Below are 110,793 nucleotides of genomic sequence, written 5' to 3'. Positions count from 1 at the left end.
CAACCGTTACCCGGACACCGGCTCGCAGCTGCTGCGCGAGCGGCTGGCGCGCGACCTGGGCGTGCCGATCGAGCGCGTCGCCATCGGCTGCGGCTCGGTTTCGCTGTGCCAGCAGACGATCCAGGCCCTCTGCGCGCCCGGCGACGAGGTCATCTTCCCCTGGCGCTCGTTCGAGGCGTACCCGATCGTCACGCAGGTCGCGAACGCCGTCTCGGTGAAGGTGCCGATCACCGAGGGCCAGGAGGTCGACCTCGACGCGATGCGCGCGGCGATCACCGACCGGACGCGCGTCGTCTTCGTCTGCAACCCGAACAACCCGACCGGGACGGCCATCCGCCGCGCCGAGCTGGAGCGGTTCATGGACGCCGTCCCCGAGCGCGTGCTGATCGTGCTCGACGAGGCGTACAAGGAGTTCGTCACCGACCCCGAGGTCCCGGACGGCGTCGAGTACACCCGTGACCGGCCGAACGTCATGGTGCTCCGCACGTTCTCGAAGGCGTACGGCCTCGCCGGCCTCCGCGTCGGTTACGCCGTCGCGCCGGAGGCGATCGCGGACGCGCTGCGCCAGGTGTACGTGGCGTTCTCGGTGAACATGCTGGCCCAGGTGGCGGCGCTGGCGTCCCTCGACGCGGCGGACGAGCTGCTGGACCGGTGCAAGGACATCGTCGCCGAGCGCGGCCGGGTCCGGGACGCACTGATCGCGGCCGGCTACCAGGTGCCGGAGACGCAGGCGAACTTCGTCTGGCTGCCGCTGGGTGCGCAGGCGGTGCCGTTCGCCGAGCACGCGCTGGACCGCAAGCTGATCGTGCGGCCGTTCGCGGGTGACGGCGTGCGCGTGACGATCGGGACGCCCGAGGAGAACGACCTGTTCCTGGCGGCGGCGCGCGAGTTCAGCCGCTGAGCTGCTTGACGACCAGCTGGATCACGGCCGCCGTGCCGACCACGACGATCACGCCGCGCAGCACCGCCGGCGGCAGCTTCCGGCCGATCTTCGCGCCGAGGAAGCCGCCGGCGGTGGAGCCGATCGCCAGCCAGAGCACGACGGGCCAGCTGATCGGCGCGACGAACGCGTAGATCAGCCCGGCGATGACGTTGACCACGGCGGCCAGGACGTTCTTCACGCCGTTGAGCTTCTGCAGCGGTTCCGACAGCAGCATCCCCATGACGGCCATCAGCATCACGCCCTGCGCGGCGGTGAAGTACCCGCCGTAGATGCCGATGAGGAAGATGAAGAACATCAGCAGCGGGCCGGCTTTCTGCTCCTCACCGTTCTCTTCGCGCCGCTTCGCGACCCACTTCGAGACGCGCGGCTGCACGATCACGAGGACCACGGCCAGCCCGACGAGGATCGGGACGACGGCCTCGAAGGCGTCCTTCGGCAGCGACAGCAGCAGGATGGTGCCGCCGATCGCGCCGAGGAACGACGCGACGGCGAACTTCGCGGTCTGCCGCCAGTAACCCTTGAGCTCGTGCCGGTAACCCCAGGCACCGCTGAGGGTGCCGGGGGCGAGCCCGATCGCGTTGGAGGTCGTCGCCGTCACCGGCGGGTACCCGAGCGCGACCAGCACCGGGAACGTCACGAGCGTCCCCGACCCGACCACGGCGTTGATGGTCCCGGCCCAGATCCCGGCGACCAGGACGATCGCCGCGTGCCACCACGTCATGAAGCACTCACGTGCGGAGCCTAAGCAAGGTGACCGGGTCCCGCGACGCAGATGTGTCTGGTCAGACAGTCACGGCGCGGTCACTCGGGCGCGAAGACGCAGAACTCGTTGCCCTCCGGGTCGGCCAGGATGTCCCACCGGATGTCTTCGTCCTCCTCTCGGACCATGGTCGCGCCCAGGGCCAGCAGCTCCGCGCGGTCGCCCACGACGTCCAGGTGCATGCGGTTCTTGACCGTCTTCGGCTCGGTCACCGGGTTGAGCCAGATCAACGGCCCCTTGCCGGCGGGCTCGGCGATCGGGATCGGGTCGCTCGGTGGCCGCTCCGCCGCGGACGCGTGGCGGACGTAGCCGATCGCCGCGCACCACCAGTCCGCCAGGGCCTGGTGGTCGTTCGCGTCGAGCGCGAGGTCCTTGAACCGTGCGGTCATGCTGCTTCCTCCTCCGGTACGTGAGCGGGGACGACCGAGGAGACCACGCGCCGGCCCAGCGCGCCGTACAGGCCGCGCCCGGCTTCGCTGGCCAGCAGCACGCTCGACCGCGCGCCCGCCGCGACGGCCAGCCGGTGCATCACCACCCGGCCGAGCCCGCGCCGCCGGTGCGCCGGCTCGGTGACGATCCGGTCGAAGACCGCGACCCCCGACGCCACCGCGACCCGGCCGCGCGCCGCCAGGACACCGCCTGACGTCACGACCACCTCCCAGACCGGCCCCTCGCCGGTCACCGTCACGTCGTACGACGGTGGAGCCGCCACCGCCGGGCCGACGCCGGCGAAAGCCATCAGGTACTCCGTGTCCCCCGCCCGCCACACCGGGGTCAGGCCCGCCAGCACCGCTTCGCGCGGGCCGCACGTCTTCAGCCACGTGCCCGGCTCCGCGACCGACCGGGCGCGGGCCGCCACCGTGTCCGGGGTGCGCAGCAGGTAACGCACCCGGTGCCCGGGCAGGCCGACGTCGACGCGGTGGCCGTCCGGTTCCTCGACCGGTGGCGGTGCCGCCCGCGACACCGCCCAGCCCCGCGCCCACGCTTCCCACGTCTCGATGACGGACATGTCCGTGATCATGGCAGCCACCCCCGACAATTCCCGGCGTGCGGCAGGATGGGCCCGTGGGCGAGGACACCGAGCAGGTCTGGAGCGCGACCGTCGACCACCTGCGGGCGATGATCGACTCCGGCGAGCTGGCGCCGGGGTCGCGGCTGCCCGCCGAGCGCGTGCTGTGCGAGGAGCTGGGCATCAGCCGCGGGTCGTTGCGGCAGGCGCTGCGCGTGCTCGACTCCATCGGGTACGTCCAGATTCGCGCCGGCTCCGGCACCTACGTCGCCGAAGCGCGGGACCAGCCGCTGAGCACCTGGTTCACCGAGCACGACCAGCTCGTCGAGAAGCTGTTCGACCTGCGCGCGACCGTCGAGCCGACGCTCGCCGACCGGCTCGCGCGCCACGCCACGGCGAAGGTCGTGAGCCGCCTCGAGGACAACGTCGCCGAGATGGCGCGGGCCGCCGAAGACGGCGACATGCTGCGCGTGATCGCCACCGACGCCGAGTTCCACCGGGTCATCGCGCAGAACGCGGGCAACGACGACGTCGCCGGCCTGCTGCGGTCGGTCCTGGCGCTGGTCGGCGAGGAGCGGCGGGCGGCGCTGCGGCTGCCGGGGCAGATCCGCAAGGCCGTCGACGACCACCGCGCGATCCTCGACGCGATCCGCCGCGCGGACCCGGCCGAGGCCCGCGAACGCACCCTCAAGCACCTCGTGGACGCCAAGACGTACGCCCACGACTTCGCCGCCCACCCGGAGGAGTGAGATGGAGAAGGTCTTCTTCACCGAGGAAAAGGCCACCATGCTGGCCACCCTCTACGGCCGCGCGCTCGACAGCCGCGAGGCCGACCCGATCCTCGGCGACCACGCCGCCGACGAAGCCGTCCGCCAGATCGACTACGACTTCGCGAAGCTCGGCATGACCCGCGACGCCGCCGTGTCCGTCGTGCTGCGGGCGAAGCCGATCGACGAATGGGCCGCGGAGTACCTGGCGCAGCACCCGGACGCGATCGTGCTGCACCTCGGCTGCGGCATGGACACGCGGTTCCAGCGCCTGGCCCCGCCGGAGACCGTGCACTGGTACGACGTCGACTACCCCGAGGTCGTCGCCCTGCGCGAGAAGCTCTACGCGACGGCACCGAACCACACGAACATCGGCACGTCGGTCGTCGACTTCGGCTGGCTCGACCAGGTGCCGCCGGACCGGCCGGCGCTGATCGTCGCCGAGGGCCTGACCATGTACCTGACGGCCGACGAGGGCACGGAGCTGGTCCGGCGGCTGGTCGCGAAGTTCCCGTCCGGCCAGCTGATCTGCGACCTGTTCAGCAAGCTGGGGATCAAGGCGCAGAAGCTCAACCCGCCGGTCCGCAAGTCGGGCGCGACGCTGATCTGGGGCGTGGACAACCCGCGCGAGCTGGAGCGCTACGGCCTGACGTGCGTGTCCTCTTTGGACGCCGGACACTGGACGACGCCGGCGGTCATGGCCCGGGTGCGGCCGGTCACGCGGCTGCAGCTGCGGATACTGAAGTACGTCCCGCCGCTGGCGAAGATGGCGCACATCGTGCGCTACCGCTTCTGACGCGACTCGAGCACCCGCGCGACGAACTTGCGCACCTTCTCCTCGAGCCGCGCGAGACGTTCGTCCAGCGTGAGCGTCTCGACCGGCTGGGGCACGTCGGACTTCAGCTCGCCGCGCACGTACTGGCAGCACCCGAGGTTGCCGCAGGCGTAGATGCCCAGCGTGTTGCCCTCGCGGCCGAGCTTCCCGGCGCGCTTGCCGGAGAACAGCGTGACGTCGGCCAGGCCGTGGGTCGTGGTGCAGAAGCCGCAGATGTTGCTGCGCAGCCGTGACTTCGGCGACGGCGCCGCCCGCAGCGCGAGGCCGACGACCTCGCCGTCGTACGGCAGCACGAGGTAGGCGCGGCCGGGCGCCTTCGGGTCGCGCCAGCCGAGGAACTCGCGCCGGTCCCAGGGGATCTCCTCGGGCCGGGCGGGCAGCGTGACGCCCTTGGCCTCGCCGCGGGTGCAGTTGACGAACGAGGCCCGGATCTCCTCCGGGCCGAGTGGCTCCATGATCGGCACGGTAACCGGCCGCCGCTGCCCGCGGCCACGCCTTTTGCCGCCGCACGCCATACGATCAACGCCGTGCGCGAGAACGCCGGGAGGTTTCGGGTCGTCCTGCGCACCAGCCTGGGCTTCGCCGGGCTGGGGCTCGGCTCCAGCGTCGCCGGCTCCGGTGTGGTCGCGTTGCTCCTGCTGCTGCAGGGCCTGCCCAACGACGTCGGCGACCGCGGCTGGATCCTCGGGATCGTCGCGGCCGGGATCGTCGCCGTCTCGCTGCTCGTCGGGACGCTGTGGACGGCCTGGCTGCAGCGGCGCACGGCGATCTGGTTCGTGCTCGGCCGCCCGCCCGCCGAAAGCGAGGCCCGGCGGGCGCTGCGGCTGCCCGTCGACATGGCCGTGGTCAGCGGCACGCTCTGGCTGATCGGCACCACCGTCCTCGGCGTGCTCGCCGGGGTGCTCGGCTCGGCGGCGGACGCGGCCGCGATGGCCACCACGATCGGGCTCGGTGGCCTCACCACCGTCGGGCTCACCTACCTGGCCGCCGAGTGGGTGGCGCGGCCGGTGATGACGATCGCGCTGCACGTCGTCCCGCCGCGCGGGTCGCTGCCGGTGACCGTGCTGACGCGGCTGATCGTCACGTGGGCGCTGACCTGCGGGGTACCGCTCGTCGGCGTGCTGCTCGTCGCCACGCCGCCGGACTTCGGCTCGGGCGACCACACCGCCAGCCTGATCATGCTGTCGGTGATCGGCCTGGTCGTCGGCGCGCTCGGCACGGCGCTGCTGGCCCGGGCCGTCGCCGCGCCGTTGCACCGGCTGCGCGTGGCGCTCGACAAGATCGCGCGCGGCGACAACGAGGTCGTCGTCGACGTCGACGACTCCAGCGAGATCGGCCTGCTCCAGACGTCGGTGAACCAGCTCGCCTCCGGGCTGCGCGAGCAGGCGCGGATGCGGGACCTGTTCGGCAGGCACGTCGGCGCCGAGGTCGCCCGGCACGCGCTGGAGTACGGCGCCTCGCTGTCGGGGGACGTCCGCGAGGTGACGGCGTTGTTCGTCGACGTCGTCGACTCGACCGCGCTGGCCTACCGGACGCCGCCGGAGGAGCTGGTCGGGAAGCTGAACCGGCTGTTCGCCGCCGTCGTCACCGCGGTGAACGCCCGCGGCGGGCTGGTCAACAAGTTCCAGGGGGACGCCGCGCTGTGCGTCTTCGGCGCGCCGACGCGGCTCTCGGACGCGCCGACCGCCGCCCTGGCCGCGGCCCGGGCGATCCGGGACGCGGTGCGCGAGACGGGCGAGCTCGACCTCGGCATCGGCGTCTCCAGCGGCCCGGTGTTCGCCGGGCAGCTCGGCAGCAGCAGCCGCCTCGAGTACACCGTGATCGGCGACGCCGTGAACGAGGCCGCGCGGCTCACCGAGCTGGCCAAGGCAGTGCCGTCACGGATCCTCGCGAGCGACGCCGCCGTGTCCGGCGCCCTGCGGGGCGAGCGCGCGTTCTGGACCGAGCACGGCGCGCTCGAGCTGCGCGGCCGCCAGGAGCCGACGCCGACCTGGACAGCCGGCCCGGAACCTCAGGACGGCTGACCCAGATCCGGCCAGCGCAAGACCGTCGAACCCCAGGTCAGGCCCGCGCCGAACGCGCTGAGCAGGACGCGATTACCGGGTGCGAGGGTGCCGTCGCGCCGGGCGTCGTCCAGCGCGAGCGGGATGGACGCGGCGCTGGTGTTGCCGACGCGGTCGATGTTGGCCACCACGGCGTCGGCGGGCATGCCGAGCTGCTTCGCCGTCGCCTGGAGGATCCGGATGTTGGCCTGGTGCCCGACGAAGCGGTCGACGTCGCCGACCATCCAGCCCGCGCGCTCCAGGACCGTCCGCGACGACTCGGCCATCCGCGCGCAGGCGTGCCGGAACACCGCGGTGCCCTGCATCGCGAGGAAGCGGTCGCCCGGGTCGTCCGACAGCCGGCGTCGCGAGCCGCCGGCCTCGACCCACAGCAGGTCGGCGTGCTCACCCTCGCTGTGCAGGTCGAACGGCCCGAACGCGCCGGGCTCGTCGGCGTCACCGGCGCGCAGGACGACCGCGCCGGCGCCGTCCCCGAAGATCGGGACGGTGGTGCGGTCCTCCGGGTCGATGAGCGTGGTGAAGGTGTCGGCGCCGATCACGAGCACGCGCTCGGCGATGCCGCCCGCGATGAACCCGGCCGCGGTGGCCAGCGCGTAGACGAACCCGCTGCACACGGCGTTGACGTCGAAGGCCGCGGCGGTGCCGAGCCCGAGCCGGGCGGCCACCTGCGGCGCGCTGGCCGGACAGGGCTGGTCGGGCGTGGCGGTGGCGAGCACGACCACGTCGGCGCCACCGTCGGTGGAGGCCAGCGCCCTGCGGCCCGCGCCGACGGCGAGGTCCACAGTGGACTCATCGGGCCCGGCGACGCGGCGCTCGCGGATTCCCGTGCGAGTGCGGATCCACTCGTCCGAGGTGTCGAGCCGGGCGGCGATCTCGTGGTTGGCCAGGACTTTCGTCGGCAGCCACGAGCCGAGTCCGGTCAACACGGCGGCAGGTGCGGGCACGGGAGAGCCTCCCCACGCCGGCGGGTTGGCGGAGAATCCGGCTGGTCTTCCACTTGTATGGGCTACCCCCTGGTAGACCGGTCAGTTGTGTTCGATGTCACTGAAAAAGTTGTTTCATCTTACCGGCGTACGGAGTAGTAAGCGCCGTCACGAGCGAGTGAGGCGCCCGATAACTCCCGGCGGATCGTCGGTGGTCCCGGTTAGCCTGCTGGAGTGCAGACACCCGACCTCGACCAGCTGGACATCGCCATCCTCGCCTGCCTGCAGGCGGACGCCCGCACCATCGCCGAGACGATCGGCGCGAAGGTCGGCCTCTCGGCCGCAGCGGTGCAACGGCGGATCAAGCGGCTGCGCGAGGCGGGCGTCATCGAGCGCGAGGTGGCGGTGCTGTCGCCGCAGGCGCTCGGGCTGAGCATGACGTTCGTGGTCATGGTCGAGATGGAGCGGGAGAACCTCGCGGTCCTGGACGCCTTCCGCCGCCAGGTCCTCGGCGACGACTGCGTCCAGCAGTGCTACTACGTCACCGGCAACGCCGACTTCGTGCTGATCGTGACGTGCCCGGACATGGCGGGCTTCGAGGCGTTCACCCGGCGGATGTTCTTCGACAACCCGAACGTCCGGCACTTCACCACGAGCGTGGCGATGGACCGCGTGAAAGTGGGCCTCAACCTGCCGCTCGGCCCGTAGGCGGGCGCCCCGGGCCGATATCCTGGAGCGCTGTCCACCTGGGGGGAAGCATGCTTCGGAACCGTCGGATCTTCCTGGTCGCGACCCTGATCGACGCGCTCGGCAGCGGGCTCTGGGGTCCGTTCGCCCTGCTCTTCCTGGTGCACGCCCAGGGCCTCACCCTGCTCGACGCGGGCGCGTCGCTCAGCACCGGCGCCCTGCTCGCGCTCGTCACCGGGCCGGCCGCCGGCGCCGCCATGGACCGGTTCGGCCCGCGCGCCCTGCTCATCACCGGCAACGTGGTGCGCATCGGCGCCTTCTGCGCCTACCCCCTCGTGCACAGCAGCTGGCAGGTGATCGTCGTGACGGTCGTCGCCGGGGTCGGCGACCGGCTCTTCTGGACGTGCAACGCGCCGATGACCGCCCGGCTCACCGAGGGCCGGGACACCGACCGCGTGCTCGCCACCCAGACCGCCGGCCGGTTCGCCGGCGCGGGGATCGGCGCCGGCGCGATCGCCGTGCTGCCCGCGATCACCAGCCCGTGGACCTTCCACCTGCTCGCCTACGTCAACGCGGCCAGCTTCGCCGTCGCCGCCGTGCTGATCCGGCTGCTCCCGTCACTTTCACGTGAAAGCGACCACCTGGGCGCGGCACTTTCACGTGAAAGTGCCGCTTCGGGCAGCTGGCGCGCGGTGCTCGGCGACCGGCCGTTCACCGGCTTCTGCGTCACCCACATGGCTTTCACGCTCGCCAGCGCGAGCAAGTTCGCGGTGCTGCCGATCGTCGTCCACGACCTGCTGCACGGTCCACAGTGGATCACCGGGACGGCCATCGCGCTCGGCACCGTGGTCGTGGTGGCCGGGCAGCGCCCGATCGTCGCGCTGCTGGCCGGCCGCAGCCGGACGGCCGGGCTGATCGGCGCCGCGACGATCTTCGCGGCCTGCTTCGGGTTGCTGATTCCCCTGGAAGCGGTCTCCCTGCCGGTGGCCACCGGCTTGATCCTCTTCACGAGCCTCGGCTTCTCGATCGCGGAGGCGATGTTCGGCCCGACCGGCACCGCGGCGGCGGCCGCGGCCGCTCCCCCGGGCGCCGAGGGACGCGCGAGTTCGATCTTCCAGCTGTCCTGGGGCCTGCCGGTGGCGCTCGCGCCCGGCCTGCTGGCCGCTCTGCTCAGCGTGGACAACGCGCTGACGTGGTCGGTACTGGCCCTGACCTGCGCGGCAGCCGTTCCGGCGCTGCTCGTGCTGCGGAAAAAGCTGCCGGACGCGCTGCGCGAACCGTCACCATCTGTTGCCGCCTGAGCGCAAGGGGTATGTGCCCGGCGTTACACCACAATGGACGGATGCAACCGATCAAGTGAACGTGAAGGTTTCTTCGTCATGACCGTCGGCCCTGGTCATCTCCTTGGCGAACAGTTCGCGCCGCGCGAACCGAAGCGAGACTCCAGGAGGGCCCGTGCACACCGAAGCCGTACACCAGAGCCAGTTCGTGGTGCTGAACGAGAGCACCACGCCCGTCCTGTCGCGCCTCTCCTACCACGCCGAGGAGCCGTTCGCGGTCACCGTGGCGTTCCGGACCGAGCGCGGCCGGTGGATCGAGTGGACGTTCGCCCGTGAGCTGCTCGTCGAAGGCCTGGACGAGCCGGCCGGCCTGGGCGACGTCCGCGTCCGCCCGGACCTGTCCGCGGACGAAGACTTCCTGACCCTCGAAATCGAGTCACCGGACGGCTATGCGTCGTTCGAGCTGGAGATCGAGGACGTCCGCACGTTCCTCGACGCGTCCTACGAGCTGGTGCCGCTCGGCGAAGAGGCCGCGTACTTCGACGTCGACGGGCTGATCGAGGAGATCAGCAACGTCTGACCCGCAAACCTCCCATTCCTGCGGCGAGGAACGGAAGGGCGGGTTTCGGGCGCGCTGGAGGCGCCCGAAACCCGCCCTTCCGCCGTTACCGAGGGAGGATCAGCCGAGGCGGAGCGTGGTGCCGGTCGCCGAGAGCGCGGCACCGATGGGGAAGAAGTACGTCACGGTCGTGTTGCCGCCGGACAGGATGCCCTGCGCCGAGTTGCCGGCGATGAAGCCGCCGCCCGAGTCACCCGCGGCCGAGCGGACGTTGGTCGCGGTCATGCCGTTGACCGTGCCTTCGGCGTAGCGGACGCTCTGGTTCTTGGCGCCGACCGTGCCGCAGGTCCAGCCGGTGGTCGAGCCGGCCTTGCAGACCGAGGTGCCGGTCGCCGCGTTCGACGAGCCGCGCACCGCGGTGCCGTTGTTCATCTGGCCGACCGGGGTCCAGCTGCTGTTCGTCCGGACCGAGGCGTAGTCGCTGCCCGGGAACCGGTAGGTGCCCCACGAGCCGAGCGCGGCGCCGTTGGACCCGGTCAGGGCGCCGCCGCCGGTGAGCGCGGCGCAGTGCCCGGCGGTGAGGAAGCCGGTGGTCGTCGAGAACCCGACCGAGCAGCGCGACGAGCCGCCGATGTAGTAGGCGTCACCACCCCGGATGTTGGCGTACAGCGACGGCTTCGCGGCCGTCTGGAGGACCGTCACCGCCGACTTGTCCACACCGGACTGCGTGAGGAACGCGTCGGCCGCGCTCGTGTGGCCCTGCAGCACGGTCAGCGTGACGCGGTTGGTGGTGGAGTCCACGCCCCAGCCGGTGATCGACGCGGGCGCCGCCTTGTCGGCCGCGTTCAGGGTGTCCACAGTGGAGTCGAGCTGCCGGGAGCTGAACTTCACGAGCTCGGCCTCGGCACCGGCTTCGCGGATCTTGCCGAGCAGCGCGGCGTTCGTCGTCTCGACGTGCGCCTTGCCCGTGGTGGCGTTGTAGGTGACGCCGCCGAGCGCGTCGCCGAGGGTCGCGGAAACGGCCGCGGAGACCTTGTTCGCGACGTCCTCGCTCTTCAGCCGGGCCACCGCCTGGTCGTGGGTCAGGCCGAGGTCGCGCTGCATCGCGGGCACGATGTCGGGGTTCAGCAGGTCCTGGCCGGACGCGGGGACGGCGATCGCGGCGAGCGCGCCCGTCGTCATCACGGCAACGGCAGCGGCACCGAAGAGTCTGGCGATCTTCATGCTTCTCCCTAGAGGTGGTTACGCGCGGCTCCCCACCGGCCACGCAGCGGAACTCCCCGGCAGAGCGTCCCGGTTATGGGCGTTACGGTGCAATCCGGGCACCCGGCGAATGGGTATACGCATTCCCCTCGGCCGTATCCGCTGCTCCAAGCGGCCTCAAGTGCGGAGCGTCACCCGGTCGGACAGGTCCGTAAGTAGGGTTTCCGTGCACTACTTTCCGTAGCCGACGCGATTCACCGAACGTGGTAAGCGCTGCCGGAACGGCTGAGACGCCGACGTTTCGCTCGCGCGGCGCCCGGGGAGCGGCGTTTCCCCCGGAAACCCGGTGACAGCCGGTAGGCGGACGTGCGTGTGCGGTGCCGGCCACCTATTCGGTGAAAGGTTTACGGACGGGTTGAGCGCTGCTTAGGCTCCCGCGCACAGCCCCCGGTGTGCGTCGAGGAGGTCAAATGTGGCTGACCGCGCCCCGCCCCACCGCCGTCTCCGTCCGGTCCGGACGAGCGCGGCTGACCGGCCGTGACACCGAGCTCGACGCCATCGTCGACGTCCTGCGGCTGCGCCCGGCCGCCGTGTTGATCGAAGGCGAGCCCGGGATGGGCCGCACCCGGCTGCTCGCCGAGATCGCGCGGCGCCCCGAGTTCGACGGCGGCCGCGTGCTCACCGGGACCTGCCAGCCGCTGCGCGAACCCTTTCCCTACGGCCCGATCCTGGAGGCGCTGCGCTGCGCGGGCGACGCGCCGCTCAGCCCGCTCAGCCCGGTCGCCGGCGTGCTGCGGCCGTTGCTGCCCGAGCTCGCGGAAGCGCTTCCTCCGCAGCCGGAGCCACTGGCCGACCCCGTCGCCGAACGCCACCGCGTGTTCCGCGCGGTGCGGGAACTGCTGACCGCGTGCGGGCCCGCGCTCGTGCTGCTCGACGACCTGCAGTGGGCCGACGAGGACACCCTCGACCTGCTGCGGTTCCTCGCCGCGTCGATGCCGCCGGAGCTGGCCGTGGTCGCCGCGTCCCGCACCGGCCCCGGCGCCCGCCCCGGCGCGCCGCTCCGGACCGGGACGGCGGTGCACTCCGCGCGCGTCGCGCTGGGCGCGCTCGACGTCGCCGCGGTGCGCGCGCTCGCCGTCGAAATCCTCGACCTCCCGCGCGTCACCGACGACTTCGCCGCGAAGCTGCACGAGTGCACGGCCGGGATCCCGTTCGTCGTCGAGGAAACCCTGCGGGCCCTGCGCGACGCGGCCGAACGGCTGCCGGTCGGCGAAGTCCTCTCCGACCGGTTGCTGGAGAACCTCGAAGTGCCGGTGCTGCTGCGGGAAGCCGTCACCGAACGGCTTTCCGGGCTGCCCGGGCCGGCGGTGCGGCTGGCCGGCGCGGGCGCGGTGCTCGGCGTCGGCGCCGAAGCCGGGGTGCTCGGCGAACTGGCCGGGCTGGCCGGCGACGACCTGCGCGCGGCGTTGCTCGCCACGCTGTCCGCCGGGGTGCTCGGCGAGGTCGGCGACAGCAAGTACGGCTTCCGGCACCCCTTGGCGCGCAAGGCCGTCTACGACACGGTGAGCGGACCCGAGCGCGCGCTGCTGCACGCGCAGGCGATCCGCGTGCTCGCCGCGCAGCCGGCACCCCCGCTCACGTTGCTGGCGCGGCACTCCCGCGCGGCGGGCCGCGTCGACCAGTGGCGCCACTACGCCGAAGCCGCGGCCGACGAGGCGATCGCCCGCGGCGAGACGTCGCGCGCGATCGACCTCCTGCAGTCGGTGCTCGCCGAGCCCGGCCCGGCGCAGTCCGACGTCGGGCGGGTGGCGGGCAAGCTGAGCCAGGTCGCGCTGCGCGGGTTCCGCCCGGACGTCATCGGCACGCTGGAGCACGTCCTCGAAGAGGTGACGCTGCCGCCGTCGGTGCGCGGTTCGATCCGGCTGAGCCTCGGCATGCTGCTGGTCCGCACGATCGGGCAGCTCGGCCGCGGCCGGCTGGAAGTCGAGCGCGCGGTCGGCGAGCTCGTCGACCGGCCCGACCTGGCCGCGCGTGGGATCACCCTGCTCGCCCAGCCGATCGACGGGCTGACGCCGTTGTCCTGGCACGAGGCCTGGCGGGCCCGCGCGGGCGAGGTCTACGACCGGCTCGACGACCCCGAGCTGCGGCTGGCGCTGACCGCCGACCGGATCGCGGCCGCGTCCCACGTCGGCGATCCCGCGTCGTGGGCGGAGTTCGAGGCGCTGTCGGACACCGTCGGCACGGTCGCCGAGCGCGTCCAGCTGGCCCGGCTGTGGTGCAACCTCGCCGACGGGCAGGCCTGGGCCGGTTACCTCGACCGCGCGCAGCGGCTGGTGACCGAAGGCGTCCGGCGCGCGACCGACGCGGGCGCGTTGTACGCGATCGGCCTGATCCAGGGCACCCGCGTCCGGCTGGACTGGGTGCGCGGGCAGTGGACCGGGCTCGCCGAAACCGCCGAGCAGCTGCGCGACAGCTACCCGGAGCTGGGCCCGATCGTGATGGAGTCGTCGCTGGTGCTGGGCGGGCTCGCGGCCGTGCGCGGGGAGTTCGCGACCGCGGCGCGGCACCTGACCGCGGCGAGCGTGCACGCGCCGGACCAGGGCCCGATCCCGGTGGTGCTGTCCGCCGCCGGCGTGCTGATCAGCGTCCGGCTGGCGACCGACGACGTCGACGGCGCGTGCGCGGTCGCCGACACCGCCGTCGCCGCGGCCGGGCGCAAGGGCGTCTGGATCTGGGCGGCCGCGCTGGTCCCGGCGGCGGCACAGGCGTACGCGCGGGCCGGGCGCTGGCCCGAGGCCGACAGCGTGGTGGAAGCGTTTGCGCGCGGCATCGAGGGCCGGGACGCGCCGGTCGCGACGGCCGCGCTGGTGGCCGGCCGGGCCGTGCTGCTCGAAGCCCGCGGCAAGCACCTGGCCGCGGCGACGCTGTTCGACGAAGCCACCTCGGGCTACGGGGCGTTGCCGATGCCCTACCCGGCGACGGCCATGCGCGAGCGGGCCGCGCTGTGCCGGCTCGCCGCGGGCAACCGCGACGCCGTCGACGAGCTGTCCGCGGCGGCCGAGGCGTACGAGCAGCTCGGCGCCACCCGCGACGCCGGCCGCTGCCGCCACCAGCTGCGCGAGCACGGCGCGTGGGCGCCTTCACAGCGTGGACGTCGTGGTTACGGCAGCGAGCTGTCGCCGCGGGAACGCGAAGTCGCGCGGATGCTCGCCGAAGGCCGGACGAACCGGGAGATCGCGGACGGGCTGTTCCTGTCGCCGCGGACGGTCGAGCAGCACGTCGCGAAGGTGCTGCGGAAGCTCGGCGCGCGGTCCCGGACCGACGTCGCGAACAAGATGCCGGCCGATGTCACGACCGCACCTGCGGGGTGATCGCCGCGGACGTACCGTGACCCGGTGACAGAAGAGGCACTTCCCGCGTGGCGCCGCCGCACCGCCGGTGAGACGCGCTGGCCCGCGATGGGCGTCGTCGTGGCCACGCTCGTGCTGCAGGTCGCCCTGCCCGGCGACATGGCGCTGCACCCGCAGTGGCTCCTGCCCGCCGTCTCCGCACTGCTCGTCGTCGCGCTGCTGCTGGTCAACCCGGGCCGGATGACGGAGTTCAGCGCGGTCGAACGGGTCATCTCGCTGCTGCTCGTCGGCGCCGTGACGGCGGTGAACGCCGGGTCCGCGATCACGCTCGTCTACAGCATCGCGACCGGCACCATCGGCGACCGCGCCGGTGCCGTGCTCGTCACCGGCGGGATCGTCTACTGGACGAACATCGTCGCCTTCTCCCTCTGGTACTGGGAGTTCGACCGCGGCGGCCCCGGCAAGCGGGCTGCAGGCCGGGCGCCGTACCCCGACCTGCAGTTCCCGCAGATGGCCGACCCGGACCTGGCGCACCAGGACTGGGAACCGTCCTACCTGGACTACCTCTACTTCTCGTTCACCAACGCGGCCGCCTTCAGCCCCACCGACGTCATGCCCCTGCGGATCTGGGCGAAGATGACGATGATGCTGCAGGCCGCCATCTCGCTCGTCCTCGCGGTGATGGTCGTCGCGTGGGCGATCAACAACCTGAAGTGACCGCTGAATCGGCTCAGTGGCGCGAGATGGTGAAGCTCTGGCCGTCCGAACCGATGGCGCCCGGGGTCCAGGTGTTCGTGCCGCGGTCGTCGGCGCTCAGGCCGGACGGGCTGGTCGAGGCCAGGTTCGTCCCGTTGAACTTGACGCCGGTGAACTTGATGCCGCCGGAGATCGTCGGGTAGGAGTCGGTCGGCGACTCGATGATCGCCTCCGCCGACGCGTGCTTCGAGGTCAGGGACTTCGTGGTGGTCTTGGTCCAGCCCTTGGTGGAGTCGGTGAGGTCCAGCTTGTAGGTGTTGGTCGCGGTCCGCGTCACCGTCGCGGTGATCTTGTCGCCCGCGCCGACCGACACCGAGTAGTAGACCGGCGCGGCCGGGTACATCTCGTACCAGGCCGAGTACACCGGGCGGCCGCTGGAGCAGTCCGTCTCGACGCCGGTCTGTTCCACTGTGGACGACCCGTCGCCGTCGATGCCGACCCACGGGGCGAACAGGTCGTTGCCGGAGCGGCAGGTCACCGTGGGCTCGGTCCAGCTCGCCGTGGCCGTGGTGAAGCTGCCGAAGCTGACGTAGCCGCCCCAGTTGCCCCCGGCGAACTGGTGTCCATGGAAGTGAGACCCGTACTCGACCGCCGCGTGTGCCGGGCCGGCCATCGCCAGGCCGGCGGCCGCGGCGGCGGCGACCGTGAGCACGCGGACAGCACGAGAAGAAGCGATTCTGGTCATGACGGAGACTCCGTTCACAGGGTGGGGACCCGGGAAAACCGTGTGACCAGTGTTGAATCCGCGACAACCGGAAGGTAGCTACTTTCGAAGGGTCTTCACATTCCGGGAACGAATCACGATATTTGCCGTATTTGCTCCCGAATGGACGAAAAGACCCGTGAAGGCCTCCGCGGGGGAAGAGGCCTTCACGGGTCCATGCTGCTCACCAACCGCCCGGTCAGGTGAGCGGGGTCACTGCACCGCCTGTGCCTTCGCCGCGTCGACGAACTTCGTCGTGTACGTCTTCGACAGGTCGATCTTGTCCTTCTTCGGCTTGACGTTGCTGGACGAATCACCCAGCACCTTCAGCACGTTCTGCGCGCCCGCCGGGTCCATCCGGCCGTCCGCGGTGAACATCGGCAGGCTGTCCTTCAGCGACTTCACGTAGAGCGCCTTGTCCCCGCCGGCGAACGACGGCGGCATGATGGCCGCGACCTCTTCGGGCGAATGCTTCGAAAGCCAATTCAGCGACGCGACGTACGCGTTGGCGAGTTTCTGCACGACGTCGGGATAACGCTCGACAATGGTGCAGCTCATGTACAACGAGCTCGCCGGGTACAAACCGCCCAAAGCGGCTTTGGTGCCCTCGATCGTGCGCATGTCGTAAAGCACCTTGGCCTGGCCCGTGTTCGTGAGCTGCGCGATCGTCGGGTCGGTGGTCATCCCGGCGTCGATCGTGCCCTGGTTCAGCGCGGTGATGAACGTCTGCCCGGCGCCCGCCTTGTACGGCGTGTAGTCCTTCGAGCTGACGCCGCCGCGCTGCGCGAGGGCCTTGGTGAGGAAGTCCGTCGACGAACCGAGCGACGTCACGCCGAGGGTGCGTCCCTTGAAGTCCTCGCCGGACTTGATCTCGCCCGCCTTGGCCGCGGCGACCATCTCCGCCTCACCCGGCACGTTCGCGAACTGCACGACGCTCTGCATGCACTGCTCCTTGGCCTGCAGGTCGATCGTGTGGTCATAGAACCCGACCACCCCCTGCACCTCGCCGGCCAGCAGCGACGTCTCCGCGTTGGCGCCCGACGGCTGGTCGAACAGCTCGACGTCGATGCCCTGCTTCTTGTACTCGCCCAGCTGCTGCGCGAGCTGGGCCGGCAGGTAGATCACCTTGGACAGGCCGCCGACCATGATCTTGATGTGCGGCTGCCCGCCGTCGCCGAAGTCGATCGAGCGCGAGTCACGGCACGCCGTGACCCCGCCGACGGTGACGGCCAGCGCGGCCGTGATCGCGAGTGTCCTCTTGAGACGCATGTCAGATCCCCTGCGCCGCGGAGCTGACGTTCGGCCGCCAGCGCAGCAGGCGGCCCTCCAGGGTGCCGATGCCCCATTCGGCCAGCAGCGCGACGACGGTGATGATCAGCATCCCGGCGTAGACCCCGGCGGTGTCGAACGTGCCCTGCGCATTGCTGATCAGGAAGCCCATGCCGGCCTTGGCGCCGGTGTACTCGCCGACGACCGCGCCGATCAGCGCGAACCCGAAGGCGACGTGCAGCGACGAGAGGATCCAGGACGTCGCGCTCGGCAGCACGATCGACTTCAGCACCTGGCCGCGCGTCGCCCCGAGGATGCGGGCGTTGTCGATCAGGTTGCGGTCCACCTCGCGGGCGCCGGTGAAGGCGTTGAAGAACACCGCGAAGAACACCAGCACGACGACGGTCGCGACCTTCGACGACAGCCCGAGGCCGAACCAGATCACGAACAGCGCCGCGAGCACGATGCGGGGCAGGGCGTTGGCGGCCTTGATGAACGGCGCGAGCACCTGCGCGAGGTACTCACTGCGGCCCAGGACGACACCGAGCACGACCCCGGCGATCGCGCCGATCACGAAGCCCAGCAAGGCTTCCTCGACGGTGGTGAAGATGTTGTACCAGATGGACCCGAAGTCGGTGCCGGTGCTGAACCACTCGACCAGCCGCTGCCAGATGTTCGACGGCTTCGAGTAGAAGAACGGGTCGATCCAGTACGTCGCCGTCAGCTCCCAGCTGCCCAGCCAGACGACGACGATCGCCAGGCGCAGCAGCCAGATGTTGCGCTTGCGGCGGCTGGAGGCCTGCTTCGCGCGGGCCATGATGTCCTGCTCGGTCTCCAGGACCGGCAACGGGTTCGTGTTCACCGCCGGGGTGTCAAGCGACACTGGTCGCTCCCTTCTCGCGGGCCTTGTCGACCTCGCTGCGCAGCGATTCCCAGATGTCGGCGTAGAGCTTGCGGAACTCCTCGGTGAGGCGCAGGTCCTCGACCTTCCGCGGCCGCTCCAGGGGAATCTCGAAGACGTCCTTCACGGTGGCCGGCGACGACGTCAGCACGACGACCTTGTCCGACAGCGCGATCGCCTCGTCGAGGTCGTGCGTCACGAAGATCACCGCGGCACCGGAACCGGACCACAGCCGCAGCAGCTCGTCCTGCATGAGCGCGCGGGTCTGCACGTCCAGCGCCGAGAACGGCTCGTCCATCAGCAGGATCTTCGGCTTGGTGACGAGCGTCTGGGCCAGCGCGACGCGCTTGCGCATGCCGCCGGAGAGCTGGTGCGGGTAGTACTTCTCGAACCCGGCGAGCCCGACGCGGCCGATCCAGTCGACGGCCTGCGCCCGGGCCTCGGCCTTCGGCACGCCCCGGAAGCGCGGCCCCGACGCGACGTTGTCCAGCACCGAGCGCCACGGCATCACGGCGTCGGTCTGGAACATGTAACCGACACCGTCCGGAATGGACTTCACGTCGGTGCCGTTCACCTGCACCCGCCCGGCGGACGGCGGCTGCAGCCCGGACACCAGCGAGAGCGTCGTCGACTTGCCGCAGCCGGTGGGGCCGACGACGGCGACGAACTCGCCGGGCCGGACGGTCATGGTCAGGTCGCGGACGGCCGTGTGCACGGAACCGGACCCGCTCGGGAACCGCTTGGTGGCTCCGGTGAGTTCGATCAGTGGGGGAACCATGGGGAGTGACTCCTTCGTCACGTGGTGCCTGTCACGTTGGAAGGCACGTTAAGTACGCGTGGCGCCCAGGTGAAGCTTGTCGACGTTCTGCGTGCGAGCCGCGCGTTATGCATGTTTTGCTCATTTAGCGCACCCCCGTGAGCTGGGGGTATGTTCCCAGCCATGCCAAAGTGGGCGCTCTTCCCGCGGATGCGGTTCAGCAGGCAGGTGCTGCTGCTGCAGATCGGCGTGGTCGTCCTCGTCGTCGGGCTGGGTGTCGCGCTGGTCAGCGTCCTGCTGAGCCGCACGCTCACCGACCAGTACGGCCGCCGCGCGCTGGCCATCGCGAAGTCCGTGGCCGCCGACCCGGTGGTCGTCGCGAACGCGGCCGCGAAGCGCCCCGGCGGCCCGCTCGAGGACCGCGTCCTGGCGGTGACCGAGGTCAACGACGCGCTGTTCGTGGTGATCACCGACGACCAGGGCATCCGGCTCGCCCACCCGACGACCAGCCTGATCGGCCAGCGGGTGAGCACGTCCCCGGAGCTGGCGCTGGCCGGGCAGGACGAGATCAGCGCGGTGCAGAGCGGCACGCTCGGGCTGTCGGTGCGCAGCAAGACGCCGATCTGGCAGGGGCGGCGCGTGGTCGGCGAGGTGAGCGTCGGCTTCGAGGTCGGCGACCCGACCGGCGACTTCAACCGGCTGCTCGTCATCACGCTGCTGTTCGCGGGCGGCGCGCTGCTGCTCGGCGCGGGCGCGTCCGCGCTGCTCAACCGGCGCCTGCGGCGCGTCACCCACGGCCTCGAGCCGCACGAACTCACCGAATTGCTCTACGAACGCGAAGCCGTGCTGCACGGGATCGGCGAAGGCGTGCTGGCCGTCGACGACGCGAACCGCGTCTCCGTCCGCAACGACGAGGCCGAACGCCTGCTCGGCACCCAGCTCCCGATCGGCGCGGCGCTGGCCGAGCTGGAGCTGTCGCCGCGGCTGCACAAGGCCGTCGGCGAGGGCCGGCCGGTGGACAACCTGCTGGCCGTGGCCGGGAACCGCGTGCTGGTGATCAACTCCCGCGCGGTGCGGCTGGACGACCGGCCGATCGGCACCGTGCTGACCTTCCGCGACCGCACCGACCTCGACACGCTCACCCGCGAGCTGGACGGCATCCGCGCCCTGTCCGACGGCCTGCGCGCACAGCGGCACGAGTTCGCGAACCGGCTGCACACGCTCTACGGGCTGCTCCAGCTCGGCCACCACACCGAAGCCGTCGAGTACCTGCAGACGCTCACGGACTCGCCGTCGGCGCACCCGACCGAGCTGGGCGACGCCGTCGCCGACCCGTACCTGCAGGCGCTGCTGGTCGCGAAAACCGAGCAGGCGCAGGAAAAGGGCCTCACGCTCAAGCTCGCCGACGACACCTGGGTGCCGACGACGGTGACCGACCCGATCGCCGCGAACACCGTGATCGGCAACCTCGTGGACAACGCGCTGCACGCCGCGCGGATGGGCCCGCGCCGCCCGGCGACCGTCGAGATCGGCCTGCTCACCGACGGCGCGACGCTCCACGTGTCCGTTGTGGACAGTGGCCCCGGCGTGCCGACCGACCTGCGCCGGACGTTGTTCGACGAAGGCGTCTCGACGAAGATCGCGCCCGGGCACGGACTCGGGCTCGCGCTGGCCCGCCAAGCCGCGCGGGCGCGCGGCGGCGACGTCTGGCTGGCCGACCCCGGCGAAGGCGAGACCGGCGCCCTGTTCGTCGCCAAACTGCCCGGAATGCTGACGGAGGACCGATGATCCGCACGCTCATCGTGGACGACGACTTCCGGGTCGCCGGCGTGCACGCCGGGTTCGTCGAGGAGGTCGCGGGCTTCGCGGTGGTCGGCACCGCGCACACCGCGGCCGAGGCCCGGGCCCGGGTGCGCGAGCTGACGCCGGACCTGGTGCTGCTCGACGTCTACCTGCCCGACGAGTCCGGCCTCGCCGTGCTGCCGGAGCTGCAGACCGACACGATCGTCCTGTCCGCGGCGACCGACAGCGCGTCGGTGGCCGCGGCGATCCGGGCCGGCGCGCTGAACTACCTGATCAAGCCGTTCACCACGCGGCAGCTGGCCGAGCGGCTGACGTCGTACGCGCGCTTCCGCGGCCTGCTCACCGACGGGCGCACCCTGGCCCAGGACGACGTCGACCGCGCGTACCGCGTGCTGCACGACCAGGACCGGACGTCCGCGCCGAAGGGCCAGTCGACGGCGACGTCCCGGCTGGTCTCGGAGCAGCTGCGGCGCGCGGGACGTCCGCTGTCGGCGGCGGAAGTCGCCGGTGAGCTGGGCATGGCGCGCGCGACGGCGCAGCGGTACCTGACGGCGCTGGCGGAGTCGGGCACGGTCCAGATGCGGCTGCGTTACGGCGCCACCGGGCGCCCGGAACACGAATACCGCTGGTCCGGCGCCTGACTCAGCGGCCGGAGCGGTACTGGTACTGCCGCATCATGCTTTCCGCCGCGGCGACCCACTCCTGGACCGCGTTGGTGCTCGGCGGCGGGGTCGTCGCCGACGGCAGGTCGACGCGCGGCACGTCGGTGTCGGCCGCCGACGGCTTCGTCGGCTGGGCTTTCGCCTGCACCTGGACCTGTTTCGACGCCGGCTTCGACGCGGGCACCGGCACGTAGACGGTCGTCGGCGCCGCGACGACGACCGGCGCCTGCGGCTGGGGCAACGGCTGGGGTTGGGGCAGCGGCGCCGGGGCGGCCGCGACGGCGGGCCGCGGGTCGACCTGGGCGACGTCGTCCGCCGGCGCCGGCGCGAAGAGCCCGCCGCTCAGCAGGCCGCCGGCGACCCAGCCGGCCGCGACGAGCAGCACCGCGGCGCCGCTGCCGAGCCACGTGCGGGCGCGGCGGCGGATCACCACGGACTTCGGGCGCAGGTCCTGGTCGCACACCGGCGGCCGGGTGTAGATCGGCTCGGTGCGCTCGGGCAGCTCGTCGTCGGAGCGGCGGCGCCGGGGCAGGCTGGCCGCGACGATGCCGGTGCGATCCAGCAGTTCCACCGCGGCGCGGTCGCTGGACGGACGGGTCGCAACGCTCGGTGCGGTGCGCGGCATCGGGGACCTCCGGTACGGGGCTCACGGACCCCACGCATTCTGGACCATTTCGGACGGCCTTGTCAGAAACGCAACTCCATTGAGTGAAGCGTTCCGGAGCAGAGCAGGCCGGGAAGAGTGATCCACAGTGACGCAGGTCCGCCGGCCCGGACCAGAGCGTTCGCCCGAAAGGCGCAGCAGCGAAAAGAGTTTCAGCTTTTCAGTTGTTTCAGGCCGAGCCGTGCGAGGACGGCGAGCGGCCGCTGGTAAGCGGAGCCGAGGACACGCGGGATGGCGTCGATCACGTAGGCGTCCGGTCCAATGAGGATCCGCGCGGACTTCCGCTCGATCCCGCGCAGGATCGTCAACGCGGCCTTCTCCGGCGTGGTCTGCGCGATCCGGTCGAAGCCCACCGCGGCCTTCTCCTGATCGCCGTCACCGCCTCGCGAGTTGCGGACGATGTTCGTTTTGATCCCACCGGGATGCACGCAGCTGACCGCGACCGGGTGCCGCGCGATCAGCATTTCTTCGCGCAGCGCTTCGGTGAATCCGCGGACCGCGAACTTCGCCGCGTTGTACGCGCTCTGCGTCGGCACGCCGACGAAGCCGAACACGCTGGAAATGTTCACGACGTGCCCCTCGCCGGAGGCGATCAGGTGCGGCAGGAACGCCTTCGTGCCATTCACGACGCCGCCGAGGTTGACGCCCATCAGCCAGTCGTAGTCCTCGAACGCCATCTCCTCGACCGTCGCGCCGAGCGCGACACCCGCGTTGTTCACGACGACGTTCACGCGCCCGAAGTCGCTCAGGACCTCGTCGGCGTGCGCGAGCACGGCGGCCCGGTCGGCGACGTCGAGCGCGTAGGCCCGCGCGTTCTCCCCGGCCAGCTTCGCCGTCTCCTCCGCGTTCGCGGCGTTGACGTCGGAGAGGGCCACCCGCGCGCCCCGCCGCGCGAACTCCAGCGCCGTCGCCCGGCCGATCCCCGACCCCGCCCCGGTGATCACCACGACCTTGTCCGCGAACTGCTTCATCGGCCCTCCCGCCCGTTAGGTGTTACTCCCGAGTTACGGATACTAGCGGCTGTGAGCTTGCTGTGGGTGTGCTGAAAGTGTCGGTGTGACGTCCTAAGGTGATCTGGTCGTGCCGGGGGCGACGGACGAGGAGGCGATGCGCGTGCGGCGGCCCGCCGTTCTGCTGTCCCTCGCCGCCGTCCTGCTGCTCGGCGCGGCTTTCGTCGTGGTCGGCGTCGCCCGGCGGCCGCAGTCCGCGGACGCGACGACCCCGGCTCTCGACGCCACCCCGGCGTCGACGGTGGACCTGCCCGCCGTGTCCAGCCCGGCCGTCGGCGCGTTGTTCGTCGACGGCGCGCACTACTGCACCGCGAGCGTCATCCACAGCCGGCAGGGTGACGTGCTGCTGACCGCCGCCCACTGCATCCACGACGGCGAGGGCGGCGACTACGTCACCGGCGTCACCTTCGCGCCCGCCTACCACGACGGTCTCGCGCCGTTCGGCTACTGGACGGTGTCCGACGAACTCGTCGCCCCGGGCTGGACCGAGTCGTCGGACCCGGACCTCGACGTCGGCTTCGCCACCGCGCACCAGGCGGGCACCACGAAGACCCTGGAGAGCCTGGTCGGCGCGAACACCCTGGCCACCGGCAGCGCGTTCGAGCAGCCGATCACCCTGACCGGCTACCCGGACGACTCCGAGACCCCGGCCGTCTGCCGGAACACCACCAGCCGTCAGGACACCTTCCAGCTCAAAGTGGACTGCGCGGGCTTCCCGACCGGCACCAGCGGCGGGCCGTGGGTGGTCGGCGAGGACCCGAAAACCCGGCTGGGCACGGTCATCGGCGTCATCGGCGGTTTCGAGTACGGCGGCGACGACCCGGACACGTCGTACTCGAGCTACTTCGACACGGACGTCCAAGGGCTCTACCGGCAGACGGACTCCCGCGCCTGACCCGGCATGATGCGCGTATGAGCGACCCCGTCGACGTACCCATCACCGGCGAGCCGATCCGGCTCGGCCAGTTCCTCAAACTCGCCGGCCTCGCCGAAGACGGCTCCCACGCGAAGGACCTGATCGACGCCGAGGAGGTCACGGTCAACGGCGAAGTGGAGACCCGCCGCGGCCGCCAGCTGACGAACGGCGACGTCGTGGCCGTCGGCCCCGACCGCGGCAAGGTCATCCTGGTCCACTAACCCACGTTCGTCAGCGGCGGCAGCCCGAGCGATGCGGCCAGGCCGTCCAGTTCGCGCCGCACCGGGCCGGCCAGCGGGACGCCCAGCGCCCGGCACTGCTCGAGGTGCTGGGCCTCGCGCCAGCCGGGGTAGCGGATCGGGGCGCCGCCCTCCCAGCCGAGCATGCTGCCGAACAGCGCGCTCGCCGCGCGGTAGAAGCCGTCGGCGCTGCGCAGCGTCGTCGGCGCGATGGCCATCACCAGCAGACCGGTGTCGTGTTCGTGGTCGGCGACGCCGGAGAGCACCCCGGCGAGGACCTCGACGAGCAGCGTGAACCCGGCGGCGGCTTCCTGCCCGGGGTGGTCCATGTCGAAGACGAACTCGGGGTACGCGCCACCCGGCGCGGCCATCCCCAGCGGGTTCATCGGCTGGCCGGGCTCGCCGCCCGCCGCCAGCACCAGCCCGATCATCGCGTGCGGCAACGCCCGCGCGGCGTGGTGCCCGGCCCGGCCGAACGGCCCGACCCCACGCAGCGAGACGAGCCCGACGCCGAAGCGCCCGGCCCGCGTCACCGCGCGGTCCATCGCGTCGCCGACGGCCCAGAGGCCGGACGCGCGCCGGTAGTCGAGCAGCGCGGCGGCCCCGCGGTCGGCGATCATCAACGGCTCGGCGCGCGGCACGACGTGGCCGTTCTTCAGCAACGGCAGGTGGGTCCGGGTCAGCTCGGCGACGCCGGTGGCCGGCGATCCGGTCAGATCGCCGTGGCAGAGCGCTTCGGCCGCGATGCGGGCCCGCGCTTCGGGGAAACCGTGGGCGGCGAAGACGTGTGCCACGAGGGTGACCAGCTCGTCGGCCCGCACGCGGGGCCAAGCCTGTTCCGGGATCGGGGTTTCGGGTCGTTCTTCGAGAATGCCGGATTCGGGGCGGGTGGAGCGGAAGGGACGCGGTCTCAGGGGCACTACCCCGACATTGCCCAAGCGCAGGCAGCAGCGTCAACGAGGTCGGCGACAGCCAACCCGACCGTGTGATCCGGACCTCCGCGGAGTCGTACCCTGGACGGCATGTGCCGAAACATCACCACCCTCCGGGGACTCCAGCCGTCCGCGACGGACGAGGAGATCGAGGCCGCGGCCCGCCAGTACGTCCGCAAGGTGACGGGCGTGCAGTCCTTGTCGGACGCCACGCGCGAGCCGTTCGAAGCGGCCGTCGCGGAGATCACCGGGATCACCACGAGGCTGCTGGAGCAGCTGCCCGAACGCCGTCAGCCGCCGGCGACCGTGCCGCCGCTGCGCCGCCCCGAGGTGCGGGCCCGGATCGCCGCGAAGCAGCTGCGCCAGCCCTGAGCCGTTCCGGAACTGTCGGTGGGGGCCGTTAGGGTGCCCGCATGAGCGGACAGGCGTTGGTGCTGGGTGGCGGCGGGGTCGCCGGGATCGCGTGGACGACGGGGTTGCTGGCCGGGCTCGCGGGTCACGGGCAGGACCTCACCGGCGCGGACCTGATCGTCGGCACGTCGGCGGGCGCGACGGTCGCCGCGCAGGTCACCAGCGGCGTCGCGCTGGAAGACCTCCTCGCGCGCCAGGCCGACCCGGCGCGGCAGACCCCGGAGATCCCGGCCGAGATCGACATGGAGAAGTTCGTCGCGGACTTCGGCGCCGCGTTCGAGGACACCGGCTCACCCGCCGAGGTGCGGCAGCGCGTCGGTGAGCTGGCGCTGAGCGCCGAAACGGTGTCCGAAGCAGACCGCCGCGCGGTGATCGCCGCCCGCCTGCCGTCCCACGACTGGCCGGAGCAGCGCATCGTCCTGGTCGCGGTCGACGCGGAAACGGGCGAGCCACGGCAGTTCGACCGCGAGTCGGGCGTCAGCCTGGTGGACGCGGTGGCGGCGAGCTGCGCGGTCCCGGGCATCTGGCCCCCGACCACGATCGACGGCCGCCGCTACATCGACGGCGGCGTCCGCTCCGGCGAGAACGCGGACTACGCGGCGGGCGCCACCCGCGTCACGGTGGTCGCGCCGCTGGGCCTGGAATCGCCGTTGCCCGGCGAGAAGGCCCTGCTCACCGTGCTGGAGGACCTGCGAAAGGCGGGCGCGGAGATCGCGGTGATCAGCCCGGACGAAGCCTCGGTGGCGGCGATCGGCCAGAACCCCCTGGACCCGTCGACCCGCACCCCGGCCGCGGAGGCGGGCCACGCCCAGGGCGCGACGCTGACGCTCACCTGGTCCTAGGCCGCGGGCGACGCCCAGGACCCCGAGCACGTCCGGGACACGGCTGAGGTTGCCACGAAACCCGGTCGGCTACCCTCGTGACCAGAGGTAGCGTGTCCGAGCGGCCGAAGGAACATGTCTTGAAAACATGCGAGGGGGCAACCTCTCCGTGGGTTCGAATCCCACCGCTACCGCAAGCTGGGTGAGGCGTGTCCGCGGAACGCGCGGACCGGGCGCTTGCGTCCGCCATCGCCCCTGGGGGCCGAGCCCCCAGACCCCCGCCGGGGGCGAGCCCCCGGACCCCCGCGGGGTCGGCTTCCGCTCGTTGCCGGGGCAGCGCGGGCACCGGACCTCCGCCCGCCGCTTCCGCTCCTCGGCGGGCTAGCCCTCCACCTGGGTCAGGTGGTCCAGCACCCGGCCGAACGCCGAGGCGATCGTGGCCTGCTCTTCCGGGCTCAGCAGGTCGATCAGGTGCTCGCGCACGCCCTCGACGTGTGTCGGGGCCGCGGACTCCAGCAGCCGCACGCCGTCCTCGGTCAGTTCGGTGATCACGCCGCGCTTGTCCTCCGGGTCGCGGACCCGGCGGACCATCCCCGCGTCCTCGAGGCGGCCGATCTGGTGGGACAACCGGCTTTTGGTCGAGCCCATCAGGGTCGCCAGCTCCGTCATCCGCATCCGCTGCCCGGGCTGGAACTCCAGGCAGACGAGCACCTCATAGTCGGTCAGCGAGACGTCGTGCCGGTCGGCCAGCTCGCGGTGCAGCCGCTGCCGCAACCGCAACGTCGCGACGATGTAGGAGCGCCACGCATCAGACTCGGCTTCGTCCAACCACCGCACAGGCCGCTCCTCGGTCATAAGGCAGCGTAGAACGTTGATCAAGGGACCGCGCGGTCCGAGTCCGAGTTGTCTGCGGGTAAAAATACCGTTGCAACATCGCCCGAAGGTGGGGTTACGAAAAGGTTGAGACTCGGCCGGAAAAGGCGCATTCTGCTTGTCGGCGGACGGTTGGCCGAGGTATAGGCGCGACGACGGCGACGTGCCGGCCCGGCTCCCCGCCAGAGAGGTCAGGTGGTTGCGTGACGGGTGATTCTCGCGGTTGACCGCCAGCTGCGTCCCCGCGACCGGAACGGACACCTACCGGGTCGGTCGTGACCGAGGCGAACCAGCCTCACTGCGAACAGCACCGTGCGGGCTTTCCTGCGTTCACGCATTCGGCGTCGATCGGGCCTGTGTCAGGCCGCGATCTCAGCAATCGTGGCGACAGCGCCTGAACGCCGGTCCGTTCGCGGCCAGCCGCTCTGTAGAGACAAACCTCGGTACAAGTCCTGGGCGTGGCCGCGAAGGCCGCGCCCAGGACCATGTCCGGCTACGATCTGCCGCGTGAGATTCGACGACGACGCGGGCTTGGACGCTTCCGAGGTCCAGGACATGCGCGGCAGCGGTGGTGGTGGCGGCGGGATCGGTGGCCGCGTGGCGCTCGGTGGTGGTGGGCTCGGCGTGGTCGGGCTGATCATCTACTTCGTGATCTCGCAGCTCGGCGGGATCAGCCCGGGGGCGGTGAACCTGGGCAGCGGCGGCGGGCTCGGCAGCGTCGGCTCCGGGCAGCAGGTCGACAACTCCCAGCTCGCGAGCACCTGCAAGACCGGCGCGGACGCGAACAAGAACCACGACTGCGCCATCGTCGCGATCGTCAACTCCGTCCAGGACTACTGGGCGCAGCAGTTCGCGCGCTCCGGCTCGACCTACCGGAAGGCGCCGACGAACTTCTTCAACGGCGGCGTCCGCACCGGGTGCGGCAGCGCCACCTCGGACACCGGGCCGTTCTACTGCCCGGCCGACTCCGAGGTCTACATCGACCTGAGCTTCTTCAACGAGCTGAAGACGCGCTTCGGCGCGCAGGGCGGCCAGTTCACCGAGGCGTACGTCCTGGCGCACGAGTACGGCCACCACGTGCAGAACCTGCTCGGCACGTCGAAGAAGGGCACCGGCACCGGCCCGACGTCGGGTTCGGTCCGGCTCGAGCTGCAGGCCGACTGCTACGCCGGCGTCTGGGGCAACCACGCGACGACGACGCCGACCGACACCGGCAAGCCGCTGATCCTCGACATCACGCAGGACGACATCGCGTCGGCGCTGGACACGGCGTCCCGGATCGGCGACGACTACATCCAGACCAAGCTCGGCGGCGGCCAGGTGGACAGCTCGCAGTTCACCCACGGCACGTCCGCGCAGCGCAAGAAGTGGTTCACCACCGGCTTCCAGACCGGTGACCCGGCCCGCTGCGACACCTTCGGCGCCAGCAACCTGGGCTGACACACGACGAAGGGGCCGTCCCGGGAGTTCGGGACGGCCCCTTCTGCCTGTTCTCAGGCGGTCAGCGCGTGCGGGTCACCGGCGACGGCGTGCGCGGAGAAGTTCCGCTGCCCGCTGCGTTCGGCGGCCTTCTGCTTGACGTTCTTCGCCTTGCCCGGCTTGACGCCGTTGATGCTCTCGGTGCTCGTCGCGTAGACGCCGAGGGCCCAGGCGACGCCGTCCGCGTTGCGGTCCAGCGCGACGCGGTCGATGTTGCCCAGGTTGTCGCAGGCCTGGTGGTAGCACGGGTCGAACGCGATGCCCGCCGTGCCGCCCCACTTCGCCGCCTGCGCCGGGGTCTTCAGGACCTCGGCGCCGGTGTCCAGGCCGCCGGCCGGGATGCCGACGGCGATGAACTCGCCGTAGTCCGAGCGGCCGGTGAAGTCGGTGCCCTCGAGGGACACGCCCCGCGCGGCCTGCAGGTAGTCGACGAAGGTCTTCTCGATCTGCGCCGAGCCGTACGGGCCGGCGCCCGCGCCGACGCCGTCGGAGTTGTCACCGTCGTAGGCGAAGTACCCGGCGTTCGGCGAGCCGATCATGTCGAAGTTGAGGTACAGCGCGATGTCGAGCTGCTGCTCGAAGCTCAGCGAGTCGACGTAGTAGGTCGAGCCGATCAGGCCGAACTCCTCCGCGCTCCAGAAGCCGAAGCGGACGGCGTTGCCGACCTTCGGGCTGCTCCCCAGCTGCAGCGCCGTCTCGAGCAGGGTCGCCGAGCCGGTGCCGTTGTCGTTGATGCCGGGGCCGGCCGGGACGCTGTCGAGGTGCGACCCGAGCATCACGACGTTGTCCTTGCGCCCGGACTTGGTCTCGGCGATGACGTTGTAGCTGGTCCGCGCCTCCTGGAAGGCCCGGAGCTCCAGCGTCACGGGCTGGCCGGCCAGGGTGGCCAGCTGCGCGCCCGCGGCCGCGGTCACGCCGCCGGTCGGGATCTTCGCGTCGGCCGGGTCCCCGAGCGTCCCGTTGAGGTCGCCGTCGGTGTTGTTGTAGACGACGGCGCCGATCGCGCCCGCCGCCGCGGCCGTCGCCTGCTTCTGCGCGAAGGAGCAGCCGCCGCGCTTGATCAGCGCGATCTTGCCCGCGACGTCGGCGGTGTAGTCGGTCGCCTCGCAGCCGCTGGTGTCGTCCACCGCGACCACGGCGAGCGGCGCGGTGATGCCGCCGACCGGCGTCGACGTCGTGTACTCCATCGCGATGACCGGCACGTTCGCGCCGCCGGCGGTGAGCTTCTCGGCCAGCGTTTGCGAGAACGTGAAGGGGAACTCCTGGCGGGTCACCTGGAAGCCGGCCGCCTCGAGCTTGGTGGCGATGTACTCGGCGGACTTCTTGTGGCCGTCGGTGCTCGCCGCGCGCGTGCCGCCGTTGGTGTCGGCGATGCGCTGCAGCGCGATGAGGTGGCGGTTGACGCCGTTGATGTCGACCTTCTTGACGAGCTGTTTGGCCAGCGCAGGGCCGTCGGGGACCGTGTTCGCGGCGGCGGCCGGGGTGAGGCCGAGCGCGAGTGTCGCGCAGGCGGCCAAGGCCACCGGCGGGACGAATCTCTTTCGGAAGAGTGACATGGTTGCTCACTTTTGTGCGATATGAGAGGTACGTCAATGCGTCATTCGGCGGGACTCTCACCCACCGGTATACGGTCGACGCATGTACGCGATCACCATCCGTGAACCAGGTGACCCGGACGTCCTCGAGTGGACGGAGATCGCGGATCCGCGGCCCGGACCCGGCGAAGTCCTCCTCGACGTCGCCGCGAGCGCGGTCAACCGGGCCGATCTGCTGCAGCGGCAGGGGCACTATCCCCCGCCGCCCGGCGCCAGCGAGACGATCGGCCTGGAGTGCTCCGGCACGATCGCCGAACTCGGCGAAGACGTCGAAGGGTGGAACGTCGGCGACGAGGTCTGCGCGTTGCTCGCCGGCGGCGGTTACGCGCAGAAGGTCGTCGTCCCGGCCGGGCAGCTGCTGCCGGTGCCGGGCGAGGTCGACCTGATCGCCGCGGCCGGGCTGCCCGAGGTGGCCTGCACGGTGTGGGCGAACGTCGTGATGCACGCGAAGCTCACCGAGGGCGAGGTGCTGCTGGTCCACGGCGGCGCCGGCGGCATCGGCACGCACGCGATCCAGGTGGGCAAGGCGCTCGGCGCGACCGTCGTGGTCACCGCGGGCTCGGCGGAGCGGCTCGAAAGCTGCCGCCAGCTCGGCGCCGACCTCACGATCAACTACAAGGAAGAGGACTTCGTCGAGGTGCTCCGCAAGGAGACCGGCGGCGCGGACGTCATCCTCGACAACATGGGCGCGTCCTACCTGGGCCGCAACGTCGACGCGCTGAAGCCCGACGGGCGGCTCGTGATCATCGGCATGCAGGGCGGGGTGAAGGGCGAGCTGAACGTCGGCGCCATGCTCGGGAAGCGCGCCGAAGTGTTCGCCGCGGGCCTGCGATTCCGGCCGCTGGACCAGAAGGCGGCGATCGTCGCCGACGTCCGGGAACGCCTGTGGCCGCTGGTTTCCGAAGGCGCCGTCAAGCCGATCGTCGGCCAGGTCACCCCGATGTCCGAGGCCGCGTCCGCGCACCGCGCGATGGAAGAGGGCAGCGTGTTCGGGAAGATCCTGCTGACCGCGACGTCTTAGCGCAGCTCTTCGAGGACCCGCACGAGCTGGTTGATCTCGAAGACGTTGGAGTAGTGGGCGAGCCCGATCCGCACGGCGCCGCCCACTTCTCCGACGCCGAGTGACGCGAAGACGCCGGCCGCGCCGTCGTCGGCGAACGCGCACAACCCTTGTGAGGCAAGGTATTCGGCGACTTCGGGCGACTTCTTGCCGGCGACGGCGAAGGCGAGCGCGGGGATCCGGCGCATGGCGTTGCCGATGACCATGATGTGCCGCAGCGTCAGCAGTTCGGTGGACAGCTGCGCGAGCAGGCCGGCGTGGTACGACTTCGCCGAGCCGAGCGAGGTGACGAGGCGCTCGCGCCGCGACCCGGAGGCCGCGTCGTCGAGGCCCGCGAGGTAGTCGATGGACGCGATCAGCCCGGCCAGCAGCGGGTAGGCGTGCGGGCCCAGTTCGAGCCGCGCTGCCCCGCGCGCGGCCGGGTCGAGCGAGACGGACGAGATGCGTTCGATCAGTTCGGGGTCGCGGAACACCAGTGCGCCCACCGAAGGGCCGCCCCAGGCCTGCGCGGACACGACCATGACGTCGGCACCGAGGGCGTTGATGTCCAGCGGCAGGAACGGCGCGGCGTACGTGGCGTCGACGACGACGAGCGCGCCGACGCGCTTGGCGAACTCGATGATCGTCGGGACGTCCGGGCGGGTGCCGACCGAGCCGGACGCGAGCGTGACCGCGACGGCCTTGGTGCGCGCCGAAACGAGCTGCTCGTACTGCCACGCGGGCAGCTCGCAGGTCTCGATGTCGATCTCGCCCCAGCGCACGACGGCGCCGACGCGCTTCGCGGCGCGCTGCCACGGCGCGAGGTTGGCCTGCTCGTCGAGCCGGGAGACGACGACCTCGTCGCCGATCGTCCAGCGTTCGGCGAGCGCGTCGCAGAGGCGGCGCAGCATCACCGGTGAACTGGGTCCGAGCACGACGGCGGCCGGGTCGGCACCGACCAGGTCGGCCACGGCCCTGCGGGCCGCGGTCACGATGCTTTCCGCGCGCTGTGAGGCCGGAAACGCTCCACCCGGCCCCGACACCGGGGCGCGCATCGCCGTCGAAACGGCCGAAGCGACCTGTTCCGGGACCAGCATTCCGGCGGCGCCGTCGAAGTGGATCCAGCCGTCACCCAGCGCGGGAAAGAGCCCACGGATACGAGCGACGTCGAACGCCATGGGGACACCGTACGGACGTGCGGTTTCGCCGTGCGTCCGGGGTTGGGTGGAGAGCCACCGGGAACGCCGATTGCGGCTACGCTCGGAGACGGACACCCCTCGGGTGTCGCGGAGCGTGTTGAAGGCAAGCCAGGATGGAGCACATGACCGAGCCGAACTTCCGGGAATCGGGCACAGCGGGTGACGCCGGCCACGAATCTTCACCCCACGTGGTGGTAGTCGGACCGGACGGCTCGCCCCTCGAGGGCGCGGAGCACGCCGAGGCCGTGGGCGAGCTCATCGAAGAGCCGGCGAAGGTGATGCGGATCGGCACGATGATCAAGCAGCTCCTGGAGGAGGTCCGCGCCGCCCCGCTCGACGACGCGTCCCGCACGCGGGTGCGCGAGATCCACCAGACGTCGGTGAAGGAGCTGTCGAACTCGCTGGCGCCGGAGCTGCGCGACGAGCTGGAGCGCCTGGTCCACCCGTTCGCCGACGACTCGACGCCGTCGGACGCGGAGCTGCGGATCGCCCAGGCCCAGCTGGTCGGCTGGCTGGAGGGCTTGTTCAGCGGGATACAGACCGCGCTGTTCGCCCAGCAGATGGCGGCGCGGGTCCAGCTGGAGCAGATGCGGCGGGGCCTGCCGGCGGGTCCGTCGGCCGCCGGCGGCAGCCTCGGTGTGCCGGGTGTCGAAGGGCATGGGCCCGGGATTTCGGGGACCGGGCAATACCTCTAGGACGTGCGCCGGGGTTGTCCACAGTCTTGCCGGCCTGTGGACAACCCCTGTGGACAACTCAGCGCAAGCTGCGGAAGAACGCCCGGACGTCGCCGATCAGCGCGTCCGGCTCCTCCAGCCCGGGGAAGTGACCGCCCCGCGGGAACTCCGTCCAGCGGACGATCTTGTCCGTTCGCTCCGCGAGCGTCCGGATCGGCAGGCCGATGTCGTCCGGGAAGACGCCGAAGCCCGTCGGGACCGTGTTCGGCGGCGGCGGGGAGCCCCACGGCGCGGCCAGGGCCGCGTACAACCGCGCCGACGAGTTGGCCGTGCCCGTGAACCAGTAGATCGAGACGTCCGCCAGCAGGTCGTCGCGGTCGATGAGGTCTTCCGAGGTGTTCGAGAACGCGCGGAACTTCTCCGCGATCCACGCCAGCTGGCCCGCCGGCGAGTCGGTCAGGCCGTACGCCAGCGTTTGCGGCTTGGTCGACTGGATCATCGCGTAGCCCGTGCCCAGGTACGAGAACTTCAGCCCCTTCTCCAGCGAGCGCCGGGCCGCCGCGAGCTCGTCGCCGGTCAGGCCCTCGAGGGCGGCCTCGCTCCGGACCACCGCCGACGGCAGCGTCGTCACGTGGATCCCCACGACCCGCTCGGGGAACTGCACCGCCAGTTCGCGCGCGATGGACGCGCCCCAGTCGCCGCCGTGGGCGCCGAAGTTCTCGTAACCGAGGCGGGTCATCAGCTCCGCGAACGCCCGGGCGATCCGGTCCGGCCCCCAGTTCGCCTCCGGCGTCGGGCCGGAGAAGCCGTAACCCGGGATCGACGGCACCACCACGTGCAACGCGTCCGCGGGATCGCCGCCGTACGCGCGCGGATCGGTGAGCGGCCCGATCACGTCGAGGAATTCGACGACCGAGCCCGGCCAGCCGTGCGTGAGCAGCACCGGCGTCGCACCCGGTTCCGGCGACTCCACGTGCAGGAAGTGCACGGTCGTCCCGTCGATGGCCGTCGTGAACTGCGGGAAGCCGTTGAGCCGCTCCTCCTGCGCGCGCCAGTCGAACTCCAGCCGCCAGTACTCGGCCAGCTCACGCACGTAGTCGACGGGCGCCCCGAGCCGCCACCCGGTATCGGCGGGCTGGTCGGGCCAGCGGGTGTTCGCGAGCCGCGCACGAAGGTCGTCGATCTCGGCTTGCGGGATGTCGATGCGGAACGGGGTGATCGTCATGCCCCCAACCTAGAAACGATCGAGGACACAGACGGTCCTCGTTCAGAGGGAATCCAGGACCCGGTCCACGCCGCGACCGTCCACTGTGGCCGACGCCGTCGCGGACAGCGCGTGGCGGACCGCGGCGTCGGACAGCAGTGCGCGCAACACCGCCGTCACCTCCGGCAGTCTGTCCTCAAGGGACTCCGCGTGCCCGAGCCCGGCCGCGAGGCCCAGCTCCAGCGCGGCCCGGTAGCCGGTCTCCTGGTTGGCGACCAGCTGCACCGCGGCCGTCGGGACGCCGAGGCAGCACAGCTCCACGAACGTCACCCCGGACGCGCTCACCGCGACGTCCGTCGTCGCCAGCGTGTCGAGCAGAGCGGGGCTCGGCGCCGAGACGCGGATCGTCTGGCCGGGGCCCAGCGACGGCAGGGAAGGCTCGCCGCGCACCAAAGCGTCCGCCACGAACGGCAGTTCCGTGTCGCGAAGCGCGCGAAGCAGCACCGCGACCGTCGACGCCCACTCCGCGCCGCCCCCGAGGACGACCGTGACGTGCGGGGTACCGGACGGCGCGCGGCGGTCCCGGGTGCGCAGGACGACGTCCCGCAGCGGCGCGTACGCGACTCCGCGCAGCAGGACGCCGGAGCCGTCGTCCGGCCGCGGTCCGGGCGCGAAACCGGCGTCCACGACGACGTCGGCCGGGCGGCGGCCGAACACGTCGTCCTCGATCGACACCAGCGCCGCGCCCGCCGCGTTGATCTCCTTGCGCACGTCGCCGACGCCGTAGTGGTCGACGAGCACGGCGTCGAACCCGGCCGCCAGCTCACCGAGGGGCGCGTCGGCCAGCCGCGGGACCGCCAGCTCGTCGAACCGCGACGCGAGCCATTCGGCGTTCGCCGTGCTGCCGGCGAACGAGACCGGCCAGCCCCGCGCCACCGCGCGCTCGGCGTAGGCGACCACCCGCGAGATGTGCCCGGCGCCGATCGACGCCGACGAGTCCGCCCGCAGGAGCAGCCTCACTGCCCGACCTTCTTCTGCTCGACCTCGGCGTTCAGCGCCACCAGATCCGGCCGCGACCGCAGCAGCCCGACCACGGACCGCCAGTCGCCGACGCGGTCGCCCAGCTCCGCCACGAGCGCTTCCAGCAGGGCCCAGTCCTCGGCCGTGTCCAACGTCACCCGCAGGTCGTCGGCGGCCGGGCTCACCACGATCCCGGTGCACGAATAGCGCGCAGGCTGCGAGTAGATGCCCGAGGTGACGTGCTCCCGGTCGGCGCCGGTGGCCGTCTCGACCTGCTCGGCCAGTACCGAAGCGCGCACCAGCTCGGCGTCGAACCCGCGCGGCAGCGTCCGGACCAGCGTCGTGCTGACGTAGTCCAGCGACGGCTGGGCCCGCCAGAGCGTCGCCAGCTGGCCGATCAGTGCCGGGTCCAGCAGCGGGCAGTCCGCGGTGAGCCTGATCACGGCGTCGGCCGGGTGCTCCCGCAAGGCCAGCCCGAAGCGCGCGAGGACGTCGTCCAGCGGGCCGCGGACCACGGCCGCGCCGCACCGCACGGCCTCGGCGGCGACGGCGTCGTCGGAAGCGTCCGACGAGGTCGCGACCACCACGCGGTCCACCCCGGGAGCGGCCGCCGCGGCCCGGACGACCCAGCCCAGCACACTGCGGCCGGCCAGCGGGCGCAGCACCTTGCCGGGCAGCCTCGTCGACGTCGACCGGGCCTGGATGACGGCGTTGACACCGGGCACTGCACGCATGGGTGACATGATGGCCGACGGCACCCAACCCCAAACGCGGAGGTCAACGATGTCCGAGCTGGATGGCTCCAGCATCCTGCTCACCGGCGGGACCGGTTCGTTCGGCAAGGCGTTCATCGCGCACGCCCTCGCCGAACTGAACCCGAGCCGGCTGGTCGTGCTCTCCCGCGACGAGCTCAAGCAGTACGAAGCCCGGCAGTTGTTCAACGACGACCCGCGCCTGCGCTGGTTCATCGGCGACGTCCGCGACCGGCGCCGGCTCGAGCGCGCCATGCACGGCGTCGACTACGTCGTGCACGCCGCCGCGCTCAAGCAGGTCGACACCGGTGAGTACAACCCGTTCGAGTTCGTCCAGACCAACGTCATGGGCTCGCAGAACGTGATCGAGGCCGCGATCGACACGGGCGTCAAGAAGGTCGTCGCGCTGTCGACCGACAAGGCGTCCAGCCCGATCAACCTCTACGGCGCCACGAAGCTGTGCGCCGACCGGATGTTCATCAGCGGCAACCACTACGCGGCCGCGCACGTGACCCGGTTCTCCGTGGTCCGCTACGGCAACGTGATGGGCTCGCGCGGCAGCGTCATCCCGTTCTTCCGCAAGCTCGCCGAGCAGGGCGAGTCGCTGCCGATCACGCACAAGGAGATGACCCGCTTCTGGATCACGCTCCCCCAGGCCGTGCGGTTCGTCGTCGACTCGTTCGACCAGATGCGCGGCGGTGAGCTGTACGTGCCGCGGATCCCGAGCATGCGGCTCGTCGATCTCGCCCAGGCGATCGCGCCGGGCAGCGAGATGCACGAGGTCGGCATCCGCCCCGGCGAGAAGCTGCACGAGGAGATGATCGCGCCGGACGACGCGCGCCGGACGGTCCAGCTGTCCGACCGCTACGTCGTCCAGCCGCACCTCGCGGGCTGGGGCTACGAGTCGCCGGCGGACGGTAAGCCGATGCCCGACGGCTTCGCCTACCGCTCCGACACGAACGACCTGTGGCTGGACGCGCAGGAGCTGCGCGAGCTGGTCGAGCAGTATGGCTGAGCCGTTTCTCCCGTACGGCCGCCAGTCGATCAGTGACGCGGACATCGAGGCGGTCGTCGCGGTGCTCCGCGGCGACTGGCTGACCACCGGGCCCGCGGTCCAGCAGTTCGAGAGGGACCTCGCGGCGCACACCGGCGGCACTCCCGCGGTGGCCGTGACCTCCGGGACGGCGGCGCTGCACGTCGCCTACGCGGCCGCGGGCATCGGCGCGGGCGACGAGGTCGTCGTCTCCCCGATGACGTTCGTCGCGACGGCCGCCACGGCCGCGCTGTTCGGTGCGAAGGTCGTGTTCGCCGACGTCGAAGCGGACACCGGGAACCTTTCGGTCGAAGCGGCCACCGCTGCGATGACCGAGCGCACGAAGGTCGTCGCCGCCGTCGACTACGCGGGCCACCCCGCGGAGCTGGACGCCCTCGGCAAGCTCGCGCACGACGCCGGGGCGCTGCTGCTGGAGGACGCGGCGCACTCCGTCGGCGGCGCGTGGCAGGGCCGCGCGGTGGGCTCGATCGCCGACCTGACGACGTTCTCGTTCTTCCCGACCAAGAACCTCACGACCGCCGAGGGCGGCGCGGTCGTCACCCCGGACGCGCACCTGCTGGACCGCGCGCGGAAGTTCCGCAACCACGGCCTGGTCCGCGACCGCGCCGAGCAGCGTTACCCGGACGAAGGCGCCTGGCACCAGGAAGTCCACGAGTTCGGGCTGAACTACCGCCTGCCCGACGTCCTCTGCGCGCTCGGCAGCAGCCAGCTCACCCGGCTCGGCGAGTTCAAGAAGCGCCGCGCCGAGATCCACGCCCGCTACAGCGCGGCCCTCGCGGACGTCGACGGCGTCGCGACCCCGCCGAGCCGCCCGGGCGCCGACCCCGTGTGGCACCTCTACCCGCTGCGAGTGCTGGCAGGCCGGCGCAAGGCGCTGTTCGAGCACCTGCGCGGCGCCGGCATCGGCGTCCAGGTCAACTACATCCCGGCGTACTGGCACCCGGTGTTCGAGGACCTCGGCTACCGGCGCGGGCTCTGCCCGAACGCCGAGGCGTACTACGAGCAGGAGCTCTCGCTGCCGCTGTTCCCGTCGCTGACGGACGCCGACGTCGACCGCGTCGTCGACGCCGTGCGCGACTTCTTCTAGAGCAGGTCCCAGGTGAGGGGTGTGCCCTTCGCGGCGTCGACGCGGAAGGTGCGCCCGGCCACGGCCGTGATCTCGGCCGGGGCCAGGCCGCCGGCGGGCCGGATCGACCGGACGTTCGCCGGCGTCACCTCGTCGCCCGCCCGGACGTCCTCGACGACGTAGAGGGACCGGCGCAGCCGCAGGCCCTCCTTCTCGCTCTCACGCGGGCCCAGCACCGGCTCGCCCAGCGCTTCCCACGCCCGGTGCGTCTCGGCGACCAGCGCGGCCAGCTCCGACGGCTCCAGCGAGAACTCCGAGTCGACGCCGCCGTCCGCGCGCGCCAGCGTGACGTGCTTCTCGATGGCGACGGCACCCAGCGCGACGGCCGCGACCGGCGCGCCGATGCCCGGCGTGTGGTCCGACAGCCCGACCAGCGTCTGCGTCAGGCCGGCCAGCAGCGGCAGGCCGCGCAGGTTGCTCTCGCGCGGCGACGCCGGGTAGCTCGCCGTGCAGCCGAGCACGATCAGCTGGTCGTTGCCGGCTTCGCGGGCGGTGCGGACGGCGGCGTCGATCTCGGCGACGTTCGCCATGCCGGTCGAGATGACCAGCGGCTTGCCGGTGCGGGCGCAGAGGTCGATCAGCGGCAGGTCGACGATCTCCGACGACGCGATCTTGTACGCCGGCGCGTCCAGTGACTCCAGCAGCTCGACGGCGGTCGGGTCGAAGGGGCTGGAGAAGATCTCCAGGCCCTTGGCGCGGGCGCGCTCGAAGATCGGCGCGTGCCACTCCCAGGGCGTGTGGGCCTTTTCGTACAGTTTGTACAGGTTTTCGCCGCCCCACAGGGAATGCGAGTCGCCGATCCGGAACGCCGGGGTGTCGACGTCGATGGTGATCGTGTCCGGGCGGTAGGTCTGCAGCTTGACCGCGTGCGCGCCGGTTTCCGCGATGGCGTCGACGATGGCCAGCGCCCGGTCGAGGTCGCCGTTGTGGTTGCCGGACATCTCGGCGATCACGAACGGCGGGTGGCCCGGACCGATCTGGTGCGCGCCGAACCGGATGTCGTGCATGGGGTGCCGCCTCCCAGTGGAACGGGTCAGGTCACCTCAGAGTCTTGCGCAGCTGCCGGAAGCCGTTGACGGCAGGCGCGGCTTCGGCGTACCCGGCGTGCTCGAAGAGCTTCGCCGAAGCGGCGTTGTCCTGGTGGACGGCGGCCAGCACGACCCGGACGTCGAGCCGCTCGCGCAGCGCCCGCTCCCCCTCGGCGAGCACCGCCCCGGACAGCCCGCGGCCCCGGCTCGCCGGGGCGAGCGTGATGCTGACCTCCCAGCCGCCGGCACGCCGGTCGAACCGGACGGTGCCGACCGGGGCGCCTTCGTGCTCGACGACGAGCAGCAGCCGCTCGTCGTCCGTGAGCACCCCGCGCAGCCAGCCGGTGTGCTCGGCCAGGGAGACCACCGCCGTCGACCGGGACGACTGCCGCGTGCGCGGGTCGTTGCGCCAGCTCAGCAGCAGCTCGGCGTCGGCTTCGGTGGCCTCCCGGGCGCGCAAGCTACTGCGCGACCGGCTGCTGCTGCTCGACCTGGTCCTCGACGCGGTCCTCGAGACGGCGCAGCCGGTCTTCGTAGCGGGAGATGCCGGCCAGCCGGGCGCGGATCTGCGCGTGCTGGCGCTGGATCTCCTCGATCAGCGTGCGGGCCTCGGCGAGCTGCGGGGTGTCGGTGTTCGGGACCAGGGAGATCGACTCGCGCAGCGTCTCCAGCCGGCCTTCCTGGGCGGCGACGTGCGGGATCAGCCGGTCCAGCTCGGCGCGGGCCCAGCCCAGATCGCCGCGGGCCTGGTCGAGGTTGTGCTCGGCGTTGTCGAGCCGGCGCCGGTGGTCGGCGGTCGCGTGCTCGAGGTTGTTGACCCGGTCGGCGAGCCCGCGGGTGCGCTCGTCCACGCGGAAGTCGACGACGCGGACGATCCGGTCGATCAGGCCTCTGCCGAGTTTCTGCACTGCCATGGGTGTTCCTTTGCGTGGGGTGGGGACGCGCGGTTCAGCGCAGGAGAGTGGTGTCACCGGTCTTGGTCCAGGAGTCCAGCAGCCGCCCTTCGGCGGCGATCTGGTGCTCCGGGCCCACGATGCAGGAGTCGCCCGCGGCGTGCTCCCACGACGTCTGCTCCGGGTTGTCGATGAACGAGAACCCGGTGAGCACGAGCTGCGCGCCCGGGAACGACGTCCGCGCGATCCAGGCGGCCAGGGTGCCGGTGGTCGACCACGTCGGCTCGTCGCGCGTGGGCAGCCCCAGCGCGTCCGAGAGGGGCAGCACGACCTCGCGGTTCGGCACCTGGACCGCGCCCAGGTCCTCGGGCCACCAGCCCGGCAGGTCCTCCGGCTCCCAGTGCAGCCGGCCGGGCTCGACCAGCAGGTAGAGCCGCTTGCGGTAGTCCTGGAAGACGTACGGCGTCGCGCGGATCGCGCGGTTGAACACCACCACGTGCGTCCGGGAGCCCACGACCTCCTCGCCGGGCTTGTCGACGACGAAGCCGTTGACCCGGATGACCAGGTCGCAGGCGTCGATCGCCTTGGCCCGCTGGGGGTCGGGCGGGAGCGGCTGGTTGCCGACGACGGCGACCGAACGCGGGTCGGGCCGGTCGGCGTACGCCGCGAGCAGGTTGACCATCAAGCTCGCCGCGTCGAGAGCAGCAGTCATAAGCCGAGAAAGTACCAGCACGCAGCACCCGGGCAGGCGCATAGCGGCCAGAACGTCTACCACAGCGACGGGGTGGCCAGGACGCCGCTCATCCCATCGGTACCCTCGTCCACGTGCATGCCACCAGCACGGTTCAGGCCGCGGACTCACCCGTAGCGACGTCGGCACCGCCGAGGTCGGACAGCAAGACGTTCTCGCGCGCCATAGCCGACATCAAGGCCGGTTTCTCCGCCCGCGAGCTGTGGGGTCACCTCGGCTGGCAGGACATCAAGCAGCGCTACCGCCGGTCGGTGATCGGGCCCTTCTGGATCACGATCAGCCAGGCGGTCATCGCGCTCGGGCTCGGGCTGCTGTACTCGCAGCTGTTCCACTCGCCCATCGAGGTGTTCCTGCCCTACCTGAGCACCGGCTTCATCCTCTGGGGCTTCATCAGCGGGTGCCTGGCCGAGGGCATGGAGACGTTCATCGCCAACGAGGGGATGATCAAGCAGCTCCCGGCGCCGCTGAGCGTCTACATGCTGCGCACCGTGTGGCGCCAGACGCTGCTGCTCGCGCACAACATGATCGTCTACGTCGTCATCCTCGTGATCTTCTTCGGCGCGCTGGACAACCGGTACTCGCTCGGTTCGGCGGACGGCCTCTGCCACGCGGACCTGTACTGCCACCCGGGCCTGAGCTGGAACATCCTGCTCGCGATCCCCGGTTTCGTCCTGCTGGCGCTGAACGCGGGCTGGGTGACGCTGCTGCTGGGCATCATCTCGACCCGCTTCCGCGACATCCCGCAGGTCATCAACTCGCTGATCCAGCTGCTGTTCTACGGCACGCCGATCGTGTGGCCGGTCGACCAGCTGCTCGGCGGCGGGGCTCGCGCGAGCATCTCGTGGGTGCTGCCGATCATCCAGCTGAACCCGCTGTACCACTTCATGCAGGTGGTCCGCGCCCCGCTGCTCGGCCAGTCGTTCACGGCGGGCAACTGGATCGTGGTCGGCTCCATCACCATCGTCGGCTGGGCGCTCGCGCTCGTCGCGATGCGCAATTACCGTGCCCGCGTCTCCTACTGGGTGTGACACATGGTCTCCATTGACGTACAGAACGCCTTCGTCGACTTCCCGATCTTCGACGCGAAGACCCGGTCGATGAAGAAACGCGTCCTCGGCAAGGTCGGCGGCAAGATCGGCACCGACACCAAGGTGCCGATCATCGAGGCCCTCCACGACGTGACCCTCAACCTCCGCGAGGGCGACCGGGTCGGCCTGGTCGGCCACAACGGCGCGGGCAAGTCCACGCTGCTGCGGCTGCTCGCCGGGATCTACGAGCCCACCCGCGGCTCGTCGCGGATCACCGGCAAGATCGCGCCGGTCTTCGACCTCGGCATCGGCATGGACCCGGAGATCTCCGGCGAAGAGAACATCATCATCCGCGGCCTCTTCCTCGGGATGACGGCCAAGGAGATGGAGAAGCGGGTCGACGACATCGCCGAGTTCACCGAACTCGGCGACTACCTGCAGATGCCGCTGCGGACGTACTCCACGGGCATGCGCGTGCGGCTGGCGCTCGGCGTCGTCACCTCGATCGACCCCGAGATCCTGATCCTCGACGAGGGCATCGGCGCGGTCGACGCGGCTTTCCTCAACAAGGCGCGCGACCGCCTCAAGGACCTGGTGAAGCGCTCGGGCATCCTGGTGTTCGCCAGCCACTCGGACGAGTTCCTGTTCGAGCTGTGCGACTCGGCCCTCTGGATGGACGAGGGGCACCTCAAGCAGCAGGGGTCGCTGCGGGACGTCCTCACCGGGTACAAGGGCCGCGACCCGTTCATGGACATGAGCCAGGAAACGCTGCAGCGCCTGGGCATCGAGCCGGTGGCGACGACGAACGGCGGGGAATGATGGCCAGCGAGACCCAGCAGCTGCCCGACGGCGCGGTCGTCGGCGTGGTCGTCACGCGGCACCGGCGCGAGCTGCTCGCGGACTCGCTGAAGGTCATCGCGGCCCAGACCCGTCCGGTCGACCACCTGGTCGTCGTCGACAACGGGCCGGACAACTCGGCCCGCGAGGTCGTCGAGAACTACCCGCTGCCCTGCACGTACCTGCCGTCGCACCGGAACCTCGGCGGCGCCGGCGGGTTCGCGCTGGGCATGCTGCACGCGCTCTCGCTGGGCGCGGAGTGGGTCTGGCTGGCCGACGACGACGGCCGTCCGGCCGACGAGAACGTGCTGGCGATCCTGCTGGAGGAAGCGGAAAAGCGGGGCCTGGCCGAGATTTCCCCGGTGGTGTCGAACATCGACGCGCCGGACAAGCTCGCGTTCCCGCTGCGCCGCGGCCTGACGTGGAAGCGGTCGCAGTCCGAGCTGGGCGTCGACTTCCTACCGGGCATCGCGTCCCTGATGAACGGCGCCCTGTTCCGGGCGTCCACTTTGGACGTCGTCGGCGTGCCGGACCTGCGCCTGTTCTTCCGCGGCGACGAGGTCGAGCTGCACCGGCGGCTCGCCCGCTCGGGCCTGCCGTTCGGCACGTCGCTCAAGACGAAGTACCTGCACCCGGACGGCTCCGACGAGTTCAAGCCGATGCTGGGCGGCAAGTTCCACGCCCAGGACCCGGAGAACGAGGTCAAGCGGTACTACACGTACCGCAACCGCGGCTACCTGCTGTCCCAGCCGGGAATGCGCAAGATCGGCGCGCTGGAGGTGCTCCGCTTCGGCCTGTACTTCGTGGGCGTGAAGCGCGACCCGAAGGCGTTCCTGGCGTGGCTGAAGCTGGTCCGCCAGGGCCGGGCGGAGAAGTTCTACCGCTACTAGCTTTTCAGCCGCGGTACGCGCCTTCGATCGGCACCGGCTCGGCTTCGGTCCGGACGTCGGTGAGCTCGGCGGCCGGCACGGTCTGCCGCCAGACGCGGTAGTCCACCTCGACGAGCCCGAGATCGCGGGCGAGCAGGAAGTCCTCGTCGACCAGGTGCAGGTCGGCATTGTCCCGCCCGCGGCCGAGGACCTCGAAGGTGCCGCCGCGCCACCGGCACAGCGTCCGCACGAACGTCAGGTCGTCCAGTTCGACCTGCTCGACGACCTTCATCCGGAAGCCGTAGGTCTCGGTGAAGTCGGCCGGCGCGGCCGCACCCGGCAACGGGTGCAGCACGACCCGGCCCGCACCGGCGAACTCGGCGTCGAAGTCGCCCCCGCGGTACCGGGCGGTGTAGCCGCGGCGCACCAGCGGCGGTAGCGGTACGGGCGGTGGGAAGAACGCGGCTTCGCCGAAACCGTCCTTCTGGTCGGGGATCCAGCCGACCTTCCGGCTGTGGTACTGCGCCAGCCGCACGTCGCCTTCGTCGCGGCGGACGACCAGTTCCGCGCCGGCCGGGATCTCGACGAGCCGCAGGACGTACTCGGGCAGCGGGTGGTCGACCCCGGGGAAGTACCCGGTCCCGAGGAACGGCGGCGGGTACACCCGCGCCACCCCCAGCTCGGCCGCGATCTCCCGGTCCGACGAGCCGTAGGAGGTGCGGAACGGAAAGGTGTGGCCGGCCGCGAACTTGAGCAGGTAGAGGGCGTCGAGCGAGCCCCAGCCGGGGATCTTGGCCAGCCCGTAGTTCCGGAGAGCGGTGGCCGCGTCGAGCTCGGCGACGTCCTCCGCGCGTCCGGCGAACCCCTGGATCCGGTGCGGCTCGAAGCGCCCGGGGACGATAACGTTCCCCAGGTAGAGCCCGACGAGCCCGGGCTTGACCGGCAGCTGGACGACGGTGCCGCCCGCGAGACCGGCGGGAGCGTCAGGACTCACGGGATTCACGCTCTTCCTGCTCTTTCCGCCACGGTCCGAGGAGGTCCGTACGGACCTCGTGGATGTCGGCTACCTTGTCTTTCGGCGTGACCGCGATGAACGTGTACATGTCCTGCCGTTGGAACTGCACGTCCGGGTGAGCTTCCGGCTCGGCCCAGACTCGTGCCGCCCACTGACCGTCGCCGGCCATGTAGAACAGCGAGTAGCAGCCGTCGCGCTCGTCCACCACCTCGAACTCGTGCTCGAGGAAGGTGCCCCGGGTGCGGACCGAGTACCACTCGTCGAGGTCCGCGATCGGCACCTCGGCCACCTGGGCATCACCTTCGTAGAGCGCCAGCCGGCCGGGCGGCCGACCGGAGGCCTCGTACGTCCTGCCCTGGTGCACGGCATAACTGTCAGGCACCGGATCCTCCTCGACCGCGAACGTCGAACCAACCGCGCTTCTCCAGGTAGACACCGGCCAGGGATTCCGTCCCGTCCGCGTGCACCAGCCACATCTCACCACGCCCCGCGTAGCCGCGTGGGGCGTGCATCCACTCCGGCACACCGCCGCCGGTGTAGCCGGTTCCGAGGAACGGCGGCTTCAGCTCACGGGGTCCCTGCTGTCCGGACAGCGATTGCATCTCGTGGGCCGTCACCGGATCCGTGCCGCCGTAGCTGATCTCCATGGCCTTGCTTTCGTCCAACGCGGGGAAGCGCAGCTGGTAAGCCTCACCGGCGCCCGCCTTGATCGGGGTCCACCCGGCCCCTTCGTCGTCGAGTGCGAGCCTGTCCCGGAATTCCTGAGGAGTCCCGTACTGCGCACTGTCGCTGCCGCGGGCGATCGACCCGGCCACTGAGGTGGGGTAATTGGTCTCAGTCGCCCCGGAGTGGCGATCGACGTATGTGGTCTGGTTGGCGAGCGTGGCCTCGCCGATCTCCGGCTTCACGACCTTCGTCATGAGCTCGCCCGGGTTGGCCTTCAGTTCGTTGCGCACCGCCACGATTTCGGCGCGTTGGGCATGGGTGAGGTCCGTGACCGGTTGCAGGGTCATCGCCAGGTGGCGGTCCGGGTCGTAGCCCAACCTGCTTGCCGCGCCGCGGATCTGGTCGTCCGTGGACGTCGGGCGCGTCTGCATCGAGTCGCGGGTGTACTGGCCGCGCAGCTCGTCGTCGGTGGCGTGGTGGCCCTGGTTGTTGTGCATGCCGCCGGGGTCGTCCGGCGGGTGGGGCGGGTTCGCGCCGGGCGGCGGGGTTCCGCCGCCGCCCGAACCGGCCGCCGCGGTCTTCTCCGTGGGCGCGTCGACGCGCTTGCCGGCCGCGGTCATCGTGTCCGCCGCGTTCGCCTCGGTGGTCTGGTAGTGCTCGCGGACCGCCTTGGTGCGGGTGCCGGCGTCCTCGACCGCCTTGCCCGCGCGGGTGACGTGCTCCTTGGCCGCCGAGACGGTGGTGTTGAGCGTGCCGGTCATCGTGGACCCGACCAGGCCCATCGACTGGGCGCCGAAGTTCGCGCCGGAGACGGTCCGGCCGACCGCGTGCACCTTGTCCTTCGTCCGGCCGAGGTGGCCCTCCATGGTGCCCAGGGACTCCGTGTGCAGGGCGTACCCGCCGCCGTGGCCGCCACCCGCCGCCGGACGTGGCTCGGCCGGGTGCGGGCTCGACGTCTCGTGGTGCGCCGGCGAGACGTCCGGGGTGTGGTGCGGCGTGCTCGTGTGGTGCGGAGTGCTGGTGTGGTGGGTCGCCATCACGCCTCCGCCGGCTGCTGGGTGTCGTACGGCTTGGCGGCCTGGTACGCGCCCATCGCGAGCCCGCCGACCGTGGAGAACCGGTCGAGGCCCGTGGTGAGCTTCTCCATGGCTTCGAGGAGCTTGGCCAGCCGGCCGCCCTGGCGCCCGAAGCCTTCGAGGAGCTTGCTGATCTTGCCGGCGATCTTCGACGCCGTCGCCGCGGCGCGGGCCGACGCGACCCCGCAGAACGCGGCGATCGAGCCGCCGAAGGTGCACACCGCCGAGGCGGCCGCGATCAGCGCGTCCCGGATCAGCTCGGCGATCACCGACGAGATCAGCCCGAAGACGATGCCGCGCAACGTCGTGACGAGCATGCCGGAGATGCCGGCCACCGCGGCGGTCCCGTCGAGCGTCTTGCCGAGCGACTCCAGCTCCTCGGCCATCTTCGTGAGGCTGTCGCGGTAGGCGTCGGCGGCCTGGCCGGTCCATTCGGCGACGCTGCGCAGGTCGTCCCGGTGTTCCTGGGCGAGCGTGTGCATCTCGGCCGCGGCGGACTTGAGCTGGTCGACGTTCGCGTTGATCTCGTCGGGGTTGCCGAGCAGGGCGTCCAGCGGCTCGCGCAGGAAGCTGATGTGCTCCAGCAGCCAGCCGACGCCGGCGTTGAGGACGGCGCCGAGCGGGTCGATGGCGGCGCCGACGGTGTCGACGACCGCGCCGGCCGCGCTGATGGAGACGTCGAGGACGCGTTGGCCCTCGGACTCCGAGTCGGCGGTGACGGAGTCGACGAGCCCGGCGTAGGTGTCGAAGACACCGGCCCCGGAAGTGGCGGTGGTCATGTCCGAAGTCCCCTCAGTCGCGGCGCATGATCGCGGAGCCGCCGAAGTCGTCATCGTCGTCGCGCGGCGGGCGCGTCGGACGGCGTGGCGGTGGCGGTGGCGTTTCCGGCTCTTCGTGCTGCCAGAGCCGTCGTTCGCGGATCGGCTCGGGCGCCGGTGGCTCCTCGGGTTCCGCCGGCGGGACGTAGCCGGTGACCATGTGCATGGCCTCGGAGTCCCCGCCCAGCGGCGCGAACGCGGCCGCGACGTTGACCGCGGCGTCGCGCTGCGCCTTGCGGGCGAGCTTGAGGATCTCCTCGGCGAGCTTGGCCCCGGACTTGCCCGCGATCGCGGAGTCGGTGAGCCGCAGGTCGGTCAGCGAACCGTTGGGCGCGACCCCGACGTGGATCGTCCCGTCGGGCGAAGTGACGGTCGTGCCGGCGGCTTCGAGCCCGACGCGGAACTCTTCGGCCTTCTCGCGGACGTCGGCGATCTTCGTCTCGAAGTTCGCCAGCCATTCCTCAGGTGTCATCCCGGCCTCCCCGCAGTCCGACGCGCGGGGAAGGTTACTGGTTCCGTGACCAGCGTGGACGCGAAAACGCCCCGCACCAGGTGCGGGGCGTTTCGTGTCGCTGTTATTCGCCGATGACCGGCGGAGCCGTGCGCATGTCGGTGCCGAAGACCTCGTCGGGGTCACCCTCGACCAGGTACGTCGGGCGCGAGTGCTCCGTGTCCTCGTCGCCCTCGCCCTTCTGGCCGCGGCCCATGCCGCCCGCGCCCATCCCGCCGCGGCCCGCCGCGCCGCTGCCCGAGCCGAGGCCACCCATGCCGCGCCCCGCGGCCGCTTCGGCCGCGCCGATGCCACCCGGCCGGGCCGCACCCGAGGCGGCGCCCGCGCCGGTCGAGCTGCCGGCGCCGGCGCCGCCGGGACCGAAACCGGAACCGCCGCGGCCACCGCCACTGCCGCCCGCGCCGCCACCGAGCTTGGAGTTGTAGGCCTCGTCTCCGCCGAAGCCGCCCATACCACCGCCGCCCATCGGCATCGGGCTCATCGGCATGCCACCCATGGACGTGTTCGGGTTGCCGGCCGACCCGGTGGGCACCCCGCCGGGCTGGAACCCGGACGGCGTGGTCGTGCCGGCGGGCAGGATCCCGGCACCGGTGGTCGAGCCGGGCCCGGAGAAGTGCGGCGTGACGTTGGCGCCGGGGGTGTTGCCGCCCGGGACGTTGCCACTGGTGAAGTTGCTGCTGCCGCCCGGCGTGTTCACGGAGCTGGAGCCGGGCACGTTGACACTCGACGGGTTGTTGATCCCGCCCTTGTCATCGCCCCCGTTGGGGTCACCGCTGCCACCCCCGGTGCTGAAGCTGGGCGGCGGCGCGAAGGCGGGCTGCTTCGACGCGGCCTCGTAGAGGTTCTTGTCGTAGGTCGACATCACGCTGGCGGCCTGGTCGTGCGCCGCCTGGCTGTCCTTCTGCTTCTGCAACGACTTGTCGACGTTGTCCGGCAGGCTGAACGGGTTGGACGTCGCCCAGTTCTTCATCTCGTCGGTCCAGCTGAACGGGATGGGGGCGGGCATCGAGTTCTTGGCCGTGGAAGCGGCTTGGCCCTGGTCGTAGATGGTCTCCGAGGCCAGCTTCGCGTTCTGCGAGTTGGCGTCGGACCACTTGCCGAGGCTGGTGAAGTAGGACTGCGCGTTCTCGGCCGCGCCGCCTTCCCACGTGCCCTTGGACGCGTTCACCGCGGTGTTCATCGACGTGGAGAACTTGTCGAAGACCTTGCCGACCTCGTGGTACGCGGTCGAGACGTCGGAAACCTGATCGACGTTCAAGTTGCTCTGCAGGTACGCCTGGAGCTGCGCGTGGTCGCTGCCCTTGTAGTCCGCGTTCGGGGCGTTCAGGCCGGCGACGTAGTCGACGTCACGGCCTTTGGTGGCCTCCGCGACGTTCTTGTCCCCGAGTTCCTGGGACTGGTTCTTGGCCTTCTCCTGCGCGATCCACTGCTGAAGAGGCCCGAAGAGCCAGTTGCCGGGGTCTACACCCTCGTCGGCCTTCTGCTGCAGGTAGGCGTCCCGCTCGGCGGGCGCCATGTCCTGGACCTGCTGCGGCGTCTTGTCCGGCGTCTTCGGCGCCGGAGGCTGCTGTCGCGTGCTCATCTGGGTCCCCTATCCCTTCGGCAACCGCGGTTCGACAGCGGCCTTGGCCACCGCCTCGGCGATCTGGCAAGCCTCGTCCGACGAGTCGACCGCTGTGACCGCCACGTCCACTCGCGACGAATCGCCGACGGCCAGTCCGAGCGTGCACCCCGGAGCGGCTCCATCAGGCGCTTCCTTCGCACGACGGCCGTTGACGTCCTTGTCGGTCACCCCGCGGCCGGTGTCCCGCACCTGGTCGACCGACGCGTCATCGCGGACGTTCGTGCCGATCACCATGCCCTTGTCACTCGCCGACGCGATCTTCTTCTGGTAGCTGCACGATCTGGCGCTGCCGAGCGTCTTGTTCACCGGAGCGTTGAACTCGCCGTAGCTGCCCAGATCGCCCACCTCGAGGAGCGAGCAAGGGTCGGTGATCGACTCGGTTCCGCCGCCGGAAGAGGACGAAGAGGTCTCCGGTGCTCCGGAATCGGTGGCCGAAGGTGTCTGGGCGGGCGACGCGGTCCCGCCCTGGGTGCTGGTGCACCCGGCCAGCAATGCCCCGCCGACCGCGAGCGGAAGAACAACACGAACGAACAGTTTTGTCATTACCTCAGGCCTGACCGGTCCGGAGTGAGGAGAAGGCTTGGTTCTCCGTTTCCTTGTACAGGCCAGCCGCCCGGGCGAGCGCCTCGTCGGCCTGCGTGGCGACCTGCTTGAGCTGGTCCAGCACGGCCCTTGCCGAACCCTCGGCGTCAGTGGCGCTCTTCTGGTCGTGTGACGCGATGGTCTGGCCGTACGGGTGGCTGCCCAGCTGCGGCGCCTGGTCGAGGGCTTGGACCTGGAAGCCCAACGCGTCGAGGTCGTTGACCAGCTCGGTCAGCGCGTCCCGGATCGGCTTGACGCCTTCGGGGGTGATCTTGAAGCCGCCGCTCTTCGCGGCGTCGACCAGCTTCTGGGTCTCCGCCGTGACGCTCTTCACGGCTTCGCTCATGCTGCCCGAGGAGAGCGGGTTGACTATGTCCGCGAACGAGCCGCCTCCGCCGCCGTCGGCTATCAACATCGCTATTCCACCCCGTATCGCTTCGCCCGTGCGTGTGCACCCGGGAGTCTACTAGCCGGGTACCCTGCGCAACTGCCGTTCACCGATCTTCACCTGTGACGCGTGGCCGCCGCCGGAGGTTCCGCAGGGGTCAGAACTGGCCTTCGAGCTGGGCGTACAGCTGCTGGGCCAGGCGGGCGTTGTCGGCGGGGGCGTAGGTGATCCAGCGCTGGCCGTCGTCGGATCGGCGGGAGGACATCAGCCAGCGGCCCTGCTCCGTGTCGAACCAGGCCAGCGGGGGGAACGTGCCGCCGCGGGTCTGGGCGGTGAACTGGCCGATGCGCTTCTTCGGCTCCTGGAAGACGCGCTCGATCATCCGGACCTGCGGACCGCCGGCGCCGCTGTGCGAGCGCGGGCCGCTGACGCCGGCGAAGGGGTCGTACGCGTCGTCGCGACGCTGCTGGCGGGGCTGCTCGGCCGGGCGGGAGATGGTGACCGACTGGCCGGGCGCGGCCGGGGTCAGCGGCAGCAGGTCGACGATCGCCGGGACGATGCCCGTCGGGCGGACCTCCTCGAAGACGATGAGGTTCTCGTCCTGCTTCGCGAGCACGGCGAACTGGCCGTCGGAGGCGACGCGGGCGAAGAGCTGCTTGCCGCCCAGCTCGGCGACCGCGCTGATGGTCAGGCTGCCGCGGACGAACGTGGCCAGCGCCAGTTCGGCGTCCGCGTCGAGGCGGCCACGCTGCCACAGCCCACGCCCGGTGAGGTCGCGGACGACGGCGTCGCGGATCATCCCCCGCTGCTCGACGGTCGTGCCGACGTGCGGGACCTCGAACGGCGTCGGCGCGCGGCCGAGACCGAGGCGTTCGACCAGGATGTCCACCGCCGCCAGCGACAGCGAGAACGTGTGTGGCATCGCTTGCATCTCCCCCGCGGGTTTCAGATCTCCGGGAAACGGTAGTCCACCGCACGCGATGACCGCAGCCGGACGCCGAAGCCGCTGCGCCCTCAGCGAACTCGCTTGCCGCGCGAAGATCGCCGCTGGTCCGATGGGTGCATGGCTGACCAGAAACCCGCACTCGTGCTGCACCTCGCCACCGGCGGCGAGCCGCTGCTGTTCGCACTGACCGCCGAAGAATCCGGGAAGCTGGCGGGCAAGCTCCCCCAGCTGGTGAAGTCCGCCGCGGTGGACACGGTGACCACCAAGGACGACGCCGAGGTGACGATCAACTTCGCCCACGTCGCCGCCGCCTACATCGACGACCTCAACCGGAAGACCACCATCTTCGGCATGCACACCTGACGCACGAAGGCCGCCTCACGACGCATCGTGAGACGGCCTTCGGGACACCTGGATCAGAGCTTGTACAGGCGCTTCCAGTTCTCACGCGAGGTGAGTTCCGGCATGGCGCGCTTGTACTGCTCCTGCACTCCCGCGCCTTCCTTGCGCAGCCGCTGGACGACCTTCGCGCCGCGCTTGGCCAGGTCGAACATCTTGACCTTGTCGTAGGAGCGGACGCGGACGCCTTCCTGGTTCGCGTCGGTGACGACCGCCGTGTCGAACAGGGCGATGTGCCACCAGTTCGCCTCGTCGATCGGCACCGCGCCGAGCCCGAAGCGGCTACGGCCGAGCACCCGGTCGAGCACGCGCTTGATCAGCACCAGGCGCTGCATGCTGGGCCGCGGCGCGCTGTTGATGATGCCGATGTCGTTCGACGCGATCCCCGGGACGTCGGTGGCCTTGTGGCGCTTGGTCTCCGGGTACTGGTCCCGGATCCGGCGGATCTCCTTCATCGCCTCCACACCACCGTCGCGCAGGACCTCAGGGCCTTCGAGGAAGTCCTCCACCGCCTTGATCAACGTCGCCGACAGCCCGTACTGCATCCCGAGCAGGTACCGCACCAGCTGCGCGAGCAGGACACGGGAGAGCAGGTTCAGGTTGAACGGGGAGTGCAGGGCGGCGGTGATGATGGAGTTGCGCAGGTTGAAGTAGCGGTGCCACTCGTCCCAGTCCTTCATGTGGAAGTCCGCGTGCCACACCCCCGCACCCGGCAGCGTCACCGTCGGGAAACCGTGCGCCCGGGCCCGGTAGGAGTACTCGGCGTCGTCCCACTGGAAGAAGAACGGCATCGGATACCCGGTGGCCTGCACCACCTCATAGGGGATCAGGCAGGACCACCAGCCGTTGTAGCCGGCGTCGAGACGGCGTTCCTGCCGGTTCGGCTTCAACGTCTCCTCGTCCACCCCGAGCAGGTCCGCGGTGGTCAGCGAGTGCTCGACCGGCTGACCGGGTTCGAGGGTGTTCAACCTCGCGTATTCGGCGCCGACGTGGAGCTGGTTGGGGTGGAACAGGTTCAGCATCTGCCCGCCGACGATGATCGGGTTGGCGGCGCGGTTGGAGAACGCCGTCATCCGGATCACCAGGTCCGGCTCCAAAAGGACGTCGTCGTCCATGAACAGGACGTTGGCGTGGGCGGTGGCGGTGTGCCCGGCGACCTCGTAGAGCCCGCGGGTGAACCCGCCGGCGCCCCCGAGGTTGGGCTGCTTGATGTAGTGCAGCTTCTCCCCGAGGTCCTTCACGACCTGGTCGAACCCGTCGCGGGATTCGACCAGGTCGGTGCCCTGGTCGGCGACGTAGATCGCGTCGAGGGTGTCCAGCGACGACACGTCGGCGGCGAGGGCCTGCAGGTTCTTCAGGCAGTCATCCGCGCGGTTCATGGTGCAGATGGTGACCGCGGTCGGGCGGATCGTGTCGGGGGCTTCGACGGTCCAGCGGACCTGCTCCACCCGCAGGGTCTGGCCGCCTTCGGTTTCCAGGTCCAGCCACAGCGCGCCACCGTCGTAGAACTTGTCCAGCTTCCCGGTGAGGGCGACCTTGTGCTGCTTGACGTCGGTGACCTGCTCGGCCTCGATGACCCGCGGCTCACCTTCGACGTCGGAAGCACCCATCGACAGCAGCCCGGTGCCGGTGACGACCGCCTCGACCGACACCTCGGTGACGGTCGTCCAGCGCTGCCAGTAGGAGGCCGGGAACCGCCCGAAGTACGTGTTGCCCGACACCTTGGAGGCGGGCTCGAGGCTGATCGCCGCACGCTCCCGCACGGCCGAGCCCCACTCGAGCTCGGCGTAGAGGTCCTTGCTGACGATCGGCGCCGGGCCGGCGTAGAGCCCGCGCTGCGCCGTCAGGCGACCCTGCGGAGTGTGCTCGGTGAACCGCGTCTCGGCGGCCGCGCCGGCAGTGGTGGTCGGCGCCGGGGTAGCTGTTTTACCGGGCATGAAGTTCCTCAGTTCTCCTCAGTCGACGGCTCGCGGAAGACGACCCACTTGAGCATCACGAAATTGATCACGGTGGCGGTGGCCTGCGACACGGCCCAGCACAGGGTGTGCTGCCACGCGGACTCCGGCAGCACCTGCAGCATCAGCTGGTTCACCCCGACCGCGACGAAGAACGTCACGGTGTAGAGCAGGACGAACGAGCCGACCTGCGTCTTCCCGTCACGCCGCCCGCCGGAGAAGGTGAACTTGCGGTTCAGGAAGAACGCCGTGGTCGTGCCCACGATGAAACTGATAGCGCGCGCGATGTCGACCCACGGTGAAGCGGCCATCCCGGCCACCTGGGTCAGCAACGTGTACGTACCCAGGTCGATCAGGGCGCAGAAGCCACCGATCAGGGCGAAGCGGATCAGCTGCCCGAGCAGTCCGATGGAGGACGGCTGCGCAGCTGCGATGTCGGCTTGCGGATCGGTCGCCACCACTGCATTACCTCGTTGCCTGAGTCATGGTCACCCGCGCGGGCGCTTGTGCCTTGATGCGCAAAGTGTAGAAGCGAGCACTTCAGGGTCACGTTCCGGGCATCGTTCGGCGTGGCTACCCTGGTCGGGTGACCCCAGGACTCGACACACAGCGTCGCACGCTCACGGGCTGGGCGCGGACGGCACCGACCACCGCCGACGTGCTGAGCACCGCAGACGTCGAAGTCATCGCGCGGGCCGTGACCCAGGCCGGCGAACGCGGTGTCATCGCCCGCGGGCTCGGCCGCTCCTACGGCGACCCGGCGCAGAACGCGGGCGGCCTCGTCATCGACATGACGGCCCTGAACCGGATCCACTCGATCGACCCGGACAGCGCGCTCGTCGACCTCGACGCCGGCGTGAGCCTGGACCAGCTGATGCGCGAGGCGCTGCCGTACGGCCTGTGGGTCCCGGTGCTGCCGGGCACGCGCCAGGTGACGATCGGCGGCGCGATCGCCAACGACATCCACGGCAAGAACCACCACAGCGCGGGCAGCTTCGGCAACCACGTCGTGTCGATGGACCTGGTGACCGCGGACGGCAAGGTCCGCACGCTGACGCCGGAAGGCCCGGACGCCGAGCTGTTCTGGGCGACCGTGGCGGGCATCGGCCTGACCGGGATCATCGTCCGGGCCAAGATCCGGATGACCAAGACGGAGACGGCGTACTTCCTCGCCGACAACGAGCGCACGAACAACCTCGACGAGACGCTCGAGCTGGTCAGCAACGGCTCCGACGACAAGTACACGTACTCCTCGGCGTGGTTCGACACGATCTCCACCGGTTCGAAGCTGGGCCGCGCCGCCTTCGGCCGCGGCTCGCTCGCCAAGCTCGACGAACTGCCGCCGAAGCTGCGCGCGAACCCGCTGAAGTTCGACGCTCCGCAGCTCGCGACGCTGCCGGACGTCTTCCCGAACGGGCTGGCGAACAAGCTGACCTTCGGCACGATCGGCGAGCTGTACTACCGGAAGACGCCGAAGGAAGCCCACGGCGTCATCCAGAACCTGACCGCCTTCTACCACCCGCTGGACATGTTCGGCGAGTGGAACCGGGCCTACGGCTCCAAGGGTTTCCTGCAGTACCAGTTCTCGACGCCGCTGGGCGCGGCCGAGCCACTGCGGAAGATCGTCAAGAAGATCGCCGAGTCGGGGCACGTCTCCTTCCTCAACGTGTTCAAGCGGATGGGTGAGGGCAACGCGGCGCCGCTGTCGTTCCCGCACCCCGGCTGGATGGTCTGCGTCGACTTCCCGATCAAGGACGGGCTCAGCCGGTTCTGCCAGGAGCTCGACGACGACGTTCTCGAACTCGGCGGGCGGTTGTACACCGCGAAGGACTCGCGCACCTCGCCCGAGACGTTCGCGAAGATGTACCCGCGGCTCGAAGAGTGGCGCAAGGTTCGCGCCGCCGTGGACCCCGAAGGCGTTTTCGCCTCTGACATGAGCCGGAGGCTCGCACTGTGATCGACGCCGTTGGCAACCCCCAGTCCCTGCTGCTGCTCGGCGGCACCTCCGACATCGCACTGGCGATCGCGGAGAAGTACCTGGCCGAGAAGCCGCTGCGGGTCGTGCTCGCGGCCCGGCCCTCGCCGCGGCTCGACGCGGCCGCGCAGCGCCTGAAGGACAAGGGCGCCGAGGTCGCGACCGTCGACTTCGACGCGAAGGACCTGGCGTCACACCCGGGCGTGCTGGACAAGGCGTTCGAAGGCGGCGACATCGACGTCGCGGTCGTGGCGTTCGGCCTGCTCGGCGACGCCGAGGAGCTGTGGCAGGACCACGCGAAGGCCGTCGAGCTGGCGACCGTGAACTACTCGGCCGCGGTGTCGGTCGGCGTCGCGCTGTCGGAGAAGCTCAAGGTCCAGGGCCACGGCACGGTGATCGCGCTGTCGTCGGTGGCCGGTGAGCGCGTCCGGCGGTCCAACTTCGTCTACGGCTCGACCAAGGCCGGTTTCGACGGCTTCTACCTGGGCCTCGGCGAGGCCCTCGCGCCGCACGGCGCGAAGGTGACCGTCGTCCGCCCCGGGCACGTCAAGACGAAGATGACCGAGGGCATGAAGGACGCCCCGCTGGCGCAGACCGCCGAGCAGGTCGCCGACATCGCCGTGTCGGCCGCGCGCGCCGGCAAGGACCTGGTGTGGGCGCCGGCGCCGTTCCGGCTGGTGATGTCGGCGCTGCGGCACGTCCCGCGGCCGATCTTCCGCAAGCTCCCCATCTGAGATCTCTACTGGGGCCTCCACCCGCGGGTGGAGCCGGATTTCCATCCGCGCCCGACCCGTGAGCCGATGTGTCGTGACGGCGGTCGAAACAGACTGTCGTCATGACGAACACCTCGAGTGACCGCGCCCGGCTGACGATGCTCCTGCGCGACGTCGCGCTCCCGATGGCCCTGTTCTACGTCCTGCGCTCCTTCGACGTCGACGCGCTGTGGGCGCTGCTGGTCAGCGCGCTGCCGCCGGCGATCCGCTCCGGCTACGTCCTGGCGCGGCACCGCCGGATGGACCCGATCGGCGCGTTCGTGCTGGCCGTGCTCGTGGTCAACGGCGCGGTGGCGCTGATCTCCGGCGACCCGCGGCTGCTGCTGGTCCGCAGCGCCTGGGTCGGGCTGCTGCTGGGCGGGCTGATGCTGGGGAGCCTGGTCGTCGGACGGCGGCCGTTCCTGTTCCGGGCGATCTGCACGCTCCAGCCGGCCCGCGCCGCCGAACTCGAGGCCGGCTGGGCCGCCGACGAGGGCGTCCGGCAGCAGTGGCGCACGGTGACCCTCGGGTGGGGCGTGGGCGGCGTGCTGCTGGGCTGTGCCGTCGTGCTGATGGCGTTCACGCTGCCGGTCGACGTCGTGCCGTTCCTCGACACCGCGCTGACCGTCGGCTGCCTGCTGCTCGGCGTGAAGCTCACCCGGAAGCGGTTGATCCCCGGCATCAACCGGACGGTGGATGCGTAGGAGCCAGGTCGACGATGGCTCCGGCCCGGCCCGGCCGCGAGGCTCGGGGCATGGGGAAATCGCTCGTCGCGCTGTTCTGCGACATCGCCGCGCCGGTCGGCGGGTACTACCTGCTGCGGGCGTTCGACGTCGCGCCGATCTGGGCGCTGGCGTTCAGCGGCCTCCCGCCGGCACTGCGGATGCTGTACCTGGCGCTGCGGTACCGGCGGGTCGACGGCATGGGCTTGTTCGTGCTGTTCGTCGTCGCGATCGGGCTGGTGACGTCGCTGCTGACCGGCGACGCGCGGCTGCAGCTGGTCCGGAGCGCGTGGTTCAGCATCCTGTTCAGCGTCTGGATGCTGGCGAGCCTGTGGGTGGGCCGCCGCCCGACGACGTACCAGGCCGTGCTGGCGCTGGTGCCGCACCGCGCCGACACGCTGGAGGCGCGGTGGGCGGACACGCCGTCCTTCCGCCGGGTCTGGCGCGTGCTGACGGTGGTCTGGGGCGTCGGCGGGCTGGTGCACAGCGGGCTGAGCGTGGCGCTGGCGTACACGTTCCCGGTGGACAGCGTGCCCGGGCTCGATACGGTGCTGTCGATCGCGAGTTTCGTGGTGCTCCAGGTGGTCACCCAGGTGCTGCTCGCGCGGGAGGGCACGATGAACCGGATGTGGGCGCGCCGATGATCGAGATCCCGCCACCCGGCGAGTACCGGCTCGACCCGGCGCGGTGCCGGGTCGGCGTGTCCGGCACGCACCTGTTCGGCGTGTCGACGGTGACCGGCGAGTTCCCGCTGGCCGGCGGCACGGTGCTCGTCGGCGACCCGGTCACGGCGTCGCTGGTGACGGCGGAGATCGACGCGACGGGCCTCACGACCGGCGACCGCCTGCGCGACACCGAACTGCAGTCCCGCCGCTTCCTGCACGGCCACGAGCACCCACGGATCACGTTCACCGAGGGCCACCCACGCCAGGACGGCACGCGCTGGCTGCTGGACGGCATCGTGACGGTCCGCGGGACAGCGGGCCGAGTCCAGTGCGAGATCGACGCGGTCACGCTGACCCCGGACGGCTTCACGGCCCGCGCGGCAACGGTGGTCGACCGCTTCGCGTTCGGCCTCACGTACGGCAAACGCATGGGCGGCCGCGAGTTCACGCTCACCCTCGACGTCACCGCGCTGCGGAGCTGAACTCACGGAGCGGGCCCCACCCCCGCCCTCCTCCAGGGGGGCGTGCCCACGTCCAGTCTATCGGTGCCGGGCGGCGAAACCTGCTTCGAAGCCGCCGGCGGGCCGAGTTGTCCACATCAGACGTCGCCTGTGGACAACGCGCCGGCGGGTCAGCTTCCGGGGGCCGGCGCGGGCATCAGGTAGAGGTTCTGCCGGCCCATCCACGGCGAGTCGATGCGCCAGCTCGCCAGCGCCGTCGACGGCGGTGCGTGGCGCGTGGTCGCCAGGACCAGCTGCGGGCTGATCGGGGCGACGCTGTGGTCGAAGTTGTGGAAGTTGGCCTCGAGCAGCGCGCGGCCCAGCTCGCCGCTGCGGCGTTTCGTCTCGGCGATCGCCGGGTCGACCGCGCCGCGGTCGGAGAACTCGTCCACCAGCTCGCAGTCGCACGCGTACGCCAGCGCGCCGACCTCGCCCGCCGTCTCGACCGTGCGGCCGTGGGCGATCGCCGCCAGTTCCTGGCCGATCTCGCGGTACTCCGTCGTCGACGCGTGGTTGCTGGTGATCGGCGCGAACTGACGCGGGACACCCGGCAGCACGTACACCGCGACGCTCGCGGCGAGCACCGCGCCGGCGCCGGTCCACGCGGCCTGCTTCGCCCGGTGCGGCGCCGCCGTGACGCAGGCGCCCAGGAAGATCGTCGCGCCGATGATGCTCGGCGCGTAGTACCAGTGGTACGGCGGGACGCCGAGCTGGCTGTAGGCGAGGTAGTGCAACGCGCCCGCGACGGCGAGCATCGCGAACGGCGTCAGGCGGCGGGCCGTCGCCGAGCCGCGGCGGAGCTGGACCAGCCAGAGCAGCCCGGCCAGGCCGCCGAGCAGCAGCGGCAGGAACGACAGCGTGGCCGCGGCCGGGAAGTTGCGCCAGTAGAGGAGCGGGCCGTTGGTGAAGCTGAACGGGCCCCACGACTGCTGGCTGATCTTGATGACCAGCGTGTCCGGCACGGCCGAGCCGAGCACCAGCCAGCTGAAGCCGAACCACGGGAGCGTCACGGCGAGGGCGCCGAAGACCGTCCGCCAGATGCCGTCCCAGAACTCGCGGCGGGCCAGGAACACCACGAGCGCGATGAGCAGCAGGTCGATCCGGACGAGCGCGAGCAGCCCGATCACGAGCCCCAGCCGGCCCGGCCGGCGCTCCCCCGCGTAGACGAGCGTCCAGACGACGCCGGTGGCGCCGAGCGCCACCTCCAGGCCGACCGACGACAGCAGCAGCGGGTTGACCAGCAGCAAGGCGAACGTCAGAGGCGCGAACGCCGGCGGCAGGCCTACGCGCCCGGCCAGCCGGCGCAGCCCGAGCACGAGCCCCACCTGCGCGGCGACGAACACGATCCCGGCGGCCAGCACGGCGTCGCGGACGACGAACGTGACCGCGGCGAGGGCCAGCACGTTCAGCGGGGACGTCGCGGTGTTCGCCGTGCCCTGCTCGATCAGGCCCCAGTGCGCGTGGAAGGCGAGGTTCTTGGCGTAGGACAGCGTGATGTAGGTGTCATCGATCAGATGGCGACTGACCAGGGCGAACACCACGGCGGACGCCACCGCGGCACCCGCCGGGAGGATCCACGGACGGGTGGCGGGCCGGGCCACCGGCAGCGCACCGGTGGCCTCGTCGAGTTCTGCGGAGGCGCTTCGCATCACGAACACCGTACTCTGCTCGTGACGCGAACGTGATCTGACCGGTATCAAGTGACACCAGAGCCGTCACTTTCACGGCGAAAGTGACGGCTCTGAGGTGGGTCAGATACCGGCTCCGGAGCCGTTCGTGCCGTCGGTGCTGCCGGAGTTGCCGCCGTTGGGGTTGCCGGGATCAGGGTTGGTGTTGCCGGAGTTGCCGCCGCCGCGGTTGCCGAAGCCGCCGCGGCCGTCCGTGCCCGGGCCTGCGCCGGGGCCGGAGTACTGGCGGTGGATGCCCGGACGGCCGTCGCGGGGGCCGCCGCCGTGGCTCGTGGCCGCCGCGATCCCGCCGACGATGCCGCCGCCGATCAGGAGCCCTAGGATCCCGACGGCGACGAGCTGGGTGGCGCGGTGCCCGACGAACCGGCGGAGCCCGCCGGACTGCCGTGGTGCGGCCGCTGCGGGGGCGCCCCAGGCGCCGTAGCCCGGGCCGGGAGCGCCGTAGGCCTGCCCGGGGCCGGGCTGGTTGAGCTGCGGGGTGGGCGGGCCCTGCTGGCCGTGGGCGGCGGTCTGGTCGGCCGCCGAAGCAGCGCCGGGCTGGGCCGCGGCACTGGGCTGACCCGGAGCGGCGGACGGTGGCCCAGCGGAGGGCAGCGTCATGGTCGGCTGCCCGGATGACGGCTGTCCGGTGGCCGGTTGCCCAGCCGCCGGTTGCCCAGCCGCCGGTTGCCCAGCCGCCGGTTGCGCGGGCGGCTGCACGGCAGTCGGTTGCTCGGCTCCCGGCTGCCCGGCTGCAGGCGCGGCGGAGGACTGCACGGCAGTGGGCTGCTCGGCTGCCGGTTGCCCGGTCGCAGACGCGGCGGAGGGCTGCACAGCGGTCGGTTGCTCGGACCCCGGCTGCGCAGCAGAAGGCTGCGCGGCCGTGGCGGACGGCTGTGCGGCGGCGGGCTGCCCGGGCTGGGCCGTGGCCGGTTGCTCAGCCGCGCCGGCCTGGGCCGTGGGCTGTTCGGCGGCCGGTTGCTCCGCGCCCGCGTTCGGCGGGACCTGGTTCGGGTCGCGCGGCTGGTCGGTCATGGTCGCTCCTGTGGTCTACGGGGACGAGCGCGCTGCCCGCCCCCACCACCTCAGGGTGACCCCGTCAGCTGTGCTGAACCTGAAGCCAACCTGTCGATCGGCCATGAGACTTCACAGGTAGAACGACAGGAACAGCGTGGCCACCCACGTCGCGCCGAGCACCTGGAGCACGCGGTCCTTGAGCGCGATCTCTTCGGGCTCGCCCGCGATGCCACCGTCGACGTCCACCGCGTAGCGCAGCACCGCCACCACGAACGGCACCATCGAGATCAGCGCCCACACCGAGTTGTGCTCGGTCTGGCGGATCTCGAACGCCCACAGGCAGTAGGACATGATCAGGATCGCCGCCGACGTCGCCCAGACGAACCGCAGGTAGCTGGCCGAGTACTTCTTCAGCGACGACCGGATCTTCGCCCCGGTGCGCTCGAACAGCATGATCTCCGCGTAGCGCTTGCCGGCCACCATGAACAGTGAGCCGAACGCCGTGACCAGCAGGAACCACTGGGACAGGGCGAGCCCGCCCGCGACACCACCGGCGATCGAGCGCATCAGGAAGCCCGAGCCGACGATGGCCAGGTCGACCACCGGCTGGTGCTTGAGGCCGAAGCAGTAGCCGAGCTGGACGGCTTCGTAGACCGCCAGCACGACCGCCAGCTGCCAGCTGGCGAGGAACGAGACGCCGAGGCCGGCGAGGAAGAACACGACCGCGGACCCGTACGCGACGGGTACCGGCACGATCCCGGCCGCGATCGGCCGGTTCCGCTTGGTCGGGTGCGCCTTGTCGGCCTCGACGTCGACCGCGTCGTTGATGAGGTAGACCGAGCTCGCCACCAGCGAGAAGGCCACGAAGGCGACGACCGCGTCGAGCAGCAGGCCCGTGCGGTCGGTCGATTTCGAGAAGGCGAAGAACGGGGCCGCGAAGACCAGCACGTTCTTCACCCACTGGCGCGGACGTGCGGTCTTGATCACGCCGCCGACCAGGCCGAACGGGCCGCGTGCCGCGGTCCCCGTTGTCGTCTCCGCCGTCACCGGTGTCTCCGGTGCCTCAGGAGTCACGGCCGCTTCGTCGCTGTTGCGCTGCTCGGTCGTCTCGCTCATGGGTTCTTCTTCAGCTTCCGTCGTATCAGACCACCGACGAGCCCCCCGAGGGCCGCACCGGCCAGAACGTCTGTCGGATAGTGAACGCCGAGCACGAGCCGCGAGGCGAGCATCGGCGGTACCAGGGCGGGCACCAGGTTACGCCCGGTCAATCCGGAGTAGAGCACCGCCGCCGCCGTCGTGGACGTCGCGTGCGACGACGGGAAGCTCAGCTTGCTCGGCGTGCCGACCAGAACCTCCACGCTCGGGTGGTCCGGCCGCGGCCGCCTGACCACGCGTTTCACCGCGATCGACGCCGCGTGGGCGCCGACGACGCCCGCCGACGCGATCAGCCAGTCCTTGCGCCGCTTCTTGTCGACCGCGGCGCCGATCAGGCCGATGCTGAACCAGCCGATGGCGTGCTCACCGAAGTGCGACATGCCGCGCGCGGCTTTCACCGAAACGTCACTCTTCAGAAAGCCCTGCGCCTTCGAGAGGACGGCGACCTCGCCCTTCGGGGCGCCCTTCTCAAGCATCGAGGGACCCGTCGAGCGGTGCGCCGTCGGTCAGGTGCGGGGCGATCTTGTTGTCGAACGCCGAGAGCGCCGACCCGATGGCCATGTGCATGTCGAGGTACTTGTACGTGCCCAGCCGGCCGCCGAACAGGACGTTCTTCTCGCGCGCCTCGGTCTTCGCCAGCTCGCGGTAGGCCTCGAGCTTCTCGCGGTTGTCCGGGGTGTTGATCGGGTAGTACGGCTCGTCCTCTTCCTTCGCGAAGCGCGAGAACTCGCGGAAGATGACCGTCTTGTCCTTGGGGTAGTCCCGCTCCGGGTGGAAGTGCCGGAACTCGATGATCCGGGTGTAGGGCACTTCCTGGTCGTTGTAGTTGACGACCGGGGCGCCCTGGAAGTCACCGGTCTCGGCGACCTCGGACTCGAAGTCGACGGTGCGCCAGGTGAACCGGCCCGCCGAGTAGCCGAAGTAGCGGTCCAGCGGCCCGGTGTAGACGGTCGGGGTGCCCGCCGGGATGTGCTCGCGGACGTCGAAGTAGTCGACGTTCAGCCGGATGTCGATGTTCTCGTGCTCGGCCATCTTCTCGAGCCACGCGGTGTACCCGTTGACGGGCAGGCCCTCGTAGGTGTCGTTGAAGTACCGGTTGTCGTAGGTGTAGCGGACCGGCAGGCGCGTGATGATGTTCGCGCCGAGGTTCTTGGGGTCGTTCTCCCACTGCTTCGCGGTGTACCCGCGGATGAACGCCTCGTAGAGGGGCCGGCCGACCAGCGAGATGGCCTTCTCCTCGAGGTTCTCCGCCGTGTCGGTCTCGAACTCGGACGACTGCTTGGCGATGAGCTCGCGGGCCTCGTCCGGGGTGTGCGCCTTGCCGAAGAACTGGTTGATCAGCGCCAGGTTCATCGGGAACGAGTAGACCTGGTCCTTGACCCGGGCGAAGACGCGGTGCTGGTAGCCGGTGAACTCGGTGAACCGGTTCACGTACTCCCACACGCGCTTGTTCGACGTGTGGAACAGGTGCGCACCGTATTTGTGCACCTCGATGCCGGTCTCGGGCTCGGCCTCCGAGTAGGCGTTGCCGCCGATGTGGCTGCGCCGCTCGAGGATGAGGACCTTCTTGCCCAGCTCGGCCGCGGCCCGTTCGGCGACGGTCAGGCCGAAGAATCCGGACCCGACGACGACGAGGTCGTAACCTGCGAAATCGGCTTCAGTAATCTTGGCGGGGTTCGTGTGCGCGCTCACGGGCGTCGAGGGTACGCAGGTCGGTATCCCGGCCCGCACCCGACTATCACATTTCGGCCTACGACACACCTGGAAAGCAGTGCCTGCACCCGAGGACTTCTGGAGCTACTTCGCCGCCGTGGCCACCTACGTGGCCGTGCTGGCGGTCCCCGGCGGCGTCGTCGGGTGGGCCGCCGGCCTGCGCGGCTGGGCCCTCGCGGGCCTCGCGCCGCTGCTCAGCTACGCCATCACCGGCCTGGCCGGACCCTGGCTGGCGATCGCCCACGTGCCGTACGGCCCGCTCAGCGTCGCCGCGTGCACGCTGCTGCTCGCGGCCGTGCTGCACGGCCTGCGCCGGCTGGCCGTGACCCGGGGGTGGATGACACCGGGCGCCGAGGAGCCGCACCAGGCGTGGACCCGCCGGGCGCACCTCGCCGTCGCCGGCTGCGTCGGGATCGCGACGGCGGTGTCGATCGCCGTGGTGGTGTCCGGCCGCGGCGGCACGACCGCCGTCTTCCAGCGCTGGGACACCGTCTTCCACGCCAACGGCATCCGCTACATCGCCGACACCGGCGACGGCTCGCTGACCGGCATGGGCACCCTCAACTGGTACCCCGGCGGCTCGTTCTACCCGAACGCCTACCACCTGGTCGGCGCGCTGGTCTACCAGCTGTCCGGGACGTCGATCCCGGTCACGCTGAACGCCGTCACGATGCCGATCGCCGGGCTGTTCGCGCTGGCCATGGTCACCCTGGTGCGCCAGCTCGGCGGCCGCGCGGTGTTCGCGGGCTGCGCCGCGCTGGTCGCCGGCGGCGCCACCACCGGCGCGTACGAGTCGGTGTCGAGCGGCCTGCTGCCGTTCGCGCTGGGCATCGTCCTGACGCCGCTGGCCGCGGTCGCGCTGCAGCGGTTCGTGGTCCGGCCGGGCGTCGACACCGGCGCGGTGCTGGCCCTGAGCGCGGCGGGCCTGCTCGCCGCGCACTCGAGCGCGTTGTTCGGCGCGATCCTGTTCGCGTTGCCGCTGGTGGTGCAGCGCTGGTACCGGGCGGTGCGCGGCCGCCGCGTCGACGGCGTCCCCGACGGCAAGGCCGCCTGGCGCGTCGCGGGCGGCGACGTCCTGAAGATGATCCCGGTGATGGCCGGGGCCGGCCTGCTGGCCGCGCCGCACATCCTGGGCGCCATCACCTTTACGTCCGGGTCGTACCCGTACCACCCGTGGGGCTCGCACATGGCGGTGTGGAAGGCCCTGGCCATGCTGGCGACGTTCAAGCAGGTGCTGCCGGTGCCGCAGATCTGGCTCACGGTGTTCCTGGCGTTCGGCGCGCTCACGCTGGTGGCGCTGCGGCGGCTGCGCTGGGTGATGCTCTCGGCGCTGGGCCTGTCGGCGCTGTTCGTCGTCGTCGCGTGCTTCGGCGGCGAAGACTGGGTGATCTCGCTCTCGCGCCCCTGGTGGAACGACCGGTTCCGGTTGATGGCGCTGGCGGCGATCCCGATGTGCCTGATCGCGGCGCACGGCATGAGCGAGGCCCAGCGGTGGCTGGCGAAGCTCGCCGGCGGACGCGCCTGGGTGCGCGCGCGGCCGTGGCTGACCGGCCGCGTCGGGCTGGCGACGGCGGTGCTGATCGTGGTCGCGATGGGCGTGCTGACCGGCGGGTTCTACCGCGCGGCCAACGCCAAGACGGTGTCGCTGCTCTACTACAACGGCCTGCCCGGCGAGGTGGTCCCGCCGGTCAGCCAGGACGAGATCGACGCGATGGACCGGCTGGGCACGCTGGGCATCCCCGGCGACCAGAAGGTGCTCAACGACCGCCTCGACGGCACGGCGTGGATGTACGCGCTGACCGGCGTGCACCCGGTGGCCGCGCACTACGACGCCGGCGCGGTGAACCCCGACGCCGTCTACCTGGCGGCGCACTTCCGCGACTACGACACCGACCCCCGGGTCCGCGCGGTGGCGCGGCAGCTGAACGTGCACTACGTGCTGGTCGGCAGCGGCACGATCCGCCGGGACACGCCCATCTCGCCGGGCCTGCAGAAGCTGGACGGGCTGGACTTCGTGAGCGTCGTCTACCGGAACCCGGGCGCGGTCATCTACCGGATCACCAAGTAGGACAAAGCCCTCGTGGCCGCGGCGCCCCGTGCCGCGGCCACGAGGGCTCCCCGTCCCCCAACCACCCCCGGGGTGATCCTTGACGTCTGCTCTGAAGGACGCCTGAGGGACGGCAATCGGTTTCCCGGCTACCCGGATGTCACCCGTTCGGCCCAGCGTGCAGCTCCGGCAGGACGTCGCTCGCCACCTGCTCCAGCACGGCTTCGTGGCCCTCGTACGGCGACGACGACCGCGGCCAGTGCGAGATGACGTCGGTGAAGCCCAGCTCCCCCGCGCGGCCGGCCGCGTCGCGGAACGCCTCCACACTGCTCAGGGAGAACACCGGGCACGAGTCCAGGCTGAGGTGGCGCTGGATGCCCGCCCGCTCGCGGCCGACGGCGTCGAGACGCTCGTCGAAGACCCCGGTCAGTTCCTTGATCCCGCGCCACCAGGCGTCGACGGTCTCGCCGCCCTTGCCGGTGGTCACCCAGCCCGCGCCGAACCGGGCCGCGAGCGTCATCGTGCGCGGGCCGTTGGCCGCGACCACGAACGGCAGCCGCGGCCGCTGGACGGTGCCCGGCAGGTTCCGGGCGCCGCGGGCCTTGTAGTACTCGCCGTCGAAGTCGAACTTGTCGGTCATCAGCAGCCCGTCGAGCGACTCGACGAACTCCGTGAAGCGGTCGACGCGCTGCTTGGTCGTCAGCTCCGGCGCGGCGAGCACCTCGCCGTCGTAGTGCCGGTGGTCGACACCCGCGCCGACGCCGAGGACGAACCGGCCGTCGGAGACGTCGTCGAGGGTGGTCAGCTCGCGCGTGAACGGCACGGGGTGCCGCGCGACCGGCGACGCCACGAAGGTGCCGAGCCGGATCCGGGAGGTCACCATCGCCGCCGCGGTCAGGGTCGGGATCGCGGAGAACCACGGGCCGTCGACCAGGTTGCGCCAGCCCAGGTGGTCGTACGTCCACGCGTGGTCGAAGCCGTACTCCTCGGCGGCTCGCCACTTCGGCTCGGCGGCCCACCAACGATCTTCCGGGAGAATCACGATGCCTACTCGCACAGTGCGGAACGTAACAGTGAAGCGAAGCTTCTCCGTTGAGGGTGGCGGCGGGGAGGAAGGTCGGAACGTATCGGGAACCACCGACATTCGCGCAGACGGGCGGAACCTCACCCGGACGTGTCAGGGACAATGACGGGGTGGAGAGACCCCTTCTGATCGCGTCCGACGTCGACGGCACCCTGCTCGGCCCGTCCGAAGCCCTCAGCGAGCGCACGATCGCGACCGTGCGCCGGGTGATCGAGGCCGGTGTGCCGTTCGTACTGGCCAGCGGCCGGCCGCCGCGCTGGATCGCGCCGATCGCGCGGCCGCTCGAGCTGACCGGGTACGCGGTGTGTGCGAACGGCGCTGTGCTCTACGACTGCGGCACCGAGGAGATCGTCGAGGTCCACGGCCTGCTCGAACCCCCGCTGCTGCACGACATCGCGAGCGCGCTGGACAAGGCGCTGCCCGGCTGCCGGCTGGCCTCGGAGCGCGTCGCCATCGGCGCGGTGGACCACGACATGCGCAACTTCGTGATCGAGCCGGACTACCACAACCCGTGGGGCGACAACGAAGGCCGCACCGGGCCGCGCGCCGAGGTGCTCGGGCACCCGGCGATCAAGCTGCTGGTCAGCCACCGCGGCATGACGTCCGAGGAGATGGCCGAAGCCGTGGACTCGCTGTTCGGCCGCGAGGTCGACGCCACCTACTCGTCGTCCGGCGGGCTGGTCGAGATCGCCGCGCACGGCATCACCAAGGCGACCGGCCTCGCCGACGTCGCCGCGCGCTTCGAGGTCCCGGCCGACCGGGTGATCGCCTTCGGCGACATGCCCAACGACCTCGAGATGCTCAGCTGGGCCGGCCACGGCGTGGCGATGGAGAACGGCCACCCGGCGGTGCTCGGCGTGGCCGACGAGGTCACCGGCCCGGCCGGCGACGACGGCGTCGCGCAGGTCCTCGAGCGCTGGTTCTGAGGCGTCAGGAGCGGTTGTCGAGCTCGGCCGCTTCCTCCGGCGTGGGCGCGGTCCCGCCCAGGTGGGCGGGCAGCCACCAGCGTTCCTCGTCGGACGCCGGCCGGTCCGGGTAGTCGGCCTGGGCGCGGTCGACGAGCGCGCTCATCCGGTCGCGCAGCTCCTTCGTCACGACGTCCCAGTCGTCGCCCTTCGCCGGGTGCATCGGCTCGCCGATGAGGATCGAGACCGGCACGTGCCGCCGCGTCAGGTCCTTCGGCCGGCCCTTCGTCCACAGCCGCTGGGTGCCCCACAGCGCCATCGGCACGACCGGGACGCCCGCCGCGGCGGCCATCCGGACGGCGCCCGACTTGATCTCCTTGACGGTGAACGACCGGCTGATGGTCGCCTCCGGGAAGACGCCGACGACCTCGCCGTCCTTCAGCTTCTGGAGGGCCTCGCGGTAGGAGGCGATGCCGGCGGCGCGGTCGACGGGGATGTGGTGCATCCCGCGCATCAGCGGCCCGGCGATCTTGTTGTCGAAGATCTCCTGCTTCGCCATGAACCGCGTCAGCCGCTTGGCCGGGCGCGCGCCGAGGCCGCAGAAGATGAAGTCCAGGTAGCTCACGTGGTTGCACGCGATGACCGCGCCGCCGGTGCGCGGGATGTGCTCCGCGCCCTCGACCCGGATGCGGTTGTCCAGTACCCGGAACATCGCCCGGGCCGCCGCGATCACGGGCGGGTACACGAAGTCAGCCATCCCGTCAGGTTACGGGACCGTAGGTTGGGGCCGTGGGTTCAGCGGGGAAGAACACAAACCGGGCGAACCTCACGCCGCCCGCACGCCGGCCCGCCGGCCGGGCACGGCGAGCACCAGGGCCAGCAGCAGCGTGAACAGCGCGACGGACTGGTGCTTGACGCCTTCGATGCCGTCGCCGAGCGCCGCCATGCCGAACTGCGTCACCGAGACGACCAGCAGGAACGCCAGCACGACGCCCAGCGCGGCCCGGCGCTGGTGCCACGCCCGGGCCGCCACCAGCAGCCACAGCGGCACCAGCGCGAACAGCCCGAGCGGCGCGATCAGCCCGGTCAGCCACGACACGACGGGCACCCGGTACTCCTGCGCGTGCGGCGCGAAGCCCGCCGACTCGTCGAAGCTGCCGAGGTAGTCCGGCCGCGCGGTGAGCTGGTCGGTCGCGGCGCGGTTCAGCACCCCGAGCGTCCGGCCGGGGTGGCCCGCGAAGTAGGCGATGACGTTCGCGCGGTCCATCCGGTCGCGGTAGGCCGGGTAGAGCGGGTCGATCCGCGCCGGGTGCGGGTGCCACCAGCCGTTGCCCGCGTACTGCGCGAACGACGGCGGCAGCCCGAGGTCCGCCAGGTCGGCCTGGGTGTCGTGCCGGCCGTCGACGATGTTCAGGAAGATCGTGTTGAACATGTTGATCTCGCGCGAGTCGTCGCCGGGCAGCTCGGCGAGCGTGCCCTCGGGGGTGACGGCGGGCTCGACGCTCAGCTGCGCGGCGAGCGTCACGGCCCCGAGCGCGCCGATGACCAGCACCGCCGCCGCCCACCGCCGGGCCCCGCGCAGCGTGCCCGGCCGGACCAGCAGGATCGCGACCACCAGGATCGGCAGGATGGTCAGCGTCTGGACCTTGGCGTTGACCGCCAGGACGCCACCGGCGAGCGTCACGGCCATGCCCGCGTAGCTCCACCGGCCCTCCCGGGCGGTCAGCAGCAGGCCGCCGGCGATCAGCAGCAGCCCGAGGAAGGCCGCGCCTTCACCGAGGACCGCCGCGAAGTACCCGAAGAACGCCGAATCGGCGACGACCAGCAGCAGCCCGGCCGCCACGGCGAGCCGCGCCCGGCGGCCGCAGGGCAGGCCGAGCACGATCGCGGCGACGGCCGCGGCGGCGATCAGGCTGCTCAGCAGGCCGAGGACGACCAGGCTCAGCGTCGCGGGGAAGCCGAAGAGGCCGTCGAGCCGGACGGCCAGGTCGGCCAGCCAGCTCTGCGTCAGCAGGTAGGTGGGCCGGCACGGCGCCGCGCCGGGCGGGGCGCTGTAGGCGAGGTGGATGAACGGCTCGGGCCCGCCGTGCCAGGTGATGCCGGCGCCGCAAAGCACGCGCAGGCCGTCGCCGTTGTTGGACATCGCGATCGGGCGCGGCACCAGGAACCGCACCACGAACAGGGCGAACGACGCCGCGAAGACCCCGATCCCGAGCGCGGCCCCGGTGGTCAGCCGCTGCTTCGGGACGTCGAGTTTCACGAAGGACAGGGTACGTAGCGGAAGTCCGGATCCTTGTCGAGGTCGTCGACCACGGACTTCGCCTGCTCCACCCGCGGGTAGACGGAGACCCAGTACGGCGTGCCGACCCGGCGGAACGTCGCGACCTCGTACTGGCCCGCGTAGACCGGGTCGATGGTGCAGTGCTGGCTGTCGGCGTAACCGCCGTCGGCGGGCACGGCGACGGTCGGGCGGCGACGGTTGACGACGTAGTCGTAGTCCGTGGCGTACCCGCCGTCGTGCGTTCCGTCACGCGCGATGTGGTCGTCGGTGCGGCCGAGGACGTCGACGATGAGCAGCTGCCCGCCGCGGGCCGAGAGCGCGCCGGGCGCGGCGGCGCTGACCACCGACCCCGGCGGCAGGTACGTGCCCAGCCAGCCGCCGATCTCGGTGAGCTCGGTGCCGTAGGTGTGCCAGTCGCGCACCCGGCCGAGCATCTCGGGGCTGAACACCGAGACGAGCACGGCGATCCCGGCCAGGCCGCAGGCGGTCACCGGGACCAATCGCGTGCCGGCGGGCCAGGCGCGCGGCCGCGGTGACGGCTTCCCGTCGACGTCCGCCGTCAGCACGCCGTACGCCGCGACGGACCCGACCGAGAGCAGGGGCGGCACCGCGGCCAGCAGCCGCCACGACGGCCCCGCGTCACCGCCCGACAGGACGGCCGCGGCGGCGAGGCCCGCCGTCATGGCGAACATCAGCCAGATCAGCGCGCGGGACTCCAGGGCAGCGCCGGCCGCGCGACGCAGCAGCAGCGCGACCGCGGCGACCAGCGCGAGTAGCAGGAAACCCTGGTGCACCAAGGCGAACCCGGACAGGTACGGCCAGCCGCCCGCCACCTGCGCGCCGAACGGGCCGCCGAGTCTCGCGGCCAGCGGCGCCGGGACGTAGTGCTGGTAGAACGTCAGCCGCCAGGCCAGCCGGGGGATCAGGAACACCAGCGCGCCCAGCGTGTAGCCCGCGGGCGCCCACCAGCTGTGCTGCTTCTTCACGGCGGCACCGGCCAGCCAGAGACCGCCGAGGACGCCGACCACCAGGCCGGTCGGGCTGGTCATCACCGCGAACGCGACGAGCACCCCGGCCACGACCGGACGGCGCGCGGCGAGCGAGTAGCAGACGGCGAGGACGAGGAGCACGAACAGCGGCACCTCGGAGCCGGACGGCCCGTAGACGGCCAGCCCGCCGGCGGCCGCCGTCAGCACCGCGGCGGCGACCCCGATCGCCGGCCGCGGCTCGGTGCCCTCCGGCGTCGCGGCCGCGACCACCCGGTTGACGAGGAAGTAGGAAAGCAACACACAACCGAGGGCCGAGAGCACCCCGAACACGACGGCGGTGGTTTGCACGTCGGCGCCGAATGCGGCGCGCGGAAGGGCGATCAGCACCAGCCAGAAGAAGTTCGTATAACCCTCGACGCGTTCACCGGGGTTGAAGACCGGGCCGTTGCCGTCGGCGATGTTCGTCGCGTACCGGAACGAAACGAGCGCGTCTTCCGTGACGGTCGCGAACAACAGCTGGTGCAGCAGCGAAAGACCCAGCGTGAGGGTGAGGACAACACCGCGCAGGCCGCGGTCGGTGCCCAGCCGACCCCAGGTCAGCACCACGATCGCGGCGAGCACCAGCCACGCCACCACGACCGCGTAGACCACCCGGCCCCCTCACCTCGTCGCCCTGCCGGCCCCGCCAGGTTATCGGGCATCGGGAGGCGAACCCCGGGCCAATATAACCCGATCGGGTGGCAATTCCGACGATTCCCGCGACGCCTTCGAAATCACGCGCAAAAGCCCTGATCAGGGCCGTCCCCCGGGCTGCCCGGCCGGCCGTTGTCGGCTTAGTCTCCAGCGTGCTCTCCGTCTGCGCCGCCATTGCCGTCCTCGCCGTCCCGGGCCTCCTGACCGGGTACGCGGCGGGCGTGCGCGGCTGGGCCCTGGCCGGGCTGACGCCGTTGCTGAGCTACGCCGTCGGCGGGCTGACCGGACCGTGGACCGCGGCGGTCGGCCTGTCGTTCACCCCGCTGACCTACGCCGTGTCGACCGTCGTGTTCGTCGCGATCGCCTTCGGGGTCCGGAAACTGACCGTGCGCCGCAGCTCGCCGGAGCCCGGACCGGGGCTGTGGGCGCGGCGCGGGCACCTCGCGGTGGGCGCGTGCCTGCTGTTCGCGGCGGTGATCGGCGGTTACGCGACCCTGCTCGGCCTGGGGCACCTCGGCGCGCTGCCGCAGGGGTTCGACGCGGTGTACCACGGCAACGCCGTCCGCTACATCGCCGACACCGGCGACGGCGGCCTGTTCGGCACCGGCCACGTGAACTGGTACGGCGACGCGGCGCCGGTGTTCTACCCCAACGCCTACCACCTGCTGGCGGCCGTGACGTACCGGCTGAGCGGCGCGTCGATCCCGGAGGTGCTGGACGCGAACACCGTGCTGCTGCCGGGTTTGCTGGCCCTGTCGCTGGTGACGCTGGTGCGCGAGTTCCGCGGCCGCGCGGTGCTGGCCGGCGCGGTCGCGCTGACGGCGGTGGCGCCGGTGATGGGCGTCTACGAGTCGATGGACCGCGGGCCGCTGCTGCCGTTCGCGCTGGGGCTGACGCTGACGCCGTTGAGCGCGGTCGCGCTGCGCCGGTACCTGGAGCGGGTCGCGCCGGACACCGGGCTGGTGCTGCTGCTGGCCGCGGTCGGGCTGCTGTGCGTCCACTCGTCGACGTTGTTCGGCGGGATCCTGTTCGCCGGCCCGCTGCTGGTCCAGCGCTGGCTCGGCGGGTGGCGCCGGATCGGCCGAGACCTGCTGGCCCTGCTGCCGATCGCGGTGGTGGCGCTGCTGGTGGCGTGGCTGCAGCTGTTCGGGGCGCTGGGCCTGGCCAACAGCGCGGTGCCGTACTACGGCTGGCCGAGCGAGTGGCGCGCGTCGACGGCGCTGGGGGCGCTGCTCGGGTTCCAGCACCAGGAGCCGCACCCGCAGATCTGGCTGTCGGTGGCGTTGTTCCTGGGCATCGTGTTCTTCGCCCGCGCGGGGGCGCTGCGCTGGATCGGCCTGACGGCGGCGGTGACGGGCCTGGCGTACATGGCGGTGGCGTCGTCGAACGCCCCGCTGGTGATGGCGCTGTCGAGGCCGTGGTGGGACGACCCGTACCGGTTCTTCGCGATGGCGGCGGTCCCCCTGTGCGTCCTGGCGGCGCACGGCTTGGCGGAGACGCAGGCGTGGCTGTCTTCGCGGTTCTCTCGGATACCGGCGGTCGCCGTGGCGGTGGTGGTCCTGCTGGGGTTCGTCCTGCTGTCGAACGGCCTGTACTTCCGGTCCAACGGCGCCCGGGTGGCCGCGGGCTACCAGGCCGCGGACCCGGCGAAGCTGCGGGTGACGCCGGGCGAGGCCGCGGCGATGGCGGAGCTCGGGAAGCTGGCCGAGCCGGGTGAGTGGGCGATGAACGACCGCTTCGACGGGACGGCGTGGACGTACGCGCTCTCGGGCGTCCGCACGGTGGCGGCGCACTACGACGAGACGCTCCCGCCGTCGGACGCCCTGCTGCTGGCGGACCGGTTCCGCGACTACGAGATGGACGCGGCGGTGCGGGCGGCGGTGCGGCGGTTGAACGTGCGCTGGGTGATCTTGGGGAAGCCGTCCACGGAGCCGGGGAAGCCGTACCAGCCGGGGCTGATCGGGCTGGCCGGGGAGCCGTTCCTGCAGGAGGTCTGGCGTGACTCGGACGCGGTGATTTATCGACTCCGACCCTGAAGTTGTCCACAGGTGCACAAGTGCCTGTGGACAACTTGGGTACAGGCCTGTGGGCAGCTGCCCGATCGTGCGGAAATCGGGGTGGAATGCTGTGACAGCCCCGGAAAGCCCGCTTGCGTCACGGTGACGAAAGGCCCCGGTTGCGGCTCTGAAGAGAGCTCCCGCGGGCTAGTTGTCCACAGGCCAAGAGCGAAGCGGCAGGTCAGGCGGCTGCGGGGGTCTTGCCGCGCAGCGAGCGGGCCGCGAGGGCCGCGCCGCCCGCCGTCAGCAGGTCCGCGACCGTGAACATCACCCGGGAAGCCACCGCGAACGCCGTGGCCTGGCCGACCGTCAGGCCGCTCGCCGTGAGGACCGCGACCTGGGCCACTTCGCGGACGCCGACGCCGCTGGGCAGGATGAACGCGAACGTGCCCACCGTCATCGCCACGGCCATCGCGCCGACGCAGAGGATGAAGCCGCTGATGCCGGGGGTGCCCACGGAGTTCGCCAGGAGCCACAGGTGGACGCCCTGCAGGCACCACGCCGCCGTCGAGGCGCCGAACACCTTGCCGACGACCTTCCAGGTCAGCGGCTGCTGCAGCGGCGGCCGACGCAGCACACGCAGCACCAGCGACGTGCCCCACGTCAGGATCTTCGGGTGCAGCATCGCCAGGCCGACCGGGATCAGCACGAACAGCCACAGCGCGCGCGGGCTGTTGCTGAACACCGCCGGGGCCGCCAGCAGCGACACGACCAGCGCCGACACGATGCCGACGCCGAGCTGGATCAGTGAACCGGTGAAGATGCGCGCGCGGGCCAGGCCGGCCTTGCGGCCCAGCTCCATCTGCAGCAGGTACGCCCAGACCGAGCCGGGCACGTACTTGCCGAGCGAGCCGACCAGGCAGATCTGGGCGCCGCGGGCGTAGCCGATCGGCTTGCCCAGGTCGTCGACCATCACCTGCCAGCCCCAGGTGGACACCATGATCGCCGCGACCAGGGCCACCAGGCTCAGCAGCGACGACTGCCAGGCCACGTCGTGCAGGGTGCGCCAGAACTCACCCCAGTTCGCCGCGAGCTGCTTGGCCGCGAAGCCGATGACCAGCAGGATCGCGACCCACCTGACGACGTCGAGGATCTTCGCCTTGGTGGACTTCGGCTGCTTCTTGGCAGCCGGCGTCTCCCACTCCGGCGACTCCAATGTCGTCATCGACGCATCTCCTCAGGCCTGCACGGTGACCAGGCGGCTGAACTCGGCCAGCAGATCGTAACCGTCCCAGACCGCCGAGAACGTCAGGGCGGAGCCGAACGGCACGATCCGGTCGACTCCGCGACCGGCGAGTTCGTGGGCGAACGCCGTCAGCTCTTCCGTGGTAAAGCCGAACTGGCCGACCGTCTGGTCCTTGCGGAGGACGGTCGGGACCAAATCGGACAGGGACGCGACCCGCGCGTTGGCGAACGTGCCGGCGCCGAGCCACTCGCGCGGCATGGTCGCCGGGTCGGCCAGCTCCAGCGTGGCCAGCCCGTTGCCCGCGAAGGAGATGTCCTTGACCAGGCCGTCGACCGCCGCGCCGTACGCCGAGACGCGCTTCTGGACCGCCATCGCCGGCTCGGTGACGTGCTGCTTCGTCACGAGCACCTGCGCCAGCAGCGTGCGGAACTCCTGCCCCGCGACGCGCGCGCCGTCTTCGTCGCCGACCCAGAACACCGCGCGCGGGGACGAGCAGGCGGCCTGGTCGAACCAGTACGAGTCGTTGTAGAAGCCCTCGGCGGCCGCGCGGCGCTCCGCTTCGGACGCCCGCTGCCAGCCCGCCACCGACGCGACGGCGAACGACGAACGGTCCGGGAACGTCAGGTCACGCGCGTGCGGCGCGAGCGGGTACTTGCGCAGCGCCGCGACCGAACCGTCGCCACCCCAGATGACGCGTAGGTCGGCGGCCAGCGACAGGGCGCCGCTCACCTCGTCGCTGCGGTCGTAGGTGACCATCCGCTGGGTGGCGGTGATCGCCGCCGCGGTGGCCGGGTCCACTTCGGACAGTGCGGCGTTCAGCGCCTCCAGCACCGCTTCGGCGGCCCCGGCCGAGCGCGACGACACCCGCACGACGTTGTGGTTGCCCGCCAGTGCGGACAGCGCCCACGAGTAGACGAAGATCGTGTCGACGTTGGCCGGCGGCACGTGGAACACGAGCCCGCGCGGGAACCGCAGCGCGCCACCCTTGGTGTCCAAAGTGGACAACGCCTTGGCGATCTCGCCCTTGCGCAGGAAGAACCCGAGCGACGCCAGCTCCGGGAACCGGCGCGCGGTGGCCGGGGCCAGCAGCTTGCGGGCGAACTTCGTGACGAACTCGACGACCCGCGGGTCACCGACGCGCAACCGGCCACCGGGCGGCTCGGCACGCAGCTCGCCGACCAGGTCGGTCACGGAAACCGCGTCAGCCAACGGAAAACGCTGGGCAAGGGTGCTCACGCCGCCGCTCCCGAGAACGTGTCCGAGCAACCGCGGGCCTCGGCCTTCGGCAGCCGCCCGAGGACGGAGAAGTGCTTGCCCGGCCAGTCGCCGTCGTCGATCCCGTTGCAGACGCCGAGGTCTTCGGTGAGCAGCACGTGCCCGGGGTAGGACCGCGGCAGCGTCGAGACGACCTCGATCACGCCCGGCTCCCCCACCGGCTGCTCTTCCCAGGTCTCCGGGTTGCGGATCACGACGTCGGCGAAGTCCGGGCAGTACAGCGAGTTGCCGGACGGGCCTTCGAGGAACACGGTGCCGATCTGCTCGATCATCCCGTAGTAGTTGTGGATCCGGGTGAGCCCGGTGTCCTCCTTGAACCGGCGCCGGAACTCGGTGTTGTCCACCGCGCGGTCGATCAGCTTCTTCCAGCCACCGGAGTGGACGAGGATGCCGTTGGACAGGTCGAGCTGGTGCTCCCGGGCGACCTCGTAGAGGTACTGCCAGACCATGAACGTGAAGCCGAAGATCAGGAACGGCTTGCCGCCGTACTCGGCCAGGAACTTCTTGACGGCCTCGACGTCCGGCCGGTCGTTCTCGTCGAGCACGTACGTGTGCTTGCGGCCGAAGTTCGCCATGCCCAGCACCCCCGCGCCGCGCGCGGAGAACGAGCGGCGGTTCTTGATGATGCCGATGGTGTCGACCATCAGCATCGGCAGCCGCTCGCCGCCGAGGACCTCCTGCAGGGTCGCGCCGAGCTGCTTGGTCTGCGCGCCCGCGGCTTCCTTGTCGAGGTAGATCCGCGACGCGCCGGCACCGGTGGTGCCGGACGAGGTGAGGGTCTTGAACACCTCACTGTCCGGAACGGACTTCAGGTCGTGCGTCTTGAACATCCGCACCGGCAGCCAGGGCAGGTCGGCGATCGTGTCGAAAGACGCGTCCGGCGCGATTCCGAGCGACGACAGGATCCGTTTGTAGCCCTCGGAACTCGCCCGGTGGTGTGCGGTCAGGGCGGCGAGCTCGGGCAACAGCAACGCCTCCCGGTCAGCCTGCGACCGAGTGAACACGCTCATGCGCCGACCTCGCTGACGCTCAGCTCGGCCTGAGCGGCGAACGCTGTGTTGAATGATTCACTCGCAGGCTCGCTCATACCTTCGCCTCCAACGACCGGTAGTCGATCTTGCCGCTGGCCAGCAGCGGCACGGTGTCGATCGGGCGCACGTCGAACCCGCTCGTGTGCAGGTGCAGCCGCTCGGACAGCGCCTTCGACGCGTCCTTGCAGATGTCCTTGCCGACGCCCTCGGCGAACAGCACGACCTTGTCGCCGGCGGGCACCGCCGCCACGACGTCGATCCCGACCGCCGCGGTGCGGACGGCCTGCTCGAGATCGTCGAGGCTGACGCGGTTGCCGAAGACCTTGCCGATGCGTTTGAGCCGGCCGGTGATGAACAGGAACCCGTCTTGGTCGAGGTACCCGAGGTCACCGGTGGCGAGCACGCCGCCGCATTCGTCACCCTTGGCCAGGCCGGACTCGTCGTCCGCGTAACCCAGCATCACATTGGGCCCACGGTAGACGACCTCACCGACAATTTTCGGGTGCGTGGTCTCCGACCCGTCGTCGCGGCGGACGGCGAACCGGCCGCCCGGCAGCGCCGGCCCGGCGGAACCGAGCTTTTCGGCCAGCCGCTCGGCGGGCACCGTCGTCATCCGCGGGGCCGCCTCGGTCTGGCCGTACATCACGTACATCCGGCCGCCGACGGCGATCATCTTGTCGTTGAACTCGGTGATCAGGTCGTCGCGCAGCTTCCCGCCGGCCTGCGTCAGGGTGCGCAGCGTCGGGTACTTCGCGGGGTCGAACTTGAGCCGCCGCAGCATCTCGTAGTGGTACGGGACGCCCGAGAGGGACGTCACGCCGTGGGCGTTCACCGCGTCCCAGAAGCCGCGGCCGAGCACGCCGGACGGCTCGATCACGACGGTCGCGTCGCGCACCAGGTGCGAGTTCAGCACCGACAGGCCGTAGCTGTAGTGCAGCGGCAGGCAGGTGGGCGCGACCTCGTCGGCGTCGATGCGGAGCACCTGCGCGATGGCGTCGGCGTTCGACAGGATCGCCTGGCGCGAGAGCCGGACGAGCTTCGGGTTGCCGGTGGACCCGCTGGTCGGGAGCAGCACGGCGAGGTCGGGGTGCGGCGCGACGCCGTCGGCCGACGAGCGGATCCAGTCGTCGCCCCGGATCATGTACCCGGCAGGCGCGTCACCCGAAGCGGACAGCACGGCGGCCGGGCGGAAGCGTTCGACGAGCCCGGCGAGCACGTCCACGTCCAGCGCCGGGTCGATCAGCGCGATCGCCCGGCCGGACTCGAACGCGCCCAGGTAGGTCAGCACGCTCGGCAGGTCGACGGACATCCGCGCGAACACGACGCCGACCGGCAGCTCCGCCAGGGCTTCCATCCGGCGGCCGACCTCGGCCGACAGTTCCGCGCCCGCCAGCGTGCGGCCCCCGGCCACGTCCACCAGCCGAGCTCCCGCACCCAACAGCGTCACAGCACCAAGCCTCCGTCGACGCCCAGCACCTGGCCGGTGATGAAGGACGCATCATCGCTCACCAGGAACCGGATCGCGTTCGCCACGTCTTCCGCCCGGCCGAGCCGCCCGAGCGGCGTCTTGCCGGCGTTCTCGGCCTTCGCGTCCTCGCTCAGGCCCGCGGTCAGGTCGGTCTCGATCACGCCGGGCGCGACCGCGTTGACCCGGATGCCGGACCGGCCGAGCTCCTTCGCCGCCGACCGCGCGATGTTCGCCACCGCCGCTTTCGACGCCGCGTACACCGTCTGGCCGGCGCTTCCGTGCTCGCCGACGATCGAGGCGAGCACCACGATCGAGCCGGTCTTCTTGCGCATCATCGCCCGCGCGGCCGCCTGCACGGTGTGCAGCGTGCCGGCGACGTTCGTGCTCAGCGTCGTGTCGACGAGCTCTTCGCGGATCATCCCGAGGAGCGCGTCCTCCATGATCCCGGCGTTGGCCACGACGATGTCGAGCCGGCCGTACTCCTTCGCGACGCCCCTGACCAGCGAAGACACCGCCTTCGCGTCGGTGACGTCGAGCGCGAGCCCGGCCGCGGCGCCCGCAGCCGAAGCGGCTTCCTTCGCGCGGGTCTCGTCGCGGCCGGTGAGCACCACCGTCGCGCCCGCCCCGGCGAGCGCGCGGACGGTGGCCAGGCCGATCCCCCGCGTCCCGCCCGTGACGAGCGCGACGCGACCGGACAGGGAGTCGTCAGTCATTCTTCGACTGGAGCTCGGTGACCATGTCCACGGCGACCTTGAAGCTCGACATGTCGATGACCTGGTCGGTGTCGAACTCGACGTCGAACTCGTCCTCGATGGCCGCGACCAGCGCCATGTGGCCGACGGAGTCCCACGCCTCGATCTCGCGGTACTTCAGGTTCTCGACGTCCACGTCGCCGTCCAGGTCCAGCGCCTCGACGAAGACCTCACGCAGCTTGGGGGCCACTTCAGACATGCTCACGACTCCTAGTGCTCTTCGCGCGGGCGGGCGTCCCACGCCTTTACCAAGGTAGAGAGGTCGCCGGGCAGGGTGGCGTCCGGGAGACCTTCCTTACCCTTCAGCCACGGCCCGAGCGCCTCGATGGTCGCCTCGTCGAGGCCGCGGCGGGACAGGCCCACCACGTTGACGCCGGTGACCCGGGCCGGGTTGCCGACCGCGATGGTGAACGCGCCGATCTCGCGGCGGACCGCGGAGCCCATCCCGACCATCGCGCCGGGGCCGATCACGACCTTCTGGTGCAGCACCGCGCCCATGCCCAGGTTCGCGCCGTCCCAGATGTGGCAGTGGCCGCCGGTGACGACGTTGGACGCGATGGTCACGGCGTCGCCGACCAGGCAGTCGTGCGCGATGTGCGAGCCGCGCAGGTAGTAGCCGTCGCTGCCCAGCGTCGTCGTGCGCCAGGTGCCCTGGTGGACGCTCGCGTACTCGCGGATCTTGTTGCGGCTGCCGATGACGACGCCGTGGCCGTCGTGATCCGGGTCACCGGTCGGCGCGGTGTCCCAGGCGGCCGGGTGGGGGCGGCCGCGGTCCTCGCCGGGCGTGCCGATCGTCACGTGCGGGCCGATCCAGTTGCCGTCCCCGATCCGCGCCGGCCCGGCGATCACCGTGAACGGGCCGATCACGTTGTCGTCCCCGAGTTCGACGCCTTCGCCGAGGACGACGGTCGGGTGGATGCGGTTGGCCACGGGTCGGGTGTCCGTTCGTCGGCGGCTGGGTACTGGGCGTGCTACCGCGCCCGGTAACGTGTGGCCCGCGTTCATGCAGGGCGGCCGGGCGCAGAACCGGCGGCTCACTGTACCGGACGCGTCGAAATCGCCTGCCGAGAGAGACTGCCCATGATCCCCATCACCGTGGTCGACGTCCGCGACGCGGAGGACCTCGTCGTCGAGGTCCTGCGTTCCGGCGCCATCGCACAGGGACCGATGGTCAAGCGCTTCGAAGACGCCTTCGCGGCGGTCTCCGGGACGAAGCACGCGATCGCGGTCAACAACGGGACGACGGCACTGGTCGCCGCGCTCCAGGTCCTCGACCTGAAGCCGGGCGACGAGGTCGTCACGTCGCCGTTCACCTTCGTCGCGACGCTCAACGCGATCCTCGAGGCGGGCGCGACCGTCCGCTTCGCCGACATCCGGCGCGACGACTTCGCGATCGACCCCGACGCCGTCGTCAAGGCCGTCACCGACCACACCAAGGTGCTCATGCCCGTGCACCTCTACGGCCAGACCGCGGACATGGGCAAGCTCGCCCCGCTCGCGGCCGAGCGCGGGCTGACGGTGATCGAGGACTCCGCGCAGGCCGTCGGCGCGTCGTTCGAGGGGAAGCAGGCCGGCTCGTTCGGCATCGGCTGCTTCTCGCTGTACGCGACGAAGAACATCACCACCGCCGAGGGCGGCGTCATCACGACGGACGACGACGCGCTGGCCGACAAGCTGCGCGTGCTGCGCAACCAGGGCATGCGGGCCCGGTACCAGTACGAGGTCGCCGGCCACAACTACCGGATGACCGACCTGCACGCCGCCGTCGGCATCCCGCAGCTGGCGAAGCTCGACCAGCTGACCGCCGCCCGCCAGGCGAACGCGAAGCGGCTCTCGGAGGGCCTCGCGGGCACGCCGGGCCTCGACGTCCCGCAGGTGCTGCCGGGCCGTGAGCACGTGTGGCACCAGTACACCGTGCTGGTCGGGCCGCACGCGTTCCTCTCGCGCGACGAGCTGGCCGCGGCGCTCACCGAGCGCGGCATCGGCAACGGCATCTACTACCCCAAGATCGTCTTCGACTACGACTGCTACCGCGATCACGACCTGATCCCGGGCGCGCGCGTCGAGGACTTCCCGGTCGCGAAGTCGGTCGCCGACCAGGCGCTGTCGCTGCCGGTGCACCCGCACCTGACCGAGTCCCAGCTGGACACCATCATCGAAACCGTTCGCGAGGTACTGGGCGCATGACGCATCGGATCGCTGTTGTCGGGACGGGGAACATGGGTTCCCTGCACTCGCGCGTGCTCGCCGCCAACGAACGCGTGGAGCTGGTCCGCGTGATCGATCCGCGCGAAGAGGCCGGCAAGGCCGTCGCCGAGCGGTACGAGACGAAGTGGACGCCGGAGATCGGCTCACTGTCCGATGTGGACGCCGTCGTGCTCGCCTCGGCCACCGAGGTGCACCACGACCTGGCGCAGGAGATCCTCGGCCAGGGCAAGCCGATGCTGGTCGAAAAGCCGGTGTGCAACAGCTACGAGAAGTCGCAGGAGATCGTGGCGCTGTCGAAGAAGCAGGGCGTCGCGCTGATGTGCGGGCTGCTCGAGCGCTACAACCCGGCGGTGATGACCGCGCGGGCGCTGGTGCAGGAGCCGATCCACCTGATGGCCCGCCGCCACGGCCCGTACGCGCCGCGCATCAAGACCGGCGTCGCGTGGGACCTGCTGGTGCACGACGTCGACCTGGCGATCCAGTTCTTCGGCGGCGCGACGCCGGCCCGCGTCACGTCCGGCGCGGGCTACTTCCACCCGCAGTCGGTCGAGGGCGCCGAGGACACCATCGAGACGGTGCTGTCGTTCCCGACGGGCCTGGCCACGGTGTCGGCGTCCCGCTTGGGGCAGAAGAAGGTCCGGTCGCTGGTGGTGTCCGAACTGGACCGCCTGATCGAGATCGACCTGCTGCGCCGCGACGTCACCATCTACCGCCACATCTCGCACGACTCGGTCACCCCGGACGGCCTCGGCTACCGCCAGCAGACGGTCATCGAGATCCCGGAGCTGATCACCGCGCGGGAACCGCTGGCCACCCAGCTGGACCGCTTCTGCGACCTGTTGGAGGGCAAGATCGACGCCGACACCGAGCGCGACCTGATCCTGCCCTCGCACCACGTCGTCGAGCAGGTCCTCACCCAGGCCGCCGCCTGACGCTCCCCGGGGCCGGCTCACTCACTTGGTGAGCCGGCTTCCCTTGCTGTCGTAGGCGATCAGCGGTGTCAGGGACGCGGAGTCCGGGACCGCGACCGGGTCGAACCAGAAGATGACCACGTTCGGGTCCTTGCTCCACTTCGCCACGTTCGCCTGGATCGTCTTGCCGTGCACCGTCGTGGTGATGCTCGCGGCCGCGCCGGCGAAGTAGCCGAAGACCGGGATGGTCTGGTCCTGCAGGACCTCGCCGCCGTCGGTGGCGTGGAAGCCGAACGAGCGGTCGGAGCCGCGGAACTCGTTGGTGGCCAGGACCGGCTCCAGGTTCCCGCCGTCGCGGAGACCGGCGACCAGTCCGAAGTGGATGTCCGGCAGGATCTGCGGCTCGTCGACCGCCTTGGCGAAGATCACGATCTCCCCGGCCGCGGTGCGGATGCCGGTGCCGACGACCTCGCCCAGTGGCTCGGCCGCAGGCGGCCCGGCGGTCGTCGGCGGCGGGACCGGAGACGTCGACGAGTGCGGGGCCGGCGGCTGCGCGACCGGCGCGGGCGCGGGCTGCCGCAGCTGGACGGCGAACACGACCACCAGCACGACGACGGCCGCGGCGGCGAGCCCGCCGGTGGTCGTCAGCACGCGGCGGCGACGCCGGAGACGCGTGCCGTCGGCCATGATCCGGCTCAGGTCCGGCTCGGCGAAGGGCTCGGACGGCGGCCGCCGGAGGGCGGCGCGGAAGTCGTCGAGGTCGTTCATCGCCCGCTCCCTCCGATCAGCGTGTCTTCGGTGCCCGCTTCGATCCGCAGCTTGGCCAGCGCCCGCGAATTCGTGCTCTTCACGGTACCCAGCGAAACGCCCAGTTCGCGCGCCACGTCGGCTTCGGGCAGGTCGAAGAAGTGCCGCAGCACGACGACGGCGCGCTCGCGGGCGGTCAGCGTCTTGAGCACCGACGTGAGCCATTCCCGCTGGGTGACGGCCTGGTCGACGTCGGCGCGGTCCGGCCGCTCGGGCATCTCCTCGGTGGCGTACTCGCGGATCGGGCGCCGCCAGCCGTCGATGACGTGGTTCATCAGGACGGTCCGGGCGTAGCCGTAGGCGTCCTTGTGGCGGACCCGCGACCACGCCGCGTACGTGCGGGTGAAGGCCGTCTGGGCGGCGTCTTCGGCCTGGTGCCGATCGCCCGTGAGCAGGAACGCGGCGTGCGTGAGGCGAGCCGAGGACGCGCGCACGAAGTCCGCGAACTCGTCGTCACCGCGCGCCATGCGTCACCCCTTTCGCCCCCAGCGACGGCCGGGCCCCGGAAAGGTTGCGCGGGCGCGTCTCAACCTTTCCGACCCTACGCCCGTAGTCACCGGCGGACGATCTTGCCGATCCGGGAGGAAACCCGTGAAGAACCGCCTCGTCATCGCCGGTACCGTGGTCGCCGCTTGCGGCGCACTGGTGGTTCCCGGCCTTCTGACCAGCGCGAACGCCGAGACGCCGCCGGCCGCTCCGGTGGCCGCCGCACCGGTCGCGCCGGCCGCACCGGTTTCGCCGCCGCCGACCCGGGACGCCGCGCCCGAGCACGAGGTGCTGGGCGACGTCATCGGCACGGGCCGCCGTGACAGCTCCGGCGAGCTGGTCTTCTACGGCGTCAAGCTGCAGGAGCCGCGGCTGCCGGACACGACGTTCGGCATCATAGGCGGCATCCGCGACGCCGCGGGCGGCCTGAAGGACGTGATCGTCGCCAACGAGTTCGCGGGCGGCGACAAGGCCCCGGGCTTCCACGCGGTGACCGGCGGCGCGAACCTGGACGGCCACGACGTGCCGAGCTTCGGCTACTACGCCGGCCCGGCCGCCAAGATCACCGCCGCCGGCGACGTCGTCGCGCACCAAGCGAAGTGGAGCGCCGACCCGAACGTGGTGGTGTTCTGGTTCGACTCGGCCGCCGACCCGGGCCGCCTGCGCGCCTACGACGCGGCGGGCACCAAGCTCCCGGCGGGCCACACCGGCGTCGGCCACGGCTGAAACGTTGCGTAACCGATATCCTGCGCTCGGTGACCGAGCGCTAGATTATCGTCCGTGCGCTTCGTAGAGGAATCTTCGCCGCCGCATGCATGCTGACCTGCGTCACAGCGTGTACGGACGGCTCCACGACGGCGGCGCCGGCGACCACGCCGGCGCCGCTGTCATCCACTTCAGGGAGCAACCGAAGTTCAAGGGCGCTGAGCGCGCCGGGTGGTGAGTGCGTTCAGGTCGATGGTCAACGCATGGCCACCGAAGTCGAGTTCGGCGACGCCGGACTGTTCGCCGAAGTTCTCGTAGTCCTCGTCGACCAGCCGATAGGTGATCATGCTGATCGGCGGGTCGAGGTCGACGATCCAGTAGTGCTCGATCCCGGCTTCCGCGTACTCGGAGAACTTCGTGACCTGGTCGGTCCGCCTGGTGCCCTCGGACAGCACTTCGATCACCAGCTGCACATCAGCGACATCGAGCCGAGCCGGGTTCGTCGCCACCAGGGCGGCCGGGGCCACCAGCACGTCGGGCACCCGGACGGTCAGCGGTGCCTCGGCGATGACTGCTTCGACTTCGCTCAGCGCACAGTACTCATCCGGGAGCTGCTCGTTGATCAAGTAGCCCAGCCGGGTAAGGGCAAGCTGGTGGAATGGCATCGGACGCGGCGCCACGACAAGAACCCCTTCGACCGCTTCGACCTGGTACTCCGGGGTTTCCGGCAGATCGATCCAGTCTTCAAGGGACAAGAGGTGGTGAGGCCACTCCATGACACTCATCGCCTTCTCCTCGCCGCAGTTACTGGACGTCATCTTCGCACGTCAGCCTGCCGGAAAGCTACTGCTCCGAGTAGTCGCCCGATGGGGCTCCCCAGCCCGAAGTGTTCTGCCCGTGTGACTCCGCGATCTCGCGGCGGCGGGCGTTGTCCGCCCGGACACGGTCCACTTCGGACTGGATGTACTCCTCGTCGTAGCGCTGGAAGACCCGGGCCGGGTTGCCCGCGACCAGCGTGCGCGGCGGGACGTCCTTGGCCACCACCGAGTTCGGCTGGACCGTGGCGAAGTCGCCGATCGTCACGCCCGCCATGATGACCACCAGGCCGCCGATGAAACAGCCCTTGCCGATCTTCACCGGCTTGCGCTCGATCAGGTCGCTGCCCGAATGGTTCTGCAGCGTCATGTTCGCGAGCCAGCTGGAGTGCGTGAAGATCAGCGTGTTCAGCCCGATGCTGGTGTGCTCGCCGATCTCCAGGCCGCCGCTCGCGTCGAGCGCCGCTCCTTCGCCGACCCAGCAGTGGTCGCCCATCTTGAGGTTCTCGGGGCTGATGATCTTGACGCGCTCGCGCACGCGGCACGTCGAAGGCAGCCCGTAGAACTGCGCCCGCTCGGCGTCGTTCATGTACTGCGAGACGAGCTCGGTCAGGATCTGCGGGCGCAGCCGGTGGCTGCGCTCGTCATCGAAGAACATGGGCGTCCGACACCAGTTTCTCGAAGGTCCGCAGGTGCTCCTCGGCGACGACGTCGAGGCCGAAGTTCGACCGCACCATCTCGCTCGCCCGCTGCGCGATCTGCGCGCGCCGCTCGGGGTCGTCGAGCAGCTCGATCACCGTCGAGGCCACGGCTTCGGCGTCGTCCGGGCGCACCAGCAGCACGTTCTCGCCGTTGCGCAGCTCGATGCCCGGGTAGTTGTCCTCGGTGACCGACGCGATCGTCGCGGTGCCGGACAGCATCGCCTCCAGCGACGCCGTGCCGCAGCCGCCGTTGAGGTCGTGCGTCACGATGTCCGCCGCCGCGAAGTACGCCGGGACGTCCTCCTTCGGCACCGCGCCGGTGACGACCAGCGCCTCGGAGACGCCCAGTTCGGCGGCCCGCTTCAGGAACGCGTCGTGGTAGACGCGGCCGACGACGACCACCCGCACGCCGGGGTGTCTGTCCAAAATGGACGGCAAGGCCTCGATGAGCGGCAGCCGGTTGCGCAGCGGGATGACGTGCCCGAGCGAAACGATCAGCGGCGCGTCGCCGATTTCGTGCTCCGCGCGGACGTCCTTCGTCACCGGCTTCGCGAAGTGGCCGGTGTCGACCGCGATCGGGAAGTACTCGGAGTTCGCGTCGCTGGTGCCGTAGCGCTCGACGCAGTAGTCGACGCCGAGCTTGTCGAGGATGACGTACCGCGGCCGGATGTAGCGCAGGATCGGCCGCACGAGCACCGCGTCGAGCACCCGGAACACACCGCCGTACAGCTTGTTGTCGCTGATCAGCAGGGTGTGGATGGTCAGCAGCACCGGGATGTGCCGCCGCCGCGCGTAGATCCCGGCCAGCCACGACAGGTCGAAGAACTGGCCGTGCAGGTGGATCGCGTCCGGCTTGAACTCGTCGAGCAGCTTCCACAGCCGCCGCCAGTTGCCCGGCCGCACCGACGCGAAGCTCATGTCGAAGTCGATCGACAGGCCGACCTGCGGCATCTTCGTCGCCGGGAGGCGCACGACGCGGTAGCCGTCGCGCTCCTCCTCGGCCGGGGCGTCGGCGTAGGCGGCCGTGATCGCCAGGACCTGGTGGCCCTCCTCGACGAACTGCGCCGCGAGCGAGGCCGACATGTGCGCGCTCCCGCCCACCCGGGGCGGGAAGAAGTTGTTGACCACCGCGATGCGCATCGCACGTCCTCGGGCAGGGCCCGCGGCGGTACTCACTCGGAGTCCTTGACCAGCTGTCGCATGCCTTCTTCGACAGTGATCCGCGGCTCCCAGCCGAGCACGTCGCGGGCGCGGGTGATGTCGGCGGCGCGCCGCGAAACCAGCACGTCACGCTCGTTGAACAGCGGCTCGACGTCGACGCCGACGGCCTCGATCAGGATCTTGGCCAGCGCCGCGATCGAGGTGTCGATGCCGGTGCCGATGTTGATCGGCAGGTTCGCCTGCTCGGACTCCAGCGCGGCGACGACGGCCCGCGCCAGGTCGGTGACGTGCACGAAGTCCATCGACTGGTCGCCGCGGCCGTCGATGATCGGCGGCTGGCCGGCGCGCAGGCGCTGGATGAAGTGGTTGATCACCGAGGTGTAGTACGCCTCGATCTTCTGGCCGGGGCCGTACACGTTGAAGAAGCGCAACGCGTTCCAGGACAGGCCCTTCTGGCGCTCGTAGAAGCCGAGCATGTCCTCGCCGGCGCGCTTCGAGATGCAGTACGGCGTGAGCGGCTTGAGCTCGTCGTCCTCGTGCATCGGCAGCCGCTTCGGCTCGCCGTAGACCGACGCCGTCGACGCGAACACCAGGCGCTCGACGCCTTCGTCGGCGGCCGCGGCGAACACGTTGTGGTTGCCGGTCATGTTGATGTCGAACGACTCGTGCGGGTCGGCGATCGACTTGTTGATCGAGACCGTGGCGAAGTGGATGACGTGGGTGCAGCCACGCATGGCCTCGCGCACCGCGCCGCCGTAGCGGACGTCCTTCTCGACCAGCTCGACCTTGCCGGTGGCGACGAACTCGTTGACGCGCGCGCGGTCGCCGCGGGTCATGTTGTCGAAGATGCGGACGGTGTAGCCGCCCTCGATGAGCAAGGGGATTACGTGTGCGGCGATGAACCCACCGGCCCCCGTGAACAAAACCGTTTTCGGGGGGTCCAGGGGGGCTCGCCCCCCGGCCGGGGCCTGGGGCTCGGCCCCAGAAGACACGACCTTCTTGTCGGACACCAAATTCTCCTCGGTCGGTGGCTTCAGGACAGGGACTGCACGGCGGCGCGCACGACCTCGCCGACGCGCGCCACTTCGGCGTCCGTCAGGTTGGCGTGCATGGGGATGGCGAGCTGACGCGCGAACGCGTCGGCCGACACGGGCAGCGGGGTCTGGGGGCCGTAGATCGGCTGGAGGTGGGAAGCGTAGGTGCCGAAGTTGCACTGGACGCCCTGCTCGCGGATGCGCAGGGCCAGCTGGTCGCGGCTGACCTCCGGCGCGACCGTGAGCAGGTAGGCCTGCCACGGGTGCTCGCGGTCGGGCAGCTCGACGGGGACGGTCAGCGCGTCGACGTCGTCGAAGGCCTCGTGGTAGCGCTTCGCGACCGAGCGGCGGGCGGCGAGGAGGTCGGGCAGGCGGTCGAGCTGGACGTTCATGATCGCGGCCTGGACGTCCGACATGCGGAAGTTGTAGCCGAGCTCGTGGAACTCCGGGATCGGCAGCGTGGTGGAGCCTTCGCGGCTGATCGCCGGTTCGATGCCGTACGTGTGGAGCTTGCGGGCGTGCGCGATGAGGTCTTCGCGGTCCGAGACCAGCGCGCCGCCCTCGCCGGCCGTGATGCCCTTGCGGCCGTGGAAGGAGAACGCGGCCAGGTCGGCGAGGCTGCCGGCCGGGCGCGTCTTGTACGTCGCGCCGGCGGCGCACGCGGCGTCCTCGAACAGCCAGAGGCCGTGCTCGTCGGCGAGCGCGCGGTACTCGTCGAAGTCGCCCGGCTGGCCCGCGACGTCGACGGCGAGGATGCCGACGGTGCGCGGGGTGATCAGGGTTTCGACGTGCGCCGGGTCGGCGCTGAAGACGTCCGGGCGGATGTCGGCGAAGACCGGCTTCGCGCCGGCCTGGACGACGGCGTGGCCGGTCGCCGGGAAGGTGTAGTCGCCGACGATCACCTCGTCGCCCGGCTGGACGCCGAGCACCTTGAGACCGAGGAAGAGCGCCGATCCGCAGTTCGCGGTGGTCAGCGCGTGCGCGGTGCCGGTGACCTGCGCGAACCGTTCCTCGAAACGGCGGCACGCGGGACCGGCCCCGGCCAGCCAGCCGGAGCGGAAGACTTCGGCGACGGCGGCGAGCTCTTCCTCGCCGACGGTCGGCTGACCTAGGGCAATGCTGTCGGGCGACATACCTCTCCCATTGCGTGGGGACCCGGCGAAGTGTATATACGTACGCTCAGCTGATTCACAGGCCCACGCCGAACCCCACTTTCGAGTGATCCCCACCATGCGCCTGACCACGCCCTACGCTGGGCGCATGCGATTCGGGGTCCTGGGGGCCGTCACCGCGTGGCACCCGGACGGCGCACCAGCGGCGGTGGGCGGTCCGCGCTCGCGCACGCTGCTGGCCCTGCTCGCCCTCGACGCCGGGCGCTTCGTCCCGGCCGAGCGGCTGATCGACGGCGTGTACGGCGAGGAGCCGCCGGACGGCGCGGCCAACGCCCTCCAGTCCCAGGTGTCACGGCTGCGGACGGCGTTGAAGGACCTGGCGCCGGTCGAGTTCACCGCCGCGGGCTACCGCCTGGTCGTCGAACCGGACGAAGTGGACGTCCACCGCTTCGAGCGTCTCGCGCGCGAAGGGCGCGCGCTGCTGAAGGCCGGCTCGCCCGCCGCGGACGTCCTGGGCGAGGCCCTGGCGCTGTGGCGCGGGCCCGCGTTCAGCGACCTGGCGGACGCGCCGTTCGCCGCCGCCCAGGCCGCCCGGCTCGACGAGCTGCGGGCCGAGGCGGCCGACGACCACGTCGAGGCCCGGCTGGCCATGGGCCAGGCCGAAGACGTCCTCGCCGGCCTGCGCGAGACCGTCGCCGAGCGGCCGCTGCGGGAACGGCCGCGCGCGCAGCTCGTCCGGGCGCTGCACGCCGCGGGCCGGTCCGCCGACGCGCTCGCCGCGTTCGAGGACGCCCGCCGCACCCTGGCCGACGAGCTGGGCGCCGACCCCGGCGCGGAACTCGCCGAAGCGCACCTCGCGGTGCTTCGCGGCGAAACCGAGAAGCCGGCGATCTCGGCGCTGCCCGCGCAGCTGACCTCCTTCGTCGGCCGTGACGACGAGCTGCGGCAGGTCTCGGAGCTGCTGGCGCGCGCCCGGCTCGTGACGCTCACCGGGCCCGGCGGCACCGGCAAGACACGCCTGGCCGTCGAGGTCGCGGCGACCGAGACGGGCCCGGTCGCCTTCGCCGAGCTGGCGCCGCACGGGCCCGCGGACGTCGCCGGCGCGGTGCTGACCGCGCTGGGCCTGCGGGACACCCCGCTCCGGCAGCGCGAGGCGCAGGACCCCGCCGACCGGCTGATCGCGGCGTTGCGCGACCGCACGACGCTGCTGGTGCTCGACAACTGCGAGCACGTCGTCGACGTCGCGGCCCGGCTGGCCGGGCGGCTGCTCGGCGCGTGCCCCGGGCTGCGGGTGCTGGCCACCAGCCGCGAGCCGCTCGGCATCACCGGCGAGCAGCTGGCGCCGGTGCCACGCCTGGCCGTGCCGCCGCCCGGGACGTCCGCCGCGCGGGCGGGCGAGTTCGCGGCGATCCGGCTGTTCGCCGACCGCGCGGCCGCGAGCGATCCCGCGTTCGCCGTCGACGAGTCGACGATCGGCGACGTCCAGCACATCTGCGCCGCCCTCGACGGCCTGCCGCTGGCCCTGGAGCTGGCCGCGGCCCGCGTCCGGCTGCTGCCGCCCGGCGAGATCGCGGCCCGGCTCGACGACCGGTTCCGGCTGCTCGCACGCGGTAGCCGGACAGCCGAGCAGCGGCACCGGTCGCTGCGCGGCGTCGTCGAATGGAGCTGGGACCTGCTCGGCGACGAGGAGCGGGAGCTCGCGCGGCGGCTGACGGTGTTCCCCGGCGGCGCGACCGTCGCCGCGGCCGCCGAGGTGTGCGGTGCGGACGTCGACCTGCTGCCGGAGCTGGCCGACAAGTCGCTGGTCGAGGCCGTCGGCGGGCGGTTCCGGATGCTGGAGACGATCCGCGCGTTCTGCGCCGGGAAGCTCGGCGAAGCGGGCGAGACGGACGCCCTGCACCGCGCGCACGCCGAGTACTTCCTGCGGTTCGCCGAGGAAGCCGACCCGATGCTGCGGACGGCGGCGCAGCTGGAGTGGCTGGCCCGCATCGACGCCGACTACGACAACATCCTCGCGGCCCTGCGCTGGGCGGCCGAGGCGGACGTCGTGATCGCGTTGCGCATGGTCACGCCGCTGGCGATGTACTGGTGGATGCGCGGCCGGCGGTTCGAGGGCGCGGTGGTGTCGCTGGAGGTCGTCAAGCGCTGCGGGCCGGAGGTGCGGGCGGAGTACCTCGAGGAGTTCCTGCTCTGCCTGCTCACCGCGCTGGCCGGCATGCCGAACGAAGAGGCGCTCGCGCCGCACGTGCCGATGGCGCAGCGGTACGCCCGGGACTCGATGTGGATGCCGCGGCACCCGATGCTGATCATGGTGCTGGCGGTGGTGGTCGGACCGCCCGCCGACGACGCGGAGCTGTACGGGCGCGGCGAGGCGATGCTGGCGCACGGCGACGCGTGGAGCTGGGCGCTGGTGCCGACCGGGCTCGGCCTGCGGTCGATGATGACCGGCGACCTCCGCCAGGCCGAGGAGGGCCTGCGCGAAGGCGCCGTGCAGTTCCGGGCGCTGGGCGAGCGGTGGGGCCTGTCGATGGCGCTGGATCACCTTTCCCAGCTGCTGAGCTGGCGGGGCGAGCACGCCGAGGCGCTGGTGAAGATGGACGAGTCGCTGGCCCTGATGCACGAACTGGGCGCGACGGACGATGTCGCGGACCTGATCACGCGCCGCGCCTGGACCCGGGTGCTGCAGGGCGACCACGACGGCGCGAAAGCGGACTACGAGCTGGCCGCGTCGACCGCCCGCCGCTCGGGCATGCCGGAGTCCCGGGCGGCGGCCTACGTCGGTCTGGCCGACCTGTCCCGGCTGGCCGGCGACCTGCCCACGGCGCGTGCCTTCTGCGAACGCGCCCTGGCGGAGTGCGACGGCGGGTCGTTCGCGGCGGAGACGGCCCACGCGCGCGCGTTGATCTCGCTGGGCTGGCTGGCGCTGACGGAGGGCCGGGTTTCCGACGCGGCCGAGTCGCACCGGAAGGCGCTGCTGCTGGGCCGGCACTGGCACGCGGGCGACGTCGTGGCGTTCGCGCTGGAGGGCCTGGCCGGCGCGGCGACCCACCCGGACCAGGCGGCGGTGCTGCTGGGCGCCGCGGCGGCGGTCCGCGGCACGGCGATCAGCGGCGACCCGGACGCCTCGGCCGTCCGGGCCCGGGTGCGGGAGTCGTTGGGAGCGGCGGGTTTCGAGCGGGCTTACGGCGTCGGACTGGGGATGAGCGCGCAGAAGGCGCTCACGACGGCCGGACTGGCGGACTGACCAGCGGGACCGCGTACCGGTCCCCCGACTTCACCATCGCCAGCAACGGCTTCGTCAGCACGCTCAGCACCCGCGCGGCCCACCGGCGGCCGTTGCGCCGGGCGATGTCCGGGCCGAACCGGTCCATCAACGCCACCAGCCCCGGCAACGTCCGCACGAACAACGTCACCTCTTCGATCAACCCGGCGGAGTTCAACCGCAGCAACGCCGCTTCCTCGATCGGCTCGCCGCCGATGCGTGCGGTGTAGACGACCACGCGGGTCCGGTCGTCGCCCACGTCCGTGTGGAAGCGGATCTCCGTCAGGTGGGTGTACGCCACCTCGATCAGCGCTCGCAGCTCCGCGTGCCCGGTGAAACGCACCCGCGAAGTCAGCGGTGAGTGCAGCACCGCGTCCGGGGCGAACGCCGTCATCGCCAAGTCGGCATCGCCGGTTTCGGCCGCGAGCCGGTAGGTCTCGGTGCTCATCGCTCCCCCTTGGTCAGCGTGGCCAGGCCGCGCCACAGCAGGTCCACCGTGAGCGCTACGACCTCGTCGCGCGGGACTTCCCGGTGGCGCCACCACCACGTCGCCACCGCGTTCAGCGCGCTCTTGCTCGCGTCCGCCAGGACCTCGTCGGCCAGCTCGCGCGGGATGCGGGCGGTCAGGTCGAGGCTCGGGATGCCGCGGAACAACGCCGTCAGGCCGGCCGTCGCCCGGTCCTGGCCAGCCCGGTGCGTCGCCGCGACCGCCGGGTCCGACGGCGGCTCCGCGAAGATCATCCGCCAGCCGCGCTCGTGGGTTTCGATCCACGCGAAGATCGCCGACACGCGGCTGCGCAGCAACACTTCCGGGTCATCCGAGGGCGGCAGCTCGGCCCAGCCCGCGAGCAGATCGTCCACTTCGGACTCCAGCAGGGCCGCGTACAACCCGGCCTTCGCCGGGAAGTGGTCGTAGAGCACCGGCGTGCTGATTCCGGCCGCTGCCGCGACTTCGCGCATGCCGGCCGCGGCGTAGCCCGCCGAGGCGAACACCTCGGCGGCCGCGGCGACGATCAGCTCGCGCCGCGCTTCCCGGGTCAACCGCTTACCTGACATCGGTTAGGTACCGTACCTGACGGACGTTAGGTAACGCCAGGGGCGGCGCGCACCAGGGACTCGCGTAGCCTGGTCGATCGTGCGCAACGTGGTGGTCGTCGGGGGCGGGATCGTCGGTCTGGCTGTGGCCTGGGAGCTGACCAGGCGCGGGCTGGACGTCACCGTGCTGGAGAAGGAGCCGCGGTGGGCGGCGCACCAGACCGGGCACAACTCGAACGTCGTCCACGCCGGGCTCTACTACAAGCCCGGCTCGTTCAAGGCGCGGATGTCCGTCGCCGGCAACCGGTCCATCGTGGACTTCGCGCGCCAGTACGGCGTGCCGGTCGAGGTGTGCGGGAAGCTCGTCGTCGCCACCGACGAGAAGGAGATCCCGGCGCTCGACACGCTCGCCGAGCGGGCCGAGGCCAACGGCGTCCCGGCCAAGAAGATCTCGCCCGCCGAAGCGCGGGAGTACGAGCCCGAGGTGTCCTGCGTCGCCGCGCTGCGCGTCGAGTCGACCGGGATCATCGACTTCCCCGCCGTCTGCGCGGCGCTCGTGCGGCTGCTCGACGAAGCCGGCGTCGACCTGCGGCTGAACAGCCCCGCGATGGCCATCCGGGCCGGCGCGAACGGCGGCGTCGAGGTCGCGACCGGGTCCGACGTCATCGTCGCGGACGGGCTCGTCAACTGCGCCGGCCTGCACTCCGACCGCGTCGCGCGGCTGGCCGGGCTGACGCCGTCGGCGAAGATCGTGCCGTTCCGCGGTGAGTACTACGAGCTCAAGCCCGAACGCCGCGGCCTGGTCAAGGGCCTGATCTACCCGGTGCCGGACCCGACGCTGCCGTTCCTCGGCGTGCACCTGACCCGGATGCTCGACGGCAGCGTGCACGCCGGCCCCAACGCCGTGCTCGCGCTGCGCCGCGAGGGCTACCGCTGGGCCGACTTCTCCGCGAAGGACGTCGCCGAGGTCGCGGCCTTCCCCGGCGTCTGGCGGCTCGCGAAGAAGTACGCGTTGCCGACCGGGCTCGACGAGGTGCGGCGCTCGTTCTCGAAGAAGCGCTTCGCCGCCAGCCTCGCCCGGCTCGTCCCGGCCGTCACCGAGGACGACATCGTCCGCCACGGCTCGGGCGTCCGCGCGCAGGCGATGCGCCGCGACGGCTCGCTCGTCGACGACTTCCTCATCGAGACCGCGCGCGACCAGGTGCACGTCCTGAACGCGCCATCGCCGGCCGCGACGAGCGCGCTGGAGATCGCGCGCCACATCGCGGACCAGGTCTCGGCCTGAGGCTCAGCCCGGCAGGTTCGCCGTCACCAGCGGCAGGCCCTGCTTGACGACGTCGCACGTCTTGGTGTCGTCGCCGATGAACCCGCTGACCACCTGCACCGACGACGTGTCCGTGATCGGCAGGGTCGCGCCGCAGGTCGCGCGCAGGCCGCCCATGTTCGGGAAGACGCCCCACTTCTTGCCGCCGACGTCGACGGTCTCGGTCGGCTGGACGTCCTGCGTGCCCGGCCACTCGGCCACCGGGGTGCTGGGGCCGACCCAGACCTCGAACGCCTTCTGGCCGTCGTCGCCGTCGGTGTCGTCCCACAGGCAGTAGGACGAGTTCGGCACCACGGTCGAGACGGTCTTCTCGCCGCTCGGCGAGATGTTCTTCAGCTGCGCCAGCTGTTCCGGCTTCATCAGCGTGCACGGGTCGACCGACAGCAGCGGGCCGCCCGGCTCGGGCTTCGCCGACGTCGACGGCGTGATCGAGGGCGCGTCCTGGCCGCCCGGCAGGTGCGAAGCGACCTGGGGGATCGCCGGTTTCGCCAGCGCGCAGGACTTGGCCAGGTCCGTGCCGGAGACGCTGACGTAGGCGAACGACTTCTCGCCCAGCACGGTGTAGAGCGAACAGTCGCCGGCCAGGATCGACGCGTACTGCGTCCAGCTGAAGCCGCCGATCCGCTCCGGCGAGGACTTCGGGACGGCGCCGGCGAGGTACTCGTCGATGCTGATGTCCACCGCCATGCCGACGTTCAGCACCGACGACATCTCGGCGTCGTCCTTCGAGTTCCAGAGGCACATGGCCGCTTGGTTCCGCGACTTGTCGCTCGGCACCGACCGGCCCGCCCCCTGGTAGCCGAGGGCGTCGACCTGCTCCGGGGTCAGCAGCGAACAGGCGTCGACGACCTTGGTCACCGGCCCCTGGCCCGGCACCGGCGACGCCGACCCGCCGACCGTCACCGTGCAGCCGGTCACCACGACCGCGGCGGCCGCCAGCGCGACCACGGCCTGCCACTTCATGCGCATCCGAAGAATCCTCCCGTTCGGCCCGGACCTTACTGGGCCGAACGGGTGCGCACCTGGCATAACCGCAAATCAGCGGGGCGTGAGGACTTCCTTGCCGCCGACGAACGGGCGCAGCGCCTCGGGCACGCGCACGGAGCCGTCTTCCTGCTGGTGGTTCTCGACGATCGCGACGATCCAGCGGGTGGTGGCCAGCGTGCCGTTGAGCGTCGCGGCGATCAGCGGCTTGCCGTTTTCGCCGCGGTAGCGGACCGAGAGGCGGCGGGCCTGGAACGTCGTGCAGTTGGACGTCGAGGTCAGCTCGCGGTAGGCCTCCTGGCTCGGGACCCACGCCTCGCAGTCGAACTTGCGGTGCGCGGACGTGCCGAGGTCGCCGGTGGCGGTGTCGATGACCCGGTAGGGCACCTCGATCTTCGCCAGCATCTGCTCTTCCCAGTCCAGCAGCCGCGCGTGCTCGGCCTCGGCGTCCGCCGGCTTGGTGTAGACGAACATCTCGACCTTGTCGAACTGGTGCACGCGGATGATGCCGCGGGTGTCCTTGCCGTACGAGCCGGCCTCGCGGCGGTAGCAGGACGACCAGCCCGCGTAGCGCTTCGCGTCGTCGTTCAGGTCGAGGATCTCGTCGGCGTGGAAGCCGGCGAGCGGCACCTCCGACGTGCCGACGAGGTACAGGTCGTCGTCCTGGAGGTGGTAGATCTCGCTCGAGTGCTGGCCGAGGAAGCCGGTGCCGGCCATGATCTCCGGGCGCACCAGCGACGGCGTGATCATCGGTGTGAAGCCGTTTTCGAGCGCTTGCGCGATGGCCATGTTGAGCAGGCCGAGCTGCAGCTGCGCGCCGACGCCGGTGAGGAAGTAGAACCGCGAGCCCGACACCTTCGCGCCGCGCTCCATGTCGACGCCGCCGAGCGCTTCGAGCAGCTCGAGGTGGTCCTTCGGGGTGAAGCCGAGCTTCGTCGGCTCGCCGACGTGCTTGACGACGGTGAAGTCGTCCTCGCCGCCGATCGGCGCGTCCGGGTGCACCAGGTTCGGCACGGTCCGGAAGAGCTGGTCGAACTCCTCCGACGACGTGTTCTGCTCCGCCTCGGCTGCCTTCACCTGGGCCGCGAGCTCCTTGGCCGTGGCCAGCAGCTGCTGCTTCTCCTCGGGCGGCGCCTTCGGGATCTGCTTGCCCAGGATCTTCTGCTCGTTGCGCAGCTTGTCCGCGGCCGCGATCGAAGAGCGGCGCCGGGAGTCGAGGGAGAGCAGCTTGTCGACCACTCCTTCGTCCTCGCCACGGGCGCGCTGCGACGCGCGCACGGCTTCCGGGTCATCGCGCAGAGTCCTGGGGTCAATCACGAAGACAGAGGGTAGTCCGTACAGACTGTGCGCCCGTCAGCGGTTGTCCCGACAGTCTGATCGTTGAAGCTCGGTTCGCGGGCTCCCCATACTCCAAGGAGACCCCGAGGAGGCGCCCCGATGACCGACGAGCTGCTCGCCCGCCACCGCGCTGTGATGCCGTCCTGGATGTCGCTGCTCTACGAGGAGCCGATCGAGATCGTGCACGCGCACGACCGGCGGATGACCGACTCGCAGGGCCGCACCTACCTCGACTTCTTCGCCGGCGTGCTGACGAACTCGATGGGCTACGACGTCGCCGAGATCGGTGACGCGGTCCGCAAGCAGCTCGACACCGGCATCCTGCACACCTCGACGCTGTACCTGATCCGCTCGCAGGTCGAGCTGGCCGAGCGGATCGCTTCGCTGTCGGGCATCCCGGACGCGAAGGTGTTCTTCACGAACTCCGGCAGCGAGGCGAACGACACGGCGCTGATGCTCGCGACGCAGTTCCGGCGCAGCAACCAGGTGCTGGCGATGCGGAACTCCTACCACGGCCGGTCCTTCGGGACGGTCGCGATCACCGGCAACCGCGGCTGGTCGGCGTCGGCGCTGAGCCCAGTCAAGGTCAACTACGTCCACGGCGGCTACCGCTACCGCAGCCCCTTCCGCCACCTGTCCGACGCGGCGTACATCGACGCCTGCGTCGCCGACCTGGTCGACGTCCTCGACACGGCGACCGCGGGTGACGTCGCCTGCCTGATCGCCGAGCCGATCCAGGGCGTCGGCGGCTTCAGCCTCCCGCCGGACGGCCTGTTCCGCGCCATGAAGGAAGTCCTCGACTCCTACGGCGTGCTGTTCATCTCGGACGAGGTCCAGACGGGCTGGGGCCGCACGGGCGAGCACTTCTGGGGCATCGACGCGCACGGCGTGACGCCGGACATGATGACGTTCGCGAAGGGCCTCGGGAACGGCCTGGCGGTCGGCGGCGTGGTCGCCCGCGGCGACGTGCTGGACTGCTTCCAGGCCCAGTCGTTCTCGACGTTCGGCGGCAACCCGGTCTCGATGGCCGGCGCGACGGCGGTGCTGGACTACATCAAGGACCACGACCTCCAGGCGAACTGCGCGGCCCGAGGCCGTCAGCTGCTCTCGGGGTTGCGGGCGGCTGACTCGCCGATCGTGGCGGAGGTCCGCGGCAAGGGCCTGATGATCGGTATCGAGCTGATCAAGCCGGGCACGACCGAGCCTTTCGTCGCCGCGGCGGCCCGGATGCTGGAGGAGACGAAGAAGCGCGGCCTGCTGATCGGCAAGGGCGGCCTGCACGGAAACGTCCTGAGGCTGGGCCCGCCGATGACGTTGACGGCGGAGGAAGCCCAGGAGGGCCTGGACATCCTGGTGGACGCCTTGGCAGCCACCCAGACAGCGCTCGCCTGACCTGAGCAGCCCCCGATTCAAGCCTAGCGAGCAGCCCCGACAACCCGGGGTCAGGAAAAGCCGTGAAGGCCTCCTTACCGGCCATAAGAGCCGGTAAGGAGGCCTTCACGGCTTTCGGGCGAGCGGAACTGTCGGACCCTCCCGGTAGCGTGGAAATCGGGGGCTGCTCAGCTCCGGATGAAGCGCACCACGTGCTCGGCCAGCTCCTCGCCCGCGTCTTCCTGCAGGAAATGGCCCGCTCCGGCGATCACCGGGTGCGTCAGCCCCTGCGCGCCCTTCAGCGACGTCTGCAGCACCGGGGCCAAGCCGCCCGTGATCGGGTCGCCGTCGGAGAAGGCCACCAGGAACGGCAGCTCCAGCTCGGTCAGGACCTCCCACGCGGAGCGGTTCGCCGCGGATGCCGGGTTGTCCGGGCGGAACGGCACCAGGCCCGGCATCGCCCGCGGGGCGGCCTTGTACATCTCGTTCGGGAACGGCGCGTCGTACGCCGCGCGCACCTCGTTCGACAAGGACGTCTTGCAGCCCGACTGGACGAAGCGCGAGACGTCCAGCACCTGGGCCTTCTCGACGGCTTCGCGGAACGCGTGCCACACCGGCGGCATGTCGTGATCGCCGGTCGGGAGGCCCGTGTTGGACGCGACGACGCGCGCGAAACGTGACGGGTGCTTGGCGACCAGGCGGAGGCCGATCAGGCCACCCCAGTCCTGGCCGACGAGGGTGACGTCGTGCAGGTCGAGGGCGTCGAAGGCGAACCCGCGCATCCACTCGACGTGCCGGGCGTAGGTGTGGTCGACCATGTCGCCGGGCTTGTCGGACCGGCCGAAACCGACCAGGTCCGGCGCGATGGCGCGCAGCCCCGCGGCCGCCAGCACCGGCAGCATCTTGCGGTAGAGGTACGACCAGCTGGGCTCGCCGTGCAGCAGCAGCACCGGCGGGCCGTCCGCGGGGCCGGCCTCGACGTAACCCACTCTGATGAGGCCGCCGTGCGGGTCGTCGAGCTCGACGTACCGCGGCTCGAAGGGGAAGTCGGGCAGGTCCGTGAACCGGTCGTCCGGTGTCCTCAGCAGGCGCACGAACTCCACGCTAGTGGGAACAAGAGAGCCGGGCCACGGACGTGGCCCGGCTCACCTGGATGCGCGAAAGGTCAGGAGATGCCGACCGCCACCACGAGGCCCAGCCCGATGTGCGCGGCCGCGACGACGATGCTGACCGGGGCGAACTTCTCGCTCTCGATGGTCGACGCCACGTCGATGCGGGTCGCCCACTCCAGCAGCCGGACGGCGATCACCTGGACGGCGATCCCGAGCAGGCCGTAGACCAGCGAGGTGATGAGGCCCTCGGTGAGGTCGCTCGCCGAGTTGAAGATCGCCACGACGACGATGAACGCCATCGAGAGCAGCCCGGACGCGGTCACGATCACCGCGTTCGGCAGGCCCTGCGTGACCAGCTTCGACAGCTTGCCGGGCGTGGTCCAGTCGATGGCGTAGAAGCCGGCGAACATCAGCAGCAGGCCGATGACGCCGTAGAGCAGGATCGCGCCGATCCCCCGCACGAGGTCGGAGCCGAACGTGTCGGACAGCGCAAGGGTCGTGTTCACGAGTTGTCTCCCAGAGAAAAGAGCTGATCAGCAGCGGTGTTGTATCACGACTCGGGGATGCGATGTGGGACGAATGCGGCACCGTCGTCGGTGACCAGGCCGCCGGTCTCCCGGATGCCCAGCCCCGCGGAGCTGTCGCCGACGATCCACGCGCCGAGCGCCGGCCGGTAGCCGTCGAACTCGGGCAGCGGGTCGAACGCCTGGTAGACGAAGCCTTCGGCGCCGTAGACGCCGTCGGTCTGGGTCTCGTAGCCGGGGGCGACGATCTGGACGTTCGCGCCCTCGCGGCCCAGTTTCGGCTTGCGGACGTACTCGGTGAGCAGGCCGGGGTCGTCGGCGAACGCGGGCAGCAGGTTCGGGTGGCCCGGGTAGTTCTCCCACAGGATCGCCAGCAGCGTCTTGTTGGAGAGGATCATCTTCCAGAGCGGCTCGACCCACAGCGTCCGCGGCAGCGACTCGACGGCGTTGCGGCCGAACTCCTCGTCGACCAGCCACTCCCACGGGTACAGCTTCAGCACGGTCGCCATCTGCTGCTCTTCGAGGTCGACGAACCGCTTGAGCACCGGGTCCCAGCCGACCTCCTCGATCGCCAGGCCCACGGTGTCCAGGCCGGCCTCGGCCGCCGTCTCCTGCAGGTACGCCGTGGTGACGTTGTCCTCGCCGCTCGGGTCGGCCGCGGACCAGGTGAAGTGCAGCTCGTTCGACGGCAGCTTCTCCTGCAGCGACGCCCACCGCTCGACGAGCTTCTCGTGGATCGAGTTCCACTGGTCGTCGTCCGGGAAGACGTCGGTCTTCCAGTGCCACTGCAGCAGCGACGCCTCCAGCAGCGTGGTCGGCGTGTCCGCGTTGTACTCGAGCAGCTTCGCGGGCGAGCGGCCGTCGTAGCGCAGGTCGAACCGGCCGTAGACGTGCGGGTCCTGCCGCTTCCACGACTCGGCGATGTGCGGCCAGACCCACTCCGGGATGCCGAACCGCTGGTAGCCCTCGGTCGTCACGACGTTGTCGACGGCTTCCAGGCACATCGAGTGCAGCAGTTCGACGTCGGCTTCGAGCGAGAGCACCTCGTCCATCTCGAAGACGTAGTGCACGGACTCGTCCCAGTACGGCCGCACGCGGCCGCTGCTGTCACGGGCCGGCGTGCCGTAGACGAGCCCCTGCTCCTCGACGATCCGCTGCCAGTCGCGCCGCGGCTCACGCCGGTCCCGGTACACCTAGGATCCCCCGCTCTTGCCGCTGCCGCCGGTCCCGCCGGTGCTGCCGCTCTTGCCGCTGATGCCGAAGCCGCCGCGCTGGACGGACTTGCCCGACTTGGTGTTGACGTTGGTGCGCGACGACGGCGCGTCGAAGGAACCGCCGGACACGCGCTGACCGATGGTGCCGGTGCCGCCGTAGTTGTAGCGGTAGCTGTTGTAACCGCCGCCGCCGATCGGCAGGAACAGGAAGCCACCGCTGGAGTACCCGCCGTGACTGGTCACGTAGGTCTCGTCGCAGTTGTCGTCGCCCTGGACGATGCCGTTCGAGTCGGTGCAGACGGCGGTGACGTCACCGGCCGGCTTCGCGACCGAGTAGAACGTCGCGACCAGGCCGACGAGCCCGACCGTGACGCCGCTGCCGATGAGGATCTTGCGCCGGGTGGCCGCCTTGGCGTCCGCCTGACGGGCCAGTTCCTCGTCGCGTTCTTCCTGGGCGAGCGCCTGCTGGCGGGCTCGCTGTTCGGCGAGCGAAGGCTCGCGCCGTTGCGTGCTGGAGTCCTGGAACCTCATGGAACCGCGCTTCGGCGGCTCCGGGGGCGGCTGGTCCCCAGTGTTGTTGTCCTGCGTCATATACGCTCCGTAATCACCGGCCACCACGAAACCGTGACCACCCTAACCACCCGGATCGCGCACGTCGCGCGCGACGCGGGCATCATGGACTGCGATGTCTTCCAGCGCCGATCGGTTCCCTACCGCCACGCAGACGCTGCGCACCCGCGTCGTGATGGGCGGGATCTTCGCGGGCGCGCTCATCGCGCTCGCCCTCAGTGTCGTCTTCTCTTGGAGTGACGGCATCGCAGGCGGGGCCGGCGGTGGGGCCGGCAAGCTGTCGGCCGCCGCCGAAGAGGCCTTCCACTCACCCCCTGGCAGCTGCCTGACCTGGGACAACCCGGACGCGAGCGACGCGCGCAAGGTCGTCTGCACCCAGCCACATCTGTTCGAAGTGACCACGCTCGTCGACATCGGCGCCCAGTTCCCGGAGGGCGCGCCGACCCCGACGCTGGACCAGTGGCAGCAGATCGCGCAGCAGAAGTGCACCGCCGACGTGAAGCCGTACCTCGGGCACAACCTCGATCCGTACGGAAAGCTCACGACGAACCTGCTGCGCCCGACGGCGTCGCAGTGGGACGACGGCGACCGCCAGCTGCGCTGCGGCCTGCAGTGGGCCGGCCCCGGTGGCAAGCTGCTGCCGACCACCAGCCCGGCGAAGGAGCAGGACCAGTCGCTGGTCTTCGAGCCCGGCGCCTGCCTCGGGCTGCTCGGCAAGGGCGTCGGCGACCCGGTGGAGTGCACGAAGCCGCACTCCTACGAGATCATCGCGACCCTCGACCTCAAGTCGAAGTTCAAGGACGGCTACCCGAAGCAGGACGACCAGAAGACCTGGCTCGACACCGAGTGCACCAAGTCGGCCGCGGACTACACCGGCGGCGCCGACCTCGACGCCAAGCACCTCATCCTGACCTGGGACCTGCGTGAGCAGGAGAGCTGGGACGCCGGCTCGAGCAAGGTCAACTGCAAGGTGGCGGCGAAGCTCCCCGACGGCAGCGGCCTGCAGGCCGTGACCGGCAGCATCAAGGCCGCGCCGGCGGGCACCGACGGCGGCCAGCCGGGTGACGGCCCGCCCGCCGACGGCCCGCCGTCCGACGGCGGTGGCGGCCCGGAGACGTCGAGCTCCGCGCCACCGAGCTCGAGCGCGCCGCCGACCTCGAAGCAGAACGGCTGATGCCCGTCGAGATGAGCCGGGAACGGTTCGAGGAGCTGGTCTCGGAGGCCCTGGACGAGGTGCCGGCGGAGTTCGCGAAGGCGATGGACAACGTCGTCGTGCTGGTGGAGGAGTTCAACGACGAGGCGCCGGACATCCTCGGGCTCTACCACGGGATCGCGCTGACCGAGCGGACGTCGTCGTACGGCGGGGTGCTGCCCGACCGGATCTCGATCTACCGGCAGCCAATCCTGTCGATGTGCGAGGACGAGGACGAGGTCGTCGAGGAAGTCCTCATCACGGTCGTGCACGAGCTGGGCCACCACTTCGGCATCGACGACGCCCGGCTCCACGAGCTCGGCTGGGGCTGACCCGCACCGCTCGCCGGATGACGAATCGGCCTCAGCCGGGGCGCTTCCGCACCAGGATCCGTGAATGTGAGCTGGAATGTCTCATCACCCAGGTGGTGGGAGGCTGATATGCGCACCGTGGACCCCGGGACCGGCACCGACGCCGGTCCCGACTACGAAGAGATTTCGGCCGAGCCCGGCGAGGTCGCGGCCCCCGCGCCGCCGTCTCGCCGGTTGCTGGTGCTCTGCGCGGTGGCCGGGTTCGTGCTGGGTGGCGGCGTGCTCGGCCTGCTCTGGGGGCTGTCCGGGGTGCACGCCGGGGCGCTGGACGACGCCCTCGCGGCGTGCCAGGCGCTCGACCGCGTCGGCGACCTGCCCGACACGAGCCGTGACACGCAGCCGTCGCTGACGCCCGGGCTCACGCCCGAACGCCTTCACCGGGTCACCGCCGCCCGCGAGCTGTCCGCGGCGGCGGCCCAGGTCAACGAGAACTACCAGCCGCTGGCCGACCACATCGACGGAGTCAGCCGGATGGTGCTGAGCCTGCATTTCAACGACATCTCCGGCCAGCGGCACCTGGTACAGGCGCGGGAGATCTGCGCCCGCATCTAACCTCAGGACGGGTGGACCGTCTTCACCGCGAGCTGGTTGCCCGGGATCTTCGTGCTCGCGCAGCCGGTGCCCGGGGCCGGCACGAAGTTCGACGCCGTCTCCTGCGGCAGGTAGATCCGCAGGCCCTTGACCTCGGTCGGCTGGCAGGTGGCGGAGTCGAAGTTCCGCACGTTGACGAACTGGATGTCGGCCGCCGCGCTCTGGCCCGGGTTCAGCTTGACCGCGTTGCCCTTGGTGCCCTCGCGGAAGGCGTCCTTGCCGACCTGGTGGCCGTCGGTCCCGCCCACGTAGGAGACCCCGGGGAAGCCCTGGATCTCGCACGGCTTGCCACTCGAGTTCGTGATGACCAGCGACCGGTACAGCGAGCCGGCGCCCGCGTCACCCTGGCCGAGCGCGAGCTTGACGTCCCCGGACTTGCAGAGGCCGTTGTCCACGGGCGCGGCGGTCGGCGGCGACGTGGCCGGTGCCGGGTCGCTGGTGCTCGGCGTCGCCGTGGGGGCCGTCGAGGAGGTCGCGGACTCGGACGTCGAGGGTGTCGAGCTGCTCGCCGCCGGCGTCGTCCCGCCGCTGCCGCAGGCGGAAAGCGCGAGGACGCCCGCCGACGCCGCGACGACCGGGAACAACCGTGAAAGCCTCGTGCGAACCATGTCACTCGCCTCCCTGGTACTGGGTGCTACTAGTGGGTGGACGCACAGGCACCCCACCAGGTTGTTTCCACCCGTGAATCCCTCACGAACCCTATGCGGATCATGTCCGAAGTACCCGGCGATGACCTGCGCCAACCCGCCGAACTCACCCAGGCGTGTCAGGGCGGGATGTCAGAGCGGCGTGTCGACCCACGTGAGGCAGAACCACTGCGCGTCCGCTCGCGCCTGCAGCTCGACGATGCCCGTGTTCGGGATCAGGGCCGCGTTGGCGACGTCGGCGTGGACGTTGGGCGCCAGCCACTCGGCGCCGAGGCGGATCGCGCCGCCGTGGCTGACCAGTGCGACGACGCCATCCGGGTCGGCCTGCTCGTGCTTGGCGCGCAGCCGGCCCACGGCGTCGAGCATCCGGGTGCGGACGCTCGTGCCGTTCTCGCCGCCCGGCAGCGCCGGTTCGAGCTCGCCGAGCGTCCACTTCTTCACGGTGTCCATGTACGTCCGGATGGACGCGTGGTCGGTGGCGCCCTCCAGATCGCCGGCGCCGACCTCGTGCACACCGTCGACGACCTGCACGTCCAGCCCGAACTGCTTGGCCAGCGGCGCGGCGGTCTGCTGGGCGCGGGTCGCCCGCGACGCGTACACCGCGACCAGCGGCTCCTCGGCCAGCCGGCCCGCGAGCGCCGCGGCCTGCGACTGCCCCAGCTCGGTCAGCGGCGGCCCGGGCAGGGCGGTGTCCAGCGCGCCGCGGACGTTCCCGTCGGTCTGGCCGTGGCGGATGAGCAGCAGCCTCACGCCAGGTCCCCCTTGCGGACGGCGTCGGCCCACCCGGCCGCGTCGACGAAGTCGTCGTTGCCGAAGCCCGGCTCGAGCGTGGTCCGGGTGCCGTCGGCCCGCGGGTGCGAACCGAGGAACCGCAGGTTGCGGCAGTGCCGGCGCAACGCCGTGAGCGCGTCGAGGATCCGCGGCTCGGCCACGTGGCCCTCGAAGTCGATGAAGAAGCGGTACTCGCCGAAGTTGCTGCGCGTCGGCCGGGCGTCGAGGCGGGTCAGGTTGATCCCGCGGTCGGCCAGCGCGGTGAGCAGCTCGGCCAGCGTGCCGGTGCGGTTCACGGCCGCGGCCACCACCGACGTCCGGTCGGCGCCGGTCGGCTCGGGCAGATCGCCCGGCGGGCGGACCAGCAGGAACCGGGTCGCCGCGTCGGTGACGTCGGCGACCTCGGTGGCCAGCACCTCGAGGTCGTAGTGCTCGACCGCGACGGGCGCGCAGACCGCGGCGTCGAAGTCGCCCTGGAGCACGCCGACCGCGGCCGCCGCCGTCGAGGACGCCGCCACCGGCTTCGCGTCCGGCAGGTTCGCCTCCAGCCAGTCACGGACCTGGGCGAGCGCGTGCGGGTGGCTGGCGACGGTCCGTATCTCGCGGTCACCCGGCCGGGTGAGCACGCTGAAGTGGACCGGCAGGATCGCTTCGGCGATCGCGACCAGCGGCGTCGACTCGCTGAGCGCGTCGAGGGTCGTGGGCACCACACCTTCGACGGAGTTCTCGATGGGGACGCACGCGGCGTCCGCCTGGCCCGTGCGGACGGCCGTCATGGCCAGCCGGACGGTCTCGACGGGAATCAGTTCCTCGCCGCCGGCGAGGACCCGCGCGGCCTGCTCGGTGAAGGTCCCCTGGGGGCCGAAGTATGCGATCCGTGACACAACACCCAGGTTACGGGGCCCGGGCGTGGCCACATTCACTCGGACAGCCGGTACGTGACCCGGTTACGCCGGGTGGCATTTTTTGCGATGCTGGACGGGTGACCGCCGACTCGGGCACGCACGCCGGCCGCGAGGGCGCCCACCCGCCGGTTTCCCCTCGGTCCCCGGAGCTGGTGCTGTGCGCCGTCGATGAACCGCTCGCCACCGCCTGGACCACCGCCACCCGCACGCTGGGCGGCCGGATCCGGGTGCACCGCGGGTCGGTGCTCGACGTCCTCGCCCAGGCCGTGGTCAGCCCGGCCAACTCCTACGGCCGGATGCGTGGCGGCATCGACGCCGTCTACGCGCGGGCGTTCCCCGGCGTGGAGCAGTCCGTCCGCAGCGCCGTGCTGGCGTTCCACGGCGGTGAGCTGCCGATCGGCGAGGCCGTGATCGTGCCGACGGGCGAGGCCGAGCCGGCCTGGCTGATCAGCGCGCCGACCATGCGGGAGCCCGGCGAGGTGCTGCCCGCCGACACCGTGCACCCCTACCTGGCGGCGCGCGCGGTCTTCCTGAAGTGGCGCGACGGCGTGCTCGACGACGGCCCGGTGCGCGAAGCCGTCGAGACGATCGCGATGCCCGGGCTCGGCACCGGCATCGGCGGCGTGGACCCCGCGACGTGCGCGCGTCAGGTCGCCGCCGCGTGGGACGACGTCTTCGGTCACTCCAGGTGAACACCACCCGGTGGGGTGGACATCACAGCGCGTTCGGCGGCCGCAAGCCCTACCGTTGACGGACGCAGGTGAACGTCCGCCAGTGCAGGCGACGGCCGGAGGAGTGTGCGATGACCCGGGTCCGCGAACTCAGCCCCTATGTCGAGCTGCACCGGGAACAGTGGAAGGAACTGCGAAGTTCGACGCCGTTGCCGTTGACGGCGGAAGAGCTGCTGCGCCTGCGCGGCCTCGGTGAGCAGGTCGACCTGGCCGAGGTGGCCGACGTCTACCTCCCGCTCTCCCGCCTGATCAACCTGCAGGTCGCCGCGCGCCAGCGGCTCTACGAAGCGACCACGACGTTCCTCGGTGACGACTCCCGCGGCACGAAGGTCCCGTACGTCATCGGCATCGCCGGGAGCGTGGCGGTCGGCAAGTCGACCACCGCCCGCGTCCTGCGCACGCTGCTCGCCCGCTGGCCGGACCACCCGCGCGTCGACCTCGTCACCACCGACGGGTTCCTCTACCCGGGCGCCGAGCTGCAGCGCCGCGGGATCATGCACCGCAAGGGCTTCCCGGAGAGCTACGACCGCCGCGCGCTGCTGCGGTTCGTCACCGAGGTCAAGTCGGGTGCCGAGCGCGTCGCCGCGCCGGTGTACTCGCACCTCGCCTACGACATCCTGGCCGGCGAGGAGCAGGTCGTGCAGCGGCCGGACATCCTCATCCTCGAGGGCCTGAACGTGCTGCAGCCCGGCCCGCGGCTGACGGTGTCGGACCTGTTCGACTTCTCGATCTACGTCGACGCGCACACCGACGACATCCAGCGCTGGTACGTCGAGCGGTTCCTGAAGCTGCGGCACACGGCGTTCGCGGACCCGGCGTCGCACTTCCACCACTTCGCCGGCCTGCCCGACGACGAGGCCCGCGCCGAGGCGCGGCACCTGTGGCACTCCATCAACGAGCCCAACCTGATGGAGAACATCAAGCCGACCCGCCCCCGGGCGACGCTGGTGCTGCGCAAGGACGCCGACCACACCATCAACCGGGTGCGGCTCCGCAAACTCTGACGCTGTCACCGCGGCCGTTCACCCACATGTCGTCTTTTCCACTGTGGGCGAACGGCCGAGCACGCGTGGTGGCGCTCAGCTCCCGTTTCCCGGCCGATCGGCCGAGGTGACCCCCGCAGCCGTAACCGGTTGGCCGATACCGGCAACCGGTTCCGAAAGCGACCCTGAAGGAGTCAGGAAAACGGCTCTGAGCTGGGGAGGAGGCCCGCGATGTTCACGATGATCCTCACGTGGGTCGGTGCGGTGCTCGGTCTGGCCCTGCTGATCGCGATGGCCGCCGGGGCGTTCGTCGTCGACTTCGACGACAAGCTCCAGGAGCGGCACCACCGCACCAAGCCCGTCGAACCGGCGGGCCCCCTGCCCTGACTCAGGCCAGCTCGGCCAGAGCCTCCAAGTAACCGTCGGCGTCGTACTCGAGCTCTTCCGATTCGAGCAGGGTGCCCGCCAGCGCGTCGATCAGCCGGTCGAAGATCTCGACGCGGTCGAGCTCGCCCTCCTGCAGGCGCTGCACGGCCTGCCAGGCCTCGACGGGCTCGTCCTCCCACAGCTGGTCGACGACGGTCGCGCGCAGCACCAGGCGCTCTTCTTCCTCGTCCTCATCCGCCTCGGCGATGACGAGCGCGCGCCGCTGCTCGGGGTCGCCGGGGTCGAGGTCGACCTCCTCGTCGCCGATCTCCGCCGTCAGCGACGGCACGGCGAACATCCGGCGTTCCAGCGCGTCGGCCAGCTCGGACGGCGACAGGTCACCGACGTCGCCGAAGTAGCGCTCGAGCGGGGAGTCGTCCTCGTCGTTGTACTCACCCAGGTACTCGGCGACGGCCTCTTCGAGCGCCGCCGTCGCGGTCTCGGTCAGGCCGTCGCGCTCGGCCGCCCACTGCGCCCAGGCCAGCACCACCGGCTCGACGGCTTCCTCGTGCTCGGCGTCGAGCTCGTACTCCTCGCCCAGCAGGCCCTCGAGGAACCGCGCGAGCTTCTCCGGGCCGACGCGCAGCGGGTTCGCCGGGTCGGTGCGCAGGCCGTGCTCCAGCAGCAGGCCGCCGATCGCGCGCGCCGAACCGGCCTCCTCGCCGCTCGCCACGACGAACTGCTCGACGACGGCGGCCCGCTCGGTGCCGGACCACTCGGCCACCTCGGGCACGAGCGACGGCTCCGGCAGCGCGCGGCACCAGGTGAGCGCGACGGCGTGGAAGCGCGCGTAGTCCTCGCTGACGTCGGCCTCGTCGAGGTGGTCGGTCGTGTCGAGGCCGTCGGCGATCATGCGGTGCGCGTCGGCGGGGTCGACCGCTTCCAGCACGACCAGCTCGGGGTCGGCTTCGGCCTGTTCCCGCATCTCCTTGAGAACCTCACCCGGCTGGTCGATCACGACGAGGTCGCGCACCCGGCCGCCCTCGGTGAAGTCCAGCAGCGCGAGCAGGCCGTGCACCTGGTCGCCGTGGCCGAACACGATCAGCAGGGACGACTCGTCGCCGTAGACGTCGCCGGTGCGCCAGCACTCGCCCGCGGTGACGCGGCCCAGCCCGCCGGCCCACGGCGGCGTGGGGATGCCGCGGCCGAGGACGGTCTCCAGGCCGGCGTCGGCGGCCTTGCGCTCGACGTCGGTCTCCGCGACGACGGCCAGCGCGGCCAGCAGCGCGGCCGCACCCGGCGTGATCTTGCGCTGCGCGAAGGCGATCAGCTCCAGGCCGAGCGGCTCTTCGCCGTCTTCGAGCGGGACGTCGTGGAACTGGCCGAGCACCTCGGAGGCGAGCAGTTCGACGTCCACCGGCGCCGGGTCGGCGCCCATCGCCGAAAAGTCGTTCAGGACGTCCTTGAACAGACCGGTCACGCTGTGCGTGACGGGTTGGGGGGCCTTCTTGCGGGCGCGACTCACCGGGCTCATGGGTTCATGTTTTCACGCCTGCTTCCCGAGCAGGTCGCGGTGGCCCTGGCGCGGGTCCCACCGGCCGCTCGACGGGGAGGCGCCGAGCCGGACGGCGGAACAGGGCCACCGCGACATCACTGGCCAGAAGCGGTGTGACCGCCTTGGCGGGCTCGATGCCGGCGATGCACGTGCAAACCGGTTCAGCCGGTCAACGAGCCGCGCGCGGCGAGGTTACGGCTTTCGGCAGGGCGATGCGCGCGGCGCGGATTTCCGTGATCAGCCGCGTTTTCCGCTTGTGGTTTTCCACCAGCGTGCCGAGGTAAGCGGTGAATTCGTCCGGGGTCCCGGCGCGTTTGTGCAAGGCGCGCAACAGCTTCAGCCGGCGCGCGGCCTCCTGGTAGGACTGCGGGTCCTTGCGCTCGATGAGCTCGTCGACCGCCGCGCGGAACACCGGGATCGTCTCGGCCGGGTGCTCGGCCGACCGCAGC

114 protein-coding genes and 1 tRNA gene (2 of these 115 running past the window's edge) are annotated in these 110,793 nt (G+C 71.1%); 45 read left to right on the top strand and 70 right to left on the bottom strand.

From position 1 onward, the window contains the following. Positions 1–901, top strand: the 3' portion of a protein-coding gene (gene hisC, locus MUY22_RS13785; protein WP_247060027.1) for a histidinol-phosphate transaminase. The gene continues 155 nt to the left of window position 1, outside the view; the window shows 901 of its 1,056 coding nt (coding positions 156–1,056); its start codon lies off the left edge, out of view; its stop codon occupies positions 899–901. Here hisC and MUY22_RS13780 read toward each other — a convergent pair. The 3 genes from MUY22_RS13780 to MUY22_RS13770 form a co-directional block, all read right to left on the bottom strand. After that, positions 891–1,664, bottom strand: a complete 774-nt coding sequence (locus tag MUY22_RS13780) for a sulfite exporter TauE/SafE family protein (protein ID WP_247060026.1) — start codon at positions 1,662–1,664, stop codon at positions 891–893. The genes hisC and MUY22_RS13780 overlap by 11 nt on opposite strands. Positions 1,665–1,744: 80 nt before the next feature. After that, positions 1,745–2,092 (bottom strand): VOC family protein, encoded by a 348-nt coding sequence (locus MUY22_RS13775; RefSeq protein WP_247060025.1) that lies wholly within the window; start codon positions 2,090–2,092, stop codon positions 1,745–1,747. Further along, entirely contained in the window at positions 2,089–2,724 is a 636-nt protein-coding gene (locus MUY22_RS13770) for a GNAT family N-acetyltransferase (protein WP_247060024.1), read from the bottom strand. The genes MUY22_RS13775 and MUY22_RS13770 overlap by 4 nt, the downstream gene beginning before the upstream one ends. Positions 2,725–2,768: 44 nt before the next feature. On the opposite strand from MUY22_RS13770, the gene MUY22_RS13765 reads away from it, so the two are divergent. Both MUY22_RS13765 and MUY22_RS13760 read left to right on the top strand, forming a co-directional pair. Then, entirely contained in the window at positions 2,769–3,461 is a 693-nt protein-coding gene (locus MUY22_RS13765; RefSeq protein ID WP_256475892.1) for a FadR/GntR family transcriptional regulator, read from the top strand. A gap of 1 nt (position 3,462) precedes the next feature. Continuing rightward, on the top strand, positions 3,463–4,275 hold the full coding sequence (locus MUY22_RS13760) for a class I SAM-dependent methyltransferase (protein ID WP_247060023.1): 813 nt from the start codon (positions 3,463–3,465) through the stop codon (positions 4,273–4,275). On the opposite strand, the gene MUY22_RS13755 is transcribed toward MUY22_RS13760, so the two are convergent. Beyond that, positions 4,263–4,769 (bottom strand): FBP domain-containing protein, encoded by a 507-nt coding sequence (locus MUY22_RS13755; protein WP_247060022.1) that lies wholly within the window; start codon positions 4,767–4,769, stop codon positions 4,263–4,265. The genes MUY22_RS13760 and MUY22_RS13755 overlap by 13 nt on opposite strands. A gap of 72 nt (positions 4,770–4,841) precedes the next feature. Between MUY22_RS13755 and MUY22_RS13750 the strand changes: the two genes are divergently transcribed. Continuing rightward, on the top strand, positions 4,842–6,338 hold the full coding sequence (locus MUY22_RS13750; protein WP_247060021.1) for an adenylate/guanylate cyclase domain-containing protein: 1,497 nt from the start codon (positions 4,842–4,844) through the stop codon (positions 6,336–6,338). Here the strand turns inward: MUY22_RS13750 and MUY22_RS13745 are convergent. Next, a complete protein-coding gene (locus MUY22_RS13745; RefSeq protein WP_247060019.1) occupies positions 6,326–7,321 on the bottom strand; it encodes a beta-ketoacyl-ACP synthase III in 996 nt (331 codons plus the stop codon). The genes MUY22_RS13750 and MUY22_RS13745 overlap by 13 nt on opposite strands. Before the next feature lie 213 nt (positions 7,322–7,534). Here MUY22_RS13745 and MUY22_RS13740 point away from each other — a divergent pair, with 213 nt between their 5' ends. The 3 genes from MUY22_RS13740 to MUY22_RS13730 all read left to right on the top strand — a co-directional run bounded on the left by MUY22_RS13740 (position 7,535) and on the right by MUY22_RS13730 (position 9,847). Continuing rightward, positions 7,535–8,008, top strand: coding sequence for an Lrp/AsnC family transcriptional regulator (locus MUY22_RS13740; protein ID WP_247060017.1), 474 nt, complete (start codon positions 7,535–7,537; stop codon positions 8,006–8,008). A 50-nt stretch (positions 8,009–8,058) separates the two neighbouring features. After that, entirely contained in the window at positions 8,059–9,288 is a 1,230-nt protein-coding gene (locus MUY22_RS13735; protein ID WP_247060015.1) for an MFS transporter, read from the top strand. 154 nt (positions 9,289–9,442) lie between these two features. Beyond that, complete coding sequence (locus MUY22_RS13730; protein ID WP_247060013.1) at positions 9,443–9,847, top strand: SsgA family sporulation/cell division regulator; 405 nt, start codon at positions 9,443–9,445, stop codon at positions 9,845–9,847. 99 nt (positions 9,848–9,946) lie between these two features. Here MUY22_RS13730 and MUY22_RS13725 read toward each other — a convergent pair whose 3' ends face one another. Next, positions 9,947–11,050, bottom strand: a complete 1,104-nt coding sequence (locus tag MUY22_RS13725; RefSeq protein ID WP_247060011.1) for a S1 family peptidase — start codon at positions 11,048–11,050, stop codon at positions 9,947–9,949. Positions 11,051–11,499: 449 nt separating this feature from the next. Here MUY22_RS13725 and MUY22_RS13720 point away from each other — a divergent pair, with 449 nt between their 5' ends. Both MUY22_RS13720 and MUY22_RS13715 read left to right on the top strand, forming a co-directional pair. Beyond that, the gene (locus MUY22_RS13720) at positions 11,500–14,400 is read left to right on the top strand and encodes an AAA family ATPase (protein ID WP_247060009.1); all 2,901 of its coding nucleotides are present in this window, start codon (positions 11,500–11,502) and stop codon (positions 14,398–14,400) included. 87 nt (positions 14,401–14,487) lie between these two features. Then, entirely contained in the window at positions 14,488–15,096 is a 609-nt protein-coding gene (locus MUY22_RS13715; RefSeq protein ID WP_247063866.1) for a DUF1345 domain-containing protein, read from the top strand. 13 nt (positions 15,097–15,109) lie between these two features. Here the strand turns inward: MUY22_RS13715 and MUY22_RS13710 are convergent, their stop codons facing one another. From MUY22_RS13710 to MUY22_RS13695, 4 genes are all read right to left on the bottom strand, one after another. Further along, complete coding sequence (locus tag MUY22_RS13710) at positions 15,110–15,820, bottom strand: G1 family glutamic endopeptidase (RefSeq protein WP_247060007.1); 711 nt, start codon at positions 15,818–15,820, stop codon at positions 15,110–15,112. Between the two features lie 231 nt (positions 15,821–16,051). Continuing rightward, complete coding sequence (locus MUY22_RS13705; protein ID WP_247060005.1) at positions 16,052–17,107, bottom strand: ABC transporter substrate-binding protein; 1,056 nt, start codon at positions 17,105–17,107, stop codon at positions 16,052–16,054. Position 17,108: 1 nt separating this feature from the next. Then, complete coding sequence (locus MUY22_RS13700; protein ID WP_247060003.1) at positions 17,109–17,990, bottom strand: ABC transporter permease; 882 nt, start codon at positions 17,988–17,990, stop codon at positions 17,109–17,111. Further along, positions 17,980–18,786 carry an ABC transporter ATP-binding protein gene (locus MUY22_RS13695; RefSeq protein WP_247060001.1) on the bottom strand — a complete coding sequence of 269 codons (807 nt, stop codon included), beginning with the start codon at positions 18,784–18,786 and terminating at the stop codon, positions 17,980–17,982. The genes MUY22_RS13700 and MUY22_RS13695 overlap by 11 nt, the downstream gene beginning before the upstream one ends. A 189-nt stretch (positions 18,787–18,975) precedes the next feature. Between MUY22_RS13695 and MUY22_RS13690 the strand changes: the two genes are divergently transcribed. Both MUY22_RS13690 and MUY22_RS13685 read left to right on the top strand, forming a co-directional pair. Further along, positions 18,976–20,553: a sensor histidine kinase gene (locus MUY22_RS13690; RefSeq protein WP_247063865.1), complete on the top strand. Its 1,578-nt coding sequence runs from the start codon at positions 18,976–18,978 to the stop codon at positions 20,551–20,553. Continuing rightward, positions 20,550–21,209 (top strand): response regulator, encoded by a 660-nt coding sequence (locus MUY22_RS13685; RefSeq protein WP_247059999.1) that lies wholly within the window; start codon positions 20,550–20,552, stop codon positions 21,207–21,209. Before MUY22_RS13690 ends, MUY22_RS13685 begins: the two co-directional genes overlap by 4 nt. Before the next feature lies 1 nt (position 21,210). Here MUY22_RS13685 and MUY22_RS13680 read toward each other — a convergent pair whose 3' ends face one another. Together MUY22_RS13680 and MUY22_RS13675 are read right to left on the bottom strand one after the other, a co-directional pair. Further along, on the bottom strand, positions 21,211–21,855 hold the full coding sequence (locus MUY22_RS13680) for a hypothetical protein (RefSeq protein WP_247059997.1): 645 nt from the start codon (positions 21,853–21,855) through the stop codon (positions 21,211–21,213). A 191-nt stretch (positions 21,856–22,046) separates the two neighbouring features. Beyond that, positions 22,047–22,865 (bottom strand): SDR family oxidoreductase, encoded by an 819-nt coding sequence (locus MUY22_RS13675; RefSeq protein ID WP_247059996.1) that lies wholly within the window; start codon positions 22,863–22,865, stop codon positions 22,047–22,049. Positions 22,866–23,001: 136 nt separating this feature from the next. Here MUY22_RS13675 and MUY22_RS13670 point away from each other — a divergent pair, with 136 nt between their 5' ends. Both MUY22_RS13670 and MUY22_RS13665 read left to right on the top strand, forming a co-directional pair. Further along, complete coding sequence (locus tag MUY22_RS13670) at positions 23,002–23,799, top strand: serine protease (RefSeq protein WP_247063863.1); 798 nt, start codon at positions 23,002–23,004, stop codon at positions 23,797–23,799. A gap of 17 nt (positions 23,800–23,816) precedes the next feature. Further along, positions 23,817–24,041, top strand: a complete 225-nt coding sequence (locus MUY22_RS13665) for an RNA-binding S4 domain-containing protein (RefSeq protein WP_247059994.1) — start codon at positions 23,817–23,819, stop codon at positions 24,039–24,041. On the opposite strand, the gene MUY22_RS13660 is transcribed toward MUY22_RS13665, so the two are convergent. Continuing rightward, entirely contained in the window at positions 24,038–24,979 is a 942-nt protein-coding gene (locus MUY22_RS13660; protein WP_247059992.1) for an Ldh family oxidoreductase, read from the bottom strand. The two genes, MUY22_RS13665 and MUY22_RS13660, sit on opposite strands and share 4 nt — an antisense overlap. A 102-nt stretch (positions 24,980–25,081) precedes the next feature. Here MUY22_RS13660 and MUY22_RS13655 point away from each other — a divergent pair, with 102 nt between their 5' ends. From MUY22_RS13655 to MUY22_RS13645, 3 genes are all read left to right on the top strand, one after another. Continuing rightward, on the top strand, positions 25,082–25,363 hold the full coding sequence (locus tag MUY22_RS13655; RefSeq protein ID WP_247059990.1) for a DUF2277 domain-containing protein: 282 nt from the start codon (positions 25,082–25,084) through the stop codon (positions 25,361–25,363). 41 nt (positions 25,364–25,404) lie between these two features. Further along, positions 25,405–26,244, top strand: coding sequence for a patatin-like phospholipase family protein (locus MUY22_RS13650; RefSeq protein ID WP_247059988.1), 840 nt, complete (start codon positions 25,405–25,407; stop codon positions 26,242–26,244). Positions 26,245–26,330: 86 nt separating this feature from the next. Next, positions 26,331–26,417 (top strand) — tRNA-Ser (locus tag MUY22_RS13645). 187 nt (positions 26,418–26,604) lie between these two features. Here the strand turns inward: MUY22_RS13645 and MUY22_RS13640 are convergent. Further along, positions 26,605–27,078 (bottom strand): MarR family winged helix-turn-helix transcriptional regulator, encoded by a 474-nt coding sequence (locus MUY22_RS13640; protein ID WP_247059987.1) that lies wholly within the window; start codon positions 27,076–27,078, stop codon positions 26,605–26,607. A gap of 525 nt (positions 27,079–27,603) precedes the next feature. On the opposite strand from MUY22_RS13640, the gene MUY22_RS13635 reads away from it, so the two are divergent. Then, complete coding sequence (locus MUY22_RS13635; RefSeq protein ID WP_247059986.1) at positions 27,604–28,536, top strand: neutral zinc metallopeptidase; 933 nt, start codon at positions 27,604–27,606, stop codon at positions 28,534–28,536. A 53-nt stretch (positions 28,537–28,589) separates the two neighbouring features. Here MUY22_RS13635 and MUY22_RS13630 read toward each other — a convergent pair whose 3' ends face one another. Further along, positions 28,590–30,131: a M28 family metallopeptidase gene (locus tag MUY22_RS13630; protein WP_247059985.1), complete on the bottom strand. Its 1,542-nt coding sequence runs from the start codon at positions 30,129–30,131 to the stop codon at positions 28,590–28,592. Between the two features lie 82 nt (positions 30,132–30,213). Between MUY22_RS13630 and MUY22_RS13625 the strand changes: the two genes are divergently transcribed. Beyond that, the gene (locus MUY22_RS13625; protein ID WP_247059984.1) at positions 30,214–31,191 is read left to right on the top strand and encodes an NAD(P)H-quinone oxidoreductase; all 978 of its coding nucleotides are present in this window, start codon (positions 30,214–30,216) and stop codon (positions 31,189–31,191) included. Here the strand turns inward: MUY22_RS13625 and MUY22_RS13620 are convergent. After that, a complete protein-coding gene (locus tag MUY22_RS13620) occupies positions 31,188–32,387 on the bottom strand; it encodes a cysteine desulfurase-like protein (protein WP_247059983.1) in 1,200 nt (399 codons plus the stop codon). The two genes, MUY22_RS13625 and MUY22_RS13620, sit on opposite strands and share 4 nt — an antisense overlap. 134 nt (positions 32,388–32,521) lie before the next feature. Between MUY22_RS13620 and MUY22_RS13615 the strand changes: the two genes are divergently transcribed. Further along, complete coding sequence (locus MUY22_RS13615) at positions 32,522–33,103, top strand: bacterial proteasome activator family protein (RefSeq protein ID WP_247059982.1); 582 nt, start codon at positions 32,522–32,524, stop codon at positions 33,101–33,103. 58 nt (positions 33,104–33,161) lie between these two features. On the opposite strand, the gene MUY22_RS13610 is transcribed toward MUY22_RS13615, so the two are convergent. The 3 genes from MUY22_RS13610 to MUY22_RS13600 are packed head-to-tail and all read right to left on the bottom strand — an operon-like array spanning position 33,162 to position 36,040. Continuing rightward, a complete protein-coding gene (locus MUY22_RS13610) occupies positions 33,162–34,307 on the bottom strand; it encodes an epoxide hydrolase family protein (RefSeq protein ID WP_247059980.1) in 1,146 nt (381 codons plus the stop codon). A 42-nt stretch (positions 34,308–34,349) separates the two neighbouring features. Next, a complete protein-coding gene (locus MUY22_RS13605) occupies positions 34,350–35,306 on the bottom strand; it encodes a spore coat protein (RefSeq protein ID WP_247059978.1) in 957 nt (318 codons plus the stop codon). Further along, the gene (locus tag MUY22_RS13600; RefSeq protein ID WP_247059976.1) at positions 35,303–36,040 is read right to left on the bottom strand and encodes a cytidylyltransferase domain-containing protein; all 738 of its coding nucleotides are present in this window, start codon (positions 36,038–36,040) and stop codon (positions 35,303–35,305) included. The genes MUY22_RS13605 and MUY22_RS13600 overlap by 4 nt, the downstream gene beginning before the upstream one ends. 49 nt (positions 36,041–36,089) lie before the next feature. On the opposite strand from MUY22_RS13600, the gene pseB reads away from it, so the two are divergent. Both pseB and pseC read left to right on the top strand, forming a co-directional pair. Continuing rightward, complete coding sequence (gene pseB / locus MUY22_RS13595; protein ID WP_247059974.1) at positions 36,090–37,073, top strand: UDP-N-acetylglucosamine 4,6-dehydratase (inverting); 984 nt, start codon at positions 36,090–36,092, stop codon at positions 37,071–37,073. Beyond that, a complete protein-coding gene (pseC, locus tag MUY22_RS13590; protein ID WP_247059972.1) occupies positions 37,066–38,199 on the top strand; it encodes a UDP-4-amino-4,6-dideoxy-N-acetyl-beta-L-altrosamine transaminase in 1,134 nt (377 codons plus the stop codon). Before pseB ends, pseC begins: the two co-directional genes overlap by 8 nt. On the opposite strand, the gene pseI is transcribed toward pseC, so the two are convergent. Genes pseI through MUY22_RS13570 form a run of 4 tightly spaced genes read right to left on the bottom strand, consistent with a single transcriptional unit; the run spans position 38,196 to position 40,841 of the window. After that, on the bottom strand, positions 38,196–39,245 hold the full coding sequence (gene pseI / locus MUY22_RS13585; RefSeq protein ID WP_247059970.1) for a pseudaminic acid synthase: 1,050 nt from the start codon (positions 39,243–39,245) through the stop codon (positions 38,196–38,198). The two genes, pseC and pseI, sit on opposite strands and share 4 nt — an antisense overlap. 31 nt (positions 39,246–39,276) lie before the next feature. Continuing rightward, entirely contained in the window at positions 39,277–39,726 is a 450-nt protein-coding gene (locus tag MUY22_RS13580; protein WP_247059968.1) for a GNAT family N-acetyltransferase, read from the bottom strand. Position 39,727: 1 nt separating this feature from the next. Continuing rightward, complete coding sequence (locus MUY22_RS13575) at positions 39,728–40,180, bottom strand: hypothetical protein (protein ID WP_247059966.1); 453 nt, start codon at positions 40,178–40,180, stop codon at positions 39,728–39,730. A 34-nt stretch (positions 40,181–40,214) separates the two neighbouring features. Continuing rightward, a complete protein-coding gene (locus MUY22_RS13570; RefSeq protein ID WP_247063861.1) occupies positions 40,215–40,841 on the bottom strand; it encodes a glycosyltransferase family 29 protein in 627 nt (208 codons plus the stop codon). A gap of 143 nt (positions 40,842–40,984) precedes the next feature. Between MUY22_RS13570 and MUY22_RS13565 the strand changes: the two genes are divergently transcribed. From MUY22_RS13565 to MUY22_RS13555, 3 genes are read left to right on the top strand one after another with little or no spacing between them, the layout of a single operon-like run. Next, entirely contained in the window at positions 40,985–41,938 is a 954-nt protein-coding gene (locus tag MUY22_RS13565) for an ABC transporter permease (RefSeq protein WP_247059964.1), read from the top strand. 3 nt (positions 41,939–41,941) lie between these two features. Further along, on the top strand, positions 41,942–42,757 hold the full coding sequence (locus MUY22_RS13560; protein WP_247059962.1) for an ABC transporter ATP-binding protein: 816 nt from the start codon (positions 41,942–41,944) through the stop codon (positions 42,755–42,757). Continuing rightward, positions 42,757–43,665, top strand: a complete 909-nt coding sequence (locus tag MUY22_RS13555; protein WP_247059961.1) for a glycosyltransferase — start codon at positions 42,757–42,759, stop codon at positions 43,663–43,665. Before MUY22_RS13560 ends, MUY22_RS13555 begins: the two co-directional genes overlap by 1 nt. A 4-nt stretch (positions 43,666–43,669) precedes the next feature. On the opposite strand, the gene MUY22_RS13550 is transcribed toward MUY22_RS13555, so the two are convergent. The 9 genes from MUY22_RS13550 to MUY22_RS13510 all read right to left on the bottom strand — a co-directional run bounded on the left by MUY22_RS13550 (position 43,670) and on the right by MUY22_RS13510 (position 51,246). Continuing rightward, positions 43,670–44,638, bottom strand: coding sequence for a hypothetical protein (locus MUY22_RS13550; protein WP_247059959.1), 969 nt, complete (start codon positions 44,636–44,638; stop codon positions 43,670–43,672). Then, on the bottom strand, positions 44,628–45,041 hold the full coding sequence (locus tag MUY22_RS13545) for a hypothetical protein (protein ID WP_247059957.1): 414 nt from the start codon (positions 45,039–45,041) through the stop codon (positions 44,628–44,630). The genes MUY22_RS13550 and MUY22_RS13545 overlap by 11 nt, the downstream gene beginning before the upstream one ends. Continuing rightward, positions 45,034–46,362, bottom strand: coding sequence for a hypothetical protein (locus MUY22_RS13540; RefSeq protein ID WP_247059955.1), 1,329 nt, complete (start codon positions 46,360–46,362; stop codon positions 45,034–45,036). Before MUY22_RS13540 ends, MUY22_RS13545 begins: the two co-directional genes overlap by 8 nt. Further along, on the bottom strand, positions 46,362–47,180 hold the full coding sequence (locus MUY22_RS13535) for a WXG100 family type VII secretion target (protein ID WP_247059952.1): 819 nt from the start codon (positions 47,178–47,180) through the stop codon (positions 46,362–46,364). Before MUY22_RS13535 ends, MUY22_RS13540 begins: the two co-directional genes overlap by 1 nt. Positions 47,181–47,193: 13 nt before the next feature. Beyond that, the gene (locus MUY22_RS13530) at positions 47,194–47,691 is read right to left on the bottom strand and encodes a YbaB/EbfC family nucleoid-associated protein (RefSeq protein ID WP_247059950.1); all 498 of its coding nucleotides are present in this window, start codon (positions 47,689–47,691) and stop codon (positions 47,194–47,196) included. Positions 47,692–47,794: 103 nt separating this feature from the next. Beyond that, positions 47,795–49,312, bottom strand: a complete 1,518-nt coding sequence (locus MUY22_RS13525; RefSeq protein ID WP_247059948.1) for a hypothetical protein — start codon at positions 49,310–49,312, stop codon at positions 47,795–47,797. Between the two features lie 9 nt (positions 49,313–49,321). Then, entirely contained in the window at positions 49,322–49,897 is a 576-nt protein-coding gene (locus MUY22_RS13520) for a DUF3558 family protein (RefSeq protein ID WP_247059946.1), read from the bottom strand. A 4-nt stretch (positions 49,898–49,901) separates the two neighbouring features. Continuing rightward, positions 49,902–50,351: a hypothetical protein gene (locus MUY22_RS13515; RefSeq protein WP_247059944.1), complete on the bottom strand. Its 450-nt coding sequence runs from the start codon at positions 50,349–50,351 to the stop codon at positions 49,902–49,904. A gap of 130 nt (positions 50,352–50,481) precedes the next feature. Beyond that, the gene (locus MUY22_RS13510) at positions 50,482–51,246 is read right to left on the bottom strand and encodes an ESX secretion-associated protein EspG (protein ID WP_247059943.1); all 765 of its coding nucleotides are present in this window, start codon (positions 51,244–51,246) and stop codon (positions 50,482–50,484) included. Positions 51,247–51,387: 141 nt separating this feature from the next. Here MUY22_RS13510 and MUY22_RS13505 point away from each other — a divergent pair, with 141 nt between their 5' ends. Beyond that, positions 51,388–51,633: a hypothetical protein gene (locus tag MUY22_RS13505; RefSeq protein WP_247059942.1), complete on the top strand. Its 246-nt coding sequence runs from the start codon at positions 51,388–51,390 to the stop codon at positions 51,631–51,633. Positions 51,634–51,686: 53 nt separating this feature from the next. Here MUY22_RS13505 and MUY22_RS13500 read toward each other — a convergent pair whose 3' ends face one another. Beyond that, positions 51,687–53,606 carry a glycosyltransferase gene (locus tag MUY22_RS13500; protein WP_247059941.1) on the bottom strand — a complete coding sequence of 640 codons (1,920 nt, stop codon included), beginning with the start codon at positions 53,604–53,606 and terminating at the stop codon, positions 51,687–51,689. Positions 53,607–53,614: 8 nt separating this feature from the next. Beyond that, positions 53,615–54,085, bottom strand: coding sequence for a GtrA family protein (locus MUY22_RS13495; protein WP_247059940.1), 471 nt, complete (start codon positions 54,083–54,085; stop codon positions 53,615–53,617). 125 nt (positions 54,086–54,210) lie between these two features. On the opposite strand from MUY22_RS13495, the gene MUY22_RS13490 reads away from it, so the two are divergent. From MUY22_RS13490 to MUY22_RS13470, 5 genes are all read left to right on the top strand, one after another. Then, positions 54,211–55,581 carry an FAD-binding oxidoreductase gene (locus MUY22_RS13490; protein ID WP_247059938.1) on the top strand — a complete coding sequence of 457 codons (1,371 nt, stop codon included), beginning with the start codon at positions 54,211–54,213 and terminating at the stop codon, positions 55,579–55,581. Then, on the top strand, positions 55,578–56,333 hold the full coding sequence (locus tag MUY22_RS13485) for a decaprenylphospho-beta-D-erythro-pentofuranosid-2-ulose 2-reductase (RefSeq protein WP_247059937.1): 756 nt from the start codon (positions 55,578–55,580) through the stop codon (positions 56,331–56,333). The genes MUY22_RS13490 and MUY22_RS13485 overlap by 4 nt, the downstream gene beginning before the upstream one ends. A 101-nt stretch (positions 56,334–56,434) precedes the next feature. Beyond that, positions 56,435–57,055, top strand: a complete 621-nt coding sequence (locus MUY22_RS13480; protein ID WP_247059936.1) for a VC0807 family protein — start codon at positions 56,435–56,437, stop codon at positions 57,053–57,055. 50 nt (positions 57,056–57,105) lie between these two features. Then, a complete protein-coding gene (locus MUY22_RS13475) occupies positions 57,106–57,717 on the top strand; it encodes a VC0807 family protein (protein WP_247059935.1) in 612 nt (203 codons plus the stop codon). Next, on the top strand, positions 57,714–58,220 hold the full coding sequence (locus MUY22_RS13470; RefSeq protein ID WP_247059934.1) for a YceI family protein: 507 nt from the start codon (positions 57,714–57,716) through the stop codon (positions 58,218–58,220). The genes MUY22_RS13475 and MUY22_RS13470 overlap by 4 nt, the downstream gene beginning before the upstream one ends. Before the next feature lie 149 nt (positions 58,221–58,369). Here MUY22_RS13470 and MUY22_RS13465 read toward each other — a convergent pair whose 3' ends face one another. The 5 genes from MUY22_RS13465 to glf form a co-directional block, all read right to left on the bottom strand. Continuing rightward, on the bottom strand, positions 58,370–59,887 hold the full coding sequence (locus MUY22_RS13465) for a hypothetical protein (protein ID WP_247059933.1): 1,518 nt from the start codon (positions 59,885–59,887) through the stop codon (positions 58,370–58,372). Positions 59,888–59,989: 102 nt separating this feature from the next. Beyond that, on the bottom strand, positions 59,990–60,526 hold the full coding sequence (locus tag MUY22_RS13460) for a hypothetical protein (RefSeq protein WP_247059932.1): 537 nt from the start codon (positions 60,524–60,526) through the stop codon (positions 59,990–59,992). Between the two features lie 525 nt (positions 60,527–61,051). Further along, positions 61,052–62,038 carry a decaprenyl-phosphate phosphoribosyltransferase gene (locus MUY22_RS13455; RefSeq protein ID WP_247059931.1) on the bottom strand — a complete coding sequence of 329 codons (987 nt, stop codon included), beginning with the start codon at positions 62,036–62,038 and terminating at the stop codon, positions 61,052–61,054. After that, positions 62,035–62,553 (bottom strand): phosphatase PAP2 family protein, encoded by a 519-nt coding sequence (locus MUY22_RS13450; protein ID WP_247059930.1) that lies wholly within the window; start codon positions 62,551–62,553, stop codon positions 62,035–62,037. Before MUY22_RS13450 ends, MUY22_RS13455 begins: the two co-directional genes overlap by 4 nt. Then, the gene (glf, locus tag MUY22_RS13445; protein WP_247059928.1) at positions 62,546–63,769 is read right to left on the bottom strand and encodes a UDP-galactopyranose mutase; all 1,224 of its coding nucleotides are present in this window, start codon (positions 63,767–63,769) and stop codon (positions 62,546–62,548) included. Before glf ends, MUY22_RS13450 begins: the two co-directional genes overlap by 8 nt. A 79-nt stretch (positions 63,770–63,848) precedes the next feature. Here glf and MUY22_RS13440 point away from each other — a divergent pair, with 79 nt between their 5' ends. Next, positions 63,849–65,858 carry a DUF6541 family protein gene (locus MUY22_RS13440; protein WP_247059926.1) on the top strand — a complete coding sequence of 670 codons (2,010 nt, stop codon included), beginning with the start codon at positions 63,849–63,851 and terminating at the stop codon, positions 65,856–65,858. Positions 65,859–65,997: 139 nt separating this feature from the next. On the opposite strand, the gene MUY22_RS13435 is transcribed toward MUY22_RS13440, so the two are convergent. Beyond that, entirely contained in the window at positions 65,998–66,894 is an 897-nt protein-coding gene (locus MUY22_RS13435) for an LLM class flavin-dependent oxidoreductase (RefSeq protein WP_247059924.1), read from the bottom strand. Positions 66,895–67,046: 152 nt separating this feature from the next. On the opposite strand from MUY22_RS13435, the gene MUY22_RS13430 reads away from it, so the two are divergent. Next, on the top strand, positions 67,047–67,847 hold the full coding sequence (locus MUY22_RS13430) for an HAD family hydrolase (protein WP_247063860.1): 801 nt from the start codon (positions 67,047–67,049) through the stop codon (positions 67,845–67,847). Positions 67,848–67,851: 4 nt separating this feature from the next. Here MUY22_RS13430 and MUY22_RS13425 read toward each other — a convergent pair whose 3' ends face one another. The 3 genes from MUY22_RS13425 to MUY22_RS13415 form a co-directional block, all read right to left on the bottom strand. Next, positions 67,852–68,583: a 1-acyl-sn-glycerol-3-phosphate acyltransferase gene (locus MUY22_RS13425; protein ID WP_247059922.1), complete on the bottom strand. Its 732-nt coding sequence runs from the start codon at positions 68,581–68,583 to the stop codon at positions 67,852–67,854. 69 nt (positions 68,584–68,652) lie between these two features. Further along, on the bottom strand, positions 68,653–70,086 hold the full coding sequence (locus MUY22_RS13420) for a hypothetical protein (RefSeq protein WP_247059921.1): 1,434 nt from the start codon (positions 70,084–70,086) through the stop codon (positions 68,653–68,655). Beyond that, on the bottom strand, positions 70,083–71,747 hold the full coding sequence (locus tag MUY22_RS13415; protein ID WP_247059920.1) for a hypothetical protein: 1,665 nt from the start codon (positions 71,745–71,747) through the stop codon (positions 70,083–70,085). The genes MUY22_RS13420 and MUY22_RS13415 overlap by 4 nt, the downstream gene beginning before the upstream one ends. A gap of 194 nt (positions 71,748–71,941) precedes the next feature. Between MUY22_RS13415 and MUY22_RS13410 the strand changes: the two genes are divergently transcribed. Then, positions 71,942–73,825, top strand: a complete 1,884-nt coding sequence (locus MUY22_RS13410) for a DUF6541 family protein (protein ID WP_247059919.1) — start codon at positions 71,942–71,944, stop codon at positions 73,823–73,825. A 202-nt stretch (positions 73,826–74,027) separates the two neighbouring features. On the opposite strand, the gene MUY22_RS13405 is transcribed toward MUY22_RS13410, so the two are convergent. The 7 genes from MUY22_RS13405 to MUY22_RS13375 form a co-directional block, all read right to left on the bottom strand. Next, positions 74,028–75,011 carry a lysylphosphatidylglycerol synthase transmembrane domain-containing protein gene (locus tag MUY22_RS13405; protein WP_247059918.1) on the bottom strand — a complete coding sequence of 328 codons (984 nt, stop codon included), beginning with the start codon at positions 75,009–75,011 and terminating at the stop codon, positions 74,028–74,030. Positions 75,012–75,023: 12 nt separating this feature from the next. Then, positions 75,024–76,268 carry an acyl-CoA reductase gene (locus MUY22_RS13400; RefSeq protein ID WP_247059917.1) on the bottom strand — a complete coding sequence of 415 codons (1,245 nt, stop codon included), beginning with the start codon at positions 76,266–76,268 and terminating at the stop codon, positions 75,024–75,026. Continuing rightward, positions 76,265–77,317 (bottom strand): acyl-protein synthetase, encoded by a 1,053-nt coding sequence (locus MUY22_RS13395; RefSeq protein ID WP_247059916.1) that lies wholly within the window; start codon positions 77,315–77,317, stop codon positions 76,265–76,267. The genes MUY22_RS13400 and MUY22_RS13395 overlap by 4 nt, the downstream gene beginning before the upstream one ends. A 73-nt stretch (positions 77,318–77,390) precedes the next feature. Continuing rightward, positions 77,391–78,785, bottom strand: coding sequence for an AMP-binding protein (locus MUY22_RS13390; protein WP_247059914.1), 1,395 nt, complete (start codon positions 78,783–78,785; stop codon positions 77,391–77,393). Next, positions 78,782–79,519, bottom strand: a complete 738-nt coding sequence (locus tag MUY22_RS13385; protein WP_247059913.1) for an SDR family NAD(P)-dependent oxidoreductase — start codon at positions 79,517–79,519, stop codon at positions 78,782–78,784. Before MUY22_RS13385 ends, MUY22_RS13390 begins: the two co-directional genes overlap by 4 nt. Then, complete coding sequence (locus MUY22_RS13380; protein WP_247059911.1) at positions 79,512–79,757, bottom strand: acyl carrier protein; 246 nt, start codon at positions 79,755–79,757, stop codon at positions 79,512–79,514. The genes MUY22_RS13385 and MUY22_RS13380 overlap by 8 nt, the downstream gene beginning before the upstream one ends. A gap of 11 nt (positions 79,758–79,768) precedes the next feature. Then, on the bottom strand, positions 79,769–80,488 hold the full coding sequence (locus tag MUY22_RS13375) for a UDP-N-acetylglucosamine acyltransferase (protein WP_247059909.1): 720 nt from the start codon (positions 80,486–80,488) through the stop codon (positions 79,769–79,771). 150 nt (positions 80,489–80,638) lie between these two features. Between MUY22_RS13375 and MUY22_RS13370 the strand changes: the two genes are divergently transcribed. Beyond that, positions 80,639–81,745, top strand: coding sequence for a DegT/DnrJ/EryC1/StrS aminotransferase family protein (locus MUY22_RS13370; protein ID WP_247059907.1), 1,107 nt, complete (start codon positions 80,639–80,641; stop codon positions 81,743–81,745). Then, complete coding sequence (locus MUY22_RS13365) at positions 81,742–82,698, top strand: Gfo/Idh/MocA family protein (RefSeq protein ID WP_247059905.1); 957 nt, start codon at positions 81,742–81,744, stop codon at positions 82,696–82,698. The genes MUY22_RS13370 and MUY22_RS13365 overlap by 4 nt, the downstream gene beginning before the upstream one ends. A 21-nt stretch (positions 82,699–82,719) precedes the next feature. Here MUY22_RS13365 and MUY22_RS13360 read toward each other — a convergent pair whose 3' ends face one another. Continuing rightward, the gene (locus MUY22_RS13360) at positions 82,720–83,445 is read right to left on the bottom strand and encodes a hypothetical protein (protein ID WP_247059904.1); all 726 of its coding nucleotides are present in this window, start codon (positions 83,443–83,445) and stop codon (positions 82,720–82,722) included. Continuing rightward, entirely contained in the window at positions 83,442–83,951 is a 510-nt protein-coding gene (locus tag MUY22_RS13355) for a SigE family RNA polymerase sigma factor (protein ID WP_247059903.1), read from the bottom strand. Before MUY22_RS13355 ends, MUY22_RS13360 begins: the two co-directional genes overlap by 4 nt. A 124-nt stretch (positions 83,952–84,075) precedes the next feature. Here MUY22_RS13355 and MUY22_RS13350 point away from each other — a divergent pair, with 124 nt between their 5' ends. Further along, positions 84,076–84,696, top strand: a complete 621-nt coding sequence (locus MUY22_RS13350) for a hypothetical protein (RefSeq protein ID WP_247059901.1) — start codon at positions 84,076–84,078, stop codon at positions 84,694–84,696. 188 nt (positions 84,697–84,884) lie between these two features. On the opposite strand, the gene MUY22_RS13345 is transcribed toward MUY22_RS13350, so the two are convergent. From MUY22_RS13345 to MUY22_RS13325, 5 genes are all read right to left on the bottom strand, one after another. Beyond that, complete coding sequence (locus tag MUY22_RS13345) at positions 84,885–85,460, bottom strand: Uma2 family endonuclease (RefSeq protein WP_247059899.1); 576 nt, start codon at positions 85,458–85,460, stop codon at positions 84,885–84,887. A 58-nt stretch (positions 85,461–85,518) separates the two neighbouring features. After that, positions 85,519–86,148, bottom strand: a complete 630-nt coding sequence (locus MUY22_RS13340; RefSeq protein WP_247059897.1) for a DapH/DapD/GlmU-related protein — start codon at positions 86,146–86,148, stop codon at positions 85,519–85,521. Next, positions 86,135–87,331, bottom strand: coding sequence for a glycosyltransferase family 4 protein (locus tag MUY22_RS13335; protein WP_247059896.1), 1,197 nt, complete (start codon positions 87,329–87,331; stop codon positions 86,135–86,137). The genes MUY22_RS13340 and MUY22_RS13335 overlap by 14 nt, the downstream gene beginning before the upstream one ends. A gap of 32 nt (positions 87,332–87,363) precedes the next feature. Continuing rightward, positions 87,364–88,296, bottom strand: a complete 933-nt coding sequence (locus MUY22_RS13330; RefSeq protein ID WP_247063857.1) for an NAD-dependent epimerase/dehydratase family protein — start codon at positions 88,294–88,296, stop codon at positions 87,364–87,366. An 89-nt stretch (positions 88,297–88,385) separates the two neighbouring features. Beyond that, positions 88,386–89,519, bottom strand: coding sequence for a DegT/DnrJ/EryC1/StrS aminotransferase family protein (locus tag MUY22_RS13325; RefSeq protein ID WP_247059894.1), 1,134 nt, complete (start codon positions 89,517–89,519; stop codon positions 88,386–88,388). Positions 89,520–89,646: 127 nt separating this feature from the next. Here MUY22_RS13325 and MUY22_RS13320 point away from each other — a divergent pair, with 127 nt between their 5' ends. Then, positions 89,647–92,742 (top strand): BTAD domain-containing putative transcriptional regulator, encoded by a 3,096-nt coding sequence (locus MUY22_RS13320; protein WP_247059892.1) that lies wholly within the window; start codon positions 89,647–89,649, stop codon positions 92,740–92,742. On the opposite strand, the gene MUY22_RS13315 is transcribed toward MUY22_RS13320, so the two are convergent. Beyond that, positions 92,717–93,208: a nuclear transport factor 2 family protein gene (locus MUY22_RS13315; RefSeq protein WP_247059890.1), complete on the bottom strand. Its 492-nt coding sequence runs from the start codon at positions 93,206–93,208 to the stop codon at positions 92,717–92,719. The genes MUY22_RS13320 and MUY22_RS13315 overlap by 26 nt on opposite strands. Continuing rightward, on the bottom strand, positions 93,205–93,801 hold the full coding sequence (locus tag MUY22_RS13310; protein WP_247059888.1) for a TetR/AcrR family transcriptional regulator: 597 nt from the start codon (positions 93,799–93,801) through the stop codon (positions 93,205–93,207). Before MUY22_RS13310 ends, MUY22_RS13315 begins: the two co-directional genes overlap by 4 nt. A gap of 94 nt (positions 93,802–93,895) precedes the next feature. On the opposite strand from MUY22_RS13310, the gene lhgO reads away from it, so the two are divergent. Next, entirely contained in the window at positions 93,896–95,080 is a 1,185-nt protein-coding gene (lhgO, locus tag MUY22_RS13305) for an L-2-hydroxyglutarate oxidase (protein ID WP_247059886.1), read from the top strand. Positions 95,081–95,083: 3 nt separating this feature from the next. Here lhgO and MUY22_RS13300 read toward each other — a convergent pair whose 3' ends face one another. Both MUY22_RS13300 and serS read right to left on the bottom strand, forming a co-directional pair. Further along, complete coding sequence (locus MUY22_RS13300) at positions 95,084–96,088, bottom strand: DUF3558 family protein (RefSeq protein ID WP_247059885.1); 1,005 nt, start codon at positions 96,086–96,088, stop codon at positions 95,084–95,086. A 69-nt stretch (positions 96,089–96,157) separates the two neighbouring features. Beyond that, positions 96,158–97,420: a serine--tRNA ligase gene (serS, locus tag MUY22_RS13295; protein ID WP_247059884.1), complete on the bottom strand. Its 1,263-nt coding sequence runs from the start codon at positions 97,418–97,420 to the stop codon at positions 96,158–96,160. A 120-nt stretch (positions 97,421–97,540) separates the two neighbouring features. Here serS and MUY22_RS13290 point away from each other — a divergent pair, with 120 nt between their 5' ends. Further along, the gene (locus MUY22_RS13290; protein ID WP_247059883.1) at positions 97,541–98,833 is read left to right on the top strand and encodes an aspartate aminotransferase family protein; all 1,293 of its coding nucleotides are present in this window, start codon (positions 97,541–97,543) and stop codon (positions 98,831–98,833) included. Positions 98,834–99,000: 167 nt separating this feature from the next. Here the strand turns inward: MUY22_RS13290 and MUY22_RS13285 are convergent, their stop codons facing one another. The 4 genes from MUY22_RS13285 to MUY22_RS13270 all read right to left on the bottom strand — a co-directional run bounded on the left by MUY22_RS13285 (position 99,001) and on the right by MUY22_RS13270 (position 102,193). Beyond that, a complete protein-coding gene (locus MUY22_RS13285) occupies positions 99,001–99,906 on the bottom strand; it encodes a haloalkane dehalogenase (protein ID WP_247059882.1) in 906 nt (301 codons plus the stop codon). Positions 99,907–99,977: 71 nt separating this feature from the next. Then, entirely contained in the window at positions 99,978–100,430 is a 453-nt protein-coding gene (locus MUY22_RS13280; protein WP_247059881.1) for a DUF350 domain-containing protein, read from the bottom strand. Between the two features lie 44 nt (positions 100,431–100,474). Then, positions 100,475–101,641 (bottom strand): glutathionylspermidine synthase family protein, encoded by a 1,167-nt coding sequence (locus MUY22_RS13275; RefSeq protein WP_247059880.1) that lies wholly within the window; start codon positions 101,639–101,641, stop codon positions 100,475–100,477. Beyond that, positions 101,642–102,193 carry a hypothetical protein gene (locus tag MUY22_RS13270; protein WP_247059879.1) on the bottom strand — a complete coding sequence of 184 codons (552 nt, stop codon included), beginning with the start codon at positions 102,191–102,193 and terminating at the stop codon, positions 101,642–101,644. Positions 102,194–102,347: 154 nt separating this feature from the next. Here MUY22_RS13270 and MUY22_RS13265 point away from each other — a divergent pair, with 154 nt between their 5' ends. The 3 genes from MUY22_RS13265 to MUY22_RS13255 all read left to right on the top strand — a co-directional run bounded on the left by MUY22_RS13265 (position 102,348) and on the right by MUY22_RS13255 (position 104,347). Then, on the top strand, positions 102,348–103,406 hold the full coding sequence (locus MUY22_RS13265) for a septum formation family protein (RefSeq protein ID WP_247059878.1): 1,059 nt from the start codon (positions 102,348–102,350) through the stop codon (positions 103,404–103,406). Then, complete coding sequence (locus MUY22_RS13260; protein WP_155548455.1) at positions 103,406–103,756, top strand: metallopeptidase family protein; 351 nt, start codon at positions 103,406–103,408, stop codon at positions 103,754–103,756. The genes MUY22_RS13265 and MUY22_RS13260 overlap by 1 nt, the downstream gene beginning before the upstream one ends. A gap of 108 nt (positions 103,757–103,864) precedes the next feature. Then, positions 103,865–104,347 carry a hypothetical protein gene (locus MUY22_RS13255; RefSeq protein WP_247059875.1) on the top strand — a complete coding sequence of 161 codons (483 nt, stop codon included), beginning with the start codon at positions 103,865–103,867 and terminating at the stop codon, positions 104,345–104,347. A gap of 2 nt (positions 104,348–104,349) precedes the next feature. On the opposite strand, the gene MUY22_RS13250 is transcribed toward MUY22_RS13255, so the two are convergent. The 3 genes from MUY22_RS13250 to pheA all read right to left on the bottom strand — a co-directional run bounded on the left by MUY22_RS13250 (position 104,350) and on the right by pheA (position 106,688). Continuing rightward, on the bottom strand, positions 104,350–104,994 hold the full coding sequence (locus MUY22_RS13250; protein WP_247059874.1) for a DUF4232 domain-containing protein: 645 nt from the start codon (positions 104,992–104,994) through the stop codon (positions 104,350–104,352). 171 nt (positions 104,995–105,165) lie between these two features. Further along, entirely contained in the window at positions 105,166–105,783 is a 618-nt protein-coding gene (locus tag MUY22_RS13245; protein ID WP_247059873.1) for a histidine phosphatase family protein, read from the bottom strand. After that, complete coding sequence (gene pheA, locus MUY22_RS13240) at positions 105,780–106,688, bottom strand: prephenate dehydratase (RefSeq protein WP_247059872.1); 909 nt, start codon at positions 106,686–106,688, stop codon at positions 105,780–105,782. The genes MUY22_RS13245 and pheA overlap by 4 nt, the downstream gene beginning before the upstream one ends. Positions 106,689–106,786: 98 nt before the next feature. Between pheA and MUY22_RS13235 the strand changes: the two genes are divergently transcribed. The 3 genes from MUY22_RS13235 (at position 106,787) to MUY22_RS13225 (ending at position 108,810) form a co-directional block, all read left to right on the top strand. Next, positions 106,787–107,401 (top strand): macro domain-containing protein, encoded by a 615-nt coding sequence (locus MUY22_RS13235; protein ID WP_247059871.1) that lies wholly within the window; start codon positions 106,787–106,789, stop codon positions 107,399–107,401. 110 nt (positions 107,402–107,511) lie between these two features. Then, positions 107,512–108,444, top strand: coding sequence for a type I pantothenate kinase (gene coaA, locus MUY22_RS13230; RefSeq protein ID WP_247059870.1), 933 nt, complete (start codon positions 107,512–107,514; stop codon positions 108,442–108,444). 210 nt (positions 108,445–108,654) lie between these two features. Next, positions 108,655–108,810 carry a hypothetical protein gene (locus tag MUY22_RS13225; RefSeq protein ID WP_247059869.1) on the top strand — a complete coding sequence of 52 codons (156 nt, stop codon included), beginning with the start codon at positions 108,655–108,657 and terminating at the stop codon, positions 108,808–108,810. Between the two features lies 1 nt (position 108,811). On the opposite strand, the gene MUY22_RS13220 is transcribed toward MUY22_RS13225, so the two are convergent. Both MUY22_RS13220 and MUY22_RS13215 read right to left on the bottom strand, forming a co-directional pair. Then, positions 108,812–110,323 (bottom strand): hypothetical protein, encoded by a 1,512-nt coding sequence (locus MUY22_RS13220; protein WP_247059868.1) that lies wholly within the window; start codon positions 110,321–110,323, stop codon positions 108,812–108,814. Positions 110,324–110,513: 190 nt separating this feature from the next. After that, positions 110,514–110,793, bottom strand: the 3' end of a protein-coding gene (locus MUY22_RS13215; protein WP_371827611.1) for a hypothetical protein. 1,055 nt of this gene lie beyond the right edge of the window; only the last 280 of its 1,335 coding nucleotides appear in the window; the start codon falls outside the window, past its right edge — the gene reads right to left on this strand; it ends in the stop codon at positions 110,514–110,516.

Source organism: Amycolatopsis sp. WQ 127309 (assembly GCF_023023025.1).
Taxonomy (GTDB): domain Bacteria; phylum Actinomycetota; class Actinomycetes; order Mycobacteriales; family Pseudonocardiaceae; genus Amycolatopsis.
The sequence above is the reverse complement of the archived record's forward strand: the minus strand, read 5'-3'. Positions and strand labels throughout refer to the sequence as shown.

Excerpts from the sequence above, each read along its gene's own strand:
- MUY22_RS13720 (WP_247060009.1), top strand. The coding sequence starts at position 11,500 with ATGTGGCTGACCGCGCCCCGCCCCACCGCCGTCTCCGTCCGGTCCGGA.
- MUY22_RS13340 (WP_247059897.1), bottom strand. The coding sequence starts at position 86,148 with ATGTTCTTCGATGACGAGCGCAGCCACCGGCTGCGCCCGCAGATCCTG.
- MUY22_RS13300 (WP_247059885.1), bottom strand. The coding sequence starts at position 96,088 with ATGCGCATGAAGTGGCAGGCCGTGGTCGCGCTGGCGGCCGCCGCGGTC.
- MUY22_RS13265 (WP_247059878.1), top strand. The coding sequence starts at position 102,348 with ATGTCTTCCAGCGCCGATCGGTTCCCTACCGCCACGCAGACGCTGCGC.
- MUY22_RS13360 (WP_247059904.1), bottom strand. The coding sequence starts at position 83,445 with ATGAACGACCTCGACGACTTCCGCGCCGCCCTCCGGCGGCCGCCGTCC.
- MUY22_RS13355 (WP_247059903.1), bottom strand. The coding sequence starts at position 83,951 with ATGGCGCGCGGTGACGACGAGTTCGCGGACTTCGTGCGCGCGTCCTCG.
- MUY22_RS13425 (WP_247059922.1), bottom strand. The coding sequence starts at position 68,583 with ATGGCTGACTTCGTGTACCCGCCCGTGATCGCGGCGGCCCGGGCGATG.
- MUY22_RS13575 (WP_247059966.1), bottom strand. The coding sequence starts at position 40,180 with ATGGCAGTGCAGAAACTCGGCAGAGGCCTGATCGACCGGATCGTCCGC.
- MUY22_RS13530 (WP_247059950.1), bottom strand. The coding sequence starts at position 47,691 with ATGACACCTGAGGAATGGCTGGCGAACTTCGAGACGAAGATCGCCGAC.
- MUY22_RS13220 (WP_247059868.1), bottom strand. The coding sequence starts at position 110,323 with ATGAGCCCGGTGAGTCGCGCCCGCAAGAAGGCCCCCCAACCCGTCACG.
- MUY22_RS13325 (WP_247059894.1), bottom strand. The coding sequence starts at position 89,519 with ATGTCGCCCGACAGCATTGCCCTAGGTCAGCCGACCGTCGGCGAGGAA.
- MUY22_RS13270 (WP_247059879.1), bottom strand. The coding sequence starts at position 102,193 with ATGAGGTTCCAGGACTCCAGCACGCAACGGCGCGAGCCTTCGCTCGCC.
- MUY22_RS13515 (WP_247059944.1), bottom strand. The coding sequence starts at position 50,351 with ATGTTGATAGCCGACGGCGGCGGAGGCGGCTCGTTCGCGGACATAGTC.
- MUY22_RS13620 (WP_247059983.1), bottom strand. The coding sequence starts at position 32,387 with ATGGCGTTCGACGTCGCTCGTATCCGTGGGCTCTTTCCCGCGCTGGGT.
- pseI (WP_247059970.1), bottom strand. The coding sequence starts at position 39,245 with ATGCACGACATCCGGTTCGGCGCGCACCAGATCGGTCCGGGCCACCCG.
- MUY22_RS13395 (WP_247059916.1), bottom strand. The coding sequence starts at position 77,317 with ATGAGCGTGTTCACTCGGTCGCAGGCTGACCGGGAGGCGTTGCTGTTG.
- MUY22_RS13525 (WP_247059948.1), bottom strand. The coding sequence starts at position 49,312 with ATGAGCACGCGACAGCAGCCTCCGGCGCCGAAGACGCCGGACAAGACG.
- MUY22_RS13705 (WP_247060005.1), bottom strand. The coding sequence starts at position 17,107 with ATGCGTCTCAAGAGGACACTCGCGATCACGGCCGCGCTGGCCGTCACC.
- MUY22_RS13520 (WP_247059946.1), bottom strand. The coding sequence starts at position 49,897 with ATGACAAAACTGTTCGTTCGTGTTGTTCTTCCGCTCGCGGTCGGCGGG.
- MUY22_RS13290 (WP_247059883.1), top strand. The coding sequence starts at position 97,541 with ATGACCGACGAGCTGCTCGCCCGCCACCGCGCTGTGATGCCGTCCTGG.
- MUY22_RS13380 (WP_247059911.1), bottom strand. The coding sequence starts at position 79,757 with ATGTCTGAAGTGGCCCCCAAGCTGCGTGAGGTCTTCGTCGAGGCGCTG.
- MUY22_RS13320 (WP_247059892.1), top strand. The coding sequence starts at position 89,647 with ATGCGATTCGGGGTCCTGGGGGCCGTCACCGCGTGGCACCCGGACGGC.
- MUY22_RS13715 (WP_247063866.1), top strand. The coding sequence starts at position 14,488 with ATGGGCGTCGTCGTGGCCACGCTCGTGCTGCAGGTCGCCCTGCCCGGC.
- MUY22_RS13335 (WP_247059896.1), bottom strand. The coding sequence starts at position 87,331 with ATGCGCATCGCGGTGGTCAACAACTTCTTCCCGCCCCGGGTGGGCGGG.
- MUY22_RS13225 (WP_247059869.1), top strand. The coding sequence starts at position 108,655 with ATGTTCACGATGATCCTCACGTGGGTCGGTGCGGTGCTCGGTCTGGCC.
- MUY22_RS13755 (WP_247060022.1), bottom strand. The coding sequence starts at position 4,769 with ATGGAGCCACTCGGCCCGGAGGAGATCCGGGCCTCGTTCGTCAACTGC.
- MUY22_RS13760 (WP_247060023.1), top strand. The coding sequence starts at position 3,463 with ATGGAGAAGGTCTTCTTCACCGAGGAAAAGGCCACCATGCTGGCCACC.
- MUY22_RS13665 (WP_247059994.1), top strand. The coding sequence starts at position 23,817 with ATGAGCGACCCCGTCGACGTACCCATCACCGGCGAGCCGATCCGGCTC.
- MUY22_RS13560 (WP_247059962.1), top strand. The coding sequence starts at position 41,942 with ATGGTCTCCATTGACGTACAGAACGCCTTCGTCGACTTCCCGATCTTC.
- MUY22_RS13370 (WP_247059907.1), top strand. The coding sequence starts at position 80,639 with ATGATCCCCATCACCGTGGTCGACGTCCGCGACGCGGAGGACCTCGTC.
- MUY22_RS13675 (WP_247059996.1), bottom strand. The coding sequence starts at position 22,865 with ATGAAGCAGTTCGCGGACAAGGTCGTGGTGATCACCGGGGCGGGGTCG.
- MUY22_RS13735 (WP_247060015.1), top strand. The coding sequence starts at position 8,059 with ATGCTTCGGAACCGTCGGATCTTCCTGGTCGCGACCCTGATCGACGCG.
- MUY22_RS13510 (WP_247059943.1), bottom strand. The coding sequence starts at position 51,246 with ATGCCACACACGTTCTCGCTGTCGCTGGCGGCGGTGGACATCCTGGTC.
- MUY22_RS13725 (WP_247060011.1), bottom strand. The coding sequence starts at position 11,050 with ATGAAGATCGCCAGACTCTTCGGTGCCGCTGCCGTTGCCGTGATGACG.
- MUY22_RS13480 (WP_247059936.1), top strand. The coding sequence starts at position 56,435 with ATGACGAACACCTCGAGTGACCGCGCCCGGCTGACGATGCTCCTGCGC.
- MUY22_RS13670 (WP_247063863.1), top strand. The coding sequence starts at position 23,002 with ATGCGCGTGCGGCGGCCCGCCGTTCTGCTGTCCCTCGCCGCCGTCCTG.
- MUY22_RS13695 (WP_247060001.1), bottom strand. The coding sequence starts at position 18,786 with ATGGTTCCCCCACTGATCGAACTCACCGGAGCCACCAAGCGGTTCCCG.
- MUY22_RS13365 (WP_247059905.1), top strand. The coding sequence starts at position 81,742 with ATGACGCATCGGATCGCTGTTGTCGGGACGGGGAACATGGGTTCCCTG.
- MUY22_RS13690 (WP_247063865.1), top strand. The coding sequence starts at position 18,976 with ATGCGGTTCAGCAGGCAGGTGCTGCTGCTGCAGATCGGCGTGGTCGTC.
- MUY22_RS13465 (WP_247059933.1), bottom strand. The coding sequence starts at position 59,887 with ATGCGAAGCGCCTCCGCAGAACTCGACGAGGCCACCGGTGCGCTGCCG.
- MUY22_RS13260 (WP_155548455.1), top strand. The coding sequence starts at position 103,406 with ATGCCCGTCGAGATGAGCCGGGAACGGTTCGAGGAGCTGGTCTCGGAG.
- MUY22_RS13770 (WP_247060024.1), bottom strand. The coding sequence starts at position 2,724 with ATGATCACGGACATGTCCGTCATCGAGACGTGGGAAGCGTGGGCGCGG.
- MUY22_RS13600 (WP_247059976.1), bottom strand. The coding sequence starts at position 36,040 with ATGCGTGCAGTGCCCGGTGTCAACGCCGTCATCCAGGCCCGGTCGACG.
- MUY22_RS13250 (WP_247059874.1), bottom strand. The coding sequence starts at position 104,994 with ATGGTTCGCACGAGGCTTTCACGGTTGTTCCCGGTCGTCGCGGCGTCG.
- MUY22_RS13650 (WP_247059988.1), top strand. The coding sequence starts at position 25,405 with ATGAGCGGACAGGCGTTGGTGCTGGGTGGCGGCGGGGTCGCCGGGATC.
- MUY22_RS13680 (WP_247059997.1), bottom strand. The coding sequence starts at position 21,855 with ATGCCGCGCACCGCACCGAGCGTTGCGACCCGTCCGTCCAGCGACCGC.
- MUY22_RS13640 (WP_247059987.1), bottom strand. The coding sequence starts at position 27,078 with ATGACCGAGGAGCGGCCTGTGCGGTGGTTGGACGAAGCCGAGTCTGAT.
- MUY22_RS13685 (WP_247059999.1), top strand. The coding sequence starts at position 20,550 with ATGATCCGCACGCTCATCGTGGACGACGACTTCCGGGTCGCCGGCGTG.
- MUY22_RS13610 (WP_247059980.1), bottom strand. The coding sequence starts at position 34,307 with ATGACGATCACCCCGTTCCGCATCGACATCCCGCAAGCCGAGATCGAC.
- MUY22_RS13535 (WP_247059952.1), bottom strand. The coding sequence starts at position 47,180 with ATGACCACCGCCACTTCCGGGGCCGGTGTCTTCGACACCTACGCCGGG.
- MUY22_RS13555 (WP_247059961.1), top strand. The coding sequence starts at position 42,757 with ATGGCCAGCGAGACCCAGCAGCTGCCCGACGGCGCGGTCGTCGGCGTG.
- MUY22_RS13315 (WP_247059890.1), bottom strand. The coding sequence starts at position 93,208 with ATGAGCACCGAGACCTACCGGCTCGCGGCCGAAACCGGCGATGCCGAC.
- MUY22_RS13470 (WP_247059934.1), top strand. The coding sequence starts at position 57,714 with ATGATCGAGATCCCGCCACCCGGCGAGTACCGGCTCGACCCGGCGCGG.
- MUY22_RS13460 (WP_247059932.1), bottom strand. The coding sequence starts at position 60,526 with ATGACGCTGCCCTCCGCTGGGCCACCGTCCGCCGCTCCGGGTCAGCCC.
- MUY22_RS13405 (WP_247059918.1), bottom strand. The coding sequence starts at position 75,011 with ATGACGACATTGGAGTCGCCGGAGTGGGAGACGCCGGCTGCCAAGAAG.
- MUY22_RS13710 (WP_247060007.1), bottom strand. The coding sequence starts at position 15,820 with ATGACCAGAATCGCTTCTTCTCGTGCTGTCCGCGTGCTCACGGTCGCC.
- MUY22_RS13345 (WP_247059899.1), bottom strand. The coding sequence starts at position 85,460 with ATGAGTGTCATGGAGTGGCCTCACCACCTCTTGTCCCTTGAAGACTGG.
- MUY22_RS13500 (WP_247059941.1), bottom strand. The coding sequence starts at position 53,606 with ATGCCCGGTAAAACAGCTACCCCGGCGCCGACCACCACTGCCGGCGCG.
- pseC (WP_247059972.1), top strand. The coding sequence starts at position 37,066 with ATGGCTGAGCCGTTTCTCCCGTACGGCCGCCAGTCGATCAGTGACGCG.
- pseB (WP_247059974.1), top strand. The coding sequence starts at position 36,090 with ATGTCCGAGCTGGATGGCTCCAGCATCCTGCTCACCGGCGGGACCGGT.
- MUY22_RS13615 (WP_247059982.1), top strand. The coding sequence starts at position 32,522 with ATGGAGCACATGACCGAGCCGAACTTCCGGGAATCGGGCACAGCGGGT.
- MUY22_RS13455 (WP_247059931.1), bottom strand. The coding sequence starts at position 62,038 with ATGAGCGAGACGACCGAGCAGCGCAACAGCGACGAAGCGGCCGTGACT.
- MUY22_RS13540 (WP_247059955.1), bottom strand. The coding sequence starts at position 46,362 with ATGGCGACCCACCACACCAGCACTCCGCACCACACGAGCACGCCGCAC.
- MUY22_RS13630 (WP_247059985.1), bottom strand. The coding sequence starts at position 30,131 with ATGTCACTCTTCCGAAAGAGATTCGTCCCGCCGGTGGCCTTGGCCGCC.
- MUY22_RS13450 (WP_247059930.1), bottom strand. The coding sequence starts at position 62,553 with ATGCTTGAGAAGGGCGCCCCGAAGGGCGAGGTCGCCGTCCTCTCGAAG.
- MUY22_RS13655 (WP_247059990.1), top strand. The coding sequence starts at position 25,082 with ATGTGCCGAAACATCACCACCCTCCGGGGACTCCAGCCGTCCGCGACG.
- MUY22_RS13505 (WP_247059942.1), top strand. The coding sequence starts at position 51,388 with ATGGCTGACCAGAAACCCGCACTCGTGCTGCACCTCGCCACCGGCGGC.
- MUY22_RS13385 (WP_247059913.1), bottom strand. The coding sequence starts at position 79,519 with ATGACTGACGACTCCCTGTCCGGTCGCGTCGCGCTCGTCACGGGCGGG.
- MUY22_RS13625 (WP_247059984.1), top strand. The coding sequence starts at position 30,214 with ATGTACGCGATCACCATCCGTGAACCAGGTGACCCGGACGTCCTCGAG.
- MUY22_RS13570 (WP_247063861.1), bottom strand. The coding sequence starts at position 40,841 with ATGGTCAACCTGCTCGCGGCGTACGCCGACCGGCCCGACCCGCGTTCG.
- MUY22_RS13780 (WP_247060026.1), bottom strand. The coding sequence starts at position 1,664 with ATGACGTGGTGGCACGCGGCGATCGTCCTGGTCGCCGGGATCTGGGCC.
- coaA (WP_247059870.1), top strand. The coding sequence starts at position 107,512 with ATGACCCGGGTCCGCGAACTCAGCCCCTATGTCGAGCTGCACCGGGAA.
- MUY22_RS13475 (WP_247059935.1), top strand. The coding sequence starts at position 57,106 with ATGGGGAAATCGCTCGTCGCGCTGTTCTGCGACATCGCCGCGCCGGTC.
- MUY22_RS13255 (WP_247059875.1), top strand. The coding sequence starts at position 103,865 with ATGCGCACCGTGGACCCCGGGACCGGCACCGACGCCGGTCCCGACTAC.
- MUY22_RS13775 (WP_247060025.1), bottom strand. The coding sequence starts at position 2,092 with ATGACCGCACGGTTCAAGGACCTCGCGCTCGACGCGAACGACCACCAG.